General features: G+C 67.1%; 95 protein-coding genes and 6 pseudogenes (2 of these 101 cut by a window edge). 43 read left to right on the plus strand and 58 right to left on the minus strand.

What is annotated here, in order from left to right; genetic code table 11:
- Window positions 1–463, minus strand: the 5' portion of a protein-coding gene (locus tag MKCMC460_RS16170; RefSeq protein ID WP_236983272.1) for a TauD/TfdA family dioxygenase. Its footprint begins 563 nt before the window's first position; the window shows 463 of its 1026 coding nt (coding positions 1–463); its start codon is at window positions 461–463; the stop codon falls past the left edge of the window.
- A 201-nt stretch (window positions 464–664) separates the two neighbouring features.
- Entirely contained in the window at window positions 665–1687 is a 1023-nt protein-coding gene (locus MKCMC460_RS16175; protein WP_236983270.1) for an AbrB family transcriptional regulator, read from the minus strand.
- A gap of 286 nt (window positions 1688–1973) precedes the next feature.
- Here MKCMC460_RS16175 and MKCMC460_RS16180 point away from each other — a divergent pair, with 286 nt between their 5' ends.
- From MKCMC460_RS16180 to MKCMC460_RS16200, 5 genes are all read left to right on the plus strand, one after another.
- A complete protein-coding gene (locus MKCMC460_RS16180) occupies window positions 1974–3554 on the plus strand; it encodes a PecA family PE domain-processing aspartic protease (RefSeq protein WP_236983268.1) in 1581 nt (526 codons plus the stop codon).
- A 78-nt stretch (window positions 3555–3632) separates the two neighbouring features.
- Window positions 3633–4793, plus strand: a complete 1161-nt coding sequence (locus MKCMC460_RS16185; protein WP_236983259.1) for an AAA family ATPase — start codon at window positions 3633–3635, stop codon at window positions 4791–4793.
- A 76-nt stretch (window positions 4794–4869) separates the two neighbouring features.
- A complete protein-coding gene (locus MKCMC460_RS16190; protein ID WP_236983257.1) occupies window positions 4870–5478 on the plus strand; it encodes a TetR family transcriptional regulator in 609 nt (202 codons plus the stop codon).
- 186 nt (window positions 5479–5664) lie between these two features.
- The gene (locus MKCMC460_RS16195) at window positions 5665–6093 is read left to right on the plus strand and encodes an MmpS family transport accessory protein (RefSeq protein ID WP_238304564.1); all 429 of its coding nucleotides are present in this window, start codon (window positions 5665–5667) and stop codon (window positions 6091–6093) included.
- On the plus strand, window positions 6090–8999 hold the full coding sequence (locus MKCMC460_RS16200) for an RND family transporter (protein ID WP_236983254.1): 2910 nt from the start codon (window positions 6090–6092) through the stop codon (window positions 8997–8999). The genes MKCMC460_RS16195 and MKCMC460_RS16200 overlap by 4 nt, the downstream gene beginning before the upstream one ends.
- A gap of 10 nt (window positions 9000–9009) precedes the next feature.
- Here MKCMC460_RS16200 and MKCMC460_RS16205 read toward each other — a convergent pair whose 3' ends face one another.
- The 6 genes from MKCMC460_RS16205 to MKCMC460_RS16230 all read right to left on the minus strand — a co-directional run bounded on the left by MKCMC460_RS16205 (window position 9010) and on the right by MKCMC460_RS16230 (window position 15755).
- A complete protein-coding gene (locus MKCMC460_RS16205; protein WP_236983252.1) occupies window positions 9010–11004 on the minus strand; it encodes a PE domain-containing protein in 1995 nt (664 codons plus the stop codon).
- A 255-nt stretch (window positions 11005–11259) separates the two neighbouring features.
- Window positions 11260–12123: a hypothetical protein gene (locus MKCMC460_RS16210; protein ID WP_236983248.1), complete on the minus strand. Its 864-nt coding sequence runs from the start codon at window positions 12121–12123 to the stop codon at window positions 11260–11262.
- An 87-nt stretch (window positions 12124–12210) separates the two neighbouring features.
- A complete protein-coding gene (locus tag MKCMC460_RS16215) occupies window positions 12211–12384 on the minus strand; it encodes a hypothetical protein (protein WP_238306057.1) in 174 nt (57 codons plus the stop codon).
- A gap of 10 nt (window positions 12385–12394) precedes the next feature.
- Window positions 12395–14029 carry a tetratricopeptide repeat protein gene (locus MKCMC460_RS16220; protein WP_236983246.1) on the minus strand — a complete coding sequence of 545 codons (1635 nt, stop codon included), beginning with the start codon at window positions 14027–14029 and terminating at the stop codon, window positions 12395–12397.
- Window positions 14026–14922, minus strand: a complete 897-nt coding sequence (locus tag MKCMC460_RS16225) for an alpha/beta hydrolase fold domain-containing protein (protein ID WP_236983244.1) — start codon at window positions 14920–14922, stop codon at window positions 14026–14028. Before MKCMC460_RS16225 ends, MKCMC460_RS16220 begins: the two co-directional genes overlap by 4 nt.
- Window positions 14919–15755: an enoyl-CoA hydratase-related protein gene (locus MKCMC460_RS16230; protein ID WP_236983242.1), complete on the minus strand. Its 837-nt coding sequence runs from the start codon at window positions 15753–15755 to the stop codon at window positions 14919–14921. Before MKCMC460_RS16230 ends, MKCMC460_RS16225 begins: the two co-directional genes overlap by 4 nt.
- 103 nt (window positions 15756–15858) lie before the next feature.
- On the opposite strand from MKCMC460_RS16230, the gene MKCMC460_RS16235 reads away from it, so the two are divergent.
- Both MKCMC460_RS16235 and MKCMC460_RS16240 read left to right on the plus strand, forming a co-directional pair.
- Complete coding sequence (locus tag MKCMC460_RS16235) at window positions 15859–17259, plus strand: NAD(P)-binding protein (protein WP_238306010.1); 1401 nt, start codon at window positions 15859–15861, stop codon at window positions 17257–17259.
- A complete protein-coding gene (locus MKCMC460_RS16240; protein WP_236983240.1) occupies window positions 17252–18022 on the plus strand; it encodes an acyl-[acyl-carrier-protein] thioesterase in 771 nt (256 codons plus the stop codon). Before MKCMC460_RS16235 ends, MKCMC460_RS16240 begins: the two co-directional genes overlap by 8 nt.
- Here MKCMC460_RS16240 and MKCMC460_RS16245 read toward each other — a convergent pair.
- Entirely contained in the window at window positions 18019–18993 is a 975-nt protein-coding gene (locus MKCMC460_RS16245) for an aldo/keto reductase (protein ID WP_236983238.1), read from the minus strand. The two genes, MKCMC460_RS16240 and MKCMC460_RS16245, sit on opposite strands and share 4 nt — an antisense overlap.
- 57 nt (window positions 18994–19050) lie before the next feature.
- Between MKCMC460_RS16245 and MKCMC460_RS16250 the strand changes: the two genes are divergently transcribed.
- Window positions 19051–20358, plus strand: a complete 1308-nt coding sequence (locus MKCMC460_RS16250) for an acyltransferase (protein ID WP_236983236.1) — start codon at window positions 19051–19053, stop codon at window positions 20356–20358.
- Between the two features lie 22 nt (window positions 20359–20380).
- On the opposite strand, the gene MKCMC460_RS16255 is transcribed toward MKCMC460_RS16250, so the two are convergent.
- A complete protein-coding gene (locus tag MKCMC460_RS16255) occupies window positions 20381–21205 on the minus strand; it encodes an alpha/beta fold hydrolase (RefSeq protein WP_236983235.1) in 825 nt (274 codons plus the stop codon).
- Window positions 21206–21606: 401 nt separating this feature from the next.
- Window positions 21607–21810, minus strand: a complete 204-nt coding sequence (locus MKCMC460_RS31405) for a DUF3349 domain-containing protein (protein ID WP_309298733.1) — start codon at window positions 21808–21810, stop codon at window positions 21607–21609.
- A gap of 92 nt (window positions 21811–21902) precedes the next feature.
- Between MKCMC460_RS31405 and MKCMC460_RS16260 the strand changes: the two genes are divergently transcribed.
- Both MKCMC460_RS16260 and MKCMC460_RS16265 read left to right on the plus strand, forming a co-directional pair.
- Window positions 21903–23696, plus strand: a complete 1794-nt coding sequence (locus MKCMC460_RS16260) for a thiamine pyrophosphate-requiring protein (RefSeq protein WP_236983231.1) — start codon at window positions 21903–21905, stop codon at window positions 23694–23696.
- A gap of 171 nt (window positions 23697–23867) precedes the next feature.
- Window positions 23868–24101, plus strand: coding sequence for a CsbD family protein (locus MKCMC460_RS16265; protein ID WP_236983229.1), 234 nt, complete (start codon window positions 23868–23870; stop codon window positions 24099–24101).
- A gap of 56 nt (window positions 24102–24157) precedes the next feature.
- Here the strand turns inward: MKCMC460_RS16265 and MKCMC460_RS16270 are convergent, their stop codons facing one another.
- The 5 genes and pseudogenes from MKCMC460_RS16270 to MKCMC460_RS16290 all read right to left on the minus strand — a co-directional run.
- Window positions 24158–24838, minus strand: coding sequence for an HAD family hydrolase (locus MKCMC460_RS16270; RefSeq protein ID WP_236983227.1), 681 nt, complete (start codon window positions 24836–24838; stop codon window positions 24158–24160).
- A gap of 5 nt (window positions 24839–24843) precedes the next feature.
- Entirely contained in the window at window positions 24844–25218 is a 375-nt protein-coding gene (locus MKCMC460_RS16275) for a hypothetical protein (RefSeq protein WP_236983225.1), read from the minus strand.
- 9 nt (window positions 25219–25227) lie between these two features.
- A complete protein-coding gene (locus MKCMC460_RS16280) occupies window positions 25228–25920 on the minus strand; it encodes a UdgX family uracil-DNA binding protein (RefSeq protein ID WP_236983223.1) in 693 nt (230 codons plus the stop codon).
- Entirely contained in the window at window positions 25913–26317 is a 405-nt protein-coding gene (locus MKCMC460_RS16285) for a ChaB family protein (RefSeq protein WP_236983222.1), read from the minus strand. The genes MKCMC460_RS16280 and MKCMC460_RS16285 overlap by 8 nt, the downstream gene beginning before the upstream one ends.
- Window positions 26318–26359: 42 nt before the next feature.
- A pseudogene (locus MKCMC460_RS16290) lies at window positions 26360–26770 on the minus strand (flavodoxin family protein); the annotation flags it as partial.
- 52 nt (window positions 26771–26822) lie between these two features.
- Between MKCMC460_RS16290 and MKCMC460_RS16295 the strand changes: the two are divergent.
- A complete protein-coding gene (locus MKCMC460_RS16295; protein ID WP_236983220.1) occupies window positions 26823–28289 on the plus strand; it encodes an aminotransferase class I/II-fold pyridoxal phosphate-dependent enzyme in 1467 nt (488 codons plus the stop codon).
- Window positions 28290–28344: 55 nt separating this feature from the next.
- On the opposite strand, the gene MKCMC460_RS16300 is transcribed toward MKCMC460_RS16295, so the two are convergent.
- Window positions 28345–28719, minus strand: a complete 375-nt coding sequence (locus tag MKCMC460_RS16300; RefSeq protein WP_236983217.1) for a helix-turn-helix transcriptional regulator — start codon at window positions 28717–28719, stop codon at window positions 28345–28347.
- A 142-nt stretch (window positions 28720–28861) separates the two neighbouring features.
- Between MKCMC460_RS16300 and MKCMC460_RS16305 the strand changes: the two genes are divergently transcribed.
- Both MKCMC460_RS16305 and MKCMC460_RS16310 read left to right on the plus strand, forming a co-directional pair.
- Complete coding sequence (locus tag MKCMC460_RS16305) at window positions 28862–29311, plus strand: Hsp20/alpha crystallin family protein (RefSeq protein WP_236984107.1); 450 nt, start codon at window positions 28862–28864, stop codon at window positions 29309–29311.
- 125 nt (window positions 29312–29436) lie between these two features.
- Window positions 29437–30108 (plus strand): PAS and ANTAR domain-containing protein, encoded by a 672-nt coding sequence (locus MKCMC460_RS16310; RefSeq protein ID WP_236983215.1) that lies wholly within the window; start codon window positions 29437–29439, stop codon window positions 30106–30108.
- 2 nt (window positions 30109–30110) lie between these two features.
- Here the strand turns inward: MKCMC460_RS16310 and MKCMC460_RS16315 are convergent, their stop codons facing one another.
- From MKCMC460_RS16315 to MKCMC460_RS16380, 14 genes are all read right to left on the minus strand, one after another.
- Entirely contained in the window at window positions 30111–30299 is a 189-nt protein-coding gene (locus tag MKCMC460_RS16315) for a hypothetical protein (RefSeq protein WP_180913813.1), read from the minus strand.
- 85 nt (window positions 30300–30384) lie between these two features.
- Entirely contained in the window at window positions 30385–31281 is an 897-nt protein-coding gene (locus tag MKCMC460_RS16320; protein WP_236983213.1) for a universal stress protein, read from the minus strand.
- Window positions 31282–31434: 153 nt separating this feature from the next.
- The gene (locus tag MKCMC460_RS16325; RefSeq protein ID WP_370653179.1) at window positions 31435–32310 is read right to left on the minus strand and encodes a universal stress protein; all 876 of its coding nucleotides are present in this window, start codon (window positions 32308–32310) and stop codon (window positions 31435–31437) included.
- Between the two features lie 116 nt (window positions 32311–32426).
- A complete protein-coding gene (locus tag MKCMC460_RS16330; RefSeq protein ID WP_236983206.1) occupies window positions 32427–32696 on the minus strand; it encodes a hypothetical protein in 270 nt (89 codons plus the stop codon).
- Complete coding sequence (locus tag MKCMC460_RS16335; protein ID WP_236983205.1) at window positions 32693–33310, minus strand: RNA polymerase sigma factor; 618 nt, start codon at window positions 33308–33310, stop codon at window positions 32693–32695. The genes MKCMC460_RS16330 and MKCMC460_RS16335 overlap by 4 nt, the downstream gene beginning before the upstream one ends.
- 19 nt (window positions 33311–33329) lie before the next feature.
- On the minus strand, window positions 33330–34397 hold the full coding sequence (locus tag MKCMC460_RS16340) for an acyl-CoA dehydrogenase (RefSeq protein ID WP_236983204.1): 1068 nt from the start codon (window positions 34395–34397) through the stop codon (window positions 33330–33332).
- A gap of 9 nt (window positions 34398–34406) precedes the next feature.
- Complete coding sequence (locus MKCMC460_RS16345; RefSeq protein ID WP_236983203.1) at window positions 34407–34931, minus strand: OsmC family protein; 525 nt, start codon at window positions 34929–34931, stop codon at window positions 34407–34409.
- Between the two features lie 127 nt (window positions 34932–35058).
- On the minus strand, window positions 35059–35886 hold the full coding sequence (locus tag MKCMC460_RS16350) for a DUF3097 domain-containing protein (protein WP_236984105.1): 828 nt from the start codon (window positions 35884–35886) through the stop codon (window positions 35059–35061).
- A gap of 82 nt (window positions 35887–35968) precedes the next feature.
- Window positions 35969–37039 carry an ABC transporter ATP-binding protein gene (locus MKCMC460_RS16355; protein ID WP_236983201.1) on the minus strand — a complete coding sequence of 357 codons (1071 nt, stop codon included), beginning with the start codon at window positions 37037–37039 and terminating at the stop codon, window positions 35969–35971.
- Window positions 37040–37044: 5 nt separating this feature from the next.
- Complete coding sequence (locus MKCMC460_RS16360; protein WP_236983200.1) at window positions 37045–37887, minus strand: carbohydrate ABC transporter permease; 843 nt, start codon at window positions 37885–37887, stop codon at window positions 37045–37047.
- The gene (locus MKCMC460_RS16365; RefSeq protein WP_236983199.1) at window positions 37874–38818 is read right to left on the minus strand and encodes a carbohydrate ABC transporter permease; all 945 of its coding nucleotides are present in this window, start codon (window positions 38816–38818) and stop codon (window positions 37874–37876) included. Before MKCMC460_RS16365 ends, MKCMC460_RS16360 begins: the two co-directional genes overlap by 14 nt.
- Window positions 38815–40143 (minus strand): sugar ABC transporter substrate-binding protein, encoded by a 1329-nt coding sequence (locus MKCMC460_RS16370; protein WP_236983198.1) that lies wholly within the window; start codon window positions 40141–40143, stop codon window positions 38815–38817. Before MKCMC460_RS16370 ends, MKCMC460_RS16365 begins: the two co-directional genes overlap by 4 nt.
- Window positions 40144–40343: 200 nt before the next feature.
- On the minus strand, window positions 40344–41141 hold the full coding sequence (locus tag MKCMC460_RS16375) for a nuclear transport factor 2 family protein (RefSeq protein WP_236983197.1): 798 nt from the start codon (window positions 41139–41141) through the stop codon (window positions 40344–40346).
- Window positions 41138–41761, minus strand: coding sequence for an isochorismatase family protein (locus tag MKCMC460_RS16380; RefSeq protein ID WP_289624949.1), 624 nt, complete (start codon window positions 41759–41761; stop codon window positions 41138–41140). Before MKCMC460_RS16380 ends, MKCMC460_RS16375 begins: the two co-directional genes overlap by 4 nt.
- Between MKCMC460_RS16380 and MKCMC460_RS16385 the strand changes: the two genes are divergently transcribed.
- Window positions 41760–42725, plus strand: a complete 966-nt coding sequence (locus MKCMC460_RS16385; protein WP_236983196.1) for a DoxX family protein — start codon at window positions 41760–41762, stop codon at window positions 42723–42725. The two genes, MKCMC460_RS16380 and MKCMC460_RS16385, sit on opposite strands and share 2 nt — an antisense overlap.
- Here the strand turns inward: MKCMC460_RS16385 and MKCMC460_RS16390 are convergent.
- Genes MKCMC460_RS16390 through MKCMC460_RS16400 form a run of 3 tightly spaced genes read right to left on the minus strand, consistent with a single transcriptional unit; the run spans window position 42694 to window position 46730 of the window.
- Window positions 42694–43227: a gluconokinase gene (locus MKCMC460_RS16390; protein ID WP_370652835.1), complete on the minus strand. Its 534-nt coding sequence runs from the start codon at window positions 43225–43227 to the stop codon at window positions 42694–42696. The genes MKCMC460_RS16385 and MKCMC460_RS16390 overlap by 32 nt on opposite strands.
- On the minus strand, window positions 43197–45206 hold the full coding sequence (locus MKCMC460_RS16395) for an ecdysteroid 22-kinase family protein (RefSeq protein ID WP_236983195.1): 2010 nt from the start codon (window positions 45204–45206) through the stop codon (window positions 43197–43199). Before MKCMC460_RS16395 ends, MKCMC460_RS16390 begins: the two co-directional genes overlap by 31 nt.
- An 18-nt stretch (window positions 45207–45224) precedes the next feature.
- Window positions 45225–46730, minus strand: coding sequence for a carboxylesterase/lipase family protein (locus MKCMC460_RS16400; RefSeq protein ID WP_236983193.1), 1506 nt, complete (start codon window positions 46728–46730; stop codon window positions 45225–45227).
- A 78-nt stretch (window positions 46731–46808) separates the two neighbouring features.
- Here MKCMC460_RS16400 and MKCMC460_RS16405 point away from each other — a divergent pair, with 78 nt between their 5' ends.
- Window positions 46809–47462: a hypothetical protein gene (locus tag MKCMC460_RS16405; RefSeq protein ID WP_238304566.1), complete on the plus strand. Its 654-nt coding sequence runs from the start codon at window positions 46809–46811 to the stop codon at window positions 47460–47462.
- 66 nt (window positions 47463–47528) lie between these two features.
- Here the strand turns inward: MKCMC460_RS16405 and MKCMC460_RS16410 are convergent, their stop codons facing one another.
- The 3 genes from MKCMC460_RS16410 to MKCMC460_RS31780 are packed head-to-tail and all read right to left on the minus strand — an operon-like array spanning window position 47529 to window position 58069.
- Entirely contained in the window at window positions 47529–49127 is a 1599-nt protein-coding gene (locus MKCMC460_RS16410) for a PE family protein (RefSeq protein WP_238304568.1), read from the minus strand.
- A gap of 40 nt (window positions 49128–49167) precedes the next feature.
- Entirely contained in the window at window positions 49168–51726 is a 2559-nt protein-coding gene (locus MKCMC460_RS16415) for a PEP-utilizing enzyme (RefSeq protein ID WP_236983189.1), read from the minus strand.
- Window positions 51727–51736: 10 nt separating this feature from the next.
- Window positions 51737–58069 carry a type I polyketide synthase gene (locus MKCMC460_RS31780; RefSeq protein WP_370653180.1) on the minus strand — a complete coding sequence of 2111 codons (6333 nt, stop codon included), beginning with the start codon at window positions 58067–58069 and terminating at the stop codon, window positions 51737–51739.
- A gap of 23 nt (window positions 58070–58092) precedes the next feature.
- Here MKCMC460_RS31780 and MKCMC460_RS31785 point away from each other — a divergent pair.
- A pseudogene (locus tag MKCMC460_RS31785) lies at window positions 58093–58146 on the plus strand (hypothetical protein); the annotation flags it as partial.
- On the opposite strand, the pseudogene MKCMC460_RS31790 reads toward MKCMC460_RS31785, so the two are convergent.
- Together MKCMC460_RS31790 and MKCMC460_RS16425 are read right to left on the minus strand one after the other, a co-directional pair.
- Window positions 58130–64195, minus strand: a pseudogene (locus tag MKCMC460_RS31790) (type I polyketide synthase); the annotation flags it as partial. The pseudogenes MKCMC460_RS31785 and MKCMC460_RS31790 sit on opposite strands and share 17 nt — an antisense overlap.
- Window positions 64196–64585: 390 nt before the next feature.
- The gene (locus MKCMC460_RS16425) at window positions 64586–64936 is read right to left on the minus strand and encodes a hypothetical protein (protein WP_236983180.1); all 351 of its coding nucleotides are present in this window, start codon (window positions 64934–64936) and stop codon (window positions 64586–64588) included.
- 184 nt (window positions 64937–65120) lie between these two features.
- Here MKCMC460_RS16425 and rbpA point away from each other — a divergent pair, with 184 nt between their 5' ends.
- Window positions 65121–65456, plus strand: coding sequence for an RNA polymerase-binding protein RbpA (rbpA, locus tag MKCMC460_RS16430; protein WP_083114870.1), 336 nt, complete (start codon window positions 65121–65123; stop codon window positions 65454–65456).
- A gap of 25 nt (window positions 65457–65481) precedes the next feature.
- Here the strand turns inward: rbpA and lnt are convergent.
- The 3 genes and pseudogenes from lnt to MKCMC460_RS16450 all read right to left on the minus strand — a co-directional run bounded on the left by lnt (window position 65482) and on the right by MKCMC460_RS16450 (window position 70493).
- A pseudogene (gene lnt, locus MKCMC460_RS31795) lies at window positions 65482–68116 on the minus strand (apolipoprotein N-acyltransferase).
- Between the two features lie 238 nt (window positions 68117–68354).
- Complete coding sequence (locus tag MKCMC460_RS16445) at window positions 68355–69899, minus strand: amidohydrolase (RefSeq protein ID WP_370653181.1); 1545 nt, start codon at window positions 69897–69899, stop codon at window positions 68355–68357.
- Between the two features lie 81 nt (window positions 69900–69980).
- A complete protein-coding gene (locus tag MKCMC460_RS16450) occupies window positions 69981–70493 on the minus strand; it encodes an FxsA family protein (RefSeq protein WP_236984099.1) in 513 nt (170 codons plus the stop codon).
- A 73-nt stretch (window positions 70494–70566) separates the two neighbouring features.
- Between MKCMC460_RS16450 and MKCMC460_RS16455 the strand changes: the two genes are divergently transcribed.
- Window positions 70567–71259: a dienelactone hydrolase family protein gene (locus MKCMC460_RS16455; protein ID WP_236983178.1), complete on the plus strand. Its 693-nt coding sequence runs from the start codon at window positions 70567–70569 to the stop codon at window positions 71257–71259.
- Between the two features lie 6 nt (window positions 71260–71265).
- Here MKCMC460_RS16455 and MKCMC460_RS16460 read toward each other — a convergent pair whose 3' ends face one another.
- Entirely contained in the window at window positions 71266–71646 is a 381-nt protein-coding gene (locus tag MKCMC460_RS16460; protein ID WP_236983176.1) for a PPOX class F420-dependent oxidoreductase, read from the minus strand.
- Window positions 71647–71774: 128 nt separating this feature from the next.
- Between MKCMC460_RS16460 and MKCMC460_RS16465 the strand changes: the two genes are divergently transcribed.
- Genes MKCMC460_RS16465 through MKCMC460_RS16480 form a run of 4 tightly spaced genes read left to right on the plus strand, consistent with a single transcriptional unit; the run spans window position 71775 to window position 75564 of the window.
- Entirely contained in the window at window positions 71775–72977 is a 1203-nt protein-coding gene (locus MKCMC460_RS16465) for a hypothetical protein (RefSeq protein ID WP_236984097.1), read from the plus strand.
- The gene (locus MKCMC460_RS16470; protein ID WP_238304572.1) at window positions 72974–74119 is read left to right on the plus strand and encodes a sulfotransferase; all 1146 of its coding nucleotides are present in this window, start codon (window positions 72974–72976) and stop codon (window positions 74117–74119) included. The genes MKCMC460_RS16465 and MKCMC460_RS16470 overlap by 4 nt, the downstream gene beginning before the upstream one ends.
- Window positions 74106–74744: a TetR/AcrR family transcriptional regulator gene (locus MKCMC460_RS16475; RefSeq protein WP_236983174.1), complete on the plus strand. Its 639-nt coding sequence runs from the start codon at window positions 74106–74108 to the stop codon at window positions 74742–74744. Before MKCMC460_RS16470 ends, MKCMC460_RS16475 begins: the two co-directional genes overlap by 14 nt.
- A gap of 16 nt (window positions 74745–74760) precedes the next feature.
- Window positions 74761–75564 (plus strand): SDR family NAD(P)-dependent oxidoreductase, encoded by an 804-nt coding sequence (locus tag MKCMC460_RS16480; protein WP_236983169.1) that lies wholly within the window; start codon window positions 74761–74763, stop codon window positions 75562–75564.
- Window positions 75565–75602: 38 nt separating this feature from the next.
- Here MKCMC460_RS16480 and cobN read toward each other — a convergent pair whose 3' ends face one another.
- Entirely contained in the window at window positions 75603–79190 is a 3588-nt protein-coding gene (gene cobN, locus MKCMC460_RS16485; RefSeq protein ID WP_236983161.1) for a cobaltochelatase subunit CobN, read from the minus strand.
- A gap of 40 nt (window positions 79191–79230) precedes the next feature.
- Here cobN and MKCMC460_RS16490 point away from each other — a divergent pair, with 40 nt between their 5' ends.
- Window positions 79231–80052: an SDR family oxidoreductase gene (locus tag MKCMC460_RS16490; protein ID WP_236983159.1), complete on the plus strand. Its 822-nt coding sequence runs from the start codon at window positions 79231–79233 to the stop codon at window positions 80050–80052.
- On the plus strand, window positions 80049–80936 hold the full coding sequence (locus MKCMC460_RS16495) for an oxygenase MpaB family protein (protein ID WP_255731195.1): 888 nt from the start codon (window positions 80049–80051) through the stop codon (window positions 80934–80936). Before MKCMC460_RS16490 ends, MKCMC460_RS16495 begins: the two co-directional genes overlap by 4 nt.
- A 1-nt stretch (window position 80937) precedes the next feature.
- On the opposite strand, the gene MKCMC460_RS16500 is transcribed toward MKCMC460_RS16495, so the two are convergent.
- The 7 genes from MKCMC460_RS16500 to MKCMC460_RS16530 form a co-directional block, all read right to left on the minus strand.
- Window positions 80938–81147 (minus strand): PE family protein, encoded by a 210-nt coding sequence (locus MKCMC460_RS16500; RefSeq protein WP_236983156.1) that lies wholly within the window; start codon window positions 81145–81147, stop codon window positions 80938–80940.
- A gap of 327 nt (window positions 81148–81474) precedes the next feature.
- Window positions 81475–82569, minus strand: coding sequence for an LLM class flavin-dependent oxidoreductase (locus tag MKCMC460_RS16505; RefSeq protein WP_238304573.1), 1095 nt, complete (start codon window positions 82567–82569; stop codon window positions 81475–81477).
- Window positions 82570–82583: 14 nt separating this feature from the next.
- Window positions 82584–83600 carry an ABC transporter substrate-binding protein gene (locus tag MKCMC460_RS16510; protein ID WP_370652839.1) on the minus strand — a complete coding sequence of 339 codons (1017 nt, stop codon included), beginning with the start codon at window positions 83598–83600 and terminating at the stop codon, window positions 82584–82586.
- Window positions 83597–84346 (minus strand): ABC transporter ATP-binding protein, encoded by a 750-nt coding sequence (locus MKCMC460_RS16515; RefSeq protein ID WP_236983154.1) that lies wholly within the window; start codon window positions 84344–84346, stop codon window positions 83597–83599. The genes MKCMC460_RS16510 and MKCMC460_RS16515 overlap by 4 nt, the downstream gene beginning before the upstream one ends.
- A gap of 10 nt (window positions 84347–84356) precedes the next feature.
- Window positions 84357–85184: an ABC transporter permease gene (locus MKCMC460_RS16520; protein WP_236983152.1), complete on the minus strand. Its 828-nt coding sequence runs from the start codon at window positions 85182–85184 to the stop codon at window positions 84357–84359.
- Window positions 85185–85305: 121 nt separating this feature from the next.
- Complete coding sequence (locus MKCMC460_RS16525; RefSeq protein ID WP_238304574.1) at window positions 85306–86697, minus strand: NAD(P)/FAD-dependent oxidoreductase; 1392 nt, start codon at window positions 86695–86697, stop codon at window positions 85306–85308.
- Between the two features lie 96 nt (window positions 86698–86793).
- A complete protein-coding gene (locus MKCMC460_RS16530; protein ID WP_236983148.1) occupies window positions 86794–87462 on the minus strand; it encodes an alpha/beta hydrolase in 669 nt (222 codons plus the stop codon).
- A 63-nt stretch (window positions 87463–87525) separates the two neighbouring features.
- Between MKCMC460_RS16530 and cobG the strand changes: the two genes are divergently transcribed.
- Genes cobG through MKCMC460_RS16545 form a run of 3 tightly spaced genes read left to right on the plus strand, consistent with a single transcriptional unit; the run spans window position 87526 to window position 90713 of the window.
- Window positions 87526–88614: a precorrin-3B synthase gene (cobG, locus tag MKCMC460_RS16535; protein WP_236983146.1), complete on the plus strand. Its 1089-nt coding sequence runs from the start codon at window positions 87526–87528 to the stop codon at window positions 88612–88614.
- Window positions 88615–88623: 9 nt separating this feature from the next.
- The gene (locus MKCMC460_RS16540) at window positions 88624–89250 is read left to right on the plus strand and encodes a precorrin-8X methylmutase (RefSeq protein WP_236983144.1); all 627 of its coding nucleotides are present in this window, start codon (window positions 88624–88626) and stop codon (window positions 89248–89250) included.
- Window positions 89247–90713 carry a precorrin-2 C(20)-methyltransferase gene (locus MKCMC460_RS16545; RefSeq protein ID WP_236983142.1) on the plus strand — a complete coding sequence of 489 codons (1467 nt, stop codon included), beginning with the start codon at window positions 89247–89249 and terminating at the stop codon, window positions 90711–90713. Before MKCMC460_RS16540 ends, MKCMC460_RS16545 begins: the two co-directional genes overlap by 4 nt.
- Before the next feature lie 28 nt (window positions 90714–90741).
- Here MKCMC460_RS16545 and MKCMC460_RS16550 read toward each other — a convergent pair whose 3' ends face one another.
- The 4 genes from MKCMC460_RS16550 to MKCMC460_RS16565 are packed head-to-tail and all read right to left on the minus strand — an operon-like array spanning window position 90742 to window position 94131.
- A complete protein-coding gene (locus MKCMC460_RS16550; RefSeq protein WP_236984093.1) occupies window positions 90742–91470 on the minus strand; it encodes a cobalt-precorrin-6A reductase in 729 nt (242 codons plus the stop codon).
- A complete protein-coding gene (gene cobM, locus MKCMC460_RS16555; protein WP_236984091.1) occupies window positions 91467–92216 on the minus strand; it encodes a precorrin-4 C(11)-methyltransferase in 750 nt (249 codons plus the stop codon). Before cobM ends, MKCMC460_RS16550 begins: the two co-directional genes overlap by 4 nt.
- Window positions 92213–93385 carry a precorrin-6y C5,15-methyltransferase (decarboxylating) subunit CbiE gene (cbiE, locus tag MKCMC460_RS16560; protein WP_236983140.1) on the minus strand — a complete coding sequence of 391 codons (1173 nt, stop codon included), beginning with the start codon at window positions 93383–93385 and terminating at the stop codon, window positions 92213–92215. Before cbiE ends, cobM begins: the two co-directional genes overlap by 4 nt.
- Window positions 93382–94131, minus strand: a complete 750-nt coding sequence (locus MKCMC460_RS16565) for an SDR family NAD(P)-dependent oxidoreductase (protein WP_236983138.1) — start codon at window positions 94129–94131, stop codon at window positions 93382–93384. Before MKCMC460_RS16565 ends, cbiE begins: the two co-directional genes overlap by 4 nt.
- A 35-nt stretch (window positions 94132–94166) precedes the next feature.
- Between MKCMC460_RS16565 and MKCMC460_RS16570 the strand changes: the two genes are divergently transcribed.
- The 15 genes and pseudogenes from MKCMC460_RS16570 to MKCMC460_RS16635 all read left to right on the plus strand — a co-directional run bounded on the left by MKCMC460_RS16570 (window position 94167) and on the right by MKCMC460_RS16635 (window position 110868).
- Window positions 94167–94577: a F420-dependent biliverdin reductase gene (locus MKCMC460_RS16570; protein ID WP_236983135.1), complete on the plus strand. Its 411-nt coding sequence runs from the start codon at window positions 94167–94169 to the stop codon at window positions 94575–94577.
- A gap of 129 nt (window positions 94578–94706) precedes the next feature.
- Window positions 94707–95021 (plus strand): DUF2563 family protein, encoded by a 315-nt coding sequence (locus tag MKCMC460_RS16575; RefSeq protein WP_236983133.1) that lies wholly within the window; start codon window positions 94707–94709, stop codon window positions 95019–95021.
- On the plus strand, window positions 95003–97384 hold the full coding sequence (locus tag MKCMC460_RS16580; protein WP_238304575.1) for a hypothetical protein: 2382 nt from the start codon (window positions 95003–95005) through the stop codon (window positions 97382–97384). Before MKCMC460_RS16575 ends, MKCMC460_RS16580 begins: the two co-directional genes overlap by 19 nt.
- A gap of 176 nt (window positions 97385–97560) precedes the next feature.
- Window positions 97561–98526: a hypothetical protein gene (locus MKCMC460_RS16585; RefSeq protein ID WP_238304576.1), complete on the plus strand. Its 966-nt coding sequence runs from the start codon at window positions 97561–97563 to the stop codon at window positions 98524–98526.
- A 558-nt stretch (window positions 98527–99084) separates the two neighbouring features.
- Window positions 99085–99756: pseudogene (locus MKCMC460_RS16590) on the plus strand (IS1634 family transposase); the annotation flags it as partial.
- Window positions 99757–99900: 144 nt separating this feature from the next.
- Window positions 99901–100893 (plus strand): tyrosine-type recombinase/integrase, encoded by a 993-nt coding sequence (locus MKCMC460_RS16595; protein WP_238304578.1) that lies wholly within the window; start codon window positions 99901–99903, stop codon window positions 100891–100893.
- Window positions 100890–101651, plus strand: a complete 762-nt coding sequence (locus MKCMC460_RS16600; RefSeq protein ID WP_255735118.1) for a site-specific integrase — start codon at window positions 100890–100892, stop codon at window positions 101649–101651. Before MKCMC460_RS16595 ends, MKCMC460_RS16600 begins: the two co-directional genes overlap by 4 nt.
- Window positions 101534–101842, plus strand: coding sequence for a hypothetical protein (locus MKCMC460_RS31410; RefSeq protein ID WP_255735950.1), 309 nt, complete (start codon window positions 101534–101536; stop codon window positions 101840–101842). Before MKCMC460_RS16600 ends, MKCMC460_RS31410 begins: the two co-directional genes overlap by 118 nt.
- The gene (locus MKCMC460_RS16605; protein WP_238304579.1) at window positions 101839–102030 is read left to right on the plus strand and encodes a hypothetical protein; all 192 of its coding nucleotides are present in this window, start codon (window positions 101839–101841) and stop codon (window positions 102028–102030) included. Before MKCMC460_RS31410 ends, MKCMC460_RS16605 begins: the two co-directional genes overlap by 4 nt.
- Window positions 102027–102839 (plus strand): tyrosine-type recombinase/integrase, encoded by an 813-nt coding sequence (locus MKCMC460_RS16610; protein WP_238304581.1) that lies wholly within the window; start codon window positions 102027–102029, stop codon window positions 102837–102839. Before MKCMC460_RS16605 ends, MKCMC460_RS16610 begins: the two co-directional genes overlap by 4 nt.
- A 143-nt stretch (window positions 102840–102982) precedes the next feature.
- A pseudogene (locus tag MKCMC460_RS16615) lies at window positions 102983–103970 on the plus strand (IS1634 family transposase); the annotation flags it as partial.
- Window positions 103971–103989: 19 nt separating this feature from the next.
- Window positions 103990–104397, plus strand: coding sequence for a hypothetical protein (locus MKCMC460_RS16620; protein WP_236983115.1), 408 nt, complete (start codon window positions 103990–103992; stop codon window positions 104395–104397).
- A gap of 2556 nt (window positions 104398–106953) precedes the next feature.
- Entirely contained in the window at window positions 106954–107226 is a 273-nt protein-coding gene (locus MKCMC460_RS16625; RefSeq protein WP_236983113.1) for a hypothetical protein, read from the plus strand.
- Between the two features lie 428 nt (window positions 107227–107654).
- On the plus strand, window positions 107655–107996 hold the full coding sequence (locus MKCMC460_RS16630; protein WP_236983112.1) for a hypothetical protein: 342 nt from the start codon (window positions 107655–107657) through the stop codon (window positions 107994–107996).
- A 2128-nt stretch (window positions 107997–110124) separates the two neighbouring features.
- Window positions 110125–110868: a DUF5631 domain-containing protein gene (locus MKCMC460_RS16635; protein WP_236983109.1), complete on the plus strand. Its 744-nt coding sequence runs from the start codon at window positions 110125–110127 to the stop codon at window positions 110866–110868.
- A gap of 52 nt (window positions 110869–110920) precedes the next feature.
- On the opposite strand, the gene MKCMC460_RS16640 is transcribed toward MKCMC460_RS16635, so the two are convergent.
- Window positions 110921–112048: a Xaa-Pro peptidase family protein gene (locus MKCMC460_RS16640; RefSeq protein ID WP_236983107.1), complete on the minus strand. Its 1128-nt coding sequence runs from the start codon at window positions 112046–112048 to the stop codon at window positions 110921–110923.
- 40 nt (window positions 112049–112088) lie between these two features.
- Here MKCMC460_RS16640 and MKCMC460_RS16645 point away from each other — a divergent pair, with 40 nt between their 5' ends.
- Window positions 112089–113039: a 5'-3' exonuclease gene (locus MKCMC460_RS16645; RefSeq protein ID WP_236983105.1), complete on the plus strand. Its 951-nt coding sequence runs from the start codon at window positions 112089–112091 to the stop codon at window positions 113037–113039.
- 2 nt (window positions 113040–113041) lie between these two features.
- Here MKCMC460_RS16645 and MKCMC460_RS16650 read toward each other — a convergent pair whose 3' ends face one another.
- On the minus strand, window positions 113042–113761 hold the full coding sequence (locus MKCMC460_RS16650; RefSeq protein ID WP_236983103.1) for a DUF4333 domain-containing protein: 720 nt from the start codon (window positions 113759–113761) through the stop codon (window positions 113042–113044).
- A gap of 62 nt (window positions 113762–113823) precedes the next feature.
- A protein-coding gene (locus MKCMC460_RS16655; RefSeq protein WP_238304582.1) for an RNA helicase crosses the window boundary here: on the minus strand, window positions 113824–115343 show its 3' portion. 1234 nt of this gene lie beyond the right edge of the window; the window shows 1520 of its 2754 coding nt (coding positions 1235–2754); the start codon falls outside the window, past its right edge; the stop codon is at window positions 113824–113826.

Raw genomic sequence — 115343 nt, forward strand, 5'->3', positions numbered from 1 at the left:
CGGCGACCGACTGTCCGGTGTCCTGGACCAGGTAGACTCGGTCGCCCTGCTTGTTCTGCGGCTGCGGCCCACCCAGGTAGGTACCCAGGCCCCAGTACAGCATCGAGGCTTCCTCGTCCGTCCAGCCGTCCAGCGGCAGGCCGCGCAGCACGCAGAAGCCGGGGCCCAGGCGCAGGCAGTGGCGCATGGCACGGGCGATCTCGACGAGCTCGGGTTCCTGGAAGTCCGCCGGGGTGATGGTGTCGAGCCGGCGGCCGCGGCGCCGCAGCCCGTCCCGGATGCGCAGGCAGGCTTCCACCTGACGCGGGCCGACACCGATCAGGTAGTCCCAGGCGTGGATGCTGTCGCGATTCCAGGCCGACGGCCCGGCGATCGGTTCGCGCTGGGTGGCCGACTGCGCGTTGGCTGACTCGTTGCCCATCAGCAGTTCGATCCTCTTGCGGGTTTCGGTAGCTGTCCCCATGATCTCATCCCCTTCTCTCGCAGTGGTGCGTTTCTATGAGTTTGGACTGAGGCGCTTGGGAATTTCTAAAAAGCGTGCATTGGCCTCATTGCGCCTGGTGAGCTGGCACGACGACGCACGGGCAGCCGCGGCATTTGACGCTGCGGCCGCAAAGCCGGCGCCCCCGATCCGATTGATCGGGGGCGCCGGTTTGTGAGGCTTTCAGGCGGCGACGAGCTCCCGGCTCGGCGCAATCACCGTGGCCTGCTGCCGCGGCGTGAAGCGCAGGAACAGCCGAGCGATGAAGGGCGCGGCGAACAGCATCATGACGACGCGGATCACCTGGGTGGCCATCACGAACGTCACGTTGGAACCCGACCCGGCGGCGGTGCCGAGCACCGCGTAGATGCCGCCGGGGCTGGTGGCGAGGTAGCCGTCGAGCATGCTCAGCCCGGCCACCTTGGCCAGCAGCACGCCCATGCCTGCCGAGGCGACGTTGAGCACCATGATCAGCCCGAACGCACCGGGCAGGATCCGCTTGATGGCGAGAAGCGAGGCGCGGTCGAACTCGAGCACGGTCTGCCAGACGATGAAGATGCTCGCGCCCTGGACCAGCATGATCGGCACGGCGAAGCCGGCGGTCAGCCCGGAGAATCCCAGCACGATCGTGATCGCCATCGGGCCGAGCAATCCCGCCCCCGGAAGGCGCACCCGGCGGCCGGCAACCGTACCGACCACGACGATGACCGCGATCAGCGGAAGTTCGAAATACCAAGGGATAGAAGACGTTTGGCTGGTCTGCGCTTCTTGGGCGCCGGCGCCGTGGAAGAAGACGCTCGCGACGACAGGCATCGCGGCGGTGATCAGCGCAACGCGCAGGTACTGGACGGCGGCTACGACCCGGTCGTCGCCGCCGAGTTCGCGGGCGATCGACACCAGCCCGGAGGACCCGCCGGCGACCAGGGAGAGCCCGCCGGTCAGCGGAGTGACGTCGCGGTGCAGACCCAACAAGGCGCCGCCCGCGACGCTGATCAGCAGGGTGCCGACGGCGACCGCGACCACGATCGGCCATTGGGAGCCCAGCGCGGCGAACGAGATGTTCTGCACCAGCAGGCCGGTGCACACCCCCAGCACACCCTGGGCGGCCAAACCCGCGCCCGACACCGCCTTCGGCGTGTAGCGGCCCAACAACCAGGCGAAAGTTCCGACGACGACTCCGATGATGCCCAGCTCGATCGTGTTCATGGCTGAGACGGTCCACCAGCGGCCTTGGCGGATTCTTGATGCGCAGGTTGCGCCGGCCAGCGCCCCCAGCCGAGTGTGATTTCTACGACGGCTGATCGGCATGTCGCGTCGTGGTGTTCACTCTCGGCGCAGGGATGCAGGCGCCAGCGCTAGGTCTGCGCTGCCCGCGACGACCGAATGTGTGAATATCTGATGTAGCGGGACCGGTGGGCGGAAAGCCGAGATGTCGGGGCGGGAACTGGATAGGCTCTATCCGCACAGCGGTGATCTACGTTAGGGGGGCGACGTGTCGTTTCTAGCCGTGTCTCCGGACTGGCTGACCGCGGCGGCAGCAGATCTGGGGAACATCGGTTCATCCCTGTCCGCGGCTAACGCCGCCGCCGCAGTTCCGACTACCGGGATTGCGACCGCGGCCGCCGACGAGGTGTCCACCGCTGTTGCGACACTTTTCTCCGATCTCGGCAAGGAATACCAGGCGCTCAACCTGCAGATCAGCGCCTACCACCAGCAGTTCGTGCAGTCGCTGGGCCTGGCGTCGGGGTCGTACGCCTCCGCCGAGTCGGCGGCGGCGTCGTTGCTGGATCCGGTGCTCGACGTGATCAACGCGCCCACCGAGCTGTTGTTCGGGCGACCGCTGATCGGTGACGGCGCCAACGGCACGGCCGCCAGCCCCAACGGCGGGGCCGGCGGGTTCCTCTGGGGTAACGGCGGTAACGGTTATTCGCAGACGGGCGGCAGTGGCCTCGCCGGCGGGGCCGGGGGTTCGGCCGGCTTCATCGGCAATGGCGGCGCCGGCGGTGCGGGCGGCCCGGGCGGCGGGACTGGCGGCGCCGGCGGCAACGGCGGCTGGCTGATCGGCAACGGGGGCAATGGCGGTGCGGGTGGCCCTGGCGGCGCCAATGGCCTCGGCCTCGGCGGCACGGGCGGCGGCGCCGGCATTTTGTGGGGCAACTACGGTGTCAGCGGCGCGGGGATGGATGGCCGGACGGTCCCAATGCAACTGGTAGCCGGTACCGAACCGGTGGTGAACCTCAACGTCAACGGCGGAGGCAACACCCCCATCCTGGTCGACACCGGATCCAAGGGCCTGGTCATGTCCCTCAAAGACGTGGGCGGGGTGCCGGGGCTGCTGAAGATGGGCTTGCCCACCGGGTTCAACGTGAGCGCCTACAGCGGCGGGCTGACCTACCTCTATGCCACCTTTCCCACCACGGTCGACTTCGGCAACGGCATCGTCGCCTCTAACACCGGTGTCGATGTCGTGCTCTTCTCAATTCCGACGTCGTCCTACGCGCTGTCGGCCTACTTCCAGGCATTCCTCACCAACCCGTTCACCACGCCGTTCGACGCCTACTTCGCGTCGGCGGGAGTTGACGGCGTGCTGGGCTTGGGGCCGAACGCGGTCGGGCCCGGCCCGAGCATCCCGAACCAGTCATTGCCGGGCGACCTGGCAAACGGTGTGTACATCAGCATCCCCGAGGACAAGATGGTCTTCGGTACCCCGCCGACGACCGGCCAGGCCTTCTCGATTCCTGGCGGGTCACCAATCACGACCTTGTATGTGACTACGCCCCAAAGCGCAACGCCGATCAGTGTGCCGTCGATCATAGATTCCGGTGGCGTGAACGGAACGATGCCGTCGTTCGTGATCAATGGCGCCTCCAGCCTGCCGCCCGGAATCTATACGGTGTATGCCGACGCAGGAATGACCAAGGAGCTGTATACATTCACCACCAGCCAGTATCAACCCACCGTCATCTCGTCCGGCCTGATGAACACGGGGTTCTGGCCGTTCAACAACCGGCCGATTGCCATCGACTACACCCAGCCCGGTGGAACGACCATTGTCTATAAACCGATCCCCTGATTCCCCACGGATTGTCTTGCCCGACTGCCGTTTCCGCGCCAGGCCTGATTGTCAGAGCGCACCGCTAGAGTCGCGTTCATGCTCCAGACGATCGCGGTCCGCGGCTATCGCTCGCTGCGCGAAGTCGTAATACCGCTGGGCCGCCTGGCGGTCGTCACCGGCGCCAACGGCACCGGTAAGTCGTCGGTGTACCGCGCCCTGCGCCTGCTGGCCGACTGTGGCCGCGGCGAGGTGATCGGCTCGCTGGCCCGCGAGGGCGGGCTGCAGTCGGCGCTGTGGGCCGGGCCCGAACAACTCGGCGGCGCCCGCCGCGAGGGCAAGACCCAAGGCACCGTGCGCACCCGTCCCATCTCGCTCGAACTCGGTTTCGCCGCAGACGATTTCGGCTATCTGACCGATCTCGGTATACCGCAGATGGCCGGACAGGGTACCGTTTTTGCGCACGACCCGGAGATCAAGCGTGAGGTGCTCTTCGCCGGCCCGGTGTTGCGGCGCGGCACCGTGCTGGTCCAACGAACCCGCGAATTCGCCGAAGTGAGCAGCGATTCGGGCAGCGGCTTCGACGAGCTCACCCGCAGCCTGCCGTCGTATCGCAGCGTGCTCACCGAATACGCTCACCCGCAAGCACTTCCGGAACTCGCGGCGGTGCGGGGACGGCTGCGCGGCTGGCGTTTCTACGACGGCTTCCGCGTCGACGCCAAAGCCCCTGCGCGACAACGGCAGGTGGGCACCCGCACCCCGGTGCTGTCCGACGACGGTCGCGATCTGGCCGCAGCCATCCAGACCATCATCGAAGCCGGGTTCGACGACCTGAACCGCGCCGTCGCCGACGCGTTCGACGGCGCCACCATCGCCGTGGACGTCGACGACGGCCTGTTCGACCTTCAGCTGCGCCAACCCGGCATGCTGAGGCCACTACGCGCGGCTGAATTATCCGATGGCACACTGCGATTCCTGCTCTGGGCCGCCGCGCTGCTGAGTCCGCAGTCGCCGTCGCTGATGGTGCTCAACGAGCCGGAGACCTCGCTGCATCCGAGCCTCGTAGCGCCACTGGCGTCGCTGATACGGGTCGCGGCAAAGCAGACGCAGGTGGTGGTGGTCACCCATTCGAACGTGTTGCTGCAAAACCTCGAAGACGACGAGACCGCGCGGATCGAGCTGTATAAGGACTTCGGCGAGACCCGGATCGCAGGCCAGACCCCGGTGACGACACCACCGTGGGATTGGGGAAAGCGGTAGCTCAGGAGATCGCACAACGCCGGTGCGTCGCACTGTGGGAGTGCAAAATGTGCAGAACGTGCAATTATTGGAAGCTATGGCCAATCCACTCGGTCTCCGCGAGCGACGCCGCCGCCAAACCAGCGCGGACATCCGCGGGGCTGCGGTGCGCCTTGCCCAGGCGCGCGGCTGGGACAAGGTGACGATCGAAGAGATCTGCGTCCAGGCCGGCATCTCCACCCGCACCTTCTTCAACTACTTCCCGAACAAGGAAGCCGCGATCGCCTACGGCCCGTCGGACCTGCCGACCGAGCTGGCCGAGGAATTCGTCGCCGCCGGACCCGCTCCCCTGCCGGTGGTGCTGGACGAACTGATCACCCTGGCGGCACACCACCTCCGGGACATGCCGCCGCAGCGCGAGCAGGCCGTCTGCATGCTGGACCTGGCCAAAACCACGCCGGCGGTCCTGGCCGCGTTCCTCGCCGACCTGGAACGCTTCCAGACGCAGCTAACCGACATCGTCGCCAAACGGCAGGGCCTGCCCGCCGATGACGAGATCGCCGCGCTGATCTCCGCGCTGGCGTTGACCGCGGTCCGTTCCGGCATTGAACGGTGGTCGAGCAGTCCGCCGGAGGACGCCGGCGACACACCGATGCCCTACGTCGAGCGGGCTGCGGCGCTGGTCAACAGCATCTTCACCAAGTGACGGCGTGACCGGGATTACATAAACTTGCATAGTCTGCAAATTATGCACATGATGTATTGATGGTCCGGTCGGCAGCGTCCGTAACGCATCGGGCCGCATCGAGCTGCGTACCCAACCGTGGCCGGCAAATCGCTTGTAGTGCAACCTGATTCGTCGCGCGACCAAGAAAGGCTCGGATAACTACAGATGGCGAGAATCGTGCGCAACGCCTGGTTGCCGTTGCTGATCGCGGCGGTCGTGGCCATCGGAGGGTTCGCCGTGACCCGAGTCAGGTCGTTCTATGCCGCCGACAACGCCGACACTCTGACCAGCGCGAAGGTCGACGACTCCAAACCCTTCAAGCCCAAGGTCGTCAAATACGAGATCTTCGGTTCGGCCACCCACGCCAACATCAACTACCTGGACCTCAGCGCTTCCCCGGAGCGACTGGACGGCGCGCCGCTGCCCTGGACGCTGGTGCTCAGCACCACCGCCCCCTCCGTCTTCCCGAACATCTCGGCGCAGAGCGACGGTGATGTGCTCGGTTGCCGCATCACCGTCGACGACGAAGTGAAGGACGAACAAACATCCACCGGCGTGCACGCCCTGACCTCCTGCATGGTGAAATCCGCATGAGCGCTCCCACTCACGACGCACCCACCGATGCCATTCCGGTCGTCGAGCACAAGTCGCGCCCGAAGATCGCACACTTCATCCGCACCTTCGCCGTGCCCATCATTCTCGGCTGGATCGCGCTGATCGCCGCGGTGAACGTGCTGGTCCCCCAGCTCGACGAGGTCGGCAAGATGCGCTCGGTCTCGATGAGCCCGGACGACGCGCAATCGGTGATCGCGACCAAGCGCGTGGGCGAGGTATTCAAGGAATACAAGTCCAACAGCTCGGTGATGATCGTGTTGGAGGGCCAGAATCCGCTCGGCGCCGACTCGCACGCCTTCTACGACCAGATGGTCCGCAAGCTCGAGGCCGATACCACGCACGTCGAGCACGTTCAGGATTTCTGGAGCGACCCACTCACCGGCGCCGGAGCGCAGAGCAACGACGGCAAGGCCGCCTACGTGCAGGTCTACCTCGTCGGAAACATGGGTGAAGCGCGAGCCAACGACTCGGTCGAGGCCGTCCAATCCATCGTCAAGAGCCTCACCCCACCCCCGGGGGTCAAGGCTTACGTCACCGGCCCCTCGGCGCTGGAAGCCGACCAGCATCTCGCCGGCGACCGCAGCTTGCAGCTGATCGAAACCGCAACCTTCGTCGTCATCATCGCGATGCTGCTGATGGTCTACCGGTCGATCATCACGGTGCTACTGACCCTGGCAATGGTGGTGTTCGAGCTGGCGGCAGCCCGCGGCGTGGTCGCATTCCTGGGCTATCACAAGATCATCGGGCTCTCCACGTTCGCCACCAACCTGTTGGTGACGCTGGCGATCGCGGCCGCCACCGACTACGCGATCTTCCTGATCGGGCGATATCAGGAGGCCCGGGCCGTCGGCGAATCCCGAGAAGACGCCTACTACACCATGTTCGAGGGCACCGCGCATGTGGTGCTCGGGTCCGGCATGACCATCGCCGGCGCGACCTTCTGCCTGCACTTCACCAACCTGCCCTACTTCCAGACGCTGGGCATCCCGTTGGCCATCGGCATGGTGGTGGTGGTGCTCGCCGCGCTCACACTCGGTCCCGCCGTGATCTCGGTGGCATCGCGTTTCCGCCAAACCCTGGAACCCAAGCGCGCACAGCGCATTCGGGGTTGGCGCAAGGTCGGTGCCGCCGTCGTGCGCTGGCCCGGCCCGATCCTGGTGGTGACGATCGGCATTGCGCTCGTCGGGCTGCTCACCCTGCCCGGCTACCGAACCAACTACAACGACCGCAACTACCTGCCCGCCGACCTGCCGGCCAACGCCGGTTACCAGGCCGCCGACCGACACTTCTCCCAGGCCCGGATGAACCCCGAGCTGCTGCTCATCGAAAGTGACCACGATCTGCGCAACTCCGCGGACTTCCTGGTGATCGACAAGATCGCCAAGGCGATCTTCAGGGTTCCCGGAATCAGTCGCGTGCAGGCGATCACCCGCCCCGAGGGCACGCCCATCGAGCACACCTCGATCCCGTTCCAGATCAGCATGCAGGGCGTCAGTCAGCAGATGACGCAGAAGTATCAGGAAGACCAGATCGCCGACATGCAACGGCAGTCCGAGGAGATGCAGACGACCATCGACAGCATGGTCCAGATGCAGGACATCACCGCGCAGATGACCAACGACATGCACATCATGGTCGGCAAGATGCACGCCATGACGATGGACGTGGCCGAATTGCGCAACAAGATGGCCGATTTCGAGGATTTCTTCCGGCCCATCCGGTCCTACTTCTACTGGGAGAAGCACTGCTACGACATCCCGGTGTGCTATTCGCTGCGGTCGGTCTTCGACGCGCTGGACGGCATCGACACCATGACCGATGACATCCAGAGCCTGATGCCGGTGATGGATCACCTCGACACGCTGATGCCGCGGATGAACGCGCTGATGCCCGAGATGATCCAGAACATGAAGAACATGAAAACCATGATGCTGACCATGTATTCGACCCAGAAGGGTCTGCTGGATCAGCAGAAGCGGGCGCAGCAGGACTCCGCTGCCATGGGCCGGGCGTTCGACGCCTCCAAGAATGACGACTCGTTCTACCTGCCTCCGGAGACGTTCGACAACCCCGAGTTCAAGAAGGGCATGAAGAACTTCATCTCGCCCGACGGCCACGCCGTGCGCTTCATCATCAGCCACGACGGTGATCCGCTTTCCGCAGAAGGCATTACGCACATCGACGCGATCAAGAAGGCCACCTACGAGGCGCTCAAGGGCACGCCCATGGAGGGCTCCAGGATCCTGCTGGGCGGTACCGCGGCCACCTATAAGGACATGCGGGACGGCAACAACTACGACCTGTTGATCGCCGGAATCGCCTCGATGTGCCTGATTTTCATCATCATGCTGATCATCACCCGCAGTGTGGTCGCCTCGGCGGTGATCGTGGGCACCGTATTGCTTTCGCTGGGTGCGTCTTTCGGGCTCTCGGTGCTCATCTGGCAGCACCTGATCGGCATCGAACTGCACTGGATGGTGCTGGCCATGTCGGTGATCATCCTGCTGGCGGTCGGCGCCGACTACAACCTGCTGCTGGTGTCGCGGTTCAAGGAGGAGATCCACGCCGGCCTGAACACCGGGATCATCCGGGCGATGGGCGGCACCGGTTCGGTGGTGACCTCGGCGGGTCTGGTCTTCGCCTTCACCATGATGACGATGGCGGTCAGCGAGCTGACGGTGATCGGCCAGGTCGGCACCACCATCGGGTTGGGCCTGTTGTTCGACACCCTGATCGTGCGGTCGTTGATGACCCCGGCGATCGCGGCGCTGCTGGGCAAGTGGTTCTGGTGGCCGCAACGGGTGCGGCAACGCCCGGTTCCCTCCCCCTGGCCCAAGCCCGCCGACGAGTCGGCCCAGGACTCCGCGGCACTGACGTCGGTGTGACCAGCGCGTCCTAAGTCAGGAATGGGTTCAGTACCGGCGGGATGATCTGGTTGCCCGTCACGCCGGTGAGCCGGACGTAGATCTGCGCGGGGATGTTGAGCGCCTGGTAGACGCCGGCGCCGAGCCAGGACACCGGTGTCTGCAGGAATTGCGGCACCGCGTCGACGATGCTCTGTATCGGGTCGTAGACCAGGTAGGGAATGGTGGCGGCGACGGTACGCGAGTCCAGGATCAGGTTGGCCGGGACATCGGGATAGCCCTGCGCGGCGAAGTCGGCGCTGACCACGTTGAACAAATTGGTGCCCGGGCCGGGGACGATAGCGGGGTTGACGTAGGTGCCGCTGAAGCTGGCGTCCGTCAACGGCGCACCCTGCATGTAGGCCGGCGGCTGGATGCCGAACTCGTTCAGGACTGTCGGCGTGGTGCTGACTATCTGCCAGGAATTGTTGATCCACCCGTCATGGATATCGTTGCCGGCTTGATCCCAGATCAGGAAAGTCGCTGTCTCCAGCGGAGATTGGAAACCGTGACCACGGTTGAACTGGTTGGGGTCGATGTGACCGTGATCGGTGACCATCAGCACGTCCCACTGTTCGCCGTTGGTGATCTCCCAGTCGGACACCGCGCCCAGCACGCCACTGCCACTACCGAGGGTGCCATTGCCGTAGTGGCCGAGGTTGTGGTCCATATTGCGAAGGGCTGCAGCGTATTCCGGGGAGGCGCCACCGAATTCATGCCCCATCTCGTCGACGCCGACGAAGTAGGAGAAGATGAAGTTGCCCTGATTCTTGTTGGCCGCCCCGATCGCCGAGATGGTTTGTGCGGCAACCTCGTTCTGCGACGCCACCCAGTAGGTGTCGCTCGCGGCGTGCGGGACGAACTGGATCTTGTCGGCGGGGAACGTGCCGGCGCCGGCGATGTCGGTGATGACGGGCCAGTTCGCGATGACGGTGGTGGAGATGTTGTCGCCGTAGGCGCCCTCGAGCTGGTTGTAGACCGTGGGCCAGTTGTCGTAGGTCCAGCCGGTGAAGACGTTGTTGGTCACGCCAGCCGTCTCGCTCCAGACACCGGTCTGCATGGTGGTCCAGGACGGGTTGGAGACGGTGGTGTGCCCGATGATCGTCGACGCGGAGGTGGTGCCCTGCTCCATGAACGCGCGGAAGTTCACGTTGAGCGGGTCGGCCAGCACCCTGCTCAGATTCGTGCCGTCGGTGCCGATCAGCAGGAAGTTCTCGTTCGGCGCCAGTCCCATCAGAATGGCGGCTTCTTGCGGGGTGACGATCGACAGGTTCGCGTAGTAGGGGCCGGTCGCGCCGGTCGCGCCGTCGGTGCCGAAGAACGACAAGGCGCGGCCACCGACGCCACCGGCCCCGGCGGGGTTGATCGACCCGCCGATGCCACCGGTGCCACCGTCCCCGCCGTTGCCCCACAGCAATCCGCCCACGCCACCGGTGCCGCCGGTGCCGCTTCGGAAGCCGCCGGTGCCACCGGGCCCCCCGTTACCGATCAACCCGGCGTTGCCGCCGCGTCCGCCCTGCGCGCCCATCGCGCCCGCCCCGCCTCGACCCCCGTTGCCCCAGAGGATCCCGCCGTCTCCACCCGCTTGGCCGGTCCCGTCGACGCCGTTGGTTCCGTCGCCGATCAGGGGGCGGCCCAGCAAAAGGTTGGTGGGCGCGTTGATGACATCCAGAATCTGGTCGGCGGCACCCTGCAAGGGGCCGGCGCCCGCCGCCTCCGCGGCGGCATAGGCGCCGCCGGCGGCGGTCAACGCGTGCACGAACTCGTCTTGGAACGCCAGCACCTGCGCGCTGAGCACCTGGTATTGCCGGGCGTGGCCGGAGAACAGCGCTGCGATCGCCGCCGACACCTCGTCCTGGGCCGCGGCCAACAGCGTGCTTGTCGGAGCCGACGCCGCCAGGTTCGCCGCCCTGATCGATGAGCCGATACCCGCCGCCTGCGCCGCGGCTGTCGCCATCAGGTCCGGTGCGGCGCTCAGATACGTCATCGGGGACCTCCCACTCGGCTACGTCAGGAATACCGGCAAATGCTTGCACGACTCCGGCGATTATTCGAGTAAAACACCGCATCAGATCGACGGTTCACGGAAATGCGATATGCGCGGAGAAAAATGGTTCTCACATTTTATTCAAATTATTCACACATCTAAATCGTGTCGGTGCGCCGCACCGCCCCGGTGGGCTGTCGGCTACCTCAATCGTTCAGCGCGCCAAGCTGATCCGAACCGCGTGGCAGGCCGAAATCAATTCACCACATCGAAAATTGCTGCCGCCGAGGTGACGGCTTTATCGCCATTGCCCTCGTCGTGCAGTTGAATGCGCACACCGATTCGTCCCGGCCCCCCGGCGTGCGCGGTGCCCGCCACCCGGAATGGCCCGACCTTGCCGCGCGACATGAACATCACATGCCAACTGACCACCTGGACCTTGCGCGTTCCGCACAGTTCGGCGGCGAGATCGGTGGCGGCGATTTCCAGCACGACGTGTTGGGGGCCGATGTGCAGGGCGGCGTCGGGCGAGGCCAATTCCGCACTCAGTGCCGGCAACACCCAGTGGCCGTCGGCGCGCTTGCGGGCGCCGAAGGCTGACCACAGCGGCGGCAGGTCGGGCGAGTCCTCGATCGCCAACTCGGTACCCGAAACATCCATCCGGTCAAGGCCTTCCGGTGGTGTGCCGATGATTGCGCCTTGCCCCTCGTTGAAGGCGATCACCCGGTCGGGGTTGTCGGCGTCGACAATCTTGCAGCGCCCGTAGCCCATGGTCCGGCCCTGGTGCAGGATGCCCGAGTCGACGATCTCGACGCGGCTGACATCGAAGCCGGGGTCGATGATCTGTACCGAGGCGATCACCGGGTTGGGCACCGCGACCATGTCGGTCTGACAGCCCTCCGGCGACGAGATGGCAAGCGGCGCAACCATGATCCCGCCGGCCTCGTTGCGCATGTCGCGGCGGATGGTGACGGTGTTGTCGACCTCGCCGAGGTCCATCGAAGAGTGCTTGCGGCCGATGTAGCGGTAGCTGAGCAGACCGGTCCAGCGGCGGAACAGCTCGTCGCGGTAGGCGTCGGGATTGTCGGCCAGTTCCCTGATATCGCGCAGTTCACTCAATTTCGGCCGCCCTTCTTCGCTGAGTTCATGGCCACCGCAGCCACTGCCTCATCGGCTGCGCGACCTATACAAACTTAGCCTCGAGTGTCACGCTCGGACGATGGGCCCCGAGCGGACCGTCTTCACCTTCTGCCGATACTGCCTGGCCTCGTGCGGAGTCGAGGTCAGGTGCAGGGCAACCGGGTGGTCAGGATTTCCGCCGACAAGCAGAACCCGCACGGCTGGCGGGATTTTTGCGCCGCTCGCCGCCTGCTCAGACATGAGCAGCACTCTAGAACGTGTCCAGCCGGCAGGCGCAGGACGCCCGAATCGGCACGTCTGCGCGTGCGGCGGCGAGCCTGAGCTGCTGGCCGATGATCATCGCTTCGTCGTTGCGCCCCAACCGTTTCAAGCATTCGTGATAGCCGTGCAGGCTCCACACATTGCCGGGATGCTGGCAGCATCGGGCCAGCGTCGGGTCCAAACCGAGGTCGGCCGCGTACACCGCGGCGGCCTGGTCGAGGTGGCCCTGTTCGAGCAGCAACGCGCCGTAGGCGTGCCGGGTGGGTTGCATCCAGCCCCAGGGCTCGTCGTAGGGCAACGAGTCGTCGAGGTCGACGGCGCGCCGCAGGTGCTGGAACGCTTCCTCGAAACATCCTGCACGGTAGGCGATCTCACCGTCGAGCATGGCGGCGGCCACCGCCAGGATGTCGCGGCTGGTGTTGTTGAACAGGTACCGGGATCCCGGTATCCGAGCGTAAGCTGCGGTGAACGCGGAACGCTCAGCCTCGGCCCGCTCGAGCTGGCCGATGGCCGCCAGCGCGACACCGCGTCCGTAACAGATGGTCGCCGCGGTGCTGCAGTAGAGATCCTGATCCTGCGGCATCGGTTGCGCGATCAGCTCGTCCCAGCGGCCGAATCGCACCAGCACATGGGTTCGCAGCGGCACGAACGCCTCCAGCCAGTCGGCCATCGGCGGCGACTGGATGGCCAGCAGCTCGGGTGTCAGCTGTGCCGCGAGTTCGTCGGCGGCGGCCAGGGCGACCTGCGATTGCCCTTGGAACATCGCCGAATACACGATGAAATGCAGATCGTGCGCCCGGTAGAGCGAGTAGAAATTCAGCGGGCCCGCACGCTCGAGGAACATCCGATCCGCCTGCACGGCAGCACGATTGGACTCCACGGCGCTGCTGTAGTCGCCGCACAGGACGTCGATGTGGCTGGGCATGTGGCGCAGGTGCCCGGCGTCGGGGACGAGCTCGCGCAGCAGATCGGCCGCCGGCAGCGCAACCTCCGGCGTCGCCGACATCTCCATGGTGTGCAGGTACATGTGCAAGATCCCCGGATGGCCGCGCCCCGCCGGCCCGCCCAGCGCAGCCTCGAGAATTCCCCTGGCCTCGACCACCCGTGATCCCGGCGCCGGCGTACCCGTGGCGGTGTCCCACAGCGCCCACGCGGTGAGGTTGACCAGCGCGTCGGCGGCCAACGCCTGTACGTCGACGTCATCGGTGTGAGCGGCTGCCAACGCTGCCATCGCATAGGCGTAGGCGCGGCGACCGGCGTCCAGATCGTCGGCGGAGAACCGGGCGGTCAGCGCCGAGATCAAGCCCCGCTCCACGGCACTGGCCCGGCCTTGAGCAGCCAGCCGAAGTTCAGTGCGGGCGCGCGCCAGCGACGTGGCCAGGTCGACGGGGTCGAACGCCTCCCACGCCTTGTTGTAATTGGGCCCGACCGCGTAGGCGATGCCCCAGCGGGCGATGGCCAGGTCCGGGTCGTGTTCCAGGGCGCGTTCGAAGCAGCGGATCGCCTCTTCGTGGTTGAACGCGTACGCCCACACCAGGCCGCGGTCGAACCAGGTCTGCGCTTGCGGGGATGCGGTGTCGACGGGACGGCGGTAGGACCCGAGGTCGAAGTACGCCTCGCTCATGGCGCGGCGAGGCGCTTGACGATCACCGCACGCGCGGCCCGGCCTTCCGGCGTGGGCGTCAGCGGATACACATGGAGCAGGTCTGCTTGCTCGTGGTAGTCGACCTCTACGCTTGCGGCAGCGGCCTTTTCGACGAACAGCCGGGTATCGGGATTAAGAATGTCGCGGGTGCCGCTGAACACCGTCAACGGGCCGAGCCCGGTCAGCTCTGCTGCCATCGGGTTGACCAGGCGGTCGTCCACCGCCAACTCGCCGCGCCAGCGCTCGGCGAAGACTTGCAGCGCATCGCGGCTCAACCACGGATCGTCGACCGCGCCGATGAACGGGTTGGACAAGCAGGGGTCGAGCACCGGGGAGATCAGCACGGTCTGCGGAATCACCACGTCGTGGTCGTCGCGCAACAACAGAGCCGCCGACAACGCGATCTGGCCGCCGGCCGAGTCCCCGGCCAGTCGCACGCTGCGCCCGCGCGACAGATGCCGCATCGCCATGTCAGCGATCACCGGAACCACGTCTGCGGCAGTGGCGAACGGTATCAGCGGATAGATCGGGACGATCACTTCCGCGTACGACTCGGCGGCGATCTGCACGGCCAATTTCCAATGCTGGTTTGCGATCTCGTTCACCCACCCGCCGCCGTGCAGGTAGACGACGGTCCGTTCGGCCTGGCCCGCCCGAGTCCTTTTCGGGGTCAAAGTGTAGACGGGCCAACCCGTTCCGTACTCGAACTCCACCGCGACATCGCGGCGCAGCCGAGGCGGCGGCCCGAAAAGTTGCCGATGCAGAGCGCGTTGTTCGATGTGCGCACGGGCCGTATCGGCGCTTTCGTAAGCGCGGGTCCGGCCCGTGAAGCGCAGCAGTGCCGGCAGCGCCCGGCTCCGCAAGCTGGTCAACGCAACGTCCCCTCCCCCACGGCCGGCACCGGCTGCCACTCCCGCGCCACCGACGCGCTCCAGCGCGGCGCCCGGCGCTGCAGGAACGCCTCGACACCTTCGCGGGCATCCGCGCTGCCCAGCAACCGGTGGTGCAGCCTGGTTTCCAGGTCGGCGACCTGGCGTGGGGTGTAGTCGTAGCTGAGGGTGTCCCAGAGCAGGCGTTTGCTCAGCGCCGCCGACATCGGGGCGACGTTGACCGCGATGTCGCGCGCCACCGTCATCGCGTGGTCGAGCACCTCGTTGCCCGGCAACGCCCGGGTAGCGATCCCCATGGCCGCCGCCTCGGTGCCGTCGAAGGTGCGGCCGGTCAACAGCAGGTCGGCTGCGACGGCCCCGCCCACCAGGCGCGGCAGCGTCCAGTGCGACATGCAGTCCGGCAGGACTCCGCGTCGCACCTGCGCGACCGCGTATTGGGCGTTCAACGCCATGACGCGGATGTCGGCTTGCAGCGCGATGGTCAGCCCGATGCCGATGGCATGTCCGTTGACGGCGGCGATGACCGGGGTGCGCAGCTCGAACGCGGCGGGGTCGATCGGCGACGCGGTGAACTCGGAGCCGCCGGCCGGGGTGTCGAACGGGCTTCGGCCGGCGGCGAAGTCGGCGCCGGCACAGAACGCCTGTCCCGCACCGGTGAGCACGATGGCCCGCACCGCGTCGTCGTCGTCGCATTGCCGGTATGCCTCATTGAGCAGCGCGCCCATCTCCGCGGTGTAGGCGTTGCGCCGTTCGGGCCGGTTGAGCGTCAGCAGCGCGACGCCGTCCGCGACTGCGACGGTGAGATCGGCGCCCATCCGGGCAAACTTACCCGGTTGCCGCGTGCGGCTGCGGTGCGCCTCGGCCGCGGGGGGAGGCGCTATCGTGACGCAACAGGAGGCCGATAAGAGTGCACACCAGATGACTGTCCAGAAATTGGACACCGACTACCTCGTGATAGGTGCCGGTGCCATGGGGATGGCGTTCACCGACACCCTCGTCGCCGAATCCGATGCCCGTGTGGTCCTGGTCGACCAGGCGCATCAACCGGGCGGGCACTGGACCACCGCGTACCCCTTCGTGCGGCTGCACCAGCCGTCGGCGTACTACGGGGTGAACTCAAGACCCTTGGGCAACAACACTATTGACAGTGTCGGCTGGAATCAGGGACTCAACGAACTCGCCCCCGTCGGCGAGATCTGCGCGTACTTCGACGCGCTCATGCAGCAGCAGTTCCTGCCGTCGGGGCGGGTGGAGTACTTCCCGATGTCGAATTACCTCGGCGACGGCCGGTTCCGCACGTTGTCCGGCACCGAATACGACGTCAGCGCCGCGCGGCGGATCGTCGACGCCACGTATCTGCGTGCGGTGGTTCCGTCGATGCGGCCCGCGCCCTACGACGTCGCGGCGGGCGTGGACTGCATCGCACCCAACGAGCTGCCCAAGTTCGGGGCGCGGGAACGGTACGTGGTGGTGGGTGCCGGCAAGACCGGCATCGACGTCTGCCTGTGGTTGCTGCGCAACGGGGTGGACGCGCAGCGGCTGACGTGGATCATGCCCCGTGATTCGTGGTGGATCGATCGGGCGACGCTGCAGCCGGGGCCGGCGTTCATCAAGAAATTCCGGGACAACTACGCCGCGACCCTTGACTCCATCGACGCCGCGACGTCGGTCGCCGACCTGTTCGACCGGCTCGAGGCCGCTGGGACGTTGCTTCGCCTGGACCGGTCGGTGCGGCCGACGATGTACCGGTGCGCGACGGTGTCGCAGCCCGAGTACGAGCAACTCGGCCGGATCGATGATGTGGTCCGGCTGGGCCACGTGCAGCGCATCGAACCCGACGCCATGGTGTTCGACGAAGGGACGCTGAGCTCCGCGCCGTCGGCTCTCTACATCGACTGCACCGCCGACGGCGCGCCGCAACGCGCGGCGACACCGGTTTTCGACGGGCACCGGATAACCCTGCAAGCGGTGCGCAGCTGCCAGCAGGTGTTCAGCGCCGCGTTCATCGCGCACGTGGAGTTCGCCTACGACGACGACGTGGCGAAAAACATGCTGTGCGAACCGATTCCACACCCAGACCGTGATGTGGACTGGTTGCGGCTCACCCAGTCGGACCTGCGTAACTTCTCCCGCTGGCTCGACGACCCCGACCTGACCGACTGGCTGGCCGCCGCGCGGCTGAATCTGCTGGCCGACCTGCTGCCGCCGCTGTCACACAAGCCGCGGGTGCGCGAGCGGGTGGTCTCGATGTTCCAGAAGCGTCTCAACGTGGCCAGCGAGCAGCTGGAGAAGCTGCGCAGCGAGGCTGCCGATGCCTGACCCCACCCCGGCCGAATTGCTGAGCCCGCTCGTCCCGGTGCCCAGCGAAGGATACGTGTACCAAACCGGTTGGCGGCTGGGCACATCCGACATCGACGAACACCGCAGGCTACGTCTCGACGGTGTCGCCCGCTACATTCAGGAAGTCGGCGCCGAGCACCTCGCGGACGCGCAGCTGGCCGAAATTCATCCGCACTGGATCGTGCTGCGCACGGTGATCGACGTGCTCGAGCCGATCGAGATACCCAGCGACATCACCTTCCGGCGTTGGTGCGCCGGTCTTTCCAGCCGCTGGTGCAACATGCGCGTGCAGCTCCTCGGCGCCGAGGGCGGGCGGATCGAGACCCAAGGTTTCTGGATCTGCATGAACAAGGACACCTTGACACCGTCGCGGCTCACCGACGAATGCGTCCAGCGGTTCGGCTCCACCACCGACGAACACAGACTCAAGTGGCGGCCGTGGCTCACCGAGCCGACGGGGACCGATCCGGAGCCGGTCACGATTCCCTTTCCGTTGCGGCGCACCGACATCGATCTGTTCGAGCATGTCAACAACACCATCTACTGGCATGGCGTGCACGAGATCCTGGGCCGCGTACCCGAACTGGAGCAACGGCCGTACCGTGCGGTGCTCGAGTATCGCAGCCCGATCAAGTTCGGCGAGCCGTTGAGCCTCCGTTACCAGCTCGACGGCGACGCGGTGCGGGTGCACTTCACCGTCGGAGAGGACGTCCGGGCGGCGGCGATGGTTCGCGCTCTTTAGTCGCGATCGATCCACTGCAATTGGGCCGCGCTGTGATGGTCGCCCGCCGGTGGCAGCAGATTGTCCAGCTGCGAAAGCTGTTCTGCGGACAGGTGCACACTGTCGGCGCCGACGTTTTCCTCAACGCGCGCCACACGTTTGGTGCCGGGGATCGCGGCGATGTCCGACCCCTTGGCCAGCAACCAGGCGAGCGCGACCTGAGCGGGGGTGGCGCCGACGTCGCCGCTGATGGCCCGCAATTGATCGGCGCTCTGCAGGTTGTGCTGGAAGTTCTCCTCGGCGAATCGCGGGTTGGTCTTGCGAAAGTCGGTGTCTGGGATTGCATCGGTGGAACGTATTGCGCCGGTGAGGAATCCACGACCAAGAGGTGAATAGGCGACGAACCCGATGCCCAGTTCGCGCAGCACCGGCAGCACCGCGTTCTCCGGATCGCGGGTCCACAGCGAGTACTCGGACTGCACTGCGGTGATCGGGTGCACGGCGTGGGCCCGCCGAATCGTCTGCGCCCCCACCTCGGAGAGCCCGATATGCCGGATTTTCCCGGCCGCCACCAACTCCGCCAACGCGCCGACCGTGTCCTCGATGGGAGTGTCGCGGTCCAGCCTGTGCTGGTAATAGAGATCGATGTGATCGGTTGCCAACCGCTGCAGGGACCCGTCCAGCGCGAGGCGGACGTTGGCGGGACTGCTGTCCAGGCCGTTGCGCCCGGTGTGCGAGATCATGCCGAACTTGCTTGCCAGAGTCACCTGGTCGCGTCGGCCCCGTAGCGCGCGGGCGAGCAGTTCCTCGTTGCGGTAGGGACCGTAGACCTCGGCCGTGTCGATCAGGGTGACGCCGAGGTCGATGGCACGGTGCACGGCGCGGATCGACTCGGCGTCGTCGCTGCCCGCCCCGGCATAGGCAGTGGACATGCCCATCGCACCCAGGCCGATGCGTCCAACTTCTAAGTCCGCCAAGCGCGCTTGTCGCATGCAGACATGTTTACACGCGCGTCTTGCCCGCAGCCGGCAGCGGTTAGGCTCGTCGTGATGAGCAGCGCAGCGCCGGCGAGGCCCGCCCGAAATCTGGCGGTCGACTATTACCGGGTATCGGGCGTGGGCCTGATCGTCCTGGGACATTGGTTGCTGAGTTCCATCACCTACCGCGACGGCCAGTTCGGCCGGGAGAACCCGCTGGTGGACCTGCCCTTCACCCAGTGGGTGACCTGGCCCTTCCAGGCGGTGCCGGCGTTCTTTCTGGTGGCCGGTTACGCGGGTGCGGTGTCCTGGACACGTCAGCAGGGACCGGCCGGCGAGCCTTGGCAGAGCTGGGTGCGGCACCGCATCGCACGGGTGCTCGGGCCCACCGCGGTGTACGTCGGCCTGATTTTCGCCCTGGTCTTGCTGCTGCTCGGTCTGGGTCTGCCCGGTTCGGTGTTGCAGTACGCGGGCTGGGCGCTCGCCATGCACCTGTGGTTCTTGGCCGTCTACCTCGTGGTGGTGACGCTGACACCGATTGCGATTGCCGCACACGATCGTTGGGGCCTGCTGGTACCGGTGGCAATGGCGGCCGGGGTGGCGGTGGTCGACGCGGCCACCATCGGCGGCCACGTCCACCGCCTGGGCTGGATCAACTACCTGCTGTGCTGGGGGCTGCTCTACCAACTCGGAATCGCCTGGTACACCGAGCGGTTGAGCGGCCGCCGACCGCTGTTGCTGGCGGCGGGCGCCGCGGTGGCCCTGGCGCTGTTGATCTGGCTGGGGCCGTATCCGCCCAGCATGATCGGTGTCCCCGGCCAAGCCGTACAGAACAGCACACCGCCGACGCTGGCGTTGGTGGCGTTCGGGTGCGCGCAGGCCGGAGTCGCGGTGGCGCTGGCCCCTTGGGTCGATCGGGCGCTGCGCGGGCCGCGGCTGCGACGAATCCTGGCGGTGGCCAACAACAATGTGATGGCTCTCTATCTGTGGCACATGGTGCCGGTCATCGTGGTGGCCGTCGTCGCCTACCCGGCCGGCCTGCTGCCGCAGCCCGAGATAGCGACGACAGCGTGGTGGCTGATCCGGTTCACCTGGGTGTTCATTCTGTGCGTGGTGATGGCGGCGGAGATGGCGCTGCTGTTCTGGCTGCGGCGCTTGTTTGCCGCACCGTTGCCGATGATCGGCGTTGCGCTGACCGATCGCTGGACCGCGGTGGTCATGCTGGTCGGCACGGCGATGACCTCCTACGCGCTGGCATTCATCTCCGCTGACGGTTTCGCGCCGAACGGGCGGTTTCCCTGGCTGACCGCGATCGTCTTCGCTGTCGGGTTACTGCTCGTCGCGTGCCGGCCCCGCCGCACCGAGCCGGTATGCACCTGAACCCGTTGGCGCACAGGGGGATTCAGCTTCGCAGAAATTCCAGCACGTCGGAGTTGATCACGTCGGCTTGCGTGGTGATCATGCCGTGCGGAAAGTCCTGATAAGTCTTCAATACGCCGTTGCGCAACAATTCCGCCGACCTCGGCCCAGCGGCCTGGTAGGGCACGATCTGATCGTCCGTGCTGTGCATGACCAGCACCGGCACGCCGATCTTCAACAGGTCTTCGGTGAAGTCCGTCTGGGAGAAGGCGACGATGCCCTCGTAGTGCGCCTTGGCGCTGCCCATCATTCCCTGCCGCCACCAGTTGGCGATGGCGGCTTCCGAGGATTCGACGCCGGGCCGGTTGAACCCGTAGAAGGGGCCGGAGGGCAGCGCGCGGTAGAACTCGGAGCGGTTGGCGGCCAGTTGGGCCTGTAGGTCGTCGAAGACTTCTTTGGGCAGGCCGAGTGGGTTGGCCGCGGTCTTGACCATCAGCGGCGGAACAGCGCTGATCAGCACGGCTTTCGCGGCGCGGGTCTCGCCGTGCCGAGCCAGATAGTGGGCCACTTCCCCACCGCCGGTGGAATGACCGATGTGTACGGCGTCCCGCAGATCCAGGTGCTCCACCACGGCGGCCAGGTCGTCGGCGTAGTGATCCATGTCGTGTCCGTCGGCGACCTGCGCGGAGCGGCCGTGGCCGCGCCGGTCGTGGGCGATCACCCGGTAGCCGTGCGCAAGGAAAAAGAGCAGCTGGGCGTCCCAGTCGTCCGCGGACAGCGGCCACCCGTGGCTGAATACGATGGGCTGACCTGAGCCCCAATCCTTGAAGTAGATCTCGACGCCGTCGCTGGTGGTGATTGTGGGCATGCCCGACCCTTTCGAACGCGCGAAGTTGCTGCCCGCACTATTCCACGGCTCGTATCAGGGTGGCCAGCGCCGGGTTGCGTACTGAATTTGGGTAGGCTAGCCTAACTTAATCCGCTGAGAGAGGCTGAACTTCGTGCCTGTGCTGCCCATCGACCCGCACGCCGACCCTGCCCGGCGGGCTTGGCTGCCGTGCCCAAATTGCAACTGGGGCAACGCATGTACCGAATGCGACAGCAGCCGCAACTGCGGGGCCCACTGGCAGTACCTGCTCAGCAACCGCGCGACGCGGCTGAATCTGCAGTGCCCGAGCTGCGCGACCCTATGGTCCACCGACACCCGGCATCGGCTGCGCGTGGTCCGCGGCGCCTGAGGGCGCTAGGCGTCTGGGGCGGAATTCACTGTCAAGCGCGGGTGCCGACGCCGGCGCTGTGTGCCGGCGGGGCAGGACGGCGCGGCAAGACCGCCAGAACCGGGAAGGTGTCGGGCGCCGGCAAACCCTGCGGGTAACCGGCACGCAGGAAACCAACCACTCTGGTGATGGCGCCACCTACTGACCTCACGGACATTTCCTCACCTCCTGTCGCTCGACGGGAGCGGATTCCCATTTCGCACCACGGTGAAACACGCAGGTCTACATCGCTGGCAAACGGGTAACCGCGACCGAGACAGGCGAAACGCACCGAAGGAGGGTTGCGCGATGGCGACACAGGTCGGCGATTTTCTGCTGCAACGGTTACGCGACTGGGGCGTCGACACGGTCTTCGCCTACCCCGGCGACGGCATCAACGGTCTGCTCGCGGCGTGGGGCCGCGCCGGCAACACACCGACTTTCATCCAGCCCCGGCACGAGGAGATGGCCGCCTTCGAGGCGGTCGGTTACGCGAAATTCTCGGGCCGGCTGGGGGTGTGCGCGGCAACCTCCGGCCCAGGGGCGATTCACCTGCTCAACGGCCTTTACGACGCCAAACTCGACCACGTCCCGGTGCTGGCGATACTCGGGCAGACCGATCGCAGCGCAATAGGCGGCGCATATCAGCAGGAGGTCGACCTGTTGAGCCTGTTCAAAGACGTCGCCAGCGACTACATCCAGATGGTCACCGTGCCCGAACAGTTGCCCAATGTGCTGGACCGCGCCATCCGAACCGCCCTGACCCGACGGGCGCCGACCGCCGTCGTCGTACCTGCCGATGTCCAAGAGCTGAAATACTCGGCGCCGGCGCACGAATTCAAGATGGTGCCATCCAGTCTCGGATACGAGCACCCGGTGGTCGAGCCGTCGCCCGACGGCCTGCGGCAGGCCGCCGACGTGCTCAATGCCGGTGAGCGGGTCGCCATGCTGGTCGGCAGTGGCGCGCGCGGCGCCAGTGCAGAGATCACCGAACTCGCCGACACGCTGGGCGCCGGCGTCGCCAAGGCGCTGCTGGGCAAGGATGTGCTGTCCGACGAATTGCCTTGGGTCACCGGGTCGATCGGACTCTTGGGGACCCGGCCCAGCTACGAGATGATGCGCGACTGCGACACCCTGCTGACCATCGGCTCCAGCTTCCCCTACTCACAATTCCTGCCGCCCTACGGCAATGCCCGCGGAGTCCAGATCGACATCGATCCCACGCTGATCGGGATGCGCTACCCCAACGAGGTCAACCTGGTCGGCGACGCCGGCGCCACCGTGCGCGCCTTATTGCCGCTACTGCAACGCAAATCCGACCGGTCGTGGCGCGACACCATCGAACGCAATGTGGCACGGTGGTGGGAAACCATGGCGATGGAAGCCGAGGTGTCCGCCGATCCGATCAATCCGATGCGGTTGTTCGCCGAGCTCTCGCCACGGCTGCCGGATAACACGATCGTCACCGCGGACTCCGGATCCGCCGCGAATTGGTATGCGCGGCAACTGAAATTCCGCGGAAACATTCGCGGTTCGCTGTCCGGCACGCTGGCCACCATGGGGCCGGCCGTCCCCTACGCCATCGGCGCCAAGTTCGCCCAACCGGACCGGCCGGTCATCGCCTTCGCCGGCGACGGCGCGATGCAGATGAACGGGCTGGCCGAGCTGATCACTATCGCCCACTACTGGCAGCAGTGGACCGACCCCCGGCTGGTCATCGCGGTGCTGCACAACAACGACCTCAACCAGGTGACCTGGGAGATGCGGGCGATGGGTGGAGCGCCGAAATTCCCGGAATCACAGACACTTCCCGACGTCGACTACGCCGGGTTCGCCGGCACGCTGGGCCTGGGCCATGCCACCGTGACCGACCCCGATCTGATCGCACCGGCCTGGGAGCGCGCGCTGCAGGCGGACCGGCCGACCGTGCTGGACGTGCATTGCGATCCCGATGTTCCTCCGGTGCCGCCACACGCCACCTTCGAGCAGATGAAGAACGCCGCCGGCGCCGTGCTGCGGGGTGACGAGAACGCGTTCGGCATCCTCAAGGAGGGCGTGAAGATCAAAGCGCAGGAGTTTCTCCCGCACCGCGAGTCACGGTGACTCAACACACAGGTTTGAGCGACGTGTCCTTCGGAAACCCTGTCGGCGCAAGGGAAAATGGATCAGGCGTGTAGCAGAACGCGCCGGGTCTGCCTTTGTTGGCTGAGCGCGGACGAGCAAGAGCAACAGCGTGAAGTCGCCATGTCAGCGAGCAAGCATGCAGGAGGACTTATGGGCGAGAAGAGTGGCCCCCAGGAAGGCGTCGAGGGCGTCGTCGAAGGTGTCAAGGGCAAGGCCAAGGAAGTCATCGGTGCCGTGACCGGCCGTGACGACGTCAAGCGCGAGGGCCAGGCCCAGCAGGACAAGGCCGACGCGCAGCGTGACGCTGCTAAGAAGGAAGCCGAGGCAGAAGCCGCTCGTGGTGGCGCCGAAGCCGCCGAGCAGCGTCAGAAGGCCAACCAGTAGTCGGACGCGAGAATGGGCCCAATCCAACGGGATTGGGCCCATTCGCTTGTTCGGGGTTATTTGCTCAGCTGAGCGATCGGCGTGTCACCGATGTGCCTGAGCAGATCGCCCGCGTTCTCGAATACCTGCACGGCGCCGGCGTCTGTCAGTTCGTCACGGGAGACTCCGCCGCTGAGCACCCCGATGCACGCGACGTCGGCGCGTGCGCACGCCTCGGCATCCCAGATGGCGTCACCGACGAATACCGCTTGCTCAGCGGTGACCCCGACCCGCTCCAAAGCCACACGAATGATGTCGGGCCGCGGCTTGGCGGTGTCGACGTCGTCTGAAGAGGTGACTGCGGCCACCAAGTGGTCGCAGTCCAGAACCTTTCGGAGCATAGCCAATTCGCCCTCGGGTGCTGAGGTGGCCAGCACCACACCCAGACCCATGTCGGCCACGTGCTGCAACAGTTCACGCGCGCCGGGTAGTGGCTGCAGCAGTCCCGCAACCTCTTGATAGTGCTGCGAGTGCAGGTCTTTGAGGCGTTTCTGCGTTTCCTCGGGTGCGTCGCCGGACAAGCTCTTCACCAGGGTGGAGCCGTCCATCCCGATGCCGCGGTGAATACGCCAAGCCTCGACGTCGATGCCGACTTCGGCGAACGCGCGCTGCCATGCATCGATGTGTAGGTAGTTCGAGTCCACCAGAGTGCCGTCGATGTCGAACAACACCGCGGATCTGAAGTTGTTGGTAGTCAATGGAATCAGAACAGGATGGCGATCGCCGCGAAGTCGACGAGCAACAGCGCAAGGCCCGCTAGCGGGACGACGAAGCCGCGTCGCCGGAAGGCGGTGACGAACGAGGCCAGGACGGTCACCGCGGCCACCACCGGTGCACCGTAGAACAACAAGCCGTACAGCAGCCCGCCTGGTCCGGTGTTCGGGCACTGCGTGGTGCTGCAGGCGGCCATGCTCATCGCCGCACCGACGGCAAAGATCATGATGAGGGCAGCCGCGGGAATCGTGAGCAATGCCAGCACCCAGTTGACGACGCCACGGCGCGTGCGCCCGCGATCGTGTGACGGTTGAACCGCTTCGTCGCGGATTACCTCGGTAGTTTGGTCGTTGCGCAGACTCATCTGATTCGGCTACCCATGATGTGCGCCCTGAAACATCCGCCCTCCCGCAGCGAACGCGCGTCGCAAATCCTCGACGAACGACTGGTAGTTCTCTTGCCGGTGCTCACTTCGGTCGCGCAACAGAGCCGAAGGGTGCACCGTCGCCATCAGCACCGGCTCAGGCTGAAGCTGTAAGTGCAGGGCCCCCGGCAACGGCAATACTTCGCCCCGATGAGCGGTGACCCGAAACGTGCTGCCCAACAACGACTGGGCGGCGGTGGCGCCCAGACACAGCACCACATGTGGACGCACGACCTCGATTTCGGCGATCAACCACGGCCGGCAAGCGACTACCTCGGTACGGCCAGGTTTTTCGTGGATCCGCCGCTTGCCGACCCTTTTGAATCTGAAATGCTTCACCGCGTTGGTCTGGTAGGTCATCTTCGCATCGACCTCGGCTTCTGCCAGCGCCCGCTGCAGTAACCGGCCGGCGGGACCAACGAACGGCTGTCCAGCCTGATCCTCCTGATCCCCCGGTTGCTCGCCCACCAGCATCAGCGGCGCACCGGTGTCGCCGCGGCCGAAAACCGTCGACGTGGCGTCCTGGTAAAGGGTGCAGCCGCGGCAACCGCTTGCCGCCCGCTGCAGCGACGTCAGATCCAGGCGCGGGGGCAGGTATTGCTGCGCCCCCGAAAGTTCTTGGCTGTCAACGCTTTTAGGCACGCCGATTCTGTTTCTTGATGGCCTCGACGAGTTCGGCTTTCGTCATCGTGGACCGACCGCGCACATCGAGGCGGCGGGCCAGGTCGAGCAGGTGTTTCTTGCTGGCGTTGGCGTCGACGCCCTCCTCGGAGGGAACCGGATTGTCGAGCCCGCCACGCTCGGCGCGCTCGTCGGACGGGCCTTTCTCCTCCTTGGCTTCCCAATGGTCGCCCACCTTCTCGTAGCTGTGCTTGACAGCGGCATAGGCGACGCGGTGCGCACGTTCTTCACTGCCGTACTGCTCGGCGGCTGCGTCGTGCGCCTTGGCGAAGGTGCGTTGCGCCTTTGCGCTGGAACGTTTCAGCGTGCCGGGCAGTTCATCTTTCTTCGCCGCGCCGCTCTTGGTTGTCTTGGGCATGGCAGCACCTCAACTTTGCGAATCATCGGAATACGGTGGGTATTTGTGGGCGCCGTCCTCGTTGCCGACCACACTGACGATCGCAACCTTGCCGACCATCGCCGGTGTCCCGTGGTCGTCTTTGTTGGACAACTCGGCGTCGAGGCGCTCGAGCACCCGCTGGGTCACGCTGGCCGGGTGTCCCAACCACACCGGCGTGCTGAGCAACACGACTTCGGCTTCCAGCAGCTTCTCCCGGACCTCCGGCCATTCGTCGCCGGGACCCATATCGGCCTCGACGCCGGGCAGGATGTTGTAGTCGACGCAGCGCAGCAATTCGGTCTCGGCGCCGGCTTTTTGAAGTTCGGCGGCGACATGCTCGGCGATCAGCGTGCTGCTCGAGCGAGCGGGGCTGGGTTTGAGACTGCACACCAATCCGACGGCGCGCAGCGCAACCTGCGACTGGTCGACCATAGGTCGCCTCATACCCGGCATATCGTTCGGTAAACCCGGGTAACCGAGTGCCATGGATCAGTCCCAGGCACCGCTGCTGGATGCGCTGCTCGATTACCACCGAAAAGGACGCTACGGCTTCACCCCGCCCGGCCACCGCCAGGGCGCGGGCGCTGACCCCCGCGTGCTGGCGGTGTTGGGCAGAGATCCGTTCCGGGACGACGTTCTGGCAACCAGTGGCCTAGACGACCGGTTGTCCCGGGGGAAGTTTCTCGCTCGGGCAGAAGAATTGATGGCTGACGCGGTCGGGGCCGAGTCCGCGTTCTTCTCTACCTGTGGCAGCTCACTTTCGGTGAAAGCGGCGATGCTGGCCGTCGCCGGCGGTGCAGACGGCGGTTTGCTCGTTGCGCGCGACAGCCATAAGTCGATCGTGGCGGGGTTGATCTTCTCCGGCGTGGTGCCGCGGTGGATCACGCCACGATGGGACAGTGAGCGGCACTTCTCGCATCCCCCTTCCCCCCAGCAAGTGCGACAAGCCTGGGAGGATCACCCGGACGCCGCCGGAGCGCTGATCGTCAGCCCCAGCCCATATGGCACCTGCGCGGACATCGCGGGAATTGCCGAGGTCTGCCATGAACGAAACAAGCCGCTGATCGTCGACGAGGCCTGGGGCGCACACCTGCCGTTCCATGACGACCTGCCCACCTGGGCGATGGATGCGGGAGCGGACGTCTGCGTCGTGAGCGTGCACAAGATGGGCGCGGGTTTTGAGCAGGGATCGGTGTTCCACCTGCAAGGAGACCTGGTGGATCCCGACCGGCTGTCGTCGTGCGCGGACCTGCTGATGACGACCAGCCCGAACGTGATGGTGTATGCGGCACTTGACGGTTGGCGGCGCCAGATGGTGGAGCGCGGCTACGAGCTGCTGTCCGCGGAGCTGGAGCTGGCCAGGCACCTGCGCGACCGACTGGCCGAGATACCGGGCGTCGTCGTCCTGCGTGACGAACTGCTGGGCGAGGAGGCATCCCGAGACCTCGACACCACCCAGGTATTGATGGACATCTCCGCGACGGAAACCAGTGGATACCAGGCGTCGGACTGGCTGCGAGAGAATTGCCGGATCGACCTCGGGCTGAGCGATCACCGGCGCGTGCTGGCCACCTTGTCGTTCGCCGACGACAAGCAGACCGCCGATCGCCTGCTTACCGCGATGACCCGATGGCGTAAGGCGGCTGACGACTTCCAGCGGCCGCCGTCGCTCCGATTGCCTTCCCCAGCGGAGCTGCAACTCGAGACCGTACAGCTACCCCGCGACGCCTTCTTCGGTCCCACCGAAATGGTCCGAGCCGACAAGGCCGCCGGCCGCGTCGCCGCCGAGCAGATCACCCCTTACCCACCCGGTATCCCGGCTGTGGTCCCCGGCGAGCGTCTCGACGAAGCCGTGATCGATTACCTGCGCTCCGGGGTCGCAGCAGGCATGACGCTTCCTGATCCTGCCGACCCGAGCGCCCACCACTTCCGCGTAGTCGCACAAAGCTAGATTCATTGCAGTACAAGGTATTTCGCCGTCAACTCGGTCCGACCTGGTGAATTCCTCAGGTGGCGGGCCGCTCGGCGGACTGCTTCGCCTCGGCGCTTTTCGCCGCACTCCGCAGCGAGCGGTTCGCCGACAGCAGGTTACTGTTGGCCGCCGTCAGTTCGGCATTGTCGTCTTCGAGGTTCAGGATGCGCGCGATTCCAGCCAGGTTGACGCCGGCATCGATCAGTGCACTGATGCGCTGCAGGCGGGCCAGATCGTCGGCGCTGTAGCGCCGCGTTCCGCCGGTACTGCGCGCCGGGGTCAACAAACCGTGGCGTTCGTAGAGGCGTAGCGACTGCACGGCGACGCCCGATAGTTCTGCCGCAACGGATATTCCGTACACCCCATGATCCGGTGCCGGGCCCCCGTTGTCGCCAGAACGTTCCGCCATCTATTACCCCCTTGGCCGCTCGAACACAAAACCTATTTACCACACTTGCCTTGAACTATCGAGAGTGCTATATAAAATCTATGTTGCTAGAGACAGATAAGTCTCTCACTTAGATCGCAGATTGGAGTAAGAGGTGACCGCCATGCTGATGCGCTCCGACCCGTTCCGCGAACTGGACCGCTTCACCCAGCAGGCGCTGGGAACAGCCGCTCGACCAGCAGTGATGCCGATGGACGCATGGCGTGAAGGCGAAGAATTCGTGGTCGAGTTCGACCTGCCCGGCATCGACGCCGACTCACTGGACATCGACATCGAACGCAATGTCGTGACGGTGCGCGCCGAACGCCGAGGCGTCGACCCCGACCGTGAGATGCTCGCCGCCGAGCGCCCCCGCGGGGTGTTCAGTCGCCAGCTCGTCCTCGGCGAAAACCTCGACACCGAAAAGATCGAAGCCAGCTACGACGAGGGCGTGCTGCGCCTACGCATCCCGGTTGCCGAAAAGGCCAAGCCGCGCAAGATTTCCGTGAACCGTTCCAACGGACATCACGCCGTCGACGAGAAGGAGGTGAAGCGCCAGGTCATAGACGCTTGATCAACCGAGGATATGGGCGGCGGCCGCGGCAGCACCAAACCGCGACCGCCGCCCATACCGGTAGTCCGGCGTTCTACGACCGATTCCGGCGTCGCTGCAACGGATTCGAGGAGGCGGGGTCAGCAATGAAGCGAGATCTCGACGACCAATCGGCCGCCGTGCAACAGGCACTGGCCGGAGACTCCCCGCAGCGGGTCGGTTCGTTCCGGTTCTACTTCGCCGACCGGCGCTGGGAATGGTCGCGACAACTCCACCAGATGCACGGCTATGCTCCCGGCGAAATCAATCCGACGACCGAACTGCTGCTCTCGCACAAACATCCAGAAGACCGCGACCGGGTCGCGGCCATGCTGGATGAGATGCTGCGCACCCGCAGGGCGTTCAGTACCCGTCATCGCATCCTCGATACCGCCGGCAACGTACACCACGTCGTGGTAGTCGGCGATCAACTCTTCGACGACGACGGCAACGTGATCGGTACGCACGGTTTCTTCGTCGATGTGGCTCCGCCCACCGACACTGCCCAGCAAGACCTCGTCACGGCGAAGCTGGCGGAAATCGCCGAGAACCGTGCCGGCATCGAACAGGCCAAGGGCATGTTGATGCTCGTCTACGACATCGGCGAGGATACCGCGTTCGACCTGCTGAAGTGGCTGTCGCAGGACTCGAACGTCAAACTGCGGCCATTGGCGGAACAAATTGTCGCCGATTTCCGCGGAGCGCGCGAGTGCATCACGCTGCGATCGACCTTCGACCAGCTGTTACTGACCGCGCACACCCGGGTCAGCCGAGACTGACCTCACTCCGAGGCGCCCTCGGTGTCGTCGAAGAACGACCATTCGCCGTCGTGGTTGACTTCCAGCCGCCAACCCAGCTCGGAATTGTCGGCCACCGAGTCGACAAACCAGGCGTGGGCGTCGTCTGCGCTCTCGATGTCTTTGGTCGCGACGACTTCGCCGTGTGGGTCGATAACTCTGAATTCAGCCATGCGACAGTGGTTTCCCACTTCATCGCATCTCAATCCGGAATCGCAACTCAACCCGGAATCGCATCTCGACCCCGGTAACCGCGCGTTATCCGCGTGCGACGATCACGGGCATGCGCGCCGAGTGCACCACGGCATTGCTCACCGAACCCAGCAAAGCCCCGCTCACCGCACCCCGCCCATGGCTACCCACGACCACCAGCTGAGCCGATTCCGACCGGGTGATGAGCTGGCGCGCTGGACGGTCGCACACGACGACGCGACACACTGTGACGTCGGGGTAGCGCTCCTGCCAGCCGGCCAGCCGCTCGGCGAGACTGAGTTCGGCCTCGGCCTTGACCTTCGACCAGTCCAGTCCGGGCAGTTCGACGACCTCTCGGTCACTCCACGCGTGCAGCGCAATCAGCTCGACGCCGCGCCGCGACGCCTGGTCGAAAGCAACCGCGGTGGCGGCCTCCGAAGCCGGTGAACCGTCGATGCCGACCAGCACCGGCGCCCCCTGCGGGTTGGGCATCAAAGGGTCTTCGTCGTGGATGACGGCGACCGGACAGTGCGCATGCCGCACCACGCTGGAACTGACCGAGCCCAGCAACACCCGGGCCACCGCTCCGCGGCCGGACGAGCCCACCACCAAAATATCTGCGTCCTTTGACATTTCGAGCATGGTGGAGATCGGGGTGGCGAACACCAACTCGCTCTTGATGGTCAGGCTGCGATCGTGCGGAACAGCCTCCTCGGCGACCTGGATGGCTTCGGCGAGGATCTTGCGTCCGCCATCTTCCTGCCAGGCCGTCCAAGTGTCCGGGTAGGGCATCGGCGGCCAGGTGGCCACGTCGGTGTTCACCACGTGCACCACAGTCAGCGGAGAGTTACGCAATGCCGCGTCCCGGGCGGCCCACACGACGGCGGCCTTGGCCGCGGGCGAGCCGTCGGCGGCCACGACGACACCGTACTTCTTATCGCTTCCGGTTGCCGCTGAGGTCATTTCGTCGTCCCCTTCCGTTACCTGGTATCGGCCGGCAGCGCGACGCTCGGGCATTGCTTGCCGATCACCTAGGCCATAGTGTCACGGTATTCAGCCCTGGTCAGTACCCGCGCCGGTCCAAGGCCCCCGATGGCGGGGACCAAAGACCCGAACTTACGAGCCGACCACGATCACCGGGATAGTTGCCGCGTGGACCACCGCAGAGCTCACCGAACCAAGCAGCAAGCCCGGGAATCCGCCCCGGCCGCGAGTCCCCACCACAATGAGCTGTGCCTGCTCGGCGGCTTCCAGCAGCCATTTCGCCGGGGTGTCGCAGACCAGCGACCGCTGCACCTGAACGTCCGGGTACTGCTCCTGCCAGCCCGCCAGCCGCTCGGCGAGAACCTCCTGGCCCTCGTTTTCGCGGTCGTGCCAGTCCATGCCCAGCGCCGGGAAAACCCCGACATCGCTCCAGGCGTGCAATGCGACCAGGCCGACACCGCGTCGGGAGGCCTCCTCGAACGCCAGGGCCGTCGCGGCCTCCGACGCCGGTGACCCGTCGATGCCCACCAGCACGGGTGCGGCGGGGTCGGGAATCACCGCGCCCTCACCACCCCGAATCACCGCGACGGGACAGTGCGCATGCTGAATCAGCGCGGAGCTGACCGAGCCCAGCAACATGCGCCCCAGCGCACCGATCCCCTGGTTTCCTACCACCACCATCTCGGCATGCTTGGACGCCTCGATCAGGGCGGGAACCGCGTTGGCATAAGGCATCTCGACGTGTACGTCAGCCGGTGTGGCGCCGCTCTCGGCCACGGTGTGGCGGGCATGCGTGACGACGTGGTCGGCGTTGTCCTGCTGCCACTCCGGCATTTCGGTGTACAGCTGACCCACCGGCCAGCCCACGACCACCGGAGTGACCGCGTGCAGCAAGGTAAGGCGCACGTGGCGCGAGGCGGCCTCTCGGGCCGCCCAGACGACGGCTGCGTCGGATTCGGCCGAACCGTCGACCGCCACCAGGATCCCGTATTTCGCCACGACCCCGATACTACGAGACGCCGGGTGCACTCCGGCAGGGCCTTTTGGCCTCAGTTAGACAGCTGTGGTGACTTTCCTTGCAGCACAATGGTTTTCGATATTCGCGGGCATTCGAGGCCGGGTCGTCATTCCGCCGCGCGGTCTCGCAGGGTGGTGATCGTGTCGAGCACCCCCGAGATCTGCGCGTCGCTGAGTTTCTGGCCGTCGAAGACGTGGCTGAGCAGGACCTTGAGGTCGAGCATCTGCTGCAGATAGACCAGGCACGGCGGGCATTCCTCGAGATGACGGGCCACGATCGCACCCCAGCGCTGCGGGTCCGAGTCGACCAGGTCGTCGACGAGCCGGACGAACTCCACGCAGTCGATCGCCGGGACGGTGTGGTCAGGCACGGTCATCGTTGATACCGCTTTTCCAATTCGTTGCGCAGGTTGCCGCGGGCCCGATACAGCAGGGCGCGCTGCGCGTCAGCGGACAGTTCCAGGATCTCGGCCGCCTCCTCCGACGACGTGCCGACGAGGTCACGCAGGATGATCAGCTGCCGTTGCCGCACCGGCAGCGTGTCGAGGGCCGCCCGGACAAACCCGACGAGTTCGCGTTGCACCGTCTGGTCTTCGGGAAGAAATCGCTGCGACGGCGGCACGCTCCAGTGCCCGGCGTCGGGGTGGCCCGCGGGATGCATCCGCCCGGAAAGTGGGTCGGTGTCTTCGGTGCTCAGCACCTCGTGCTCGCGGATCCGGGTCTCGCGGCGGCGGTGCCGGGACGCGGTGTGCTTGACGATGCCGAACAACCAGGTAGCTACGGACGAACGGCCCTCGAAGGTCGCCGCGGATTTCAGCACCTGCACCCACGCCTCCTGTACGGCCTCCTCCGCCACCGCGGGCGAATCCACCATCGTGCAAGCAAAATTCACCATCGGCCGGTGGTAGTCGCGCACCAGGACAGCCAACGGGATCCCGCCAACCACGCGATCGGGTTCCAGCTTTTCGGAGGGAGCGGCCGCGGGAGTCATCGTCGACCCGCTGGGCGGCTCAGGAGCATCCGCGCAGTTCCCAACGCAATTGGGCTTCGGAGGGCGACTGCACCGGGATGAACGCGGCCTCGCGGTAACGCCGGCTGGCCGGGGTCTTGCTGGCATAACCCTTGCCGCCGGCCGTTCGGACTTCCAGAGCCGCACTGGCACTGGCGATTTCGGCCGCGGAGAGCCGCAACGCGAGCAATTCCTTCTTGCTTGGCGGCCGCGGTCCGCCGACGGCACCGGCGAATTCGGCCAGGGTCGATTCCGCAGCGGCGAGTTTCTCCGCGACGACGTCGACCTCGTCGGCGAAGATTTCGTTCACTCCGGACAGGGCGAGCCTGGCGTGGGCCACAGCTGTTTTGGCCAGCCCCAGACACATTGCCGATTGCAGCACCAGGAAGGTGGGCCGCACCCCGCCCAGGAACCCGGCGAAGTCGTGCGTCAGCACCTGTTCGTCGGGGACGTACGCGTCGGTCAGATTCAGATACGAGGAGGCGGTGCTGTCCATCGCCAACAGCGTGAAATGTTCGCCGACCACGACCCCGGGGGTGCTCAACGGCAGCGCCACGATCACCTTGTCGCCGCGGTCCGTGCGCGCCGCGGTGACCAGCAGTGAATCGTCGTGCAGGTTCGATGCCCAGCGGATCGGCCCACTGATCCGGTAGCCGCCGGGCGCCGCGGTCGCGGTGAGCTCCAGGCTGCCGCAGCCGGCCAACTCCTTGAAGGCGGCCGCCATGCCGGTGACTCCCAGCGCCGCCCCGGCCAACAGCGGGCGCACCGCGGCAGCGCTGAATGGTGTTGCCGCAGTGAGCAAATACTCCACTGTCATGCGGTTGGCCCAGACCGAGAATCCGGTGCTCATGCACTCCGCGGAGATCTGCCGGATTACCTCGGCCATCTGCGGCAGCCTGCCGTCGGCGTTGCCGGGCGCACCCAGCCCCAGCAGCCCGGCGCCGCCCAGTCGCGCGAAGCTGCGCCGAGTGGTGTGTTCCCCTCGGTCCAGGGGTCCCGCATGGGCACGGATGTCGGCCAGGATTTCCGGGTCGAGCAGGTCGGTCGCAATAGCAATCGTCGTGGTCACCCTGACTGCCTAGCCGACGGAAAGGGCGGAGTCGACAGTTACGGGCCGCCTGAATGTATTGACGACGGGCGACCAGGCGATGGCATTGTCGTGGATTTCCTGCAACGTGGCGTCGTCGGCGTCTCCGGCCAGCCGCACGGTGCAGCGAACCGCGGTGAAACCGAGCACCTTGCCGTCGGGGGTGTCGCCGACGCCCCACACGGCCGAGATGTCGATGTCCCCCTCCATCTCCACCTCGATCTTGGTCAGCGTCACGCCGCGGTGCGTGGCGTTGGCCAGCAGGCCCACCGAGATGCACGAGCCGAGTGCTGCCAGGCACGTCTCGGAAGGGTTGGGGGCCGAGTCGTCACCGAGCAGCGCGGGCGGCTCGCCGACCAGCATCGGCGCCAGATCCCGCACGTAGGTCATGTTGCGGAAGCCGGACTCGCAGACCGTCCTGGCTTTCAGGGTCTTCTTGCCGGTGCTCGGGTCGGCCTTGGCGTTGCACGAAAGGCGGTCGAGTCCTGCAGCGTCGATGACAAGCGCGTTGGTCATGGGCTTCCTCCGATTTCTCCGGGCGGGTGGTCACGGAGTTAGTGCCGCAGGCACCCGGAAACGTGACGGTGACCTATGCCACAGGCCCGACGGAATCGACCAGGTTAAGACGGGGGCGACCAGGGCGTCATTGCGTCACGAAATCGATGAGCTCCTCGACCCGGCCGATCAGTGCAGGCTCGAGGTCGTTCCAGTCGCGGACGGTGGATCGGATGCGCTGCCACGCCCGGGCGATGTCGGCCTGCGTTTGGTGCGGCCAGCCCAGCGCCCGGCAGACGCCGTGCTTCCATTCGATGTGTCGGGGCACCGTCGGCCACGCCTTCAGCCCGAGCCGATCGGGTTTGACGGCCTGCCAGATGTCCACGTAGGGGTGTCCGACCACCAGCGTGTCGGCACCGCCGGGCCCGTTTCGGACCGCGTCGGCGATCTTCGACTCTTTCGATCCGGCGACGAGATGGTCGACGAGGACACCGAGCCGACAGCCCGGACCGGGCCGGAACTGCTCGACGATGCCGACCAGGTCGTCGACGCCGCCCAGGTATTCGACCACCACTCCCTCGATCTTGAGGTCTTCGCCCCAGACCTGGGCGACCAGTTCGGCGTCGTGCCGGCCCTCCACGTAGATCCGGCTGGCACGGGCGACTCGGGCACGCTGACCCGACACCGCCACCGAGCCGGACGCGGTTCGCGCCGCCGCAGCCGGTGCTGCGCGGCGCGGCGCGGTCAGGATCACCGGCCGGCCCTCCAACAGGAATCCGGGTCCCAATGGGAAGTTGCGGGTCTTGCCGCGGCGGTCTTCGAGGTCGACGCAGCCGTGTTCGACGCGGACCACGGCGCCGACGTAGCCGGTCTGGGCGTCCTCGACGACCATGCCGAGTTCGACGGGGTGCTCGACCGAGCGGGGTTTGCGGCGTCCCGCGCCGGCCAGCACATCGGTTCCATAGCGATCCATCACCGGGCCATCGTTCTTGCCGATCGTGATTTTCACGACGGGACACGCCGTGCGGGCGTCGCCCGATTCACTCTCCGCGAGTGTCCTATTGTTGTCGCAGTCCGTCGGGGCCGAAGAAGTGCAGGCGCCCGGGTTGCGGGTGCAGGCGCACCCGGCTGCCCTTGCCCGGCGGGTCGTGGCCGTCGGCGCGCGCGATGACCGGCTTGCCAATCACCTTGTCCGACCCGGTGATTCGTCCGTACAGGTAAGCGTCGGCACCCAACTCCTCCACCACGTCGACCTCCATCTCGACGCCGACGCTGCCCAGCTGGAAGTGCTCCGGGCGGATCCCGACGACGATCTCGGACCCGCCGTCGGCTATCTCACGAGGTAACGATATGACCCAATCCCCCAGTGAGACTGCGGAATCGACGATCGGCAGGGTGAACAGGTTCATTGCCGGCGACCCGATGAACCCGGCGACGAACACATTGGCGGGGTTGCGGTACAACTCACGCGGCGCTGCGTATTGCTGCAGCACACCGTCGCACAACACCGCCACCCGATCCCCCATCGTCATCGCCTCGACCTGATCGTGGGTGACGTACACCGTAGTGGTGCCGAGTTGGCGCTGCAGGGCGGCGATCTGGTTGCGGGTCTGCACCCGCAGCTTGGCGTCCAGGTTGGACAAGGGCTCGTCCATCAGGAACACCTGCGGGCGGCGCACGATCGCGCGGCCCATCGCCACCCGCTGCCGCTGCCCTCCGGAGAGATCCTTGGGTTTGCGGTCCAGGTATGGTTCCAGGTCGAGCATTCTCGCCGCAGCCAGTATCCGCTCCCGGATCTCGGGCTTGGCGACCTTGGCCACCTTCAGCGCGAAGCCCATGTTCTGCGCCACTGTCATGTGCGGGTACAGCGCATAGTTCTGAAACACCATGGCGACGTCGCGATGCTTGGGGTCGACGGTGGTGACGTCGCGATCACCGATCCGGATGCGGCCGGAGTCCAGGGTTTCCAGGCCGGCGACCATGCGCAGCGACGTCGTCTTGCCGCACCCCGACGGACCCACCAACACGACGAATTCGCCGTCGCCGACGTCGAGGTCCAACCGATCCAGCGCCGGCCGGTCCGCGCCGGCATAACAGCGTGTCGCCTGCTCGAAACTCACCGAGGCCATTGCCTTTATCCGCCCAGCCCGGTCATCGCGATGCCGCGGACGAAGGAGCGTTGAGCGAGCGCGTAGATGATCACCAAGGGCAACAGGATCAGCATCGAGGTCGCCATCAGCACCGGCCAGCGTGCCACGTATTCGCCCCGCAGCCGAACCAGGCCGAGGGTCAGGGTGGCCAGGCTGTTGCGCTGGATCATCAGCAGCGGCCAGAGGAAGTCGTTCCACACGCTGACCCAGGTCAACACCGCCAGCACCAGCACCGCGGGCCGGGCATGCGGAAGCAGTATGCGCCAATAGATCTGCCACGAGGAACAGCCGTCCAGTATCGCCGCCTCCTCCAGGTCGGTGGGCAGCGTGCGAAAGAACTGCCGCATGAGATACGTGCCGAACGCACTGCCGAACAAGCCCGGCACGATCATCGCCCACGGCGTGTCGACCCAACCGGCGGCCCGCATCAGGATGAACTGCGGAATCACCGTCACCGTCAACGGCACCATCAAGGTGCCCAGGTACAGCAGGAACAGGGTGTCGCGGCCGCGAAAGTCCAGCCGTGCGAAGGCATATCCGGCCAGCGAGCAGAAGAACACCTGCCCGGCGGTGACGCAGCCGGCGTACAGCACGGTGTTGAAGAACATCCGCCAGAACGGCATCAGCCCGAACACCTCGGTGTAGTTGGACCACTGCGGGCTGGACGGAAGCAGTTTCGGCTCGCTGATCTCCGCCTCGTTCTTCAGCGATCCAGACAGCGCCCACAGGATCGGCGACAACGCGCACCAGGCGACGAAGATCAGCGCGGCATACAGGGTGGCGGCACGAAGGACGTTGCGCAGCAGCGGCCGCTCAGCCCAGACCATTCGCAGCCTCCCAGGTCCGTCGACGCGCGATTCGCAGCTGAACCACCGTCAACACCAGCAAGATGGCGAAAACCACCCAGGCCAGCGCGGAGGCGTAACCGAATTCCAGGAACGAGAACGCGTGCTGAAACAGCATGATGCCGAGCACATAGGTCCCGGCCTCGGGCCCGCCGTTGGGCCCGTTGAGCACGTAGACGAGGTCGAACGACTGGAAAGCGTGGATGATCGAGATGACCACGACAAATGACAGCGCGCCGCGGATCAGCGGCACCGTGATGGACGCGAACTGCCGAATCTCGCCCGCACCATCGATTTTGGCGGCCTCGTACACCGTTTCCGGAATACCCTGCATCGCTGCCAGCAGGATCACCGTGGCGAACGGAACGCTGCGCCACACGCTGACCAGACACAGCGAGACCATCGACCAGCGCGGTTCGACCAGCCACGGAATCGGGCCGATGCCGATCCAGCCGAGCATGATGTTGAGCAGCCCGTTGTCGGTGTTGAAGACGAACTGCCACACCACGGCCATCACCACCGAGGAGATGGCTAGCGGGAGGAAGACGATGGTGCGAAAGATGCCGATTCCCTTGATCTTCCGATTCAGCAAGCCGGCGACGACAAGGCTGATCGCGACGGTGGGCAGCACGGTGCCCAGGGTATAGATGACGGTGTTGCGCACGGCGATCACGAACAGCGGATCCGAAGTGAACAGCTGCCGAAAGTTGGCCCCGCCGACGAACTTGGCCGGAGTGAACATGTCCCACCGCTGCACGCTCATGTACAGCGAAAAGCCCAGTGGGAACAGCATGAACACGATGACCCCGGCGAGATTGGGCGCGACGAAGAGGCGACCGGCCCACGCCCGTCGGCGCGGCGCCGTCCGTTTCGTGGAGCGCACGGCGTTCTGCGGCGCGTCGGTGGCACTCATGGGTTTCGCAACACCTCGTCGACGGCCTGGGACAGCCCGGTCAGGGAAGTCGCGGGCCGCGAACCACGCAGCACCGGTCCGAAGTTTCGGTCCATCAGCGCCGCGATCTTCTCCCAGGCCGGGGTGATCGGCAATCCCGCCGAGACCGACGGGCCTTCGGTGAGCACGGCGAGGTTGGCGATCCGCCGGTGCGCAGCGGCGAACCCGTCGGAGTGGATCGCCGAGCGCAACACCGGAACGAAAAGCCCGGATTCGCCGATCAGCGCCTGCCCGAGCGGTCCGCAGGCGAATTTGACGAATTCCCAAGCTTGTTCCCGGCGTCGGCTGGTCGCCGCGATGGCAAGGCCGGTGACGCCGATGTTTGACCGGGCCGCCGCCGCGCGCGGTCCCACCGGCAGCGGCGCCACGTCGAAGTCCAGGCCGGGGGCACGGTCGAAGGTCGGGTAACGCCAGTGCCCGGCCAGCGCGATCGCGGCCCGGCCCGCCGAGAACAGATCGGCGTTCGACATCGACTGCTGGTCGGAGGCACTGGGCGAAACCCGGTGTTTGTTGATCAGGCCGGCATAGAACTGGACGGCTTCCAGGAAGGCCTCGTCGTCGAAGTTCAGGTGAGTCGGGTTCTTCAGTGGGTGTGACCATGGCACGCCGTTGTTAATGGCGAACAGGCCGGCGGCGTAGAACGAGACCCACGCGTTGACGAAACCCCACTGCGTCACCCGGCCGGTGGAATCCCGTCGGGTCAGCGCCTGCGCCGCGTCCAGGAATTCGTCGAAGCTCCAAGCCTGCTGCCAGCTGCGGGGTGGTGGGCGCACACCGGCGGCGGTGAACATCGCCTTGTTGTAGTACAGGTAGTTTCCCGACCATTGCTCCGGAAGGGCGTACTGACCGCCGGTGGGTCCGGCCGGGTAGCTGAACGTTTCATACAGCGGGGCGATGCTGTCCGACTTCAGTTGCCCGGCGAACACCGGGTCGCGGGCCAGCAGCGTGTTCAGGTCCAGCAGCGCGCCGCGGTCGGCCAGTTCGGCGTAGGTCAGCTCCCAGGTCATCAACACGTCGGGGCATCTGCCGCCGGCGCAGAAAGTCGACAACTGTTGCATGACGCCAGGTCCCGACAACAGGGCTCGCACCTTGATGTCGGGGTGGCGGCGCTGGAATTCGTTGACCACCCGCATCCGGGGACGGATCTCGTCGGGGTTCGCGGCGAAGAAGAAGGTCAGCGCGTCCTCGTCGGCGGCACACCCGACAGACCACGGCGCCAGCGCGGTAACCGCGACCGCGCCCGCGGCCTTCATCAGGCCGCGTCGCCCGAGCGGCTCGTCGAACATGTTGCTCCCGGTCCCAGCCCGCCGCGGTCCACCCCGATCGGCGGCGTGTGATGTCCTTCATAGCCGATGCGGCTGTGGTATCGCTGCGATACCCGCGCACTCATTCGGGCTGCATGCGGGTGCCCCGTCCAACATCGCGGTCGCCGGTGCCTGCCCGTTGCTCTCGGGGGCATCGCCGGCGCTGTTGGTGACGAGCTGAATCAGGCTGGGAAGTAACGGATTGCGTTGATCCGGTGGCCGCGCCAGGGCACCTCGGCGAACAGTATGCCGCGGCCGTGGTCGGAGGTGACGGACGCCGCGACGGTGGATCCCGCGCCGATAATCTTGGTCCACCGGGTGCCGCGGATCTGCTCGATCAGCTCGGTCACGTCGAGCGGATCATGCTCACCCAAAGTTATTGGGGCACTTGGCGACAATGCCCGCAGGACGGCATCGGTGTCACCACCGCCGACCGCACGCAGGAAATTCTCGACGAGGTTCTTGTGCCGTGCGCCGGCGCGGCGGAACCCGGTCATGAAGCCGAACGTGCCGCGGGGACCCTGGTTGCCCAGCAACCCCTTGGCAAGCGCCACACCCGGTGTCAGTGCCCGCGGTCCGGTCTTGAGGAACTGCAGCATCATCGCCGGCAACTCCCAGTACGCCCGTAGCCGCTCGACCTGCCACTGACCGTGGGCTTCCCGCAGGTCGTACCGCAGGATGGCCGGAATGTACATCGTCACCGCGGTGCCCATCGCCACCTCGAGCTCGAGGTCGCGCAACACCGACCGGCCGTTGACGATGTCGAGGTCGCGGTGGAATTTGATCTCGCGCGGACCGATGAAGGTGTCATAGAAGCGGTAGATCTGGTCGTGCCCGAGGTGGGGGCTCGACCCGACCGGGTCCTCCACCCTGCCGTCGGCGGTGAACACCTGGACCCAGGCGTCGCGGTCGTGCGCGGCGACCGCCCGCGGCGAGCGCTCCACCGCGGCCAGCAGCTCATCCCGGTTCGTTGCCGTCATGGCCGACTTCCGATCAATTCGATACTGGCGGAGCGCATTTCGGATAACACACGGTCGGTCGAATCCGCCGCCACCCCGGCTGTCAGGTGCAGCAGCACGCGGGTGGCCAGGCCGGCACGCGCCGCGTCCATTGCGGTGTGCCGGACGCAGTGCTCGGTCGCGACACCGACCACGTCGACCGCGTCGACGTCGCGCTGACGCAGCCACTGCAGCAGCGCGGTGCCGTGGTCGTCGACGCCCTCGAAACCGCTGTACCCCGCGGAGTAGGCGCCCTTGTGGAAGACCGCCTCGATGGCACTGGTGTCCAGACCGGGGTCGAAGCCTGCCCCCAGGCTGCCGGCGCGGCAGTGCGGTGGCCACGAGGTGGCGAAATCAGGGCGGTCGGAGAAGTGGTCGCCCGGGTCGATGTGGAAGTCCTGGGTGGCCACGATATGGGCGTAACCCGGTTGACGGGCCAGGTAATCGCTGATCGATGTCGCCAGCGCGTGGGCGCCGGCGACCGGCACCGGACCGCCTTCGCAGAAGTCGTTCTGCATGTCGACGATGATCAGCGCCCGCACGCCGTACACCCTATCGCCGGGGCGTTTGTATGCGGGCCGGCCGGGGAACACAGCGCCCATGTTGATCCGCAGAATCGCTCGACCCATGTTGTCAGCTGTCTTCATCGGCCAGGGAGTGGAGGCCTTACTCAACCCCAAACCCGCAGCTCAAGCCGCGCAACCGACCGTCGACGGGTTGCAGGCGCTGCCGGATTCGGTGAGCGGGAGCATCCCGGCCGACGCCGAGAAGTTCGCTCAGATCAACGCCGCTGTCCAGATCGGCGGCGGGGTGCTGCTGGCCGCCGGCCGGCTGCCCCGGGTGGCCTCGGCGGCGCTGGCGTTGACGGTGATCCCGGGCAACCTTGGCTCGCATATGTTTTGGGCCGAACCCGACCCGGAGCGCAAAGCCGAGAAGCGGCGGGCGTTCTTGGGCGACATCAGTCTGCTCGGTGGCCTGATCATCGCGTCGGCCGACACGGCGGGCAAGCCGTCGCTGGGCTGGCGAGGCCGGCGGGCGGCCGAGCGGCTCTCCGAACGGGTGTCGGGCAACGACTCGGAGTTGGGCGAGAAGATCGTGCACGGCCTGCAGGTCGGCGCCGAGCGCGGCCGCGAGCTGGCCAGCACCGCAGCCGAGAAGAGCGCCCCCTATGCCGAAGCCGCGCTGGAGCGTGGCCGGGAACTGGCCAGCACCGCGGCGGAGAAGAGCGCCCCGTATGCCAAGAAGGCCCGCAAGCGCGGCGAAGAACTGGCCAGCACCGCCGTCGAGAAGAGCGCCCCGTACGCCAAGAAGGCCCGCAAGCGCGGCGAAAAGCTGGCTGACACCGCTCTCGAGCGCGGCGCCGAATTCGCCGAAACCGCGCGGCACCGCGGGGAGAAGCTGGCCGACACCGCACTCGAGCGCGGCGCGGAATTCGCCGAGACCGCGCGACACCGTGGCGCGCGACTCGCGGACACGGCGGTGGCCCGTGGCAACGAGCTCGCCGAGACGGCCCGCGACCGGTTCGACGACGAACTCACCAGCCGCCGCAAGCGTTGGAAGCGCTAGCCAGATAGGCGTCGACGACCGCGTCGACGCCGAGGCTGCCGACGTCCACTTCGACCCCGCGCTCGTCGGCGTCCAGCGGTTCGAGGGTGTCGAGCTGCGACTGCAGCAGGGTCGCCGGCATGAAGTGATCCGGTCGGGCGGCCAGCCGCGCTGCGATGACGCCGGGCGGCGCACTCAGGTGCAGAAACCGCACCGACGGGCGGTGGCCGCGGAGTTGGTCCCGGTAGCGCCGCTTGAGCGCCGAGCAGCTCACCACCCCGCGCTGAGTGGCCAGCCACTGCCCGACCCGGTCCAGCCAGCCGAACCGGTCGTCGTCGGTCAGCGGTTCCCCCGCGGACATCTTGGCGACGTTCGCCGGTGGATGCAGGGTGTCGGCGTCCAGAAACGGCATCCCCAGCCGCTGCGCGAGCACGGCGCCGACGGTCGACTTGCCCGATCCGGAGACGCCCATCACCACGATGGGCGCTCGACTCAACCCTGGTCGACCTGGCTGCGATTCCATTCCATCCATCCGACCCCGGTGCGACCGTCGGTGGTGGCGATGTCGACCCAAGCGCGCGGAAACTGGCTCACCCGTCCGTCGACCGCAACCAACCGCACCGGCCCGTGTGCGCGGACGGCGACCTGGGCGGTGACCGATCCCGGCTCCAGCTCCAGCGTGGTGTCTTCTGGTAAACCGTTGGCGCTGAACACTTTTCGGATGCTCACCTGGGTCAGTTCACCGATGTCGCCGGCGGCGTCCTGGGTGTAGCCGATGCTGATCGACGGCGTGTCGGGGATCTGCAGGCTCAGACCGTGCAGGTGCGTTCCGTCGTCGAGATGCAGTGCGCACCACATCCAATCCATGCTCCACCAGTCGCGTACCCCCCACGAGTGATCGCGCTGCCCGGGCACCGACTGAAGTTGGTAGCTGGACCGGTCGACGGTGACGGTGCCCGAAACGGTGCACGGGATTTCGTATCGGGTGGTCAGCCGATATTTGTACGGGGTTCCGTCGGTGCACCAGACGAGGTTCAGCGCGACCTCAACCGGCTCCCCCGGTTCGCCCCGCAGCAGAGCCGACGGGTCCGAGTACGCCTGGCCTTGCCCGCGCAGGTCCACCCGATAGGTCTGCAGCGGCTCGCCGGCCGCGTGGGCGAGTCGGATGTCATCGGCCTCCGCGGTCCAAGGGTCTTGCGGCAGCGGCACTTTGCAGTCGACGGCAACGGTCGGTCGGCCGGGACCGCACACCAAAACGTGGATCAGCGCCGTCTGCTCGTTGGGGATCCGGCCGAGACGGAACCAGCCGCCCACTCCCGCCGCGGCGTCGACGAAATCGGCGTACCAGCTCTCGCTCCACAGCGGCTCGTCGGTGGCGGTGTGCGCAAGCTCGTCGTCGGTGGTGGGCCGCAGCGGTTCGGGTGTCGCCGCGGCCGGCAGCGTCGCCAACGCGTCGATGTCCAGCACGTGGGCGCAGTGCCGTTGCAGCATGGTCATGAACAGCCGATCACCACGTTCGGTGCGCTCCACCAACATCGACGAGACGATCGCCATCATGACGCCGAAGAAGCTCTGCCGGCGCACCCCCTCGCGGACGTCGTCGAGGCTGACCGGAGCACCCGGCCCCAACGCCTTGTGGTACGTCCGCAGCAGCGTGTCGTAGTGGGCGCGGCGCTGTTGAGTCGGCACCGCGCAACCCAGGAAGTAAGCCAGGTCGGTGAACGCCGGACCCCAGGAGACGGTCTGCCAGTCGACCACCGTGAGCGCGCGGTCCGCACCGGGGTCGCCGAAGAGCAGATTGTCCAGCCGGAAGTCGCCGTGCATCAGCCCCTGCGGTCCGCCGCGGGCCGCCTCCTGGGCCAGGTACCCGTCGAACGCTTCCACCAGACGTTCACACACGACCCGGTGTTCCGGGGCGATCTGGTCGCCATAGCGGTTGACGAAGTCGGCGTACAACGCCGAGATCATCGCCTGGCTGACCGGCGTATCCCGGTTGAGCCACGGCGAGTCCGCCAGCGTCTGGTCGCCCAGCAGCGGTCCGTGCAGCCGGCCCAGCTCGCCGACCGCCAGAGCAGCGTGTTCGGTTGTCGCACCGGCGATTTCGTCACCGACGGCGGCCGGAGCGGCGTCTGCGAGCAACACGTCGAACACGCCGGTGGTGGTGTCGATGGCGGCGTGGTAACAGGGCGCCACCGCACCGTCGAGTCGAGGTGCGATGTCCTGATAGAACCGGACTTCGCGCTCGTAGAGGCCCAACGCCAGCCCGGTTTGACGGCTCACCGGATCGGTCGCGGCGACCTTGAGGACCACCGATGCCGGGCCCGAGCCCGCGGAATAGGTCAGCCGGATCCGGTAGCACTCGCTCATCTGTCCGGTGCCGATGCGCTCGCTGGTGAATTCGGCGACGGTGCCGGCGCCGAGTCTCGCACTCAGCCAGTCGGCGGTCAGGTCGGCGGGTCGCTCGATGGCGTGGTCGGTGTGTTCGCCGGTTTCAGGTGCCATGAGGGACAGCGTGCCAGGTCACTGCGCCAGGGAGAAGCCGTCCCAGGCCAGCCTGCGATGTTGATGCGGATCGAACTCGACGCGGGTCTTGCGGTCGAACACCAGCACGGCGCGTTCGGGGTGCGAGTGCATGGGCCAGTCGTCGCCGGGCAAGCCGGTGCGACTGAACGAACGCCACCGGCGTTGTATCTCGTTGCTGACCCGCAGCGCATGATGCCGGTCGGCCGCCGCGGTGAGCAGCGCTCCGAGCCGGGTGCGGTAGACGTCGAAGACCGCCAACAACTCCATCGCGTGCGTCGCTCCGAAACCGGACCATTGCAGGGTGCGCGGTGCGAAGTCGTAACGGTACAAGTAGGTGGGCGCATGTTGGCCGTGTGCGTCGGCGATCTGCCAGGCCGCGGTGCAGAACGCGAAGTCCCCGCCCAGCTGGATGCATGCCGATCGCTTCGGATAGTCCGGGTAGGCGGCGGTAATGCGTTCGCGCGCGGTCGGTTCCAGGTCGGCGAGCAGCTCCTCGACCATCTTCTCGTTGGTCGGCAGCATGCCCAGGAAACGGGTGAAAAGTCGTCCTTCGTCGGCGTTGGTGCCTACGATCAGCGGCACCCGGTGCGCCTGGCCGGAGCGCATCGCCTCGACCGGGTCGGTGGGCACCACGTCGTCACCGAACACCGGCCCGATGGGGAAGGCGCCCAGCCGTTGCTGCATGCCCTGCTCGAGCAGTCGGTGTTGGGTGTCAACGAGTTGGGCCGCCGACGCTCGCATCACCGCGGTGGCCGCATCCTGGCGGCGGGCCCCGAGCAGATGGGCGAAACGGGTGGCGAACTCGGCGGCGACCTCGCGGGACCGCGTCATACCGGCCGCCGGACTCTCGGCGATGGCCCGGTGGAACAGACCGGCCGCCTCGGGCACCGCCAGCAGGGTGGCCGTGATGTGTGCGCCGGCGCTCTCCCCGAAGATGGTCACGTTGTCCGGGTCGCCGCCGAAGTTGGCGATGTTGTCCCTAACCCAGCGCAACGCCAGGACCAGGTCACGCAGATACAGGTTGCTGTCGATGGTGACGTCCGGGGTGGACAACGACGACAGGTCCAGACAACCCAGTGCGCCCAGCCGGTAGTTCACCGACACGTAGACACAACCGCGGCGGGCCAGGGCGGCGCCGTCGTAAATCGGGGTGGCGGAGCTGCCCAGGATGTACCCACCGCCATGGATGAACACCATCACCGGCAGCGGTTCGTCGCCCCTTTTCTCCGGGGCCACCACGTTGAGGGTCAGACAGTCCTCACTCATCGGCTGATACCTGCCGATGCCGAGCAGGGTGTAGCGGCGCTGCTGGGGTGCGCAGTTGGTGAATCCGTGGCAGTGCCGGACCCCGGACCAGGGCTGCGCCGGTTGCGGGGCCCGGTAACGCAGCGGGCCGACCGGCGGCCTGGCGTACGGGATGGATCGCCAGCGGTGCACGCCGTCGCGGGTGAAGCCTTCGACGATGCCGGCGGTTGTACGGGCGCGGACGATGCGCTCATGCATGAATCGACGGTAGCGGACTGGACGCACACGCGGCGCGCGCAGCGCCCGAATCCGCTGCACGGCGGCTAGCCTGACCTCATGCGGATAGCCGCGCTGGTCGCCATCCCGATGCTGGTCGTCGGCTGCTCGCACACCGTCGGCGGCACCGGGCAGCCCCAGACCAGCAGCGGTCAACCGTCCTCGGCCGCCCCGACCAGCCCGTCGAGCAGCAAACCCTCAACGGCGGCATCCGCACCGGCCTCCGGCGCGCCGATCGCCGCCGTCATCGCCTGGATCGAAGCAGCCCACCCCGCCGACCCCCGCCGTTACAAGCTCGACGCCGACATCGCGTTCAGCGCCCCCGCCAGCAAAACTCGATGCACGACAGACGCCAAACACACCGCCGGTTTGCTGTCCTGTCTGGTCGAACTGGGCAGTCCGCCGCCGCGACCGGACACCGCCTACGGCGAGTGGAAGGGCGGCTGGGTCGACTTCGACGGCACCGATTTGCAGGTCGGCTCTGCGCGCGCCGACCCGGGTCCGTTCCTGGCCGGCACCGGAGCCGAGTTGGCCCTCGGCGATTCGCTGGCGTTCGGCGACTTCCGGTGCCGCGCAGACCAAGCCGGGTTGTTCTGCGTGAACTACGCGCACCAGTCGGCGGTCCGGTTCAGCCCCACGGGGGTCGAGCCGTTCGGATGCCTGCGATCGGTGCCACCGCCCGACGGCGTGGGCGTGGCCTTCAACTGCCCGTGACAGCGCCGAAGAGCTCGTTGCGATCCGGTTTGGAAGCCAACAGCTTGCTGCTCTGAGCTTTTCGGCTTAGCCCGCCGCGCCGGAGCTGCCGTCGCTGCCGAACAGCAACCCGCCGGTCCCCCCGCCCCCGGCGGCGCCGCCGGCACCCACCGAGGTGCCCGCTCCCCCGCCCGCGCCGGACCCGCCGTCGCCGCCGTCGCCGATCAGGGTGGCCGACCCACCGGCCCCGCCGGGCCCGCCCGCCCCGCCCGCGCCCAAGGCGGCTGACCCGCCGACACCACCGCGGCCACCGCCGCCGCCATTGCCGAACAGGTAGCCCCCGGACCCGCCGCGACCGCCCGGCGCCCCGGCACCCCCCGCGTCACCGGCACCCGCAGCCGCTGCCCCGGCGCCCCCGGCACCACCGACCCCGCCGTCACCGAACAGCCAGGCCGCACCGGCAGCACCCCCGGCCCCGCCGTTGCCGCCGGCACCGGTCGCCTGGGACAGCGCGTCGCCGCCCGACCCGCCGGCACCGCCGTTACCGAACAGGAAACCCCCGGCTCCGCCGCTGCCGCCGGCGCCGCCGCCCTCGCTGAAGTGGCCACCGCCGAGCCCGCCGCCACCACCGGCACCACCGGCGCCGATGAACCTGGCGCTGCCACCGATCCCCCCGGCGCCACCGATGCCGCCCGCTGCGCTGGTTCCGCCACCGCCGCCGCTACCGCCGTTGCCGACCAGCAGGCCGCCGCCACCGCCGGCGCCCCCTGAACCACCGAGGCCACCGGTGGCCGAGGTGGCCGCTGCCGCGCCGCCGTGTCCGCCGGCGCCGCCGTCACCGATGAGCCAGGCGTTGCCGCCGGACCCGCCGACCCCACCCCCGGTCAGCGGTGAGGCCGCTGCCGTCGCCTGCCCGCCCGAGCCGCCGGCGCCGCCGTTTCCCGCCAGCAGCCCACCCCAGCCTCCGGCCCCGCCACCGCCGCCGCCGGCGGCGCCCAGGCCACCGGCGCCACCGGAACCGCCGGCGCCGAGCAGAATCGCCTGCCCACCGGCACCGCCGAGTCCGCCGATGCCGGCCGGGGCAGCGCCGCCGACGCCGCCGATGCCGCCGTTGCCGAACAACCAACCGCCGTTGCCGCCGGAACCGCCCACCGCCCCAGCAGATCCCGCGCCGCCGGGCCCGCCGTTGCCGAACAACCCGGCCGCACCACCCCGGCCGCCGGCCGGGTGGGCGCCGCCGCCGGAGCCACCCGCACCGCCGTTGCCGAACAACAGGCCGCCCGCGCCGCCGTCGGCTCCGGTCCCGGCCGCGCCGTCGGCGCCGTTACCGATCAGCGGCCGGCCCAAGATGAGCTGGAACGGCGCGTTGACGAGATTGAGCAGATCGTTCAACGGCGCCGGCAGCGCGGCCGCGCTCGCGGCCTCGGTCAGGGTGTAGCTGCCGGCGGCCGCGGCCAGTGCCCGCGTGAAGTCGGCGTGAAACTCCTCCGCGTGCGCGCTGAGCGCTTGATATTCCAGCGCGTGGCGGCCGAACACCGCGGCGATCGCCGCCGACACTTCATCGGCGGCCGCGGTGCGGATCTGCGTGATGGCGGTGTCGGCGAATGCGTTGGCGGCGTTGACTGCTGAGCCGATATCGCTCAATTGCGCTGCGGCGGCGGCGATTGCCTCGGGCGTCGCGAACATGGGTCACCTCCGGGCGAACGTGCAGCACAGAGTAGCCCGATCAGGGCGCCAGCACCCGGATTTCGCCTGTCGCGCCGTCCACCTCGACCAGCGCGCCCGTCCGCAGCGCGCGGGTGGCGTCCTGCACGTCGACGACACAGGGGAACCCGAACTCGCGGGCCACCACGGCGGCGTGCGACATCGGCCCGCCGAGTTCGGTGACCACCGCCGCCGCATAGCAGAATGCGGCGGTGTAGCCGACGTCGGTGACCTCGGCGACCAGCACCTCACCCGCTTGCAGGTCGTCGATGGTTTCCGGACGCACGATCCGCACCCGGCCGCGGACCCGGCCGCCGCAAACCCCGACGCCGCGCAACATGTCCCCACCGGCCAGCGCCGGCGTCGAGGTCGTCGTCGGCTCCCAGGTGCCGTTGAACACGGTGGGGGGAACGATGCCCACCAAGCGGCGCTGCTCGGCTCGGCGCCTGGCCACCAGCTCAGATACGTTGGGCGGCAATGCATCCAGTTCGTCGACCAACAAGTAGAACGCATCGTCAGCCGATCCGAACACGCCCGCCGCGGTCTGTCGGCGGCCGTACTCGCGTAACAGCCCGCGCAGCACCCAGATCGCACGCACCATCCGGTCGCGACGGACCTCCCGGTCGCGCAGCTGCCGAACCGCAAGCAGCGCAACGGGTTTGGCCCTCAGCGGAATCGGCAGGTGTGTCGGCTCGGGCTGCGGCGGCGCGTCCAGCGCTTTGGTGACCATGCGGACCAGCAATTCGGGGTCGTCGGCGTAGCTGGTCGACAGCATCTCGACCTCGGCCGGTCCGCGGTGACCCATCAACGCGAGCTCGGCCAGCACCGCAGCACGGAACTCCGGGGCTTCGACGGCCAGCTTGTCCAGGCGGTCACCGGGTTCGGCGAGCACCCGCAACACGGTCGGGTCGCGGCGCGCGGCGGCCACCAGTCGCTGAACCGCTTCGACCGAGCGCGCGCTGACCAGGTCCGGCCCGGCCGGCGTCGAGGTGTCGCGTCCGCACAGGCCGCGCAGCAGCACGTTGAACGCCGCGCACAGCATGAACGACCCGGCACCGGCCAGCACCCAGCCGTGCACCACGTGGTCACGCGCCAGGGTGATAAGGCTGAGCAACCGGTTATCGTCCAACTCGGTGAAGTCGGCACCGGCCAGCCGTTCCAGACGGTCGACGTCGGCCACATAGTCGCGGGTGTCCAGCGACGACGCCGCGCTCAATCCCACCAGGTTGACGCCGAACACGCCGATGTTCCGGATGGTGCGCAACTGCCGTCGGACCCGGCCGGATTCCGACAGCGGACGCTGCTCGCCGAAGACCGGCAGCGAGGCCATGCTCGGGCCGAAATATCCGCTGTTGCGGACGATCGCCGATGGCTTGGCGAACGGCACGGTTTCGGCCATGAAGTGCGCCGAGGTGATCGCGCCGTAGAGCCGGTGGGCGAATACCGCGACGGTGCGCAGCGCGATCTCGCGCTGCACCGCCCCGCCGGGCCGCAGTCGCTCCGCGATGGCCACACCGGCGGCCCGCAGACCCCGCACCGTCACCGACGCCGAGGACGGGGTGAACGGGCCGGGCAGCGCCTCGGAGAGGTTGGTGGCCAAAAAGGTCGGGAAACGCGGGTCGATCGGGGTGTCGAATTCGCCGTTGACGCCCGGTGGCCCGGCCAATCGGGGGACGACGCCGTCTTCGGCCGGGCTGTCGATGGCGGGCAGGTCCTGGACTGGCGCCAGCCGCCACGGCAGGTCCACCACATGGCCACCCAGCGTCACCCGTCCCCGCACCGCGAGCGCGAAGTCTTCGAGGCACTCCGGAGCGGTCCAGGCGGGGGTGAACCCCCAGCCGTCGCGCAGCCGCGCGGTGTCCATGGGTGCGGCGCTCTGCAGCACCGATCGGCCCAGCAAGGCCGCGGACCTGGGTCCGACCGCTACCGCGCGCCGGCCCAACGCGGCGGCCAGCTGCCGGTAGCTCAATGTTCCTGTTACCGCCAGATTGATTGGGCCACTTGGTATTTCAGTCTCAACGATAGCGCGATTCAGGAGTCGCAGCACGTCGTCGGTGTGGACGACCTGGATGCGGCGACCGGCGTCATCGACGGCAAGCACCGGCAGTGCCACCTGCGCGCGCAACCGATTGTCGACCCCGCGGCCGACCACCAGCGGCAGCCGGATCGCGACCCAGTGCGCGGCGGCCTCGGCGAGCATCTTCTCGACCTCGGCGTGCACCCGACCGTCGTGGGTCGTCGGACTCAGTGGGGCGTCCTCGGTGACCGGCCCGTCCGTCGCACCATAAACCAGCGCACAGGATGCGAACACGATGCGCGGAGATCCCGAATCCGACATTGCCCGAAGGACATTGGCGGTTCCCGCGGGATCCGGCACCAGATGTGCGACGGCGTCGGCACCGCAGAAGGCGCGGGTCACCGCGTCGGCATCCCGAATGTCGGCGGACATGAATTCCGCTGCGCTGGGCCAGCTTGCGGGGCGATGCCGGGCCAATCCGGTGACTTCGTGGCCCTGGCTGAGCAGCCTGGCCACCAGGCCGCGGCCAAGCACTCCGCTGGCCCCGGTGACGGCGATTCTCACTGGCCGACCACTATTCGTCGTCGTCCATGAATGCCGCGTTGACCAAGTCGTCGAGGTCCATGTCCGCGATGTCTTTCACCGACTCGGCCGGTGTCTCCGGGGCTCCGTCGCGCTCGCCGTCGTTGGCCAAGGCCAGCAACAGATCCAGCACGCCCGCCTGGCGCAGGCGCTTGACCGGAATGGATGCCACGACACGCCGCAGTTCCTCTTCGCCGGGTGCAACAGGTTGCGCCACTTGCTGTTCGGCGCCCAACAGCTCCTGGTGGAAGTAGCCGGCCAGCGCCGCCGAGTTCGGGTAGTCGAAGATCAGCGTCGGCGACAGTGGCAGTCCGGTGGCAGCCTTGAGCCGGTTACGCATCTCGACGGCCGTCAGCGAGTCGAAGCCCAACTCCTGGAACGCCCGGTCCGGCGGAATGGATTCCGGCGTACCGCTGCCCAGCACGGTGGCGATGTGCGAGCGCACCAGGTCCAGCAGGACGGCGTGCTGCTCATCCTCGGGCAGGCCGTCCAAGCGTTGCAGCAAGGCGGATTTCGACTTCGCGGCGGCCAGCGAGTCGTCCACCTGACGGCGGGCCGGCGCGTTGATCAGATCGACGAACATCGGCGGCAACGTGCCCGCATCGAACTTGGCGCGCAACGCGACCAGGTCGATGTGGGCGGGCAGCAGGAACGGCTCGTCGACGAGCAGGGCGGTGTCCAACAGGTCGAGCGCCTCGCCGGAGGACATGGCCACGATGCCGTCGCGGGCGAACCGGGCCAGATCGGCTTTGCCCAGCCCCCCGGTCATGCTGCTGGCCTGGTCCCACAGCCCCCAGCCGAGCGAGACCGCGGGCAGACCGTGGGCGTGCCGGTGGGCTGCCAGCGCGTCCAGGAACGAGTTTCCGGCCGCGTAGTTCGCCTGCCCGGAAGCGCCGGCCAGACCCGCGATCGACGAGAACAACACGAACGCAGCCAGTTTCACGTCGCGAGTCAACTCGTGCAGGTTCCAGGCCGCATCGACCTTGGCCCGCAGCGCCGCGTCCACCCGCTCCGGGGTCAGCGAAGTCACCACCGCGTCGTCGAGGGTTCCCGCCGCATGCACCACCGCCGAGAGCGGATGCGCCGCCGGGATGTCGGCGATCACCCGGGCCAGGGCTTCCCGGTCGGCCGCGTCGCAGGCGACCACGCGCACGTCGGCACCGGCCGCGGTCAACTCCGCGGTCAACTCGGCCGCGCCAGGCGCGTCGGGTCCGCGGCGACTGAGCAACAGCAGCCGGGGCGCGTGGTGTTGGGCCACCAGATGCCTTGCCAGCGCCGAACCCGCCATCCCGGTGCCACCGGTGATCAGGATCGTGCCGCTGTCCAGGTGGGAGTCCATGGTCATGACGACCTTGCCGACGTGGCGGGCCTGGCTCAGGTAGCGCAACGCCGCGGGAGCCCGGCGCACGTCGAACGTGGTGACCGGCAACGGATGCAGCACCCCGGCTTCGAAAAGGTCGGCCAGTTCGGTGAGCATGCGCTGGATGTGGTCGGGGCCGGCCTCGAAAAGGTCGAACGCGCGGTAGCGCACCCCGGGGTGGTGCCGGGTCACGGTCTCCGCGTCGCGGATGTCGGTCTTGCCCATCTCCAGGAAGATCCCACCCGGGGCGACCAGCCGCAACGAGGCGTCGACGAACTCGCCGGACAGCGAGTCCAGCACGACGTCCATCCCGGTCACACCGGCCCCGGCGGTGGCCAGCCGGAATTTGTCCTCGAACTCGACGCTGCGCGAATCGGCGATGTGATCATCATCGAAACCCAAGGCCCGCAAGGTGTCCCACTTACCCTTGCTGGCGGTGGCGAAGACCTCGACTCCCCAGTGCCGGGCTAACTGCACCGCGGCCATGCCCACACCACCGGCCGCGGCATGCACCAACAGTCGCTGGCCCGGCTGGATATCGGCCAGCACCTTCAGCGCGTAGTAGGCGGTCGCGAACACGACCGGCGCGGTGGCGGCGTCGACGTCCGACCAACCCGCCGGAACCTTGATCAGCAGCCGCTCGTCGGTGGTGGCGACGGTGCCGGTGCCCTCCGGGAACAGGCCGGTGACCCGGTCCCCGTTCGTGAAACGGTTTGCGTCATCCGCTGTTTCGATCACCGTTCCGGACGCCTCGACACCCATTGCGGCGTTCTCGTCGGGGTAGAGCCCCAGCGCGATCATCACGTCGCGGAAGTTGGCGGCCATCGCACTGGTGGCGATCCGTACCTGTCGAGTGCCCAACGGGTCGGGCAGGCCGGGAATCGGTTCGGCGCGCAGGTTTTCGAAGGTGCCCGGGGTGCTCATGCCCAGCCGCCAGGCGCCCTCGGCGGGCGGGGTCAGCAGCGCCCGTACCGCGCGACTGCCGTGCACCCGCGCGATGTGGATAGTGCCGTTGCGCAGCACCACCTGGGGCTCACCGACCGCCAGCACGGCGGCGGCTTCTTCCTCGGAAATCCGAACATCGCTGTCCACCAGCACGATTCGGCCAGGGTGCTCGGTCTGCGCCGAGCGCACCAATCCCCATACCGCGGCACCGGCCAGATCGGTGACGTCCTCACCGGGCAGCGCGACGGCTCCCCGGGTGACGACCAGCAGCACACCCGAGTCGTGCTCGGCCAGCCACGACTGTAAGGCCGGCAATGCCCGGTGGGTGGCGGTATACACGCTCGCCAGGGTGTCGCCGGGGACTGGCTCGGACTCGAAGAGCTGGAAAGGCGGGGTGACGGACTGGCCGGGTGTCGGCGCCGGGGCCCAGTCCACCTCGAAGAGCCGGTCGCCACCGGAACCGGTTATCGCCGCCCGCAGCTGCTTCTCGGTCACCGGCCGGGCCACCATCGAGGCCACCGACAGCACCGGCAACCCCAGCGCGTCAGTCAGTTCCACCGACACCGACGAGGGTCCGGTCGGGGTGATGCGCGCCCGGACCGCGGAGGCGCCCGCGGCATGCAGGGACACGCCCTGCCAGGCGAACGGGACCAGCACGCCGTCACCGGTGTCGAGGGCACGACCGGCCGAACCGCCGACGATGAGGGCATGCAACGCCGCATCCAACACCACCGGGTGGACGCCGAATCCGCTCGGCGACAGCCCGGGCGTCGCCGGCAGCGTGACTTCGGCGAACAACTCGTCGCCGCGCCGCCACATGGCGGTCAGGCCCTGGAAGGCCGGGCCGTAGCCGTAGCCGTGCTCGGCCAGCCGCTCGTAGGTTCCGGCGATCTCCACGGGCTGGGCGCCCACCGGTGGCCAGGACGACAGATCGGCGCCGGGTGGGGCGGCCGCACAGCTCACCGACCCTTCGGCATGCAGGAGCCAGCCCGACGTGCCATCGGCGCGGGAGAACACCGAGACGGCGCGGGCACCGGACTCGTCGGCGGCGTCGACGACGACTTGCACTGCCACCGAACCGGTTTCGGGCACGATCAGCGGCGCGGCCAGGGTGAGTTCGTCGACCACCGAGCAACCCACCTCGTCGCCGGCGCGGATCGCCAACTCGACGAAGCCCGCTCCGGGGAAGATCACCACGCCACCGACGGCGTGGTCGCGCAACCAGCCCTGCGCCACCGCAGAGAGCCGGCCCGTCAGCACCACCCCACCCGAAGCGGGCAGCTCGACCACGGCGCCCAGCAGCGCATGCTCGCCGGCCGTCAGGCCCAGGCCGGTGGCATCGACGGTGCCGGAGCCGTTGGCCAGCCAGAACCGGCGCCGCTGGAAGGCATAGGTCGGCAAATCGACGACGGTGCCGTGCCCCAGTACCGCCTGCCAGTCCAGTTGCACACCCGCGACGAACGCCTGGGCCGCCGCTTCGGTCAGCGTGGCAGGCTCGGGCCGGTCCTTGCGCAGCGTGCAGATAGCCGAAAGATCCGGGGCGTCGGGCAGCGACTCCTCGATCGCGGCGATCAGGCCGCTGGGGCCGACCTCGACGAATCTGCTCGCCCCGGCGGAGTGGGCGAAGCGGATACTGTCGGCGAAACGCACCGCTTCCCGGACGTGTCGCTTCCAGTACGCGGCCGACCCGAAATCGTCCCCGGCGAGCTGCCCGGTCAGGTTCGAGATGACCGGAATGATGGGCTGGCCGACCGGAAGTGCGGTGGCAACCGCACCGAACTCGTCCACCATGGGATCCATCAACGGGGAATGGAAGGCGTGCGACACCGCGAGCCGGTGCACCCGCCTCCCCTCGGCGCGCAGCCGGTCGGCCATCGCCTGCACGGAACGCTCGGCACCTGAAATGACCACCGAGGCGGGGCCGTTGACGGCGGCGATGCTGACCTCGGGCCCCAGCAGCGGCCCGATCTCGGCTTCGGTGGCCTGCACGGCGAACATCGCGCCGCCGGGGTCGAGGCGCTGCATGAATCGGCCACGGGCCGCCACCAGGACAGCGGCGTTCTCCAGCGACAGCACGCCCGCGACATGTGCCGCCGACAGCTCACCGACCGAATGACCCATCACGAAATCGGGCTGCACACCCCAGGATTCCAGCAACCGGAACAGCGCTACCTCGACGGCGAACAGCGCCGGCTGGGCGAATTCGGTGGTGTCCAACAGGTTTTGCTCCGGCCCCCACATCACCTCGCGCAACGGACGCAGCAGATGACGGTCCAACTCGGTGACCGCGGCATCGAACGCCTCGGCGAACACCGGATAGGTGGCGTGCAATCCCATTCCCATGCCCAGCAATTGGGCACCTTGACCGGGGAAGACGAAAACGGTCTTGCCGCCGGGCTGGGCGACGCCGCGGAACACGGCGGCCCCCGGATCCTCGGCCGCCAGCCCCTCGAGTCCGGCCAGCAGGGTGTCCCGGTCGGAGCCGACCACGACGGCACGATGCTCGAAAGCCGACCGGCCCGCCAATGACCAGGCGATGTCGGCGGAGTCCAATTCGTCACGAGTGCCGATGTATTCGGCCAGCCGGGTCGCCTGGTCGCGCAACGCGGAGGCCGACTTGGCCGAGACAACCCACGGCAGCGGTGTGGTATTCGTGTCGGTCTTCTCGACCCGCGGCGGAGCCGGCGCCGATTCGATGATCACGTGGGCGTTGGTGCCGCTGATGCCGAACGACGACACCCCGGCGCGGCGGGGCTGTCCCTGCTCGGGCCACGACTGAGGTTCGGTGAGCAGCGCCACCGACCCGGTGGACCAATCCACGTGCGGGCTGGGTGCGTCCACATGCAGTGTGGGCGGCAGCATTTCGTGGCGCATCGCCTGCACCATCTTGATCACGCCCGCCACACCGGCCGCGGCCTGGGTGTGACCCATGTTCGACTTGATCGACCCCAGCCACAGCGGTTGGGTGCGACCTTGACCGTAGGTGGCCAGCAAGGCCTGCGCCTCGATCGGGTCGCCGAGCGTGGTGCCGGTGCCGTGGCCCTCGACGGCGTCCACCTCGGCCGCCGACAACCCGGCATTGGCCAGCGCCGCCCGCACCACCCGCTGCTGGGACGGGCCGTTGGGCGCGGTCAACCCGTTCGAGGCGCCGTCCTGGTTGATCGCCGACCCCCGCACCACGGCCAACACCGGGTGTCCCAGCCGCCGCGCGTCGGAAAGCCGCTCCAGCACCAGCATTCCGCCGCCTTCGGCGAACCCGGTGCCGTCGGCCGCGCCGGCGAACGCCTTGCACCGGCCGTCGGCGGCCAGGCCGCGCATGCGGCTGAACTCCACGAAGATGTCCGGTGTGGCGTTGACGGTGACACCGCCGGTCAGGGCCAGGTCGCACTCCCCGGACCGCAGCGATTGCGCCGCCATGTGCAACGCCACCAACGACGACGAACACGCCGTGTCCACCGACACCGCCGGGCCCTCCAAGCCCAGCACGTAAGCCACCCGGCCCGAGGTCACGCTGCACGACTGCCCGGTCAGCCGGAAGCCTTCCACCGCATCCCCCGCGGAGAAGCCATAACCCTGGGTCATCACCCCGGCGAACACGCCGGTCGCGCTGCCGCGCAACGCCGTTGGTGCAATGCCGGCGCGCTCCAGCGCTTCCCAGGACAATTCCAGGAACATGCGCTGCTGGGGATCCATCGCCAGCGCCTCGCTCGGAGTGATCCCGAAGAACGCCGGATCGAAGTCGGCCACGCCCTCCACGAAACCGCCGGTGCGCGTGTAGCAGGTGCCGGCGACGTCGGGGTCCTCGTTGTACAGGCCGGCCAGGTCCCAGCCGCGGTCGGCCGGGAAGTCCGAGAGCACGTCGCGGCCCTGAATCAGCATGTCCCACAAGGATTCCGGGGAATCGACACCACCCGGGTAGCGGCACGACATGCCCACGATCGCGATCTGGTCGTCGCCGGTGACCCGCACCGCGGGCACCGACCTGATCTCCTGCGGCACACCGGCGAGTTCGGTGCGCATGTAGGAGGCCAGGCCGTTGGGCGTGGGGTAGTCGAAGATCAGCGTGGGCGAAAGCGACAGCCCGGTGGCGGTTTTGAGTCGGTTGCGCATTTCGACGGCCGTCAGCGAGTCGAACCCCAACTCCTGGAACGCCTTGTCGGGATCGACGGCTTCGGGCGTGATGTTGCCCAACACGGTGGCGATGTGCGATCGCACCAGGTTCAGCAGGATCGCGTGCTGCTCAGTTTCGGGCAGGCCGTGCAGTCGGTGCGCGAGCGCCGATTTCGACTTGGCGGCGGCCAGCGTATCGTCCACCTGACGCCGCATCGGCGCGTTGACCAGCTCGCGAAACATCGGCGGCACCGCCACCGCGTGGGCACGCAACGCGGACAGGTCGATCCGCGCCGGCGCCAGGAACGGCTCGTTGACGATCAGCGCGGTGTCGAAGAGTTCGAGCGCTTCCTGCGAGGACAGCGCCAGCACGCCTTCACGACCCAGCCGGGCCCGGTCCGCGGCGTCCAGTCCACCGGTCATGGCGCTGGCCTGATCCCACAGCCCCCAACCCAACGACATCGCGGACAGCCCGTGCACTCGCCGGTGGGCGGCCAGGGCGTCGAGGAAGCAGTTGGCCGCCGAGTAATTCGCCTGCCCCGAGGAGCCCACCAGCCCGGCCATCGACGAGAACATCACGAACGCGGACACATCCAGGTCGCGGGTCAACTCGTGCAGGTTCCAGGCCGCATCGACCTTGGCCCGCAACACCGCGTCCACCCGCTGCGGGGTCAGTGACGTCACCACGGCGTCGTCGAGGACACCGGCCGCGTGGATCACCGCGGACAGTGGCCGCTGCACCGGGATGTCGGCGATCACCTTGGCCAGCGCCGGACGGTCCGCGGCGTCGCAGGCCACCACTTGCACCTGGGCGCCTGCGGCCTGCAACTCGGCTTTCAGTTCTGCTGCCCCGGGCGCGTCCGGGCCGCGCCGGCTGAGCAGCAGCAGATGGCGGACGCCGTGTTCGGCCACCACGTGCCGGGCCAGCGCCGAACCCGCCATCCCGGTGCCGCCGGAGATCAGCACGGTGCCCTGCGCCCAGGCGTCGGGCAGCATCAGCACGACCTTGCCGATATGACGCGCCTGGCTGAGGTAGCGCAACGCCGCCGGCGCCCGTCGCACGTCGAACGCCGTCACCGGCAGTGGGCGCAGCACGCCGGCGTCGAAGAGTTCGGCGAGGTCGATCATGTACTGGTGCATGCGAGGGCGGCCGGGCTCGAACAGGTCGAACGCTCGGTAGTGCACACCGGGGTATTCCTGGGCGATCACACCGGGGTCGCGGATGTCGGTCTTGCCCATCTCGAGGAAGATCCCGCCGGGTTTGACCAATCGCAGTGAGGCATCCACGAATTCGCCGGCCAGCGAGTCCAGCACGATGTCCATCCCGGCCGTGCCGGTGCGGCCGGTGATGGCCCGGAACTTGTCCTCGAACACCAGGCTGCGCGAGTCGGAGATGTGGTCGTCGTCAAAACCCATGGCCCGCAAGGTGTCCCACTTACCCTTGCTGGCGGTCGCGAACACCTCCAAGCCCAGGTGCCGGGCCAGCTGAGTGGCGGCCATGCCCACACCGCCCGCGGCCGCGTGGATCAGCACCCGCTGCCCGGGCTTGGCGTCGGCCAACTCCACGAACGCAAACCACGCGGTGGTGAACACCGCGGATATGGCGGCGGCCTCGGCGTAGGTCCAGTCCGACGGCATCGGCTGCAACAACCGGACATCTCCGGGGACCAAGGTGCCGCTGCCGTCGGGGAAGAATCCGTACACCGAGTCGCCGACCGCGAATTCGGTGACGCCGGGCCCGACCTCGACCACCACACCGGCGCCTTCACCACCGATCAGCGCTTCGTGGGTGAACATGCCCAGCGAGATCATGATGTCGCGGAAGTTGGCCGCGATGGCACGCAGCGCGACCCGCACGTAGCCGGGCTGCAGCGGCGCTTCGGCGTTGGGCACCGGTTCGAGCCGCAGGTTCTCGAAAGTGCCTGCGCTGCTGAGGCCCAGCCGCCACGGCCCACCGGCCGGCGGTTCCAGGATGCCGTCCACTGCGCGGCTGGCGCGCACCCGCGGAATGTAGGTCTGCCCGCCGCGCAGCAGCACCTGCGGCTCGCCGACCGCCAATGCCGCGGCCACAGCCGTATCGTCAACGGGCGCATCGGAATCCACCAGCACCAGCCGTCCGGGGTTCTCGGTCTGCGCCGAGCGCACCAGGCCCCACACGGCGGCGCCCGCCAGATCGGTGACGTCCTCCTGCGGCAGCGCCACCGCACCATGGGTGACCACCACCAGTAGGCCGGTGTCCTGCTCGGTCAGCCAGGATTGGACTGCGGCCAGCACATGATGGGTCCGCTCGTAGGCCGCCGACACCGGGTCTTCGTCGGTGGCCACGGATTCGAGGATCCGGTGGGCGGGCTCGGCGCCGCTGGCGGTGGACGTGGCCGGAATCCAGGCCAGCTCGAACAGCCGGTCCGGGCCGGAGCCGGAGACCGCCGCCCGCAATCGCTGCTCGGTGACCGGGCGGGCGGCCATGGCGGTGACCGTCAGCACCGGCAGCCCCAACCCGTCGGCCAATTCGACCGACACCGAGGACGGCCCGGCCGGCGCGATCCGCGCCCGAACGGTCGAGGCGCCCGCGGCGTGCAACGACACACCCTGCCAGGAGAACGGCAGCACCACTTCGGGTTCCGGCCCGGCCGGCGGCTTGGCCAGCACCGCCGCGTGCAGGGCGGCATCGAGCAGCGCCGGATGCACCCCGAAACCCGCTGTGCCACCGGCCGCCTCGGGCAGCTGCACTTCGGCGAACAACTCCGGGCCGCGCGCCCACAACGCGCTCAGTCCGCGGAACGCGGGCCCGTAGCCGTAGCCGTGCTCCGCCAAACGCTGGTAGCCATCGGCCACGTCGACCGCGACCGCACCGGCCGGCGGCCACTCCGTCAGGTCGGCGCCGGGCTCGACGGAGCCCGCACTCAACGTGCCTTCGGCATGACACACCCAGGTGCCGTCGACGTCACCGTGGGAGTAGATCGAAACGCTGCGTTGTCCGGTCTCCTCAGCCAAGGCACCGACAACCACTTGCACGGCAACGGAATTGCCGGCCGGAATCACCAACGGCGAGCGCAGCGTGAGTTCTTCGACCACCGGGCAGCCGACTTCGTCGCCGGCGCGGATCGCCAACTCCACGAATCCGGTACCCGGAAACACCGTCAAACCGGACACGGCGTGATCGGCCAACCAGCCCTGCGCGGCGGGCGAGAGCCGGCCGGTCAGGACGACGCCGCCCGAGGCGGGCAACTCCACTACTGCCCGCAGCAGCGCATGCTCACTGGTGGACAGTCCCAGCCCGGTGGCGTCGGCGCCCGCGCCCTCGCTGGACAGCCAGAACCGTCGCTTGTCGAAGGCGTAGGTCGGCAGTTCGACGAAACCCGCCCCGGGCAGCACGCCGCGCCAGTTCACGGCCACGCCGCCGACATAGGCGGCAGCGGCCGAAGTCAGGAACCGGCCCAATCCCCCGTCGTCGCGACCCAGGGTGGGCACCACGACCGGTTCGGCAGCACCGTCGAGTGCGTCGATGACGGTGGCTTCGACCGCGGCGATCAGCGCCGCGTGCGGACTCGATTCGACGAACACCCGGTAACCGGCCGCGCAGGCACTGCGCACCGCCTGGTCGAGCTGGACGGTCTGGCGGATATTGCGGTACCAGTACTCGGCATCCAATTCCCCTGTGTCCAAACGATTTCCGGTCACCGTCGAGAAGAACGCGGTACGCGACGACGCGGGCTCGATGCCGGTCAGGGCCGCGGTGAGCTCACCCCGGATCGCCTCGACTTCTGCAGAGTGCGAGGCGTAGTCGACATCGATGCGGCGTACCCGAAGCTCACGTTCGGTGCACAGCGCGATCAGCTGCTCGAGCGCGGCGACCTCACCGGACACCACCACCGCCGACGGCCCGTTCACCGCTGCGATGTCCACGCGACCGGCGAAGGGCGCCAACAGTTCCCGCACCTGTTCGAGCCCCCAGCCGATGGACACCATGCCACCGGGACCGGCGAGCCCGGTCAACAGCTTGCTGCGCAGCGTGACCACCTTGGCGGCGTCGCGCAGCGACAGCGCACCGGCGACGTACGCGGCCGCGATCTCGCCCTGAGAATGACCGATGACCGCGTCGGGCCGCACACCGACCGACCGCCACAGTTCGGCCAGCGACACCATAACCGCGAACAACACCGGCTGCACGACGTCCACCCGATCCAGCCCGGGCGCACCGGGCGCCCCGCGCAGCACGTCGGTCAGCGACCAGTCGACGAATTCGCTGAAGGCCTCGGCGCAAGCCTGCATCTGCTCCTCGAAAACCGGTGCGGTGTCCAGTAATTCAACACCCATGCCTACCCATTGGGAGCCCTGGCCGGGGAAGATGAAGACATTCTTACCGGCAGGCTGGGCGACGCCGCTGATGACGGGGGCTGCCGGGTCTTCGGCAGCCAGCCCCCGCAAGCCGGCCAGCAACGCGTCCCGGTCACCGCCCAGCACCACGGCGCGGTGGTCGAACACCGACCGGCCGGCCAGCGACCAGCCGACGTCGGCGATGTCCAGATCGTCACGGGCGCCGACGTAGTCGGCCAGTCGCGCCGCCTGGGTACGCAACGCGGTCGCCGACTTCGCCGAAAGCGCCCAGGGCACCACGGTCGGCTTCGGACCGGCTTCGCGCGGTGCCGGTGCCTGCACCGATTCGACGATGACGTGCGCGTTGGTGCCGCTGATGCCGAACGACGAGACCGCGGCGCGGCGCGGTGCGGCCGACTCGCCGTGCCACGGTCGAGACTCGGTGAGCAACGCGACCGCACCCGCCGACCAGTCCACATGCGGGCTGGGCTGGTCCACGTGCAGGGTGGCCGGCAGCACCTCGTGGCGCAACGCCTGCACCATCTTGATCACTCCGGCGACGCCGGCGGCGGCCTGCGTGTGGCCCATGTTCGACTTGATCGACCCCAGCCACAGGGGTTGTTTGCCGGCCTCGGACCTGCCCTGCCCGTAGGTCGCCAACAGCGCCTGCGCCTCGATCGGGTCGCCCAGCGTGGTGCCGGTGCCGTGCCCCTCGACCACGTCCACGTCCGTGGTCGACAAGCCCGCATTGGCCAGCGCCGCGCGCACCACCCGCTGTTGCGAGGGGCCATTGGGCGCGGTCAACCCGTTGGAGGCGCCGTCCTGGTTCACCGCCGAACCGCGCACGACGGCCAGCACCGGGTGGCCCAGCCGCTGCGCATCCGAGAGCCGTTCCACCACGAGCATGGCGCCGCCTTCGGACCACCCGACGCCGTCGGCGGCTCCCGCATAGGCCTTGCAGCGGCCGTCCGGCGCCAGGCCTCGGTGCCGGCTGAACTCGACGAAGACCGTGGGCGTGGCGTTGACCGTCGCGCCGCCGGCCAGGGCCAGGTCGCACTCCCCCGATCGCAGCGACTGCACTGCCATGTGCAACGCCACCAGCGACGACGAGCACGCCGTGTCCACCGAGACCGCCGGGCCTTCCAGGCCCAGCACGTAGGACACCCGGCCGGAGGCGACACTGGAGGTCATGCCGGTCAGCCGGTAGCCTTCGATCTCCTCAGCAAACATTCCGTAGCCCTGGGCGATGATGCCGGCGAACACTCCGGTGGCGCTGCCCCGCAACCCGCCCGGATCGATGCCGGCCCGCTCTAGGGCCTCCCACGAGAGTTCCAGCAGCATTCGGTGCTGGGGGTCCATCGCGAGGGCTTCGCTGGGCGCGATGCCGAAGAACGCGGCGTCGAAATCGGCGACGCCGTCCACGAAGCCACCGGTGTTGGCGTAGGTCTTGTGCGCCGCGTCGGGGTCGGGGTCGAAGAGCGCACCCACCTCCCAACCCCGGTCGGTGGGGAATTCGGAGATGACGTCGCGGCCATCGGCGACCATCTCCCACAACGCGTCCGGAGTATCGACGCCACCGGGAAACCGGCAGGACATTCCGACGATGGCGATGGGCTCACTCGATCGTTCCAGCAGCGCGCGGTTGGTGCGCTTCAGGCGCTCGACCTGCACCAGCGCTTTGCGCAACGCTTCGGTTGCGTGCTGGAGTTGATCAACCATTACCTGACCCCTCGCCTAACTTTGGTCGTCTGACCCGCCGGCCGCGGCTCGCGTCGAGTCGTCACGGGTGCTGCTCGAAAGTGGCGGCCTCGGGCTGCACTTCCTTGACCGGCGGCGACCAAGAATGTCGCTGGTGAGTATCGCCAACTCCGGCGGGATTTCAAAACGTCAGTTACTCCCGGCTACCCGAGGAACGGCTGGACAACCGTTGCAATCCCGTGGCGAACGGCCCTGCACTCCCTTGTACACCGGCCCATCGTCCATGGCGCGAACTGTACCGCTCCGGCCGTCCCGCATCCGAGGACCGATCGCAGAGCTGGACACAATGTGCGGCGATTCACGTCGGCGGCGCTGACTGGCGGCAGCTCGCGACGTCGGCGACCAAACGCCTCAGACGCCGACGCGCCGCCACCCGTCGGCGGACCGGGCAGCGCGAATCAGCTCCTCACACAATTCCCGCAACTCGGCAGCCGCCGCGCCCTCATCCAGCGCGGTCGCGACGTCTTCGGCGGCGCATCGGACCTGATAGACCCGGTCGGACAGGTCGGCGGCCTCCTCGGCGGACAGCACCACCGCGTCGGCCGGCACCGCGCCAGAATCGCCCCGCGCAATCATCGCCCGCTGTTCGTAGGCTCGCTGGCGGCACGACTGCCGACAGTACTGACGACGGCGCCCCATCCCGACGTCGGCAACATCTCGACCACACCAGCGGCACGGCTGGGGACGAACGCGACGACTCACGCCTGCCGACTTTAGTCCGCTCGCCGCCGCGATCCCGGTATCATCAAAGGTCGCGTCGCGCTACCAACCCGCGGCGGCAGCCGAGAATCACCAGGGAACCAAGCAAACGGTCTTAACGTTTGCTTAAGGAGAATTACCGCACGGGAGCGCCTGAAGCTCACCGGACCCAAAGGAGCAATACCCAATGGCTGATCGTGTTCTGCGAGGCAGTCGCCTCGGAGCCGTGAGCTATGAGACCGACCGCAACCACGACCTCGCGCCGCGCCAGATCGCGCGGTATCGCACCGAGAACGGCGAGGAGTTCGAAGTTCCGTTCGCCGACGACGCCGAGATCCCCGGCACCTGGCTGTGCCGTAACGGCATGGAAGGCACTCTCATCGAGGGTGATCTGCCGGAGCCGAAGAAGGTCAAGCCGCCGCGCACCCACTGGGACATGCTGCTGGAGCGCCGCTCGGTCGAGGAGCTCGAGGAGCTGCTCAAGGAGCGGCTCGAGCTGATCCGGTCCCGCCGCCGCGGTTAGCGGCGGACCGTCAGGCACCCGCTCGTCAGGTACGGGCGCGGGTACGGCTACCGCTCTTGAGGCCTTCGCGGCGCCCCTGCCAGCCCCAGCGGGTGACCTTGAACAGCGCCTCGCGGATGTTGGACCCGCTCATCTTCGACACGCCGATCTCGCGCTCGGTGAAGGTGATGGGCACCTCGACCACGTCGAAGCCGGCGTTGACGGTGCGCCAGGTCATCTCGATCTGGAAGCAGTAACCCTTGGAGTCGACGGTGTCCAGGTCGATCGTCTCGAGCACTTCCCGCCGGTAGGCGCGGTAGCCGGCGGTGATGTCGTGCACACCCACACCCAGTGCCAGCCGCGAATAGGTGTTGGCCGTCTTGGACAGCGCCAGGCGCCGCCATGGCCAGTTGCGGACGGTGCCGCCGTGCACATAGCGCGAGCCGATCGCGAGGTCGGCTCCGGCGTCGACAGCCTCCAGCAGGCGGTACAGCTGCTCTGGGGCATGGCTGCCGTCGGCGTCCATCTCGACCAGCACCGAGTAGCCCCGGCTCAGACCCCAGCCGAACCCTTCCAGGTAGGCCGCGCCCAGACCGTTCTTCGCGGTGCGGTGCAGCACATGGGTGCGACCGGAATCAGCGGCGGCCAACTCGTCGGCAAGTTTGCCGGTGCCGTCCGGGCTGTTGTCGTCGACGACGAGGATGTGAACGTCCGGGCAGGCAGCCGTGACCCGGCCATGAATCAGCGGCAGGTTCTCCCGCTCGTTGTAGGTGGGAATGATCACCAGGACGCGCTCGCTGGCGCTCTGCCCGGAGTGGGGCGCAGGTTGGCCGGTGGTGGTCATGTAGCTCCTTCATCTTGCCCGAAGGGGCCCCGAAACGGGGCCCCGATTAAGCTCGGCCGCCGCTGTCGTCGTTGGCGCGCGGGGCGTTGTTCGCAGTCTCAACGTTTGCGGTAGCCGTTTGGTTCTCAGCTTCCGAGTCGACCGATTCAGCTGTCGGCGTACCACCATCGTCAGGTTCGTCCGTGGGCCCGGGCCGGCTACGCCGCCGCCGCCGAAGCGGACGGACCGGACGCGGGAACCACCCATTCTGCCGTATAGCGGCCAAAATCAGCATTCCGGCCGCCCCCACCAGCGCCCATTGCACCATCGGCGCCCAGCGGGTCGCCGGGGTCAGCGTGGTCTTCAGCCGCACCGACATGTCCAGGTAGGCGGGCACGAAGAAGTCCGTGCGCGACAGTTCGCCGCCGTCCGGAGCGATCACCGCGCTGATCCCGGTGGTCCCGGCGACCAGGACGTAGCGGTCGTGCTCGACGGCGCGGATTTTCGCGAACGCCAGTTGTTGCTCACTCATCGTCTTGGTGAAGGTGGCGTTGTTGCTCGGCACGGTCAGCAACTGCGCGCCGTTGCGGACGGCGGTGCGCGGCGCCCGGTCGAAAACCACTTCCCAGCAGGTGGCCACCCCGACCGGGACCCCGGCCATCTGCACCACCCCGGTGTTGGGGACGGGGACGAAATGCCCGGCCCGGTCGGCGTAACCGGACAGATGCCGGAACAGCCAGGGCATCGGCAGGTACTCGCCGAAGGGCTGCACGATCGCCTTGTCGTGGCGGTCGGCCGGGCCGGTGCCCGGGTTCCAGACGATCATCGTGTTGGTGTACTCCGGGCTCTGCTGCAGCCGGCCCGGCACGTCGACCACCGTGCCGATCAGGATCGGCGCCCCGATAGCCGCTGCCGCCGCAGAGATGGCCTGCGCGGCGTCGGGGTTGGCCAGCGGGTCGATATCCGAGGAGTCCTCCGGCCAGATCACGAACTGCGGCTGCGGGGCGGCCCCGGACCGCACGTCTTCGGCCAGCCGGAGTGTCTCGGCGACGTGGTTGTCCAGCACCGCGCGACGCTGGGCATTGAACTCGAGCCCGAGCCGCGGCACGTTTCCCTGCACGACGGCGACGGTGACCGTGGGCTCGCCGCCGGAACCCGCGCCCGCATGCCGCACCTGCGGCCAGACCAGGATGGTGACCAGCAACACCAGGCAGATGCTCATGCCGGGCAGAAACACCGCGGGCGGCGTGGTGGTGTCTGCCTTCGCCGTCCCGGCCCGGACCCACCGCACGATCTCCACTGCGATCGCCGCGACGCTGGTGCCCAGCAGCACGACCGACGTCGACAGCAGCGCAACGCCGCCCAGCTGGACCAGCGGCAGCAGCGGGCCACCGGCTTGGCCGAACGCAACCGAGCCCCAGGGGAAGCCGCCGAACGGAAAGACCGCTTTCAACCACTCCTGCGCGCCCCACACCACGGCGAACCAGATCGGCCAGCCCGGCAGCCGGCGAACCACGACGGCGCACAGGCCGAACAGGCCTGGGAAAAGAGCGCACGCCAGCGCCGCCACCAGCCAGGGCACGGCGCCGACCAGCGTGCTGATCCAGGGCAGCAGCGGCACGTAGAACGCCAGCCCGTAGAGCAAGCCGTAGCCGAAGCCGCCGCCGGGGGTGGTGGCCGGACGCGTCAGCACCCAGGTCAACAGCGCGATGGCGACGACGGCGGCCCACCACCAGTTCACCGGGGGGAAGCTCGCATACATCAGACCGCCGGCGACCAGCACCAGGGCCAGGCGGACCAGGCGCGGTCGCAACGCCGCGGCGACGCGCCGCCCGACCGGAGCCAGCCGCCCGGCCACGCCGGGACCGCGCTGCGCCGCCTGCGTGAGGTCTGGATCCGGTGTTTCGAGGTCCGGCTTGGGCGAGTGGGCTTCGGGCAAACTGTCCGGATCGTCCGACGGCAAATCTGGCGAACTTTGCCCGACGGCGGCGGCCGGGTCGGTTTCGCCGACGGGGGGCGGCGGTTGGGCCGGCGACTCGTCGGCGGCGGGCTCCGCCGGCGCGGATTCGGTCGGTCGCCTGGTGCGCCGATGCCGGCTAGCCATGGATGACCACGCCCCGGTGCACGGTCTGGCGGCATCGCGGTAGCGCATCGGCGTCGTCGAGCCGGGGCAGCGCCGGCACCCGGGAGCGGGGGTCGGTGGACCACCGCTGCACGTCGGCGCGCTGCGCCCCGCCGGCCAGTGGCCCGACCTCGTCCCACACCGCATAGGAGGCAGGCGCGCCGGGAACCAGTGTGCCGGTGACCCCGTCGCGAACGCCGCACGCCCGCCAGCCGCCCCGGGTGGCCGCGGCGAACGCTGCCCGCGGCGAAATTCCGCTGCCCGGCGTGCGGTGCCGGACCGCGGCGCGCACGCTGGCCCATGGCTCGAAGCCGGTGACCGGCGCGTCGGAACCGAGGGCGAGGGGCACGCCTTGGGATGCTAACAGCGCAAGCGGGTTCAGCCGGCTGGCTCGCTCGGCACCCAGTCGCTGCGCGTACATGCCGTCGCGGCCGCCCCACCGGGCGTCGAAGTTGGGCTGCACGCTGGCGATGATTCCCCAGGATCCCAGCTTGGCGGCTTGGTCGGCGGTGACCATCTCCAGATGCTCGAGGCGGTGCCCGCAGCGTGCGACCGCGGCCACCCCGAGGTCTGCGACGACCCGGTCGAGGGCATCGACGACTGCCGAGACCGCGGCATCGCCGATCACGTGGAAACCGGCGGTGATCTCGGCTTCGCTGCATGCCCGCAGATGCGCTTCGACGGCGTCGGGATCGAGGTGGCACGTCCCGGTGCAGCCCGGTGCGTCGGCGTAAGGCTCGTGCAGCCAGGCGGTGCGCGAGCCGAGCGCTCCGTCGACGAACAGGTCGCCGGCCAGTCCACGGGCACCGGTCTCGGCGATCCGGGCGCGGGCCTGTGCTGCCGTGGAGACCGCCTCACCCCAGTAGCCGATCACTTCGACGCCGTGCCGCAGACCGGCCAGCTGCAACCAGTCGTCCAGTCCGCCGATCTGCGGTCCCGCGCATTCGTGCACCGCGACGATGCCCGCCGCGGCCAGTGCCTGCAGCGCCGCGGTGCGCGCCTCGGCGAGTTGTTCGCGGGTGAGTAGCTCGCGGGCGACCGCGCGGGCCAGGTGATGGGCGTCGGAGGTCAGCGGGGCCTCGGTGGAGAAACCGGCCGCGCCGGACAGGTCAGCCAGATCGGGTACCCGCCGTCGTAGGCCGGTGGACGCAAGCGCTGAGTGCACGTCGACGCGGGAGAGGTAGGCGGGCCGATCGCCGAGTACGCCGTCCAGGTCGGAGGTGCTGGGCGGCACGGCTTGCGGCCACGCCGACTCGTCCCAACCGTGGCCCCATACCGGCCGGCCGGGGTGAGCGGCGGCGTAGTCGGCGACCAGCCGCAGGCAGTGCTCGCGGGATTCGGCCGCGCGCAGGTCCAGCCCGCTCAGCGACAGGCCCGTCGCGCTCAGGTGGATGTGACTGTCTACGAAGCCGGGTGCCACGAAGGCGCCGTCCAGGTCATTTACGTCGGCATCGGGAAACTGGGTGCGGCCGACGTCGTCGCTGCCCAGCCAGGCGATGACGTCGCCCCGGACCGCCATGGCGGTGGCGTCCGGGTGGGTCGGGCTGTGTATCCGGCCGTTGACCAGCAGCGTGGTCTCAATCCGTGTCACACGGCAAAACTACGGGGCGCGGTGCGGCTGGTCGTAGACGATCGGGGTCGAGGGCAGCGGTGGCGGGTCGGCGGCCCATCCGTCGTGGACGTCGATCACCTCGCCGTCGATGTAGTCGCGGCGGTCGCGGCCGTCGGTGATGTCGGTGATCAGCGGGACCCGGCGCTCGAACACGCGCCAGGCCACGGTGGCCAGCCCGGGACTGGCCACCGCCCTGACCGGCGGCATCAGCAACAGCACCCCCAGCAGGGTGGTGGCCAGGCCCGGGACCATGACCAGGCCGGTGGCCAGGGTGGTCAGCGCCCCGTCGGTCAACGCGCTGCGGGGCTCCTGGGCCCCGGACCGCAGTTGCCGGAACTGGCGACTGATCTGCAGGCCGCCCATCGGCGCACCCACCACAACACCTACCAGGAACGTGGTCAGCAGGATCAACACCGTCCAGCCGACGCCAATGGCCGCCGCCAGCCCGATAGTGACCATGAGCTCGACGACGGCATAAACGAGAAGCAGCCGTCCTAACATGTCAGGCACAACGTCTGCGCGCCGTGACGGAGTTCCTCGATCGGTCGCGACGCGGCTGCAGTTAGATGACGCTATGACGACGATTGATATCGAGACTCCCGCCGGGCCGATCGACGCCTTGCTCAATGTCCCCTCCGGCAGCGGCCCGTGGCCGGGCGTGGTGGTGGTTCACGACGCGTTCGGCTATACGCCGGACAACGAGTCGGTGTCGCGGCGGATCGCCGGGGCGGGCTACATCGCTTTGACACCGAACATGTACGCCCGCGGCGGGCGGGCGCGCTGCATCACCCGGGTGATGCGCGAGTTGCTGACCAAACGCGGCCGTGCCCTCGACGACATTCTGGCCGCCCGCGAGCATCTGCTGGGGATGCCCGAATGCTCCGGCCGGGTCGGGATCGCCGGCTTCTGCATGGGCGGTCAGTTCGCGTTGATCTTGTCGCCCAAGGGTTTTGGCGCTTCCGCGCCGTTCTACGGGGTCCCGTTGCCGCGCCACCTCGAGGAGACGCTGGACGGCGCCTGTCCGATCGTGGCCAGCTTCGGCAACCGCGATCCGTTGGGCGTGGGCGCCGCCAAGAAGCTGCAGCAGGTGACCGAGGCCAAGAACATCCCCGCCGACATCAAGTCCTACCCCGGTGTCGGGCACAGCTTCGCCAACAAACTCCCGGGCCAACCCCTGATGCGTATCACCGGTTTCGGCTACGACGAAGCCGCGACCGAGGACGCGTGGCGGCGGATTTTCGCGTTCTTCGGCGAACATCTGGGTTGAAGCTGGTCAGGCCAGCCGGAGTTCGAGACCGACGTTGTTCTCCATGCCGCCGCGCAGCTTGCTGAACAGGTTGAAGACCTTGCCGACGATGCCGTAGCGCTTGCCGATGGCGTCGTAGACGGCGGCGGTGTGTGTCTTGTCGAGGATGGCGGCGGTCCCTTCGACCGCTTCGCTCTTCGGGCGCCCCCGCATGTCGCAGATGGCCAGCGTGACCCGCGGCGTGTTGCGGATTCGCTTGACCTTCCACGACTTTCCCTCGGTGATGACCAGCAGGCGGTCGCCGTCGGCGGCAGCCCAGACCGGCACCGGCTTGGGCCGGCCGTCCTTGGTGAAGGTGGTCAGCAGGATGTATTGCGCTTTGGCCAGGTCGGCGAAGGTCGGGGTCACCGTGCCCAACCTAATGCTTCCGCGCGGCCGTTGACATTTGCCGCGGCGTGCTGCGATAGTCAGGACGCGTTAAGTGAAAACATTATTTTCATTTAAGGAGCGGTCCGTTGGCTGAAACGCCCCAGGCGATGGCGTGGCTACCGTTCTCGATCGCCGAGGCGGCCGACCGGCGGGACGGTGACGCCCCGGACCTCGACACCGCATGGTCGTACCTGCTGCAGCGCCTTGGCGGCGCCCAGACCGCGGTTGAATCCGACCCCGCCAACCGCAATCGGACCGACCTGACAGCAGGCGTGCGGCATCTGCTGGTGCTGCTGACCGCCGGGATCGACGAGGTGTTGCGGTTCGATCCGGAACCGGTGCTGCGAGTGCAACCCACCAGCACCGACGACACCGTGACCTGGGGCATGGAATGCCCTGACTGCATCTACACACGAGCCGTGTTACGGGGCGGGGAAACCTATCGCGTGTTCGGCAATCGCGGCACCGCGCGCTACGTGGGCCTGCAGACCATGAACGGCATCGCGGCGACCGCCAACGCGTTGGTCGACGAGCTCGAGGTGGACGCCGCGGGCGACTTCGAGGTCGTGCTGTCCGCTGACGAACGGCCCGGCAACTGGATGCGCATCGAGGGCGACCACCCGACCTTTACGGTGCGGCATTTCTTCTACGACTGGGACACCGAGGTGGCGTCCTCGCTGCGCATCGAGCGACTCGGTGAAGCCGTTGCAACACAACGTGATTCGATCGATCCCGGCGAAGCGCTGTCGCGGCAGATCGTCGCGCTGGGCGATTTCGTCCAGGACAACCTGCAATTCTTCCTGCAATTCGGCGCCGCGGCGCCGGCCAACGGCTTCCTGCCCGCGATCGATCGCAGCGACATGGGCGCGGCCGCGGAGAACCGGCCGGTGATCGGCCGCTGGGAGCTGGGTCCCGACCAAGCGCTGATCGTGGAAGTCGAACCCCCCGAGGGCATCTACTGGAGCTTCTCGATCGGCAACCCGTGGTGGGAGACCATTCACTACGGCCGCCACCAGTCCAGCCTGAACGCCCATCAGGCGGCCGTCGACTCCGACGGCCTGGTGCGGGTGGTGTTGTGCGCCGACGATCCGGGGGTGGCGAACTGGCTCGACACCGCCGGGCACAGCAACGGCCCCATCATCCTGCGCTGCGTGCGGACCAAGACCGCCCCGACGCCGTCTGTGCGGGTGGTGCCGTTCGACGATATTGCGGCCGCGCTGCCCCCCGACACCGCGCGGGTGAGCCCGCAACAGCGGGCCGCCGTCCTGGCTGCCCGCCGAGAGGCAGTACGGGAAAGGTTCGGACGATGACCTTCAGCGCCGACGAGCTGGAAGAGGGTGCGCGCGCCGCCACCGGTCTCGACGACTTCGGTTCGCCCTACTACCGGGAGGGACTCGAACGCATCGTCGATGCGCTGAACACCGAAGCCGACCTCAACGAGATCGGCCGGGTGATTCAGCACGCCACCATCAGCAATGCGTTGATCCAGCGGCTCAAGGTCGAGGACACCTATGCCCAGCACCCGGAGATCGACGACGAGGTGGTCGGCGGACCGGTGTTCGTGATCGGGCTGCCGCGCACCGGAACCACCGCGCTCAGCCAGCTGGTGGCGGCCGATCCGCAGTTCAGATCGCTGCGCATGTGGGAGTCGCAGGCCCCTACCCCACCGCCGGAATCCGCGACGCAGCACAGTGATCCGCGCATCGAACAGGCCGAGGCCGGTCTGAAGATGCTCGACGACATGTTCCCTCTGATGAAGACGCTGTACAACTCCGAGGCGACCGCGCCGACCGAATGCCAGGACCTGATGGGCATGAGCTTCCGGACGTTTCACTTCGACGGCGCGGTGCGCGCACCGGCGTATCTGGCGTGGTTGATGGACTGCGACATGCGGGAGACCTACACGTTCCACCGGCGGGTACTCAAACTGTTGCAGTGGCACTGCCCACCGAACCTCTGGCATCTCAAGACTCCCGTACACATGTTCGCCCTCGACGCGCTCGTCGAGGCGTACCCGGACGCGAAATTCCTGTGGAGCCACCGGGATCCGGCCAAGGTGATGGGGTCGGTGTGCAGCCTGATCCACTACGTGCGCAGCTGGAGCAGCGACCGCGACGATGCGCACGAATTGGGAGCCGAGCAGGTCGACAGCTGGGCGGAGGCGGTGCGCCGGGCGATGGACTTCCGGTGCCGGGTCGGCGACGACCGGTTCGCCGACGTCTCGTTCGCCGACCTGCAGAACGATCCGGTGCGCACCCTGCAAACCGGTTACCAGACTTTGGATTTGACGTTCACCGACGACACCCGACGCTCGGTCGAATTGTGGGCTCAGGGCCACCAACCGGGCAGCCGCGGAGCACACGACTACGATTTGTCCGACTACGGCCTGACCCCCGAGGGTGTCCGGGAGCGGTTCGCCGACTATCTCGCCGCCTACGATGCCACCGCCTGAGCAGGCGGTTGGCCCGCGTACCCGACGGCGCGAGAAACTCGCGCCGGACCCCGAGGTGCGGCGCCAGATCCTGGCCGCGGCCACGGCGGTGCTGCAAGAGCAGGGAGTCGGGCGGCTGAGCATCGCCGCCGTATTGGAACGCGCGGGGTTGGGTACCCGCGCCTTCTATCGGCATTTCGCCGCCAAGGACGAACTGGTGGCGGCCGTTTTTCTGGAGTCGGCACGTGCCGAGACGCGTCGGCTGCGACGCCGAATGCGCTCTGCCGCAAACGAAGTCGATGCGGTGGTGGCCTGGATCGACGCTAGACTCGACTTGGCGTTCGACGATGAGGTCCGCTCGGACCTGCGGCGCTTGTCGCTGGAGGCCCAATCGCAGACCTCGGGCTCCCCCAGCCTGATTCAGCCCGCGTACGCCGAGCTGCTACTTCCGCTGCGCGAAGCCCTGGAACGCGGACTGCAGCGCGGGGTGTTCCGGGGCATCGAGCCGTCGACCGACGCCCAGTTCATCCACGGCGTGGTGTGGGCGGGCATCGAACGGCACTGGACCACCGGCGACTGCGACCGCGTGCGGCTTCGCGCAGGCATTGTGCGATTCTGCTTGCGCGCGTTGGGTGTAGACGTCTGAACAAGGGAGATGGTCGATGGATCTGGGATTTGCCGGTGCCACCGCGGCGGTCACCGGCGGCAGCAAAGGCATGGGGCTGGCCATCGCCGAAACGCTTGCCGCCGAAGGCGCCAGCGTGGCCGTAATGGCCAGGGGGCAACAGGCGCTGGATGCCGCGGTGGCCTCGCTGCGTGCCGCCGGCGCACCCGACGCCGTGGGTATCAGCGTGGACATGACCGACGCCGACTCGATCGCCGCCGGTTTCGCCGAAGTGGAACAGCGGTGGGGCCGGCTCAACAGCCTGGTCCACACGATCGGCCCGGGCGACGGTTACTTCGAGCAGATGAACGACTCCGATTGGGAGGCTGCGTTCTCACTGGGCACCATGTCGGCGGTGCGGTCGATCCGGGCCGCGCTGCCGCTGCTGCGTGCTGCCGACTGGGGCCGCATCGTGACGCTGGCGGCCCATTCCATCCAGCGCCAGAACCCCCGCATCGTGGCCTACACCGCCGCCAAGGCCGCCCTGGCCAGCATCACCAAGAATCTGTCCAAAAGCCTTGCCGGCGAGGGCATCATCGTCAACTGCGTCTGCCCGGGAACGATTGTGACGGCCAGCTTCACCGAGAACCTCAAAGACGTCCTGGCCGCCGACGGCTTGGACGCCACCGACCCGCGTGACGTGATGACCTGGATCGACAAATACTTTCACCAGCCGTGCGACCTGGGCCGCGCCGGGCTTCCTGAGGAGGTTGCCTCGATCACCGCATATCTGGCGTCCAAGCGCAACGGTTACGTCACCGGCGCGACGGTCAACGTGGACGGCGGTTCGGACTTCATCTGACTTTGCCCTGTGCGAGCAAGAACAAATCGCGGGATAACTTAGCCCTCGAGGTCGCCCTCGGTTTCCAGCAGCGTCTGGCGCAGTGCGTCCATGGTTTCCGGTTGCGGCTGCGCCCACATCCCGCGGCCGGCGGCCTCCAGCAGCCGCTCGGCCATGCCGTGCAGCGCCCACGGGTTGGACTCCGTCATGAACTTGCGGTTCTCCGGGTCCAGTACGTAGCGCTCGGTGAGCCGTTCGTACATCCAGTCCGCCATCACTCCGGCGGTGGCGTCGTAGCCGAACAGGTAGTCGACGGTGGCAGCCATCTCGAAAGCCCCCTTGTAGCCGTGCCGGCGCATCGCGGCCATCCAGCGCGGATTGACCACGCGGGCACGGAACACCCGGGTGGTCTCCTCGGAGAGCGTACGGGTGCGGATCGCGTCGGGCCGGGTGTTGTCGCCGATGTAGGCGGCCGGCGCCTGGCCGGTCAGCGCGCGCACGGTGGCGACCATGCCACCGTGATATTGGAAATAGTCGTCGGAGTCGGCGATGTCGTGTTCACGGGTGTCGGTGTTCTTGGTGGCCACCGCGATCCGGCGGTACTGCCGGTTCATGTCGTCGACCGCTTCGCGGCCATCCAGGTTGCGTCCGTAGGCGAAGCCGCCCCACGCCGTGTACACCTGAGCAAGGTCGGCGTCGTCGCGCCAGTTGCGGCTGTCGATCAACTGCAGCAGCCCGGCACCGTAGGTACCCGGTTTGGACCCGAATATTCTTGTGGTGGAACGTCTTTGGTCACCATGCTGAGCGAGGTCGGCCTGGGCGTGGGCCCGCACAAAGTTGTCCGCGTCGGCTTCGTCGAGTTTGGCGACCAGGCGCACGGCATCGTCGAGCATGGTCACCACGTGCGGGAAGGCGTCGCGGAAGAACCCCGAGATCCGGACCGTCACATCGATGCGCGGCCGGCCCAGCTCGTCCAGCGGGATCGGCGTCAGGTCCACCACCCGCCGCGACGCGTCGTCCCAGACCGGTCGCACGCCAAGCAGCGCAAGGACTTCGGCGATGTCGTCGCCGGCGGTGCGCATCGCCGAGGTGCCCCACACCGACAGGCCCACCGACTGCGGCCAGTCGCCGTGATCGGAGCGGTACCGGTCCAACAGGGAATCCGCCAGTGCCACACCGGCTTCCCAGGCCAGCCGGGACGGTATCGCCTTGGGGTCCACGGAGTAGAAGTTGCGCCCGGTAGGCAGCACATTGACCAGCCCACGCAGCGGCGAACCGGATGGTCCGGACGGGATGAAATGTCCGTCCAGGGCCCGTAGCACCTGCCCGATTTCCGCGGCGGTGCCGGCCAGTCGCGGCACCACCTCGGTGGCCGCGAAACGCAGCACCGCGCCCACCTCGGCGTTGTCGGTGATGGAATCGACCGTGCCCGGATCCCAGCCGGACCGCTGCAGTGCGGCAACCAGTTCGCGGGCTGCCGCTTCGGCGGCATCCACTGAGACGCGTTCGTCGGTGCCGTCCTCGGACAGGCCCAGCGCCTGACGCAGCCCGGGCAGGGCATGTTCGCCGGCGAACAGCTGGCGAGCCCGCAGGATGGCCAGCACCAGGTCGAGTTCACTTTCTCCGGTCGGCTGTTGGCCCAGGATGTGCAGGCCGTCGCGAATCTGGACGTCCTTGATCTCGCACAGCCAGCCGTCGACGTGCAGCAGCATGTCGTCGAAACTGTCCTCCTCGGGCCGCTCGGTCAGACCGAGGTCGTGGTCCATCTTGGCGGCGCGGATCAGCGTCCAGATCTGCTGGCGGATGGCGGGCAGCTTGCCCGGGTCCAGGGCGGCGACGTTGGCGTGCTCGTCGAGTAGCTGCTCCAACCGGGCGATGTCGCCGTAGGTTTCGGCGCGGGCCATCGGCGGGATGAGGTGGTCGACGAGCACCGCGTGCGCGCGCCGCTTGGCCTGGGTGCCCTCGCCGGGGTCGTTGACCAGGAACGGGTAGATCAGCGGCAGGTTGCCCAGCGCGGCGTCGGAGCCACACGCCGCCGACATGCCGAGCGTCTTGCCGGGCAGCCATTCCAGGTTGCCGTGCTTGCCCAGGTGCACGATCGCGTGCGCGCCGAAGCCGGCCGGGCGCTCTTGGGAAAGCCAGCGGTAGGCGGCCAGGTAGTGATGACTCGGCGGCAGGTCAGGGTCGTGGTAGATCGCGACGGGGTTCTCGCCGAAGCCGCGCGGCGGCTGGACCATCAGCACCACGTTTCCGGATTGAATTGCGGCGATGACGATTTCGCCGTCGGGATCGCGGCTGCGGTCGACGAACAGCTCGCCCGGCGGTGGCCCCCAGTGCTGGGTGATCGCGTCGGTCAGTTCGGCGGGCAGGGTGGCGAACCAACTGCGGTAGTCCTGAGCCGAGACCCAGATCGGGTTGTGCTCCAGCTGAACCTGGGTCAGCCAGTCGGGGTCCTGTCCCCCGCGTTCGATCAGCGCGTGGATCAGCGCATCGCCGTCGTCGGCTTGCACACCGGGTAGATCCCCGATGCGGTAACCGTTTTCGCCCATCGCGCGCAGTAACGCCACCGCGCTGGCCGGGGTGTCCAGACCGACCGCGTTACCGATCCGAGCGTGTTTGGTGGGGTAGGCGGAGAACACCAGGGCCACCCGCTTGTCGGCGGCGGCGACGTCGCGCAGCTGCGCGTGCCGGATCGCCAGGCCCGCCACCCGGGCGCAGCGCTCCGGATCGGCGACGTAGGAGATGAGACCGTCGTCGTCGAATTCCTTGAACGAGAAGGGAACCGTGATAATGCGGCCGTCGAACTCGGGGACGGCGACCTGAGTGGCGACGTCGAGCGGCGACAGCCCGTCGTCGTTGGCGAACCACTGCGCCCGCGGGCTGGTCAGGCACAGCCCCTGCAGGATCGGGATATCCAGTGCCGCAAGGTGTTCGACGTTCCAGCCGTCATCGTCGCCGCCGGCCGACGCCAGAGCCGGCTTGACTCCCCCGGCGGCCAGTACGGTGACCACCATGGCGTCGGCGCCAGCCAGCACAGTCAGCAGTTCGGCGTCGGCGGTCCGCAGTGATGCGCAGTACACCGGCAGGGCACGCCCGCCGGCGTCCTCGACGGCCCGGCACAGCGCCTCGACGTAGCCGGTGTTGCCGGCCAACTGCTGGGCCCGGTAGTAGAGCACCGCGATGGTGGGGCCGTCGCGGTGGCCGGCGTCGGGTCGCTCGAGCACCCCCCAGGTGGGCGTCGCCACCGGCGGGCTGAACCCGAAGCCGGTCATCAGCACGGTGTCGGACAGGAACGCGTGCAGCTGAGCCATATTGTCTACGCCGCCGTGCGCCAGGTAGACGTGGGTTTGCACCGCGATACCCGCGGCCACCGTGGAGCGGCCGGTCAAATCGGCGTCGGGGGCTTGCTCGCCGCTGACCAGCACGGTCGGTAGTCCGCTGGCCAGCACCGTGGCGATGCCGTCCTCCCAGGCCCGGTAGCCGCCCAGGATGCGCACCACCACGATCGCGGCGTCGGCCAGCAGGTCGGGCAGTTCGGAGTCGACGAGCCGCGACGGGTTGGCCCACCGGTAGTTCTTGCCGGTGGAACGGGCGCTGATCAGGTCCGTGTCGGACGTCGAGAGCAGCAGGATGGTCGGCTCGGGCATTTTCCATTCGTACCCTATGCGGCGGCATAGGCTACGAGGCATGTCAGTGGCAGGCAAAGTAATCGCAATCACCGGCGGGGCCCGCGGCATCGGCCTGGCCATCGCAGAAGAACTACAGCGTTCGGGCGCCAAGGTGGCCATCGGGGACATCGACGAAGCGGCCGCCCGAGAATCGGGCGGGCGGTTAGGGCTGGCGTTGACCCGAAGGCTGGACGTCACCGATCGCGCGTCGTTCACCGCGTTCCTCGATGCGGTCGAGAGCGAAATCGGGCCGGTCGACGTGCTGGTGAACAACGCCGGGCTGATCTCGGTGGGCAGTGCGGTCGACGAGCCCGACGAGGCCACCAAGCGCCTGCTCGACGTCAACGTCTTCGGCGTGATCCTGGGCACCAAGCTGGGGTTGCAACGTATGCTGCCGCGCCGCCGCGGTCACGTCGTCAACATCGCCTCGCTGGCCGGTGTGCTGCCCACCGAGGGCATCGCCACCTATTGCGCGACCAAGCATGCCGTACTCGGCTACACCGACACCGTCCGGCTGGAAAACCGGGGCAGCGGAGTGCATTTCACCTCGATCATGCCCACGCTGACCAACACCGACATGGTGGCCGGAGTCGGGCATGCCAAGGGATTCAAGAATGTCGAGCCTCGGGACGTGGCACAGGCAGTCGTGGCGGCGATCGGCAAACCCCAACCGCGAGTAGCCGTTCCGCGGTCCATGGGCATCACGCTGTCGGTGCAGCAGTTGTTGCCCCGGCAGGTGGCGGAAGCGCTGGGCCGCTTACTGGGCACCGGGCGGGTATTCACCAGCGACCTGAACCGCGATCAGCACGAGGTGTATTCGCGGCGGACCGGCATCTCGTGAGCACTCGCCTCGCCCTGGGGCCGCAGTCGCTGTTGTGGCGCTGGGCGGGCGACATGCGAATCGCCTTCGAAGGCGGGACGGCCGGTCTGATGCAGACCATGCATCCCGCGATCGGCCAGGGACTAATCGACCATTCGAACTTCTTCGACGATCCCGTCGACCGGGTATTCCGCTCACTGCCGGGGATTCTCGGCACCATCTACGACGGCCCCGAGGCTGATCAGACCGGCCGCAAGGTGCGCGACTTCCACCATCACATCAAGGGTCAGCTGCCCGACGGTTCGCGCTACCACGCGCTGAACCCGCAGACGTACTGGTGGGCGCACGCCACCTTTCAGGTGATGGTGCACCGACTGGCCGAATACTGGGATGTGCACCGGCTCACCGACCACGAGCGTGAGCAACTCTACCTCGAGGGCTGTGAATGGTACCGGCGCTACGGCATGTCGGATTCGGTGCTGCCGCCCAGCCTGAGCGAATTCAACCGGGAGTACCAGCGCTATTGCACCGAAATCCTGCAGCCCAACCCGGCTTCGGACTTCCTCGTGAAGTTCATCCACCGCTCCGCGATCCCCGACATGAGCGCCTCGCCCGATTATCCGAGCACCCCGATGCTGAAGCCGATCATGGACGCGCTGCTGCCCACCATGGCGGTACGCACCGCGCTGGCGCCGCCGATGCGCCTGGTGATCTTCGGTGGATTGCCGCCAATTGTGCGGGAACGCTTCGGAATTGGGTGGAGCGGCGCCGACGAGGCCGCTTATCTGGCGATTCGGACTGCGATCAAGCAAGCCTGGCGCGGCATACCCGCAGCACTGAAATGGCATGATGCTGCCCGTAAGGGGTGGCTGCGCGAGTTGGGCCGCGTGCCGCGTCGCGCCTGAATCAGGCCGGCCCGGCGGCCGCACCGAGCAGGCTGACCAGCCGGTCCTGGATCGCCCGGGCGCGCGCGCTGACCTGTTGAAACCTGGCCGCCTGCAGACAGAATTGCGTTGCGACCAAGGCTGATACCACATCGGCTCCAGCCGGCACCACGCCCAGCGAACCGGTGGATGCGGGCGCCGGGTCCGGCGGACCGTGGGTCGCTGACGACATCTGGATGCTCCTTGCTGCAAGACGGTCGGCATGACTTTCCGCGCATTCCGAAGCAGCACCGAATGATTCAAGAGCCCGGAAGGTGGGACCGTCGTCGGGGTTGAGCGCTATAACCTCCTCCAGGCCAGGGCGCGCCACCGCTTCGAGCAAAGTGTGACCACACCCGACCCCTCGGCGGGTGCCACACTTGCACAGACGCCTCACGTAGCGAGGTGCTTGCATCGGTCATGGTGACACCGGGGGCATAGTGGGTCAACGCATTTGGTGTCGACTCACAGCCAGTTGCACGCCGACTCACAGAATGGCGTGATCTTGCCTTCGACGGGGTCAGGCGGCGATGCCGTGGCGCCGCAGGATGGGTAACACCCCTTCGGCGAACCAGTAGGCCTCTTCCAGATGCGGATATCCGGACAGAATGAACTCGTCGAAGCCCAGTGCGTGGTACTCCAAGATCAGCTTCGCCACCTCGTCGTGGCTGCCGACCAGCGCGGTGCCCGCCCCGCCGCGCACCAGGCCCACCCCCGCCCACAGATTCGGATAGATTTCCAGCTGGTCGAGCCGGCCGCCGTGCAGTGCAGTCATTCGGCGTTGTCCCTCGGACTGCGAATGCGCATGCAGCGCGGTGGCATTCGCGATCTGCTCCGGAGTGAGCTCGTTGACCAACTCGTCGGCCACTGCCCAGGCGGCGGCCGAGGTGGCCCGGCTGATGGTGTGCAGCCGAATCCCGAAACGAATGTTGCGGCCCCGCGATTCGGCGAGTCCCCGTACCTTGGCGATCTTGTCCGCAGCCACCTGCGGGGGCTCGCCCCAGGTCAGATACACGTCGACGAATTCGGCTGCGACATCCAACGCCGGAGGGGACGATCCGCCGAAGTAGATCTGCGGCAACGGGTCCGGCGGCTCGGACACCCGAGCGTCCTCGACTTTGTAGTAGTTGCCGCTGAAGTCGACCGATTCCTGCCGCCAGATCGCATTGACCAGTTGCAGGAATTCGCCGGTGCGGGCGTACCGTTCGTCGTGGCTGAGCCAGTCACCGAACCGGCGTTGCTCACTGTCGTCGCCGCCGCTGACCACGTTGAGCAGCACCCGGCCCTCGGAGAAGCGCTGCAGCGTCGCGGTCTGCTGCGCGGCCAGCGTCGGGGGCACCAAGCCGGGCCGGAACGCCACCAGAAATTTCAGCCGTTCGGTCTCGGCGAGCAGCGCCGCGGCCGTCAACCAGGCGTCTTCACACCAGGTCCCGGTGGGCGTCAACACCCCCTCGAAGCCGAGTCTGTCTGCAGCGCGGGCGATCTCGGCCAGATAGCGTCGGCTCGGCTTACGATGACCCGCTGTGATGCTGTGGTGAGACGACGTGTGCGATCCCCCCACGATGGAACGACTGTCCCCCGTGGTCGGCAGGAACCAAAAGAATTTCGCTGGCATAGACTCCCCTCGTTTCAGTCGACCAGATTGGGCCGCAACGCCTCGTTGTATCGGCGATCTACCCAGTTCGAGAACTTCGGTGACGATTGAATCTGCTGCGACGCCGCGAACAAATCCGCCAGCCGCTGTTCCGATTTGACGATCTCGTCGCTGAGTTCGGTGGGCAGTCGCAGGCTTCGGTTCGCCGCCACCGCTGCGACCTCAGGTTCCAATCCCACTGCGGTGGCGTAGTACTGGCCCCACTCCTGGGGGTGCGCCTTGGCCCACCGGGCGGCCCGCTCGAAACGGACCAACAGATCCCCCAGCGCGGTATTGCGTCTGGCGTCGGCCAGCGCCTGATCCGAAGCAACGCCAACCCAGTCACCGTTGGTGACACCGGTGGCTTCGGCGATGCTGCGCACCGGGATCTGGTGTTCGGCCTGCGCGGTGAAGGGATCCCAGATCGCCCAGGCGTCGGCCTGGTGCTGGGTGAAAGCCGACAGCGCGTCGGCGGGTTGCAGGAAGACCAGTTTAAGGTCGGCGGGTTTGAGTCCGACCTTGTCCAGTTGAGCCAGCAGGTTGGCGTGTGCGGAACTTCCCTTGCCGACGGCGACGGCTTTGCCGCGCAGCTCGGCGACCGTGGTGATCGGCGAATCCGCGTGCACCAGAATGCGATTGCCCGGCCCGCCCCCGGCATAGGCCGAGACCACCTTGATCTTGGCGTTGCTGGCGGCGCCGAATATCGGCGGGGTGTTGCCCATGATCGCGAAGTCGATGCTGCCCGCGGTGGCCGCCTCGACCTGCGGCGGCCCGGAGGTGAAGGTGGAGAACGCCACCCGGTAGGGCACGCCGTCGAGCTGGCCGGCGGCGCGCAACAAAGCCTCCGTACCGCCCTTCTGGTCGCCCACCTGCAGGGTGAGATCGGCCAGCGTGGACAGCGGCACCGCGGCGGGTGCGGCTTGCGGCCCCGAGTTCGTGTGTCGCGCAACACAGCCGGTTGCCGCGAGCACGACGAGTGTGAAGAGTGCGAGCAGGTTCCGCAGCGAAGTCAACGCCGCACCCCGAGCCGATCGAGCAGTTCGGTGCGGTAACTTTCGCAGCCGCGGTCGGCATTCAAGGGTCGAGGCTCGTCGATCGTGAGCGTGTGCGCGATCCGGCCGTCGTCGCAGACCAGCACCCGGTCGGCCAGGGCGATGGCCTCGTCGACGTCGTGTGTCACCAACAACACGCCGAAGCCGTGCTGCCGCCACAGGTCGAGCAGCAGTTTGCGCATCGTCAACCGGGTCAACGCGTCCAGCGCGCCGAACGGCTCGTCTAGCAACAACAAATCGGGCTGCGCGACCAGCGCCCGGGCCAGCGAAACACGTTGCGCCTGGCCACCGGAGAGCGTCAGCGGCCAGGCATCGGCGCGGTCGGCCAGACCGACGTCGGCCAGCGCCCGCTCGGCGCGTTGGCGGACCTGCGCCCGCGGTAACCGGTCCCGGGTCAGTCCGTACCCGACATTGGTTCGTACGTCGCGCCACGGGAACAGTCGCGGCTCCTGGAAAGCCAACGCGGGAGCTCCTGCGACAACGCGTTCCCCGGTGTGGTCGTCGGACAACCCGGCCAGCACGCGCAAAACCGTCGACTTTCCCGACCCGCTGCGCCCGAGCAGGGCGACGATCTCACCGGTCTGCACCCGCAGTGAAACGTCTCTAAGCACCTGGCGAGGGCCGTACCATTTGTCGACGTGCCGCAGTTCGCCGGCGATCTGCGTGACCGCACGTTTGTCTGAGCGGGGTTCCAAAGTGATTGTCACGATCGGCCTTTCACAGTCGATAGCGTTGCGCGTGACGTTCGATGAGCCGCACCAGCGCGTCGGTCACGATGCCCAGCAGGGCGTAGAGGGTCAGCCCGAAGATGATGATGTCGATGCGTAGGAAATCGCGGGCATTGTTGATCAGGAAGCCGATTCCCTTGTCCGCGTTGATCTGCTCGGCCACGATCAGTGTCAGCCAGGCGATGGCCAGCGACTGCCGGACCCCGACCAGCACTTGCGGCGCGGCGCTGGGAACGATGATTCGGCACAATCGCTGCCAGAAGGAAAAGCCCAGCACCTGCGCCGATTCGAGGAGTTTGGGATCGACCTGGCGGATCGCCGAGAAGCTGTTCAGGTATAGCGGAAAAATCACACCCAGCGCGATCAGCAACACCTTGGGCAGCTCCCCGATGCCGAACCACAGGATGAACAACGGGATCAGACCCAGATGCGGCAGCGCACGAATCATCTGCATGGGCGGATCCACGGCCGCTTCGAACCAGCGCGACAGCCCGACTGCCGCGCCCAGCGCCAGCCCGATTACTCCGCCCAGCACCAGCCCCTCGATCACCCGCACTCCCGACACGTGCAGCGCATCGGCGAGTTGACCGTTACCCACCAGCTCCAGCCCGGCCTCGACGATCAAGGACGGCGCCGGCAACACGTCTTCGGGAATGAGCGCGATCGCGCTGCCGAGTTGCCACAATGCCAGCAGCAACAACGGCGAAACCCAGCGCAGCAGGTCCCATTTCCGGCGCGCCCAACGCCCGGTCGGGCCGGTTCTCTGGCTGTCACCCAAACCGGTCGGGGCGCCAACCATCGCAGTGGCGATGCTCACTGAGTGGACGTTAGAGCGTTCTCACTAGCTGGGGTAAGGGTTTTCATCGTCCTGAAGGCAAACCCGGACACATGGTGCGTGCCTAGAAGTCGGCGACCTCAGGGGCCGGTTGCGGTGCACACTACGCCGACTGGGCGAGTTCGACCCCGGCGCAGTCTTCGACGATTGGGGTGTCGGCGTGGCGGCGCTGTGCCCGCAACACCCGGATCAGAATGGTCGGCCGCAGCAGGCGGGTGGCAGGATCGATCATCGCGGTGATTCTCATAAACTGCGCGGCGACGACGGGATCTGACTCCGTTGCGGTCAGCACCGGCTCCAGGCACGCATTGCTGATCCGCATCAGCAGCGGTCTAGGTCCCGGCACTTCCGGGAGTGCCAGGTCGGAGCCGACGGCGGTCTGCCAGGCCACCCGCACGTACTTTGCCGCGGTCCGGGTGAATCGGCGGGTGAGCCCGCGACTCCCCCGCTGCAGGCAGTCCCGCAGCACGGTGGCCTCGATCGCGGCGATCGTCATCCCCTGCCCGTAGATGGGATTGAAGCTGCAGACCGCGTCGCCGACCACCAGCAGACTCTCGGGCAGCCGACGCATCTTGTCGTAGCGCCGCCACCGGTTGGACGGCACCCGGTGGTGTACGACGGCGCCGATGGGCTCGGCTGCGCGGATCGCTTCCGCCACCGCGGGAGGCGCCAGTTCGTCGACGTAGGAAAGGATTTCGTCGTAATCGCGGGGTGGCTCGAGGCCTGCCATGGTGCCGGCTCCGATCATCCACGAGTCGTTCTCGTATCCGATCATCGCGAACATCTTGGGTTGTCCCGCCTGCGGGAAGCGCGCAATCATGTGCTGCCTGATCAGCCCGGGTGAGATGCGGACCAGCTGGCACGCGTAGGCGAGTTGCACCATCACCTCGTCCTCGGTGGGACGTCCGTAGCCGAGCAACTCCAAGAAGACCGGCGTCCGCGACCCGCGACCGGTGGCGTCGACGACGAGGTCGGCGCTCAGCGTCTTCGCCCGGTCGTAGGCGCGGTCGACCACCCGCACCCCCGTGATGCGGCGCCTATCAGGTGTTGCGGTGAGACCGACCACGTCGTGGGCTTCCCGGATCGCGATGTTGGGGATGGCCCGGACCCGTTGCCGCACATTCCATTCCAGTACCGGCCGGCACGGGGATAACATGCGCGGCGCGTGCGCCGACTTGCCCGACCGCACCATCCGGTGTCCGCCGAACGACCAGTCCAGCTTGGAGAAATCGCCGTCGTCCCAGGTGGTGGCACCCTGCGCGAGCAGATCGTCGCCGAACCCGGGGAAGAACTCCTCGAGGACCTCGGTGAGCCGCGGGAGGCAGGCGTGAATGAGCCGGCCTTGCGGGACACCGCGCCGGTTCACCGGATCGACCGGCAGGATGTCCCGCTCGATGACTGTGACCCGGTCGTAGAAGTCAGCCAGCACGCGGGCCGCCAACAGGCCCGCCATGCTGGCGCCCAGCACCACCGCATGACCACCGCGTTGCACCATTGCATTCCCCTTCTTGACGGTCTGCCCGAAGTCTGCGGCGGACGGCAAGGGGGTGCATAGCGTAGCCGACTACGCATGTCGGTCGACGCCGGTTGTCTACAAACCCGGGCGGCTGACCACCGCCGCGATCCGGGACGCGACCTCCCGGGCTGGGCCCAGTGCGTCATTTGCCGGCTCGTAGCGATCCGCGATCGGGTCGTACTGCGCGCCGGCGATCGAGCCGTGGTCGGCGGCCAGCTCCACCACCTCGACCGGCCACCCGATGGCGGACAGCGACGCGGCGAATTCTCTGCTGGCGGCCACCGGCACCACGTCGTCGGCCGAGCCGTGCAGCAATGTGAACGGTGCACCGATATCGGCGGAAAGCAGCTCCTCGAGGTGGCGCCCCGAGATCGGATCGGCAGCCATGAAAGCGCCTGCGAGGCAAACCGTATGTGCGACAACGACATCGTGACGGGCGGCGTCCAGCGTCACGCCGGCGGCGGCGGCTCCACCCAGCGACCAGCCCACCAGGACGATGCCGTCGTCGGCGCCTTGTCGCGCCAACGTCAACGACCCCAACAGGTCCGCCCGCCCGCCGTCCTCGGCATGAGAGTTCCAGTCCGGCGCGATCACCTGGACACCATGACCGGCGAGCAGCTCCGCCAGCGGCCGTACGGCGCCCCGCGCGTCGGTTTGCATGCCGTGCCACAACAGGACGGTCGGCTGCTCCGGCTCGCCGTACACGTCAGCCCAGCGTCCCGGGGCGTACTCCACCGTGGGCACGGACTTCGGTTTGCCCAGGAAACTCGCATCCAAACCGGGCCGTCGAAGTCGTACGGTGGAGAGATGGCCAGGATGCGCGACGACGACGCCTGCCCGGGTGCGCTGCAGGTGCACCAGGCCGCCGACGGCGCGCTGGCCCGGATTCGGCTGCCCGGCGGGATGATCACCGCGGCGCAGTTGGCGGCGCTGGCGAGTCTGTCGACGCAGTTCGGTTCGGGCACGTTGGAGTTGACCGCGCGGGGCAACGTGCAGTTACGCGCGGTCACCGACGTCGACGCCGTCGCTGCGGCGGTGGCCGAAGCGGGGCTGTTGCCTTCGCAAACCCACGAGCGGGTACGCAATATCGTCGCCTCCCCGTTGTCCGGGCGGGTCGGCAACCATGCGGACGTGCGGCCATGGGTCGCTGAGTTGGATGCGGCGATCTGCGCCGAGCCGCGACTCGCCGAGCTGGGTGGCCGGTTCTGGTTCGGATTCGACGACGGGCGAGCAGACGTATCCGGTTTGCGCGCCGACGTCGGCGTGCATGTTTTCGACGACGGCCCGCGGCTGCTGCTGGCCGGCTACGACACCGGGGTGCCCGCCGAAATCCCCGCAACCCTGCTCGATATCGCGCTGCGCTTCCAAGAGATCCGCGGAAAGGCTTGGCGGGTAAATGAACTCGATGACATCGAAACACTAATGCCCGGTGTGGCGCTGGGTGCGGAGTTTCCTCCCGTCACCAAACCGCCGGTCGGTTGGCTGGCCCAAAACGACGGTCGCGTCACACTCGGCGCCGGAATACCGCTGGGTGTACTGCCGGCCCGCGTCGCGGAATTCCTGGCGGCGATCGAGGCCCCCATGGTGATCACACCGTGGCGATCGGTGCTGGTGTGTGACCTCGTCGAGGAAACCGCGGATGTGGCCTTGCGCGTGCTCGCGCCGTTGGGTCTGGTGTTCGACGAGCACTCCCCCTGGCTGACGGTGAGCGCGTGCACCGGCAGCCCGGGCTGCGCGCAGTCCGCCGCCGACGTGCGTGCCGATGCCGCAGGGTCGCTGGACGTCGATTACCACGGGCACCGGCACTTCGCCGGGTGTGAGCGGGCGTGCGGCAGCCCCCCCGGGTGCGAGGTGCTGGTCGCGACCGCGAGGGGCTACCGGGTGCTGAGGTCTTAAAGTGGGCGAGTGCTCGACTACATCCGCGACGCCGCGGAGATCTATCGGCGCTCGTTTGCGATTATTCGCGCCGAAGCGGACCTGAGTCGCTTTCCCGCCGACGTGGAGCGGGTGGTGGTTCGGCTGATCCACACTTGCGGGCAGGTCGATGTGACCGAGCACGTCGCTTTCACTGACGACGTCGTCGCCCGGGCCGGCGCCGCCCTGCGCGGCGGCGCCCCGGTGCTCTGCGATTCGTCGATGGTGGCCGCCGGGATCACCGCGGCGCGGCTGCCCGCCGGCAACGAGGTGGTGTCGCTGGTCGCCGACCCGCGGGCGGCCGAACTGGCCGCCCTGCAGGGCACCACCCGCTCGGCGGCGGCGGTGGAGTTGTGGGCGCACCGGCTGCCCGGGGCGGTCCTGGCCATCGGCAACGCCCCGACGGCCCTGTTCCGGCTGCTCGAGCTGCTCGACGACGGCGTCCCCCCGCCCGCCGCCGTGCTGGGCGGACCGGTGGGTTTCGTCGGCTCCGCGCAGTCCAAGCAGGAGCTGATCGACCGCCCGCGCGGCATGTCCTACCTGGTGGTGCGCGGCCGTCGCGGCGGCAGCGCCATGGCCGCCGCCGCGGTCAACGCGATCGCGTCCGAACGCGAATGACCGGCACCCTGTGGGGCGTCGGACTCGGCCCCGGTGATCCGGAACTGGTGACCGTCAAGGCGGCGCGGGTGATCGGGGAGGCCGATGTGGTGGCCTATCACAGCGCCCGGCACGGCCGCAGCATCGCGCGCGGCATCGCCGAGCCGTACCTGCGGGCCGGCCAGATCGAGGAACACCTGGTGTATCCGGTGACCACCGAGACGACCGACCATCCGGGCGGCTACGCCGGCGCGATGGAGGATTTCTACGCCGCAGCCACCGAACGCATCGGCGCGCATTTGGCCGCCGGGCGCAACGTGGCGCTGCTGGCCGAGGGCGACCCGCTGTTCTACAGCTCATACATGCATCTGCACACCCGACTCACCGACCGGTTCGACGCCGTCATCGTGCCCGGTGTGACGTCGGTGAGCGCCGCCTCGGCCGCCGTAGCGACCCCACTGGTGGCCGGCGACCAAGTGTTGTCGATACTTCCTGGCACGCTGCCGGTAGGCGAGCTGACCCGCCGGCTGGCCGACGCCGACGCGGCGGTGATCCTCAAGCTTGGCAGGTCGTATCACAATGTGCGCGAAGCGCTTTCGGCATCGGGTCAACTCGACGGCACCTTCTATGTGGAGCGGGCCAGCACCGCCAAGCAGCGGGTGCTGCCGGCCGCCGACGTCGAGGAGACCAGCGTGCCGTACTTCTCGTTGGCAATGCTGCCGGGCGGGCGGAAGCGCGCGTCGGTCACCGGCACCGTTGCCGTGGTGGGCCTGGGCCCCGGTGGCTGCGACTGGATGACACCGCAGACCCGCCGCGAACTGGCCGACGCCACCGACCTGGTCGGCTACGCGACCTATCTGGACCGGGTGCCGCCACGGGAGGGGCAGCGCCGCCATCCCAGCGACAACACCGACGAACCCGCCCGCGCCCGGCTGGCCTGCTCGCTGGCCGAGCAAGGTCGCGCCGTGGCGGTGGTGTCCTCCGGCGATCCCGGCGTGTTCGCGATGGCAACCGCAGTTCTCGAAGAGGCCGGGCAATGGCCGGGCGTGCAGGTTCGGGTGATTCCCGCGATGACCGCGGCGCAGGCGGTGGCCAGCCGGGTGGGTGCTCCGTTGGGTCATGACTACGCGGTGATCTCGCTGTCGGACCGGCTCAAACCCTGGGAGGTGATCGCCGCGCGGTTGCGGGCCGCGGCCGCAGCCGATCTGGTGCTGGCCATCTACAACCCGGCTTCCAAGTCCCGGACCTGGCAGGTGGGTGCGATGCGGCAGCTGCTGCTCGAGCATCGCGATCCCGGCACGCCGGTTGTCATCGGCCGCAACGTGTCCGGGCCCGACGAGGAGGTACGGGTGGTGCGGCTGGCGGACCTGAACCCCGCCGAGATTGACATGCGCTGCCTGTTGATCATCGGTTCATCGCAAACCTGTTGGCAGTCAACTGAATTCGGCGACCGGGTGTTCACGCTGCGCCGCTACCCCGGCTAGCCGCCGCAGTAGCGGATCGCGGCATCGCTCAGCCCAGCCCCGCCACCCATTGCGCGGCCTCCTGCACAGTGCCTACCGTGGCGACCCGCTCGGGCAGTGCTGGGCGCTGCACCATGACTACCGGAATATCAAGCGCATCCGCGGCATCCAGCTTGGCGCGGGTCATCTCGCCACCGCTGTTCTTGGTCACCAGCACATCGATGCGATGCTCGGCCATCAACGTCGCCTCGTCGTCGTAGCGGTACGGGCCGCGAGACAACACCAACCGATGGTGACGCGGCAGCACGCCGTCATCGGGCGCGGTGACGGCGCGGATCAAGAACCAGGCGTCACTGCCGGCGAAAGCCTTGGTGCCGGATCGGCCGGTGGTGAGAAAGACGCGTGCATACCCCTGCCGAGCAACGTGTTCAGCCGCCTCAGCGTCAGAGGCAACGACGGCGGCTGAGCCCGGATCCCACGGTGGCCGGGCCAGCACCAGATAGGGCAACCTGAGTTCGTCGCAGACCAGCGCGGCATGGGCGGTCATGGTGGCCGCGAACGGGTGCGTGGCGTCGACGACCGCGTCGATGCGCTCGTCGTGCAACCAGCGTCTGAGCCCGTCGACGCCGCCGAATCCGCCGATCCGCACCGGCCCGACCGGCAGGGCCGGATCGGGCACCCGGCCCGCCAGTGAGCTGACGATGTCGACCCGCGGGTAAAGGGCTTTGGCCAGCGCGCGGCCCTCGGCGGTGCCGCCGAGCAGCAGGACCCGCATCAGTGCGTCTCCCGGCGCGCCACCGAATACAGGTAGCTGTCGGTGAATCCTTCGGCGGCCAGCACATCACCGACGATGATGACGGCGGTCTTGGTGATGCCCGCCTGACGCATTTGGGCCGCGATGTCGGCCAGCGTGCCGCGCAGCACGGTTTGCTGCGGCCAACTCGCGAAAGCCACTACCGCTGCCGGTGTTTCGGAGCGGTAGCCGCCAGCCACCAACTGCGGGACGATGGCGTCGATCTGCGCGGCGGCCAGGTGCAGGATCAGCGTGGCCCCCGATCGGCTGAGGGTGACGAGGTCTTCACCGGGCGGCATGGCGGTGGACAGGGTGGAGACCCGGGTCAGCGTCACCGTCTGCGCAACCCCGGGCACGGTGAGCTCGCGTTTGAGGGCGGCGGCTGCGGCGGCGAAAGCCGGTACGCCGGGCACGATTTCGTACCGGATGCCGCGTGCGTCGAGGCGCCGGCATTGTTCGGCCAGCGCGCTGTACAAGGACGGGTCACCGGAATGCAGCCGCGCCACATGGTGGCCGGCAGCGTCGGCATCGACGAGCCGGGCGACGATTTCATCGAGCGTCAGCGGGCCGGTGTCGATGATCTGCGCGTTCGGCGGACAGTGCGCCAGTAGATCTTTCGGCATGATCGATCCCGCGTACAGGCAGACCGGACAGGTTTGGAGCAGACGCTGGCCGCGCACGGTGATCAGGTCGGCCGCACCCGGGCCGGCGCCGATGAAATACACCGTCATCGCTTGGTTACCGACCACTGCGTGACGGGGTACTGCGGGCGCCAGCCGGTGAACCCGCCCAGTGCCTCACCCTGATAGTGCTGAAAGCGTCGCAGTTCACCGCCGTGTTGTGAATATGCTTGTGCGAGTATGGCTTCAGATTCCACCGTGACGGCGTTGGCGACCAGTCGTCCGGTTGCCGGCAGGTGAGCCAGGCAGGCGTCCAGCAGGCCTGGGCTGGTCAGGCCGCCGCCGACGAAAATCGCCGCCGGCGTGGGCACCTCGTCGAAGTCCTCGGGCGCCTGACTGCGCACCTCTACCCGCACCCCGTTGGATGCGGCATTGAAAACGATGTTGTGGCGGCGCTTTTCGTCGAGCTCGAATGCCACCGCGGTACAGCCCCGGCCGCTGCGGCACCACTCCACGGCGATGCTGCCCGAGCCGGCCCCGACGTCCCACAACCGCTGCCCGGGTCGCGGCGCCAGCGCCGCCAGCGTGACCGCCCGGATGCCGTACTTGGTGATCTGTCCGTCGTTGGCGAAGGCGTCGTCGGGCAGCAGCATGACGCGCTCGTCGGGCAGGTAGCGCACCGCGATCAGATTGAGGTTCTGCACGTCGGCGGGCGGGCTGTCCGCCCAGTCGCGGACGGTGCCGTCGCGGCGACGCTCGAGCGGACCGCCGAGTTCCTCGAGCACGGTGAATTCCGAGTCGCCGCGGCCGTGCGCAGCCAGCGCCGCGGCCAGTGCGGTGGGCGTGGTGTGGTTGCTCGACAGCACGATCGCCTGGCCGCCGCGGCGCACCGCGGTGTTCGGTTCGGCCGTCACCAGACTGATCACTTCGGTGTCGTGGACGTTCCAGCCCATCCGGGCGCACGCCAACGTCACCGACGAGACATGCGGCAGCACCCGCACCTTGTCGGTGCCGAACATCCGGATAAGGCTGCCGCCGACGCCGTGCATCAGGGGATCGCCGCTTGCGACGACATGGACATCCGGGCCGTCGGCAGGCAACGTCTGCAAAGCGGGCAACACCGGCGACGGCCACCGGCGGCGCTCGGCCGTGACGGTGGCGTCGAGCAGGTCGAGTTGTCGGGCAGATCCGTAAACTGTTGCAGCTCTGCGCAATTCATTGCGGGATGCTTCGGAAATACCCGGCATGCCGTCGGCTCCGATTCCGACCACGACGATCATCGCGGCATCCGTCGCCACACGAACTGCGGCAGCAGCTTCAGCACGAAGAACAACGGCCGCAGCGCCCACGGGATCCATACCGTGCGCCTGCCCTTGGCCAGTGCGCGGGCTGTCGCGGCGGCGACCTGCTCGGGGGTACTGGACAGCGGCGCCGGCGACATGCCTGTGGTCATGCGGCCGATCACAAATCCCGGCCGTGCCAGCAACAATCGCACCCCGGTGCCGTGCAGTGCGTCGGACAGCCCGGTGGCGAAGCCGTCCAGGCCGGCCTTGGCCGACCCGTAGACGTAGTTGGCGCGGCGCACCCGCACCCCGGCGACCGAGGAGAACACCACCAGCGATCCATGTCCGGCCGCGCGCATGGCGGTGGCGAGGTGGGTGAGCAAGCTGATCTGAGCGACGTAGTCGGTGTGCACGATGGCCACCGCGTGTGCGGCGTCGGTCTCGGCGCGGGCCTGATCACCCAGGATTCCGAAGGCCAGCACCGCGGTGCCGATGGGACCGTGATCGGCGATGATCGCCTCGACCAAAGGGCCGTGGCCGGCGAGGTCGTCGGCGTCGAATTCTCGGGTGTGCACTGCGGTTGCACCCGCATCGAGCAGGGTTTTCACTTCAGCGCCGAGCTGGTCGGGGTTCCGTGCGGCGAGTACCACCGTGGCCCCGGGAGCCAGCCGGCGTGCGAGTGCGATGCCGATCTCGCTGCGGCCGCCGAAAATTACCACCGGAGCAACGCCCGTGTCGTCCACGGGTGTGATTATGGCCTGCGCTAGCGTGGAGGGCGATGGCCAAGACCACTACCCGTCTCACCGACGACGCACTGGCGTTCCTCACCGAACGCCACCTGGCCATGCTGACCACGCTGCGCACCGACAATTCGCCGCACGTGGTCGCGGTGGGGTTCACCTTCGACCCCAAGACCCACATCGCGCGGGTCATCACCACCGGCGGCTCGCAGAAAGCGCTTAACGCCGAACGCGGCGGGGTGGCGGTGCTGAGCCAGGTCGACGGCGCCCGCTGGCTGTCGCTGGAAGGCCGCGCGATCGTCAACAAAGACATCGACGCGATCCGCGACGCGGAGTTGCGCTACGCGCAGCGTTATCGCACCCCGCGGGCCAACCCGCGACGGGTGGTCATCGAAGTGCAGGTCGAGCGGGTGCTCGGTTCCTCGGAATTGCTGGACCGCGGCGAGTAAGTCTTTTCGTTCTTGGTGCCGCACGAAGTGAATTGCGGGCCCTACCGCCGGTCATTAGCCTCGCCTGCATCTGATCTCTATTGGGGGCGTGGCGATCTCGACGCCTCGTTGAGCGGAAAGGGGCCGATTGTGTTCGTCGACAGCGCGATGCTGCACTCGGGCAGTGGGCAGGCACACCGGGCGGGTGCGCACGCTCATCAAGCGGCAGCTCATCTTTCGCAGGCTGTGCTCGGCACGCAGATGTTCGGCGACTTCGCCGCAGCTGAGGCCTTCCACAGCGTGGCAGGATTGGCACGCGATCGCCATGCCCGAATTCTGTTGGGCCACCGTGAGACTCTTGACACCATTGCCGACAACGCTCACCTGGCCGCCGCGACGTTCACCGACATGGACGAGCAGAATGCCGGTCGCGTTCGGGCGGTGCGGTGCATCTCCGCTACCTGAAAATCCCGGGGCTGGTCACCAAGGCCGGCGGAAACCCGTGGTCGGTCAACAAAACCCTGCAACGCGGGTGTCCAGCGCAGATTTCCTCTCTGGCGCAAGCGTTTCACGACGCGGGGCACAGCACCGCCGAAGCCGACGCGGCCTTCGCAGAAGCGCTTGCGCGTTTCCGGGCGGCCTGGAACGGTGAAAACGGCGATCATCCGATCAACGACGCTGCCGAAGTCCAGCGCGTCACCACAACGCTTGGGGCACAGGCGGAAAAACTGCCCCAGATTGCGGTGGACCTGGAAAGCGCGGCCGCCGTCCTGGCCGAGGCACAGCGGGCCGCGGCCCGACGGATCGCGTTGCTGGAAGCCCAACTTCAGCGCCTCGACGATGAGATCGCAGAGATACATCACTTTCTGGACGGAGGCTATCTGTCCTCGAATGGCGAGCGAGAGGCGACCGCCGCCATCCAGACCATCCGGCGGAATGCCTGCGACGACACCGCCGACGCCCTGCACGACATCACCGATGTCAGACAGTCGTACTCCAAGGTTTTACAGCATCTGATGACGAAGCTTCGCGCTGAGGACGGATATGACGCTGCCGTCGTCGAGACGGTGGATGCGCACGATGCCACGACACCCGAACAAGCTGAAAGCGACGTACGCGCTGCGCTTTCCGGTGACCACGAGGCAGCAGCACGGGTCAACAGCGTGTTAAATTCGATCACCGAGGACCAGATCGCGGGACGAGTGCCCTTGACGCCCGAGCAAGCCTCGGTACTGAGTCAGCTGCAAGCGCAGCAGCATGGCATGACCGCGTACCAACTTTGGGGCGCAGCTGCGCGTCTCGGGGACCAGCAAGGGATGCTCGCGAACTCGTGGCAACTGTTGTGCAACCCGGCCATCTCATATCCCAGGACCGATCTCAGACCCGGCGCCATGCCCGCCGATGAGATTGTGCACGGTGGTTTGACGCAGTTACCCGCGGATGTTCAAGCCACTCTGAGCTCGCCCCAAGCGGAGAAAGCCGAGTGCACGCAGATGATTGCAGAGGTGATGATGAGCGGAAATAGGGCTCTACAAAAGAATTCTGAGCTGGACCGAGCGATGTTACGCAAGACGGCGGCGATGCTGAACAGCAAGGCGTGGTCGGACGACCCGGCGAGCCGGGGCGATAGCGACTCCCGCGACTTCATTTTGGACCCTATGGTCGCGAGTGCCTTGGCGGCGGTGTCACCCGATCACCAGGCAGTGCATGACGCGCTGGTTGGTGCCGGCGGCGGCGAGATGCTCGCCGGGATCACGCATCACTTGTGGTCCGATAACGGCGAACGGGCTGCGGCACTATTCAATTGGATCGGCGACGCCGCCCGTGGTCCGGAAGCTCAGCTCGCCGCTGAGACAGCTCGTGCCTACGGCCAGTACATCGGAACGCACGATCTGCTACACCTGCCCGGCCACCACACCCTCGGCAGTGCGAATCCGAACCTTGTCCGAAGCATGGCGCATGGCCTCGCACCGTACGTCAGCAACATCGCCGGCGTCGGAGGTGGTCTCACCGAATTCGGTGGGCCACTTGATGACCGCAGTTCCAGTGAAAACGGATCGATGCCGATCGCGAAAGGAATCTTTTCGGTGCTAAGCACCGATACCGAGGCGCGCAACACCTTTAGCGGTCGCGCCGAGAGCCAAGCTCTGATTTTCGAGCATGCCTATGCCCAGGACTTGCTGAATCATGCACCGCACCTGGACAGCTACAACGGCAATCTGGGCGCCGCGATGACCCTGCGCGGCCTAGTCGATCTGGGAATCCACAACGGAGTCGAAGCAGAGGTCGAGAATCAACAGCTCGCAGCGGATGCCGCCAAGCGAGCAGAATATGACGCCCGCAAGCTCGTGTACGAAACGTCGCTCAAGGTCGTCAGTTCGGGCGTGGGCTTCATACCCGGCGGTGGCGCCGTAGCGGGCGCGGGCATCAATGTGACAGGCGGGATCATCGAGAACGACGTGCTGGGACCGGTTCCCTCAGCGTCTACTGTTCACGAGCACACGATGCCGCTGATGTCCACCGGCCGAATTGACCGCGAGATACTGGACGCACTCCTCGCATCCGGTCAGCCCATCCACCTCCCTGATGGCTACCTGACGAATGGACATATCGGGGACCCGGACGAGGTAGCGAGGGTGGTGTCGGGCTTGACCGCTGACGAATACGACCACGAGCTCAACCAAGCGTTGCGAGACTTCTACGCCCAGCACTTTGGCGACGGCCCAGGTCGGCCCCTAGTCCCCGACCAGCACATGATGAACCGGTACAACCTCATCGTCGCCAATCCCAATCCCTCGCAACAGCCGGACCACAAGCCGGGGAAGTAGAGAACCTGACTTGCTGTCGACCGGCTTCGCCGCGCTGGCGCTGAATATCCGAATTGGTCGATCGGCGCTAGCATCACCAATTGCCAGAGCGTCGCAGGTGGGCGCTTTCTGCGCGGTCCGGTGTGGAGGGGGAGTTCATCTGCGCCGGGTGCGGCAGTAACAGTTGAAAGGGTGCTATGAGCGGCGGGGACGGCGATCAGCTGAGGATCATCCTCGACCAGCTTTCGCAGCTGCTCGGGGTCCCGGCGCCGCCGATGATCACGTCTGACCAGCTGGCAACGGGCAGCTCGGCGATAAGCCAGTTACTCCGGGCGTTGGGTGCGGCAGCCAACGCTGGCGATGCCGCCGACAACGGCGAGGCCCAGGCCGGGCACGCCGAGCGCGAAGCGAAAACCAATGAGGCGCTGGCCAAGTTCCCCGCCAACGAAGAGCAGGCAGCCACGCGGTTGGCCGGTGTGGCAGGCCAGGGCGAGATGTCGCAGATGCTGCAACAGATGCCGCAGATGGCCTCCGGGATCGCTGGGGGTATCGCCGGAGCGCTCGGCGGGCTACTGCAGCCGTTCAGCCAGATTCCGCAGCAACTGGCGCAGGCCGGGCAGCAGGCCATGCAAGCGGGGATGGGGATGATGCAACACGGCGCCGGAGCCGGCGAAATTGCCCCGGGAGAGCTTTTGGACGCGGAAAGCGAATTGGGCGGCGGGAGCAGCTTTTCCGGCGGCGGCGGTGGCGCTGCCGGTGGTGGCGGCGGTGGGGGAATCGAGGGCACCACACCGACAGCGATGCTCGGACCGCCACCGACTCCGACCGCCGGGACCGTGCCCGCCTCCTCCCAGACCGTCTCTTCCGTGGCTCCTGCCCCGCACGAGGCGCCCGCCGCCCAGCGCGGGGCGATGGGAGCAATGCCGATGATGCCGCCGGGTGCCATGAACGGGTCCGCTGGCGCAGGCAGCGAGACCAAGCCCGACACCAAACGCGTCGTCGGACCGACGGTGAAGAACGGAGCGCCGGTGCAAGGGCGCATCACCACACCGCCGCCGACCCCGGCAGTGGTCAAACACGTCGAGGGCAAGCCGGTGGCGACACGGCGCATTGTGCTGCCAGACAAAAAGCGTGCCGACGGCGACGCGGACTCGCAGGGTTAACGCGGGCGGGCCGGCAGCGGGCGGCCGGGCAGCGGGCGGCGGGCAGCGGGCGGCGGGCGGTCGGCAAACTTTCAACCCGCCCTTAGATTCCTTGCTCAACTGGCAGATTCGGCACCGACCAGCAAAGCGTGACTGGTGGATGCGCGGATCAAAGATACGATCCACGCGTGTCGACTCTGCCTCCACCGCAGCCTCCGCCTATGCCCTGGCCTCCGGTTGGGCCTTCGCCGCGCCGGCCGTCGCGATTGCTCCCGCTTGCGTCACTAGGGCTCGCTCTTATAGCGATCGGCGTCGCCGTGGGCGCATGGTTGCACCCAATCCCGCAGTACCATCCGCCTGCGCCACCGACGTACACGAGTCAGCAGATTGCGGACGCGAAAGCGAAAGTGTGCGCTGCATACGGGAAAGTGCATGCTGCCTTTGCAGCAGTAAACGCCCACGACGGCGGCTTCCTGACTTAGGTCACCTTCGGCCGTCTTTTGAAACTGCGATTCGCTGACCTGCGAGTTCTGTTAGCTTAGTGCCCTGTTTGGGGCACTAAGCGGGTAGTTTCGGGCGGTGGCGTACGTGCGGAAGGTGCGCACGGCCTCGGGCGCGGTGGCGGTGCAGGTCGTGCGGAAACATCGAGGTCAGCGGACAATCCTGGCGCATGTGGGATCGGCGCACACCGATGCTCAGCTTGGGATTTTGCTTGAGCAGGCCCGCCGTATCGCGGCCGAGGATCAAGGCGTTCTCGATATCGAGGTGCCCGCTCGGACCCAGTCCATCGATGGCGTCGCCGACTGGCGCTCGGGCACCTTGTCCTTGTCGCCAGGTGTGTCCAAGGGTGCTCCGGTGCCGGCCGGGCGTACCGCGGCCACACATTCGCGGTTGCTCTACGACGTGCTCGGCACGGTTTATGACTGGCTGGGCTTCGATGTGGTCGAGGACTCGGTGTTTCGGGACTTGGTGATCGCCCGGATCGTCGAGCCCACTAGCAAGGTCGACGCTGCCCGAGTACTCGCTGACCTCGGTGCAGACACCGTGTCCTACAGGACGGTTCAACGGCATCTCGCCAAGGTCAACACCGGCAACTACCGGGAGCAGATCGCGGCCGAATGCTTCACCCACGCCTCGGATCGGGGCGGGCTGAGCCTTCTGCTCTATGACGTCACCACCCTGTATTTCGAGGCCGAGAATGAGGACGACCTGCGCAAGGTCGGGTATTCCAATTATCCCGAGGTCGTGATTATGCCGATCCCGGTGCCGGCGTGGCGATTCTCGTGCAGGTCGACGGAGGTTTCGGGGGCGGTTCGCGCGGCATAATCGTGCTGCGCGAGGACATGGTGTGCCTTCCTGATGGTGCATTGATTTGCCTATCAGGAGGAGAAACCCATGGATCGCACACGCAGTATCGATGCCGGTGATCGCCCGGCGTGGATCGATGACTTGCTCATCGAGTACGAGCAGTGGCTGGACCGTCAGCGGGGTTTGGCGCCAGTGACGGTGAGCAACTACAGCAAGGCGGTTGCGCAGTTCCTCGGGATGTTGGCTCAGCCCGCTGAGGTCTCGGTGTGCCTTCTGGATGCCGGCATGGTCACTGAGTTCATGGTCGAGTTCTGCAGTGACCGCAATACGAATTCGGCGAAGTCGATGGCGCGGTCGGTGCGTTCCTTCCTGCGATTCGCCCACGCGACCGGCCGCATATCGGCCGATCTGTCGGGGGCGGTTCCAGTGTCGGCGGCCTGGCATTTGGCGTCGCTTCCCAAGGCAGTACCGGCTGCAGATCTTGAGCATCTCCTGGGTGTCGCGTCGCGTCACTGCTGGACTGCTACCAATCGGCGCGATTACGCAATCTTGCTGTTGTTGGCCCGACTCGGGCTCCGCAGAGGCGAGATCGCCGCTCTTGGTCTCGACGATATCGATTGGCGGGCAGGAGAACTGACCATCGTCGGCAAAGGCAACCACGTGGAGCGTTTGCCTCTGCCATCGGAACCCGGTGAGGCGATCGCGGCGTGGCTGGTCGACGGCAGGCCGGCCTGCGCGACGCGATCGGTGTTCACTACCGTCAAGCCCGCAGGGCGTCCGATATCGACCGCAGTGATCGCTCACCTGGTGGCCGCGGCGTGCCGAGACGCTGGGCTGGAGCGCATCAACGCGCACCGTTTTCGTCACACGCTGGCCACGCAGATGCTGCGCTGTGGGGCCTCACTGCCGGAGGTGAGTCAGGTGCTGCGCCACCGCAGCGCGCGCTCCACCGCCATCTACGCCAAGGTCGATGACGTCGCATTGCGGCCCTTGGCCCGGCCCTGGCCGACGATCACCGCGAAGACAGATCCCGATGCCGGTCAAGGCATGGCGCGCCCATGGCCGGGGGCACGGTCATGAAGACATTGCGCGAGAACGTCACTGACTACCTAGCGACCCGCCGGGCGCTGGGATTCAAACTCGAAGGCCTGAGCAAGCTGCTGTGGAGTTTCGTCGAGTTCTGCGAGCAACGTGGAGCCACCCGGGTCCACAACGACCTCGCAGTCCAATGGGCCACCACCCCGATCAAGGTCCCGGTCAGCGACGCGTTGATAGCTCGCCGACTGGACGCGGTGCGGATCTTCGCCCGATACCAGCATGCGTTGGATCCGCTCACCCAGATCCCAGCCGAAGAGCACCGGCCGCGACGCTACCGGCCCAAGCCGCCAAATATTCTCAGCCAGAACGATATCTGCGCGCTGCTGGCCGCGACAGGCATCCTGGAGCCAGCGTTCAAGGCGCTGACGTGGCGAACAATGATCGGGCTGCTGGCCGCCACCGGGCTACGCCCGGGCGAAGCGTGTCGGCTGGCCGTCAGCGACGTCAACCTGGCCGGCGGAGTGATTCAAGTGCTGGAGACGAAGTTCGGCAAGTCCCGGCTGGTGTTCATCCACCCGAGCACCGCCACCGTGATCGCCGACTACCTACAGGCCCGCCAAGCATGGGTCGGGCCGGCACACACAGCAGCGCAACGGTTTTCCTCAACACCCGGCGCGCACCGATATCTCCGGACCGGCTCAATGCCACCTTCCGTGAGATCGTCGCGGCCGCCGGGTTGGCCACCGCGCCGGGGCACCGGCCAGTCCGCCTGCACGATCTGCGCCACACCTTCGCGGTGACCACGATGATCCACTGGTACCGCGACGGCCACGACGTTCAAGCGCGACTGCCACTGCTGTCAACCTGGCTCGGCCACGTCGATCCCGCCTCGACCTACTGGTATCTGCAGGCAGTGCCCGAACTGCTCACCCTTGCCGCCGACCGCCTCGACAACGCCGCCCAAACCTCTGCCGCAAAGCCGGCGCCATGACCACCCCGACGCTGAGTTCGCTGCTGCAAGGGTTCTTCATCGACCGGCTGATGCGCCACCTGCAGGCCAGTCCACAGACCATCGCGGCCTACCGGGACACCTTCAAACTCCTGCTGACCTTCACCGCCGGCCAGACCAAGCGATCTCCGGCGCAAGCTCGACACTCGATGATCTCGACGCCACGATGATCGGAGCTTTCCTGAATTACCTTGACACCGAACGCCACAACAGCACCGCAACCCGCAATGCACGACTGGCCGCGATCCATTCGTTCTACCGCTATGCGCTGCCGCTGACCCCAGAATGCGCTCACACGGCCAGTCAGATCTTGGCGATCCCGCAACGCCGCCATAACCAGGCGACCGTGTCGTATCTGACCAGCACCGAGACCGATGCGCTCCTGGCCGCGCCGGACCGAACCACCTGGTACGGCCGACGCGACCACGCGCTGCTGCTCACCGCCGTCACGACCGGCCTTCGGGTCTCAGAGATCACCACGCTGAGCATCAGCGATGTCATCACCACGACACCGGGAGCCGCCGTGCACACCACCGGAAAAGGCCGAAAAGAACGCAGCACACCGCTGACCAAACCCACCACGACCGTCCTGCGCGCTTGGCTGCCAGAGGCCGGTACTGCTGCCAGCAGTCCAGCCTTTCCGACCCAACGCACGACACCGATGTCGGCAGACGCGGTTCAACGGCTCGTCACCAAACATGCTGCCGCAGCGGCCCATACATGCCCATCGATCGCCGCCAAGCGCGTCACTCCGCACACGCTGCGTCACACCGCGGCGATGGCGCTGCTGCATGCCGGCATCGACACCTCCGTCATCGCCCTGTGGCTCGGCCACCAAAGCCCGGTCACAACCCACATCTATCTGCACGCCGACATGACCGTCAAAGAACGCGCCCTGAGCCGCGTCAGCGGACCGAACACCACCCCCGGCCGCTACCGGCCAGCCGATGACCTCATCAACTTCCTCCAACACCTCTGACGACCAGCAGCACGGAGCACGATTATGCCGCGCGAACCGCCCCCGAAACCTCCGTCGACCTGCACGAGAATCGCCACGCCGGCACCGGGATCGGCATAATCACGACCTCGGGATAATTGGAATTATGCCGAGCTCGGCATAATTCCAAGGAGCGTCGTGTCGATCCTCAAATCGTTGTCGGGCTGTTGGTCGACCGCAGCGGATTCCCTTTGGAGATCGGCTGTTTCGAGGGAAACACCGCCGAGACCACCACGCTGATCCCGGTCGTTACCGCGTTCGCCGCCCGCCATGATCTCGGTGACACGCCGATGGTGATCGCCGCTGATGCCGGCATGCTGTCGGCGTCGAACCTGGCCGCGTTGGATGAGGCCGGGCTGGGGTTCATCGTCGGATCGCGGATGACCAGAAGCGCCCGGCGATCTGGAGTCGCATTTCCATTGGCATGGCGACGTTTTCACTGACGGGCAGATCATCGACACTGTCAGCCCTCGGCACGCCAACAGCACCGTCAACGATGTGACGCACCGCGCTGAGCCAGTCTGGGATCCCGACGAACACACCAACGCCTGGCGGGCGATCTGGTCGTACTCGGCCAAACGGGCACGCCGCGACCAGAAGACCCTCTACGCCCAAGAATCTCGTGCGCGGGCGGTGATCAACGGTGACCGTGTCGCCAAATCCACTCGCTTCGTTAAGACCGCTGCCGGAGACCGCGTGCTCGATGAGGCTGCCCTGGCCCGCGCGCAATCGCTGGTCGGCCTCAAGGGATACGTCACCAACGTCCCCACCACGGTCATGCCCGCGGGAGAAGTGATCGCCCACTACCACGAGTTGTGGCGAGTGGAACGGTCATTTCGCATGTCCAAGAGCGACCTTCGCGCCCGACCGATGTTCCACCGCACCCGCGACGCCATCGAAGCCCACCTCACGATCGTCGTCACCGCCCTGGCCGTGGCCCACAACATCCAGGAACGCACCGGCCTGGCCATCGCCAACGTCATCAAGCAGCTGCGGCCCCTTCGCTCAGCAACCATCGCCATCAACGGGACCACCGAGACATTCCCACCCGAGGTCCCCGAGCCCCAGCGACAAATTCTGGCCAGCCTCAACATCCCCCAACCGGGGCACTAAGCAAAATGTCCTAACTCAGGTGGGCGCATGGTTGCACCCAATCCCGCAGTACCATCCGCCTGCGCCACCGACGTACACGAGTCAGCAGATTGCGGACGCGAAAGCGAAAGTGTGCGCTGCATACGGGAAAGTGCATGCTGCCTTTGCAGCAGTAAACGCCCACGACGGCGGCTTCGATCCTACCGCTAGCCTTGCAGTCGCCACCAGTTCGCGACAAGCTCTCGAAGTCGGTGGACAATACCTCCTCTCAACGCTTGCTAAAGAACCTGCCACTCCGCCTGATCTGGCGACGGCGGCACGCGGATTGGCTGACGATTATCAAGAGCTAGTGATCAGCTACTTAGCGGATGCCCGCGATTCGGACGTTGACACGCTGCGACGTTCAGTCGACAAACTTTCATCGCAAATTGATGGGTTGTGTAAGTGACGAGTTTTCCACCAGGTGAATGGTCCTTGATCCTCGTTGGCGATCAATGGCCGAGTGATCACGAAATAACCGTTGTCCAACAGGCAAGAAATAACCGTAAAGCTTGTAGAAATTCATTTCTGCAGTTCGCAGATGCGTTGAGTAGTGCACAGAAGCAATTTTTGGCTGAGCAGCGTGGGATAACTGTCGATGATCTTCGTCATAAATTTCGCGACGGAGAAAAGCGGGCTCGTCATACTGGAGAGAAGAACGCCGTGAAGGAGTCGGCGTATGATATCGCGCAGAACAGCGTGCAATGTCTTCGAGAAGCGTTAGCCGCTTTAGCCGAACAGGGTAACAGCGAAATTAAGACCATTCAAGAATCGAAAGAACCTGACGCCGCAAAGCTAGCACAAATTGTCCCAGTTATTCACCGGATGCGATCGTTAGATTCGTTGCTCAACTGGCCGATTCGGCACCGACCAGCAAAGCGTGACTGGCGGATTTGCGGATCAAAGATACGATCCACACGTGTCGACTCAGCCTGCTCCGCAGCCTCCGCCTATGCCCTGGCCTCCGGTTGGGCCTTCGCCGCGCCGGCCGTCGCGATTGCTCCCGCTTGCGTCGCTGGGACTCGCTCTCGTAGCGATCGGCGTCGCCGTGGGCGCATGGTTGCGCCCAATCCCGCAGTACCATCCGCCTACACCGCCGACGTACACGAGTCAGCAGATTGCGGACGCGAAAGCAAAGGTGTGCGCTGCATACGGGAGCGTCCATAGTGCAATCGAGGCGAGTGCTTCTCGCGACGTAGGCACTGATCCCACTTCTAAACTAGCGTTTGCTATTAATGGGCGGCAAGCATTATTGGCCGGCAGTCAGTATCTCAGAACGGTTCTGGGCTCGGAACCAGCCACTCCTAGTGGCCTCGCGGCAAAAATATCAAAGATTACTGATATCTACCAGGAATTAACCATCGATTATTTGAATGGCAAGACTGAGGTCCAGATGCAATCCATTACTCAGGTCGGAAATGAAACAGCATCCAATATCGAAAGCCTGTGCAAATGATGGATGTTCCACTCGCAGGGTTAACGCGTGCGGGGCTGCGGGCGGGCCAGCAGCGGGCGGCGGGCGGTCGGCAAACTTTCAACCCGCCCTTAGATTCCTTGCTCAACTGGCAGATTCGGCACCGACGAGCAAAGGGTGACTGGCGGATGCGCGGATCAAAGATACGATCCACGCGTGTCGACTCTGCCTCCACCGCAGCCCTCGCCTATGCCCTGGCCTCCGGTTGGACCACCGCCGCGCCGGCCGTCGCGATTGCTCCCGCTTGCGTCACTGGGACTCGCTCTCGTAGCGATCGGCGTCGCCGTGGGCGCATGGTTGCGCCCGATCCCGCAGTACCATCCGCCTGCGCCACCGACGTACACGAGTCAGCAGATTGCGGACGCGAAAGCGAAGGTGTGCGCTGCATACGGTAAGGCAGACCACGCCGTGATGGCTAATACCGGGAGAAACGGGGACGACGACCCAGCCACGCAACTCGGGTTGGCCGCAAATGCGCGGATTGCACTTTTTGACAGTGGACAGTATTTGTTGAAAATCCTGGGGCAAGAGCCGGCGACACCGCATGACCTCGCCGAGGAAACACGAACGCTTGCCGACCACTATCAGCAATTGGCGTTGCAGTATATGTCCGAGGCTAACGATCCTGAACTTACGTCAACACGTAAAGAAGTCGATAGGTCTGCATCCAGACTCAGTGAGATGTGCAAGTGACCTTCCCACCAGGTAAATGGTCACGATTGCTCAACGGCGATCAGCGCCCTGATGATTAAGATCTAGAAGTAATGTCCCAATGTAAGGTTAACCGCGGCTAATACACGCGAAGCATTTACACATTTTTTTCGGATGTTCTAAAAACAGCACAAGACATTCCATTAGCAGAACAGCGAGGACTTACTGCAGACGATCTACGCAGATCGGTTAATAAGGGAGAGATACGCGCGGGACGTGGCGAGCAGGAATGCAGCCAAAGAACGATTTTATGGTACTGCGCATGAAAGTATCGTTGCTTTACGACAAGACTTGACTGCCCTTGCGGCAGAAGGAAACCAAGAAAATTGAAGCGTGCGGAGGCGACGGCGACTCGCAGGGTTAACGCATGCGGCGGGCTGCGGGCGGGCCGGTAGCGGGCGGCGGGCGGTCGGCAAACTTTCAACCCGCCCTTAGATTCCTTGCTCAACTGGCAGATTCAGCACCGACCAGCAAAGAGTGACTGGCGGATGCGCGGATCAAAGATACGATCCACGCGTGTCGACTCTGCCTCCACCGCAGCCCTCGCCTATGCCCTGGCCTCCGGTTGGGCCTTCGCCGCGCCGGCCGTCGCGATTGCTCCCGCTTGCGTCGCTGGGACTCGCTCTCGTAGCGATCGGCGTCGCCGTGGGCGCATGGTTGCGCCCGATCCCGCAGTACCATCCGCCTGCGCCACCGACGTACACGAGTCAGCAGATTGCGGACGCGAAAGCGAAGGTGTGCGCTGCGTACGGAAGCGTCCATAGTGCAGTAGGAATTAACATGGCCCGGGATCTGGGGCCAGACCCGACGGCTGAGTTGACCGTGGCGGTCGGTGCACGACAATCGCTAATCGCGGGCAGTCAGTACCTTCTTACTACACTTGCCGACGAACCGGCTGTGGCACCAGACCTAGCATCAGCGATTCACAAGCTTGCAGTTCTGTTCCAGGGTTATGCCATGAATTATCTCAATGGTCAGACAAATGCCGAAATGGCGTCGAGTTTAAGAGATGGAGATGAAACTACATCGGTAATTGAGAAATTGTGCCAATGACTGAGTTTCCCCCAGGTAGGTGGTCGTATTTAATTATCGGAGACCAATGGCCCACCGATCAGGATCTTACAGCACTCAATATCGGAAGGAATAACCGCGAAGCGCTAGAATCTAGCTTCACTCACTTTGTCACTCTCCTACGCGCCGCTCAGACAGGACCGTTTAGTAATCAACGCGGTTTAACCGCCGAAGATCTTCGCAACGCTTTTCGCCACGGAGAAAAAGCTGTTCAGCGAGTCGCAGAAAAGAACACCATTAAAGCGTCCGCATATCGCATGGCCTACGACAGCGTGTTGAGCCTTCAGCATGATCTCACGAAACAATTGCGACGGAAGCTAGAGCGTCGCAGGTGGGCGCTTTCTGCGCGGTCCGGTGTGGAGGGGGAGTTCATCTGCGCCGGGTGCGGCAGTAACAGTTGAAAGGGTGCTATGAGCGGCGGGGACGGCGATCAGCTGAGGATCATCCTCGACCAGCTTTCGCAGCTGCTCGGGGTCCCGGCGCCGCCGATGATCACGTCTGACCAGCTGGCAACGGGCAGCTCGGCGATAAGCCAGTTACTCCGGGCGTTGGGTGCGGCGGCCAACGCTGGCGATGCCGCCGACAACGGCGAGGCCCAGGCCGGGCACGCCGAGCGCGAAGCGAAAACCAATGAGGCGCTGGCCAAGTTCCCCGCCAACGAAGAGCAGGCAGCCACGCGATTGGCCGGTGTGGCGACACGACGGATTGTGCTGCCGGATAAGAAGCGTGCGGACGGCGACGGCGACTCGTAGCCGTTCCGTGCGCGGCGGGTTAGTGGCGCAAATTATGTTCAGTCCGAAACTGCTGTTTGACATGCAATTCTGAGTATGTCAGCAAAGGGCGACTGGCGAATTTGCGGATCAACGATACGATCCACCCGTGTCGACTCAGCCTGCTCCGCAGCCCTCGCCTACACCCTGGCCACCGGTTGGACCGCCGCGCCGGTCGTCGCAATTGCCAGCACTTGCGTCACTGGGACTCGCTCTCGTAGCGATCGGCGTCGCCGTGGGCGCATGGTTGCGCCCGATCCCCCAGTACCATCCGCCTGCGCCACCGACGTACACGAGTCAGCAGATTGCGGACGCGAAAGCGAAGGTGTGCGCTGCATACGGCATGGTAAGTAGAGCAATTGCAGCTACGAGTTCACGCGACAAGGGCTCCGACTATACGACGCAGCTTGCCTCAGCTGTAAACGCTCGTCAGGCGCTCCTCGCGGGCAGCAGTTATCTTTCAACAACTCTCGAAAATGAGCCAGCAACTCCGCCGGACCTCGTGAGGGAGGTTCACAAGCTTTCGAACGCGTACCAACAACTTGCGATCAAACTTCTGGGCGACTCTCCTGAGGCTGATATAAATTCCTCCGTGCATTCCGGTGACGAAGCAACAACGACCGTCGAAGGTCTCTGCAAATGAGGAGATTCGGCTACAGTGACTGATTTACCTCCTGGCGAATGGACAGCAATCCTTGTCGGCGACCAATGGCCAGACTCCGGAGATGTCGCAGCACTCGCGGACGCAGGCCTCCATCGCACGAACACGGAAGCGGCGTTTCATCTTTTTGCTGACCAGTTGCGTAATGCACAGCGGGGCCCGCTCGCGCCTCAACATGGGCTAACGGCTGACGATCTCCGTGAAAAATTTCGCTTCGGTGAACATCTCGCGCAGTATGTTTCGGAAAAGAATGGTACTAAACAAAGGGCATACGCTACCGCTCTTGAGAGCATTGAAACTCTTCGACAAGAGCTTACCGCTCTAGCCGCCGAGGGCAATCAGGAGATTAAAGCCATCCAGAACTCGAAAGCCGATTCCTCTACGAAACAAACTCAGATTATCGCCGCGATACATCGATATCGAGCGCTGGCAAACCTCGCTGCGGCAAAGGCCGGTGCTAGCATCTTAGATGCGATTCAGCGAATTCTCGACGGAGAAGGGCGCGGTCAATCCGCGCGCGATTATGCGCGAACACAGGGCGCGAATCTCGAGGAAATGTTCCGCCAACCGGATGACGAGTCAGAACTGAACGCGCGAGTACACGCCGCGCTCAATAATCCCACATCACCGTTGGGCCAGCTCTCGAATTTTAAGAACCCTTCGGCACCTCCGTTACCACAGCAAGGAAGCACTGACCGGCTCGCGGCAACCGCCGGAGTAGGCACTTCACCGCACGGCAGTCACGCTCGTCCATACAATTCATTGCCGACAAATTCGCACCCATCCATGGCCGCTAGTGCGACGGCTGCGGCAAACCCTTCAGGACAGGGACCACAAACCCAAGCTGTCGCAAGTCACCCGTTCCAAGGTCGGGCGCCATCCGTAACTCCACCACCGACCAATTCCATGGTGCCGACTGCTCCGACAGTCTCCATGCCTAAGCCGCCAAGTTCGCCGTTACAGGAGCTGCCAACAAGTGTCGCCATACCACCGCAACTCACCCCATCCGAACTAGCACAGAGCTTCAACCGAGGCCTCGAGTCCGGCGCACCTTTCTCCGCCGCCGCCCCCTCGCTGCCGCACGCCGCGACCACCTCGACCGAACCGCAGATCGCCCACCCGATACCGACGACCCCAGCAGCCGTATCCACACCGCAATTGCATCTGCCGGTGACTGATTCGCCGGCACCTGTTCATCACGCGCCCGCTCCCGAGGCCACACCACCGGCCCCGCAGACTGTCGCCGCTGCACCGCCGCCTATCGCGCCCGCCGTCGCACCGCCGGCAGTCGGCTCGCTTCCGTCATACGGCGCGGATCTGCGGCCCCCGATTTCGACAACCTTGACTCCTCCGGCGCCGCCAAGCCCGCCACCACCGGTACCGGGCACGCCGGCATCGGCGCCCGTCAGCCCTGCATCCGGCCAGTCCGGCACTGGGCAGCCCACCGTCGTGCGTCAGACGCCCACGTCGACTCCCCCGCCACCGTCGTCGGGAACGCACGTGGCCGCGCACGCCGTCGCCGCAACCGCCACCGGCGCCGCCGCGGGCGAGGCCTCAGCCAACGCAACCGCCAAGGCGCGCCTGCAACGCTTGGTCAACGCCGTTGCCCGCCAGCAACCTCGTCTCGCCTGGGCCGCTGGGGAACGTCCCGACGGAACCACCCTTTTGACAACGGATTTGGCTTGCGGATGGGTGCCGCCGGGCATCGATCTGCCGGCTGCGGTAAAGCTGCTGCAACCGGCCCGCCGGCGCGGCACCCTGGAATCCCTGCTCGGTGAGGTTGCCGTCACCGCCAGTTACGCACCGATCCACCAACTGCCGGATGAGGACGACATCCCAGCGACGGCGACCTCGCCGCGACCCCGATCCACCACGGAGATAAAGGAATTCGGCTGGCAGCTGACACAGGCCACCCAGTGGCGCGACGGCCTACCGCGCCTGGCGCATACGTTAGCCAAAGCAGCCTGCGCGGGCACCGGCGTGTTGGACTCCGAGATCGACCTTCTGCAAGAGCACCTGGACGCGATCAGCACCAAGGTGCTCGACAGCTACCCCGGTCGCGTCGACCGCCACGATGTCGGCAACTGGCAGCTGCTGGCAGCGCTCGATGCGCTCATCGCCGGCGACAAGACAGCCGCCAACTACCACCTCGCGTGGTTCGTGGCCTGCAAGTCCGAGCCCACGCCGGGGTAGTCCGCAACGAACAAGGGCGTCCAATGCCGGCTGACGAGCATCAGCCCAGCACTCAATCGACCGGCACCACGATCAAATCGTGCGGCCGGTTGTTGACCGAAACCGCGCCGTCGTCGGTCACCACCACAATGTCCTCGATGCGGGCACCCCACCGGCCCGGGAAATAGATACCCGGCTCAATCGAAAACGCCATCCCCGCCCTCAGAGGCAAAGAATTGCGTGCGACGATGTAGGGCTCTTCGTGCACGCTCAGTCCGATGCCGTGCCCGGTGCGGTGCACGAAATAGTCACCAAGTCCGGCTTCCGCCAACACATCTCGTGCGGCAGCGTCTACCTGCTCGGCCGTCACTCCCGGGCGGACTACGTCGAAAGCCGCGCGTTGCGCCCGCTGTAGCAGCGAATATTGTTGCGCCACTTCCGCACTCGGCTCACCAATGCTGTAGGTGCGGGTCGAATCGGAGTGATACCCGGGCTCGTAAGTGCCGCCGATGTCGACCACCACGATGTCCCCCGCCGCCAACTCGCGATCTGAATACCCGTGATGCGGGTCGGCGCCGTGCGGGCCCGATCCGACGATGATGAACGCGACATCGGAATGGCCTTCGGCGACAATTGCTTTGGAGATATCAGCGGCGACGTCGGCCTCGGTGCGGCCTGGGACCAGCATCGAAGGAACACGAGCATGCACCCGGTCGATCGCCTCACCCGCCTTAACCAGCGCGTCGATCTCCGCTTCCTCCTTGACCATTCGCAGCTCGCGTAACACGTCAGTGGCCAGCACCGGCATCACACCCAGCGCTTCGGCCAGCGGCAGCAGATGCAACGCCGGCATGGAGTCCGCCACCGCCGCGGCCGCCGCGACATCACCCAACGCGGTGGCCACCAACTCATACGGGCTCTCCCCGTCGACCCAGTCCCGCACCCGCAGCCCCAATTCCACTGCGGCCGAATCCTTCAACGATGCGAGCTCCAGCCGCGGCAACACCACCGTCGGGTCGCCGTCCGCGGGCAGCACCAGAGCCGTCAGTCGCTCAAAGGTCTCCGCGCGCGAGCCCAGCAGATATCGCAGGTCATAACCCGGAGTGATCACCAGACCGGCCAGACCGGCCCGGGCAGCCAACTCAGCGGCGGCCTCCAGCCGCCGCGCATAGACCGCAGCGTCGAATCGATGGGAGTTCATGGCAGCCAGGCTATCCGGCCCACCTGGCAGTATGGTCCGCATGCCCGCTCCCCTTGTGCTGCTGGACGGTGCCAGCATGTGGTTTCGCTCGTTCTTCGGGGTGCCGTCATCGATCAAATCTCCGGACGGACGGCCCGTCAACGCCGTTCGGGGCTTCATCGACTCGATGGCCGTGGTGATAGGCCAGCAGAAGCCGGGCCGGCTGGCGGTGTGCCTGGACCTGGACTGGCGCCCACAATTCCGGGTCGACCTCATCCCGTCGTACAAAGCGCACCGGGTCGCCGAGGAAGAACCCGCGGGCCAACCCGACATCGAGGAAGTGCCCGACGAGCTGTCGCCGCAGGTCGAGATGATCATGGAGTTACTCGACGCGTTCGGTATCCCTACCGCGGGCGCACCCGGCTTCGAGGCCGACGACGTGCTGGGCACCCTGGCCGCCGCGGAGAAAGACGATCCGGTGGTGGTGGTCAGTGGAGACCGCGACCTACTGCAGGTGGTGTCCGACGATCCCGTCCCGGTCCGGGTGCTCTACCTGGGCCGGGGTCTGGCGAAAGCGTCCTTGTTCGGGCCGAAGGAAGTGGCCGAACAGTACGGGGTGCCGGTGGATCGGGCCGGCCCCGCCTACGCCGAACTGGCGCTGCTGCGCGGCGACCCGTCCGACGGCCTGCCCGGTGTGCCGGGAGTCGGGGAGAAGACGGCGGCCACCCTACTGGGTCAGCACGGCTCGCTGGAGCAGATCCTGTCCGCGGCCGACGACCCCAAGTCCAAGATGGCCAAAGGACTGCGGGCCAAGCTGCGCGCCGCCGCCGACTACATCGAGGCCGCCGGCGCCGTGGTGCGGGTGGCCACCGACGCACCCGTCACGTTGTCGACGCCGACAGACACGCTGCCGCTGCACGCTGCGAACCCCAAGCGCACAGCGGAATTGGCCAGCCGTTACGGCGTGGGCTCCTCGATCTCGCGACTGCAGAAAGCGCTCGACGCGCTCTAGACCTACTGAGGGCGGCCGACCTCGTAGGTGCCCTTGTCGTCCTGGAACGTCACCGTGACGTGCTTGGACGCGCCGTCGATGCTGACAGTGCAGTCGAAGGTGCCGCCCTTCTTCACCTTCGGGTTGGCGCCGTTGTTGCACTTGACGTCTTTGACGTTCTTAGCGCCGTAACCGTTGGTTTCGTCGGTCAGGATCTGCTGCACACCGGAGTTGGCCTTGCTGACGTCCAGCTCGGTGGTGATGAAAAACCCGGGCACGACGAAGCCGAGTATCCCGATGACGACGAGGAACAGCGCCGCGATCCCGCCGACCACACCGAAAATGAACCCTTTGGAGCGCTTGCGGCCCGCCCCGGGCTGGACGTACGGCGCCTGCCCCGGGTATTGCCCCGGCTGGCCGTACTGGCCGGGCTGACCCGGCTGACCGTACTGGGGGGTCTGGCCGTACTGCTGGGCCGGCTGGCCGTACTGCGGCGTCTGACCGTACTGCGGGGCCGCGCCGTACTGGGTGGCTGCCGAGTTGGGGTCGTAACCGGGCTGGGAGTACTGCGGATAGGCGGTCTCAGCCTGCTGTTGGTAACCCGGGTACTCCGCGGCCGGATATGACTGCGCATGCCAGGTCGCGTCCTGACCGCCCGGCTGCTGCTGCCAGGGCGACCCGGCCATCGTCGGGTCCGAGGAACCCTGGCCTGGCTGCTGCCACCTGGGGTCCGGTCCACTCATCGTTGCTCCTCAGTCCAATCTTGCGCGGCACAGTCCGGATGTAACCGTAGCTCGGGCCAAGCCTACCCGGCATCAACTGCGACGACGCCGCGCCGAACATCATTGATAGCGCGCTTGGCTGCCGCCCGCACGTCGGGATCGGGTGCGGCGTTGCGCACCTGGTCGAGCAGGTCGAGCACCTGACGGCACCAGCGCACGAAGTCCCCCGCCGACATCGGTGACCCGCTGCCCACGGCATCGGCGGCGTCCAGGGCCGCCGCCAGGTCCCCGGTGCGCGCCCACCGGTAGATCACCGACACGAAGCCGTCGTCGGGTTCGCGGCTCTGCGTGATCCGGTGGGTTTGTTCGTCGGCCCGCAGCGCCGTCGACAACCGGGCCGTCTGCAGCAGCGCCTGGCGCAGCGCCGGGGTGGGGACGTCGCGGCCGAACGGTGCGCCCGGACCGTCACCGCCGCGCGCCTCGTAGAGCACCGCCGATACCACCGCCGCCAGCTCGGGGGGCTTCAGACCCGCCCACGCGCCGGTGCGCAGGCACTCGGCCACCAGCAGGTCGCTCTCGCTGTAGATGCGGGCCAGCAGCCTGCCGTCGTCGGTGACGCGCGGATCGTCGGCGGGGCCCTGGATGAACTCGCGCTCGGTCAGCAACCCGACGATCCGGTCGAAGGTACGCGCCAGCGAGTTGGTGGCGGCGGCCACCTTGCGTTCCAGCTGCGCGTTGTCGCGTTCGATGCGCAAGTAGCGTTCGGCCTGGCGGACCTGCTCCTCGACGCCCGGCGAATTGTGCAACGGATGGCGCCGCAATTGTTCACGCGCCGAAGCCAATTCGGGATCGTAGTGCGCGTTCTCCTTGTCCCGCCGGGCTTTCGGGATGGCCAGTCCCTCAGCGGCCGACAGCAACGCCGACGCCAGGTCGCGCCGTACCCGCGGCTGGCGGTGTTCGACCCGCTTGGGCAGCGTCATCGTCCCGATCAGCGGCGTAGTGCCCGAATAGTCCGCCGAGGAGATCCGCCCGGCCCAGCGGTGTTCGGTCAGCACGAGCGGCCGAGGGTCGTCGCGGTCGCGTGCGGATTCCAGGACGACGGCCAGGCCACCGCGGCGACCGTGGGTGATGGTGATGATGTCGCCGCGGCGCAGCGCGGCCAGCGCGTCGGAGGCCGCCTGGCGCCGGTGCAGTCGGGAGGCGCGGGCCTGGGAGCGATTCAGGTCGGTGATCTGCGCGCGCAGCCGGGCGTACTCCAGGACGGGTGCGTCGTGTCCGCCGATCTCGGCGGCGATCTCGTCGAGCATGGATTTTCCGCGTTCGATGCCGCGCACCAGCCCGACCACCGACCGGTCCGCCTGATACTGCGCGAACGACTGCTCCAGCAGCCGGTGCGCCTGCTCCGGCCCCAGCTGACGGACCAGGTTGATCGTCATGTTGTACGACGGCGCGAACGAACTACGCAGCGGAAAGGTACGCGTGGAGGCCAGGCCCGCCACCTCGGACGGCTCGACGTCCGGCGTCCACAGCACCACCGCGTGGCCCTCGACGTCGATGCCGCGCCGACCTGCCCGACCGGTCAGCTGCGTGTACTCCCCCGGGG

Source organism: Mycobacterium sp. 20KCMC460, from assembly GCF_022179425.1.
In the GTDB taxonomy this organism is placed as follows: Bacteria; Actinomycetota; Actinomycetes; order Mycobacteriales; family Mycobacteriaceae; genus Mycobacterium; species Mycobacterium kiyosense.

Coding starts and splice junctions, on each gene's coding strand:
- MKCMC460_RS16175 (WP_236983270.1), bottom strand. CDS start 1,687: ATGAACACGATCGAGCTGGGCATCATCGGAGTCGTCGTCGGAACTTTC.
- MKCMC460_RS16185 (WP_236983259.1), top strand. CDS start 3,633: ATGCTCCAGACGATCGCGGTCCGCGGCTATCGCTCGCTGCGCGAAGTC.
- MKCMC460_RS16190 (WP_236983257.1), top strand. CDS start 4,870: ATGGCCAATCCACTCGGTCTCCGCGAGCGACGCCGCCGCCAAACCAGC.
- MKCMC460_RS16195 (WP_238304564.1), top strand. CDS start 5,665: ATGGCGAGAATCGTGCGCAACGCCTGGTTGCCGTTGCTGATCGCGGCG.
- MKCMC460_RS16200 (WP_236983254.1), top strand. CDS start 6,090: ATGAGCGCTCCCACTCACGACGCACCCACCGATGCCATTCCGGTCGTC.
- MKCMC460_RS16205 (WP_236983252.1), bottom strand. CDS start 11,004: ATGACGTATCTGAGCGCCGCACCGGACCTGATGGCGACAGCCGCGGCG.
- MKCMC460_RS16215 (WP_238306057.1), bottom strand. CDS start 12,384: ATGTCTGAGCAGGCGGCGAGCGGCGCAAAAATCCCGCCAGCCGTGCGG.
- MKCMC460_RS16220 (WP_236983246.1), bottom strand. CDS start 14,029: ATGAGCGAGGCGTACTTCGACCTCGGGTCCTACCGCCGTCCCGTCGAC.
- MKCMC460_RS16230 (WP_236983242.1), bottom strand. CDS start 15,755: ATGGGCGCCGATCTCACCGTCGCAGTCGCGGACGGCGTCGCGCTGCTG.
- MKCMC460_RS16235 (WP_238306010.1), top strand. CDS start 15,859: ATGACTGTCCAGAAATTGGACACCGACTACCTCGTGATAGGTGCCGGT.
- MKCMC460_RS16240 (WP_236983240.1), top strand. CDS start 17,252: ATGCCTGACCCCACCCCGGCCGAATTGCTGAGCCCGCTCGTCCCGGTG.
- MKCMC460_RS16245 (WP_236983238.1), bottom strand. CDS start 18,993: ATGCGACAAGCGCGCTTGGCGGACTTAGAAGTTGGACGCATCGGCCTG.
- MKCMC460_RS16250 (WP_236983236.1), top strand. CDS start 19,051: ATGAGCAGCGCAGCGCCGGCGAGGCCCGCCCGAAATCTGGCGGTCGAC.
- MKCMC460_RS16255 (WP_236983235.1), bottom strand. CDS start 21,205: ATGCCCACAATCACCACCAGCGACGGCGTCGAGATCTACTTCAAGGAT.
- MKCMC460_RS31405 (WP_309298733.1), bottom strand. CDS start 21,810: ATGGGAATCCGCTCCCGTCGAGCGACAGGAGGTGAGGAAATGTCCGTG.
- MKCMC460_RS16260 (WP_236983231.1), top strand. CDS start 21,903: ATGGCGACACAGGTCGGCGATTTTCTGCTGCAACGGTTACGCGACTGG.
- MKCMC460_RS16265 (WP_236983229.1), top strand. CDS start 23,868: ATGGGCGAGAAGAGTGGCCCCCAGGAAGGCGTCGAGGGCGTCGTCGAA.
- MKCMC460_RS16275 (WP_236983225.1), bottom strand. CDS start 25,218: ATGAGTCTGCGCAACGACCAAACTACCGAGGTAATCCGCGACGAAGCG.
- MKCMC460_RS16285 (WP_236983222.1), bottom strand. CDS start 26,317: ATGCCCAAGACAACCAAGAGCGGCGCGGCGAAGAAAGATGAACTGCCC.
- MKCMC460_RS16295 (WP_236983220.1), top strand. CDS start 26,823: ATGGATCAGTCCCAGGCACCGCTGCTGGATGCGCTGCTCGATTACCAC.
- MKCMC460_RS16300 (WP_236983217.1), bottom strand. CDS start 28,719: ATGGCGGAACGTTCTGGCGACAACGGGGGCCCGGCACCGGATCATGGG.
- MKCMC460_RS16305 (WP_236984107.1), top strand. CDS start 28,862: ATGCTGATGCGCTCCGACCCGTTCCGCGAACTGGACCGCTTCACCCAG.
- MKCMC460_RS16310 (WP_236983215.1), top strand. CDS start 29,437: ATGAAGCGAGATCTCGACGACCAATCGGCCGCCGTGCAACAGGCACTG.
- MKCMC460_RS16315 (WP_180913813.1), bottom strand. CDS start 30,299: ATGGCTGAATTCAGAGTTATCGACCCACACGGCGAAGTCGTCGCGACC.
- MKCMC460_RS16320 (WP_236983213.1), bottom strand. CDS start 31,281: ATGACCTCAGCGGCAACCGGAAGCGATAAGAAGTACGGTGTCGTCGTG.
- MKCMC460_RS16330 (WP_236983206.1), bottom strand. CDS start 32,696: ATGACCGTGCCTGACCACACCGTCCCGGCGATCGACTGCGTGGAGTTC.
- MKCMC460_RS16335 (WP_236983205.1), bottom strand. CDS start 33,310: ATGACTCCCGCGGCCGCTCCCTCCGAAAAGCTGGAACCCGATCGCGTG.
- MKCMC460_RS16345 (WP_236983203.1), bottom strand. CDS start 34,931: ATGACCAACGCGCTTGTCATCGACGCTGCAGGACTCGACCGCCTTTCG.
- MKCMC460_RS16355 (WP_236983201.1), bottom strand. CDS start 37,039: ATGGCCTCGGTGAGTTTCGAGCAGGCGACACGCTGTTATGCCGGCGCG.
- MKCMC460_RS16360 (WP_236983200.1), bottom strand. CDS start 37,887: ATGGTCTGGGCTGAGCGGCCGCTGCTGCGCAACGTCCTTCGTGCCGCC.
- MKCMC460_RS16365 (WP_236983199.1), bottom strand. CDS start 38,818: ATGAGTGCCACCGACGCGCCGCAGAACGCCGTGCGCTCCACGAAACGG.
- MKCMC460_RS16370 (WP_236983198.1), bottom strand. CDS start 40,143: ATGTTCGACGAGCCGCTCGGGCGACGCGGCCTGATGAAGGCCGCGGGC.
- MKCMC460_RS16375 (WP_236983197.1), bottom strand. CDS start 41,141: ATGACGGCAACGAACCGGGATGAGCTGCTGGCCGCGGTGGAGCGCTCG.
- MKCMC460_RS16385 (WP_236983196.1), top strand. CDS start 41,760: ATGTTGATCCGCAGAATCGCTCGACCCATGTTGTCAGCTGTCTTCATC.
- MKCMC460_RS16380 (WP_289624949.1), bottom strand. CDS start 41,761: ATGGGCGCTGTGTTCCCCGGCCGGCCCGCATACAAACGCCCCGGCGAT.
- MKCMC460_RS16390 (WP_370652835.1), bottom strand. CDS start 43,227: ATGGAATCGCAGCCAGGTCGACCAGGGTTGAGTCGAGCGCCCATCGTG.
- MKCMC460_RS16395 (WP_236983195.1), bottom strand. CDS start 45,206: ATGGCACCTGAAACCGGCGAACACACCGACCACGCCATCGAGCGACCC.
- MKCMC460_RS16400 (WP_236983193.1), bottom strand. CDS start 46,730: ATGCATGAGCGCATCGTCCGCGCCCGTACAACCGCCGGCATCGTCGAA.
- MKCMC460_RS16405 (WP_238304566.1), top strand. CDS start 46,809: ATGCGGATAGCCGCGCTGGTCGCCATCCCGATGCTGGTCGTCGGCTGC.
- MKCMC460_RS16410 (WP_238304568.1), bottom strand. CDS start 49,127: ATGTTCGCGACGCCCGAGGCAATCGCCGCCGCCGCAGCGCAATTGAGC.
- MKCMC460_RS31780 (WP_370653180.1), bottom strand. CDS start 58,069: ATGCGCACCGAACTCGCCGGTGTGCCGCAGGAGATCAGGTCGGTGCCC.
- rbpA (WP_083114870.1), top strand. CDS start 65,121: ATGGCTGATCGTGTTCTGCGAGGCAGTCGCCTCGGAGCCGTGAGCTAT.
- MKCMC460_RS16445 (WP_370653181.1), bottom strand. CDS start 69,899: ATGGCGGTCCGGGGCGACGTCATCGCCTGGCTGGGCAGCGACGACGTC.
- MKCMC460_RS16450 (WP_236984099.1), bottom strand. CDS start 70,493: ATGTTAGGACGGCTGCTTCTCGTTTATGCCGTCGTCGAGCTCATGGTC.
- MKCMC460_RS16455 (WP_236983178.1), top strand. CDS start 70,567: ATGACGACGATTGATATCGAGACTCCCGCCGGGCCGATCGACGCCTTG.
- MKCMC460_RS16465 (WP_236984097.1), top strand. CDS start 71,775: ATGGCGTGGCTACCGTTCTCGATCGCCGAGGCGGCCGACCGGCGGGAC.
- MKCMC460_RS16470 (WP_238304572.1), top strand. CDS start 72,974: ATGACCTTCAGCGCCGACGAGCTGGAAGAGGGTGCGCGCGCCGCCACC.
- MKCMC460_RS16475 (WP_236983174.1), top strand. CDS start 74,106: ATGCCACCGCCTGAGCAGGCGGTTGGCCCGCGTACCCGACGGCGCGAG.
- MKCMC460_RS16480 (WP_236983169.1), top strand. CDS start 74,761: ATGGATCTGGGATTTGCCGGTGCCACCGCGGCGGTCACCGGCGGCAGC.
- cobN (WP_236983161.1), bottom strand. CDS start 79,190: ATGCCCGAGCCGACCATCCTGCTGCTCTCGACGTCCGACACGGACCTG.
- MKCMC460_RS16490 (WP_236983159.1), top strand. CDS start 79,231: ATGTCAGTGGCAGGCAAAGTAATCGCAATCACCGGCGGGGCCCGCGGC.
- MKCMC460_RS16500 (WP_236983156.1), bottom strand. CDS start 81,147: ATGTCGTCAGCGACCCACGGTCCGCCGGACCCGGCGCCCGCATCCACC.
- MKCMC460_RS16505 (WP_238304573.1), bottom strand. CDS start 82,569: ATGCCAGCGAAATTCTTTTGGTTCCTGCCGACCACGGGGGACAGTCGT.
- MKCMC460_RS16525 (WP_238304574.1), bottom strand. CDS start 86,697: ATGGTGCAACGCGGTGGTCATGCGGTGGTGCTGGGCGCCAGCATGGCG.
- cobG (WP_236983146.1), top strand. CDS start 87,526: ATGGCCAGGATGCGCGACGACGACGCCTGCCCGGGTGCGCTGCAGGTG.
- MKCMC460_RS16545 (WP_236983142.1), top strand. CDS start 89,247: ATGACCGGCACCCTGTGGGGCGTCGGACTCGGCCCCGGTGATCCGGAA.
- cobM (WP_236984091.1), bottom strand. CDS start 92,216: ATGACGGTGTATTTCATCGGCGCCGGCCCGGGTGCGGCCGACCTGATC.
- cbiE (WP_236983140.1), bottom strand. CDS start 93,385: ATGATCGTCGTGGTCGGAATCGGAGCCGACGGCATGCCGGGTATTTCC.
- MKCMC460_RS16570 (WP_236983135.1), top strand. CDS start 94,167: ATGGCCAAGACCACTACCCGTCTCACCGACGACGCACTGGCGTTCCTC.
- MKCMC460_RS16585 (WP_238304576.1), top strand. CDS start 97,561: ATGAGCGGCGGGGACGGCGATCAGCTGAGGATCATCCTCGACCAGCTT.
- MKCMC460_RS16595 (WP_238304578.1), top strand. CDS start 99,901: ATGGATCGCACACGCAGTATCGATGCCGGTGATCGCCCGGCGTGGATC.
- MKCMC460_RS16600 (WP_255735118.1), top strand. CDS start 100,890: ATGAAGACATTGCGCGAGAACGTCACTGACTACCTAGCGACCCGCCGG.
- MKCMC460_RS16605 (WP_238304579.1), top strand. CDS start 101,839: ATGACCACCCCGACGCTGAGTTCGCTGCTGCAAGGGTTCTTCATCGAC.
- MKCMC460_RS16610 (WP_238304581.1), top strand. CDS start 102,027: ATGATCGGAGCTTTCCTGAATTACCTTGACACCGAACGCCACAACAGC.
- MKCMC460_RS16625 (WP_236983113.1), top strand. CDS start 106,954: ATGGCCCGGGATCTGGGGCCAGACCCGACGGCTGAGTTGACCGTGGCG.
- MKCMC460_RS16630 (WP_236983112.1), top strand. CDS start 107,655: ATGAGCGGCGGGGACGGCGATCAGCTGAGGATCATCCTCGACCAGCTT.
- MKCMC460_RS16640 (WP_236983107.1), bottom strand. CDS start 112,048: ATGAACTCCCATCGATTCGACGCTGCGGTCTATGCGCGGCGGCTGGAG.
- MKCMC460_RS16645 (WP_236983105.1), top strand. CDS start 112,089: ATGCCCGCTCCCCTTGTGCTGCTGGACGGTGCCAGCATGTGGTTTCGC.
- MKCMC460_RS16650 (WP_236983103.1), bottom strand. CDS start 113,761: ATGAGTGGACCGGACCCCAGGTGGCAGCAGCCAGGCCAGGGTTCCTCG.